Here is a 115,343-nt window from a genome sequence, read left to right on the forward strand (position 1 = left end):
CGAACGGTTCGGCGCGCAGTTCCTGGACGCGATCCGGCAGCATGTGCGGGGGTGAGTTGGGCTTTTTCGAATAGCTGTCGCAGGTTTCTGTCTGCGCTGCTTCGCGGCGAAACGCCCATGTCCATCACCCCGGGCACAGTCGAGGGACGCACGATGGTGTTGCGGCAGGCTGGGTGCGTCCTTCGGCTGCGCTCAGGATGATCGGGTGCTGGCAGATGGCATCTAAGTGCTCCCCTCCCTGTCTGCGGGGAGGGGAACGCCAAACTATGCCGCCTCGGTAAACCGGCCCTGCCGCCGGAACCGCACCAGCCAGCCCGGCGCGACAGCCTGCATGGGCGTGGGGGAAATGCCGAACGCCTTCAGGCCGTTCTCGCCCGCCACCACATTGGGCTTTTGCAGCATCAGCCACTGATCGTGCGTCATCGGCGCGCCCGGCATCCACCCAAGCGCCCTGGCCGCGCCGCCAGCGACCGCATCCGGCACATCGACAAAGCTGACATCGCGCGCGATGGCACGGGCGATGAAGCCGAACAGCGCCTTCATCGTCATGACGTCCGGACCGCCAATCTCGTAGGTTTTGCCGCCATGGATTTCCGGCGTCATGGCCGCAGCGGCAATGGCCTCGGCAAGGTCATTGACGAACACCGGCTGAAACTGCGCCTGCGGGGCGACGACCGGCATCACGGGAACGATGCGCATCAGACCGGCGAAGCGGTTCAGAAAATCGTCCTCCGGTCCGAAAACGATGGAGGGCCGGATGATGGTCGCGGACGGGAAGGCCGCCTTCACCGCCGCTTCGCCCTCGCCCTTTGTACGGGCATAGTCCGGGCCGTCCTCATCATCCGCATCCGCGCCGATGGCGCTGATCTGGACGAAGGCCTTTGCACCGGCGGCCGCCGCGGCCTTGGCGATGCGGCGCGGGCCGTCACGCTGGGCAAGCTCGAAGTCCGCCGTGCTGCCATCCAGAATGCCGATCAGGTTCACGACGGCCGCCGCGCCCTCGCAGGCGGCGGCGATGGCCGCCTCGTCCGTCAGGGAGGCTTTGGCAAAGCCAAGCTGGCCAAGTCCGGCGAGCGGTTTCAGAACCTGCGCCGTGTGCGGGTCGCGCGTGACGGCACGGATGCGGGCCCCGCGCTTGGCGAGCTCCTGCACGACATAGCGCCCGATAAAGCCAGAGGCGCCGAATATGGTGACGAGTTCGGTCATGGCGAGACTCGTGTCCTTCCAGGAAAGCGATGAATATGCCCCTGCTGATACAGCCCCAACCCCGGCATTGACAAGCGCGGCATCCCGCCCTAGCTGCCCTTCCTCGCTCGGAGACCGGCAACGGCCCCCCGCGCGTGCCCAGATGGCGGAATTGGTAGACGCGCTAGCTTCAGGTGCTAGTACTCGCAAGGGTGTGGAGGTTCGAGTCCTCTTCTGGGCACCATTCATATAAAATTTTCATGAATTGCAATAACCTGCCTTTGTCCGGAAAATCTGGACCACGGTATAGATCATTGCAAATTCCACTTCGCGGTCACGAAATGCGCAGCTTTGCTGAGTTGGCGCCGCGGTCGCCGTGCCCCACGACGCCTTATCCCTGCCGCGAACTGGAGAGGCAATAGACGGGGCGGGCATGCGGGCGAGGTCGTATCCCCTTGGCGAAGGGCACGGACGCAGGAATGGAAGAAATCCACCGAGCGGTGGCCGTGGAGCGGGACCGGTGTTCAGCCGGTGTTCGGCCGGTGATCCGGCCCGAGGTGTTCATCAGGCACCGGATTCAACGGATTTGGCACTTATGGCCGCCCGTCATTCGGGCCTTTACTGGGATCATAATAATAATATCACCCGGGGGGGAGAAAATATGCTGAAGCATATGCTGAAAAAGCGGGATTATGTCAGGTCGGCGCTGCTGCTGGCGACAGGTACATTGTCGATACCGGTTTACGCCCAGTCCGCAAATGCGGTCGACGGGGCCGACGAAAATCTCGACGAGGACACCATCCTGGTCATCGGCTTGCGCAATGACAGGGTGAGTGAAGGCGCGACAGGGCTGCCGCTCACAATCAAGGATACGCCGCAATCGGTAACGATCATCGAGCGGGACTTCCTCGATGATTTCGGCCTCGACAATATCAACGACGTGCTGACCCTTGCGACAGGGGTCAATGTCGAGCGTGTCGAAACGGATCGCACCTATTTCAACGCCCGGGGCTTCGATATCAAAAGCATGCAGGTCGACGGTATCGGACTGCCTTTCCTCTATGAGGTGACCGGACAGGTCGATACCGCGCTGTTCGAGCGGATCGAGATCGTCAAGGGCGCGAACGGATTGCTGACCGGCACCGGGACACCGTCCGGTACAATCAATTTCATTCGCAAGCGTCCGACGAATGACTTTCAGATGCAGGTTTCCGCCACGGCAGGCTCGTGGGATCACTTCCGCGGCGATGTGGATATATCGGGGCCGGTTTCAGGTGACGGAACCTGGTCCGCGCGCTTCGTCGGCGCGCTGGAAACAAAGGATTCCTACCTCGACAATTATTCGAACGACCGAAAGGTCCTTTACGGCATCGTTGACGGCGGCATCGGTGACAATGGCGTTTTGACCTTGGGTATCACCCATCAGGACAGCCGTTCGGGCGGGGTGATGTGGGGCGCGCTGCCAACCGTGTTTTCCGACGGGACGCAGACGGATTATCCGGTATCGTCCAGCACCGCCCAGGATTGGACCTACTGGAATACCAAAAGGACGACGGCGTTCGCCGAAATCGATTTCGCACTGTCGGACCGCTGGACATTGAGGTCCATCGCGACGCTGGATTATGGCAGGGAAGATTCAGCCCTATTCTACACATATGGTGCCCCCGATCCGCAGACCGGCCTGGGTCTTTTCGGGTTTCCCGCCGGATATTCCTACGATGTCGACCGCAAGCTGTTCGACGCCAATCTGGTCGGAGACATCAGCATTGGCGGACGGGAGCATGACCTTGTCCTTGGCGTGAACTACGCCGATGCGGACAATATCTACAGCGAGTCCCCGATCGATTTTTCCGATCCCGGCTTTGGTCCCCAACCGGCATTTCCCGGCTGGACCGGCCAGGAAAGTCCCGAACCCACATTCATGGATCCCATTGTCCAGGGTGACTGGAACGACAAGCATTTCCGTGCTTTCGCGGTCGGCAATTTCAGCCTTTCCGATGCCCTGAATGTCATTGCAGGCCTTAATTTTGTGTCGGTGGATTCCTCGGGCTCGTTCTTTGGCGGATCCCGTGACGTGAAGGAAGACAAGGTCAGCCCCTATGTTGGCGTGACCTATGCCGTCACGCCCGAAATCAATCTTTACGCAAGCTATAGCGACATTTTCCAGCCACAGCCTGAGCTGGGTGCGGGCCTGGTGCCATTGGGCTCCGCCAAGGGGAAAAGCTATGAAGCCGGCATCAAGGCGGGTTTGTTCAATGACAAATTGCTGCTGACGGCCGCTGTCTTCCGCGCCGAGCAGCAGAATTACGCGGAATATCTTACCGCAGACGCGGGAACCGGCGTACGTATTTACGAAGGCAATGATATCGATTCAAAAGGCTTTGAATTTGAAATCGTCGGAAATATCACAGATCGCTGGTATGTCAGAGGTGGCTATACACACGTTGATCTCAAAGAACCCGGGGTGGGGGATACACGGACATTCATTCCCACGGACACTGCGAATGTTTCCACGACATTTGAACCGATAGACAATCTTAAATTCGGTGGGTCGTTAAGATGGCAGAGCCGGGCGACATACGACAATGGTTTCACGCGATATTCGCAAGATCCCTATGCAGTGGCGTCGGTATTTGGCAGTTACATGTTCAGTCAGCGCCTCAACCTGACCGTAAATGTCAATAACATCTTTGATACCAAATACTATCAGAGCCTATATTGGGATCAGGCGTTTTATGCAGCGCCCAGACAGGCATCAGCCTCTCTGACGTTCACATATTGATCTGATTCCATGACCAGGCTTTCAAGAAATTCCGCCATGAATATTACGGTTAATTGCAAGGTTGCGGCAAGCGTACTTTCTTTATGTTTGGCCGCGTTTGCGGTGGCGCCATCGGCGACGGCTCGGGAGATTATCGTCTGTCCGGCGGCTGAGGCGGTCGGCGATGCATGCGATTTCCTTGCGGGAAAAGGACTTCAGGAGGCGGTCCGCTCAGCCGTGGACGGCGATACCGTTCGCATCCGCAAGGGGATGTACCGTTTTCCCGAGGCATTCGACCGGCCCTTTCAACCCGACCCGGCCGGTACGCGGTATATTATGCGCGCTGGCCTTGTGATCGAGAACAAATCCCTCGCTATTTCCGCTGAAAAAGGGGCCGTGATCGACAATCACGAGGGCACGGCGATGACGGCGATCTACGTCAATCGCGCAAGCGTCAGGATAGACGGCCTCGAACTTCGCAATTTCCTGTACGAGCACGAAGAAGACGATGTGTACGACGGCCACGGCATCTTCGCTTATGATGCGCAGCTCACCCTGCGCAAAATCACCGTCGAGAATGCCAGGAAGATGGCGGTCACCGGCCGCGGGCGCAGCATTCTTGATATCGATTATCTGGCCATACCCACCGGCCATGTCGGCTTGTGGCTGCGCGAGAGTTCCATCGCCCGCATGTCGAATGCGATGATGGATAATATGGAAGTCGCATCGGTCGCGATTTACGCGAATACCGCGGCGCGTATCCACAATTCGTATTTCGGGCCCAGCGTATATGACGGCGTTTATGCCGCTGACGATGCGTCGATATATATCACGAACTCGATATTTGAGGGCAACAAGCCCTACGCCATCCATGCTGACGGGAGTTCGGTCATCACGGGCGGCCACCTTGCCGACATCAACAATGAGAAATTCAGCCACCGGGCCGAAGAGGCACGATTAAGCCTTACCGATGTCATCACCGCCGATGCCGCGGGTGTCGATCATCTGTCCCGCATACGGGCCGGTTCACCCCTTATCGGCAAGGGTGAGCCCGATCCGGTCCATGCGTCGAGGCGGCCGACATATATCGGGCCCGGCGAGGCCATCGGCAGCCTGTTGGTGCCCGAACTGGCCCCTGATTGTGAAAATTGTCCGGAGATGGCCGTGATTCCGGGCGGAATCGCACGTATCGGGCTCTCGATCGATCGTAGCTATGGCAAGGACATTCATGGTCCGACACATGACGTCGAGATCAGGCCGTTCGCGATGGCGAAGCATGAAGTCACCTTGAGCGCGTACAGGACGTTTGTTGAAGAAACGGGGCGAACGCGGCGTGCGCCATGCTTCTTCTACGACACCGATACACCCTGGCACATCGAGCCCGGCCTGAGCTGGGACAACCCCAAATTCGGGCAGGATGGGGATCATCCGGTGCTTTGCGTCAGCTGGGAAGACGCGGGGGCCTACGCGGCCTGGCTTTCGGACCGGTCGGGCAAGCCATACCGCCTGCCATCGGAAGCCGAGTGGGAGTTTCTGGCAGCGACTGGCGGGCTGAGGGCCGGCGACACCGGTGAAGCGATTACCCACGAACTTGCCAATATCGGCGCGCCCGTCTGCTGCTCGGGTGCGGTCGCGGGACGGGATGTCTGGCTTGCCAGTGCCCCGGTTGGAAGCTTCCCCGCCGATGATTGGGGCCTATTCGATCTGCGCGGCAATGCCTATGAATGGCAGGCCGATTGCTATGCGGAAAATTATCTCGGCGCCCCCGGTGACAGTTCGGCGCGCACCAATTGCAGCAGCACCGGGCAGCGGGTGACCCGCGGCGGCTCCTTCAACGATTATGGCGAATATTTCGCGAATTCATTCAGGGTGAATGCGAAGGCGGATTCTGGATATTTCACTCTTGGATTCCGCGTGGCGCGCGATTTCACCGATCAGGAAATGAAGCAGCTTCGCCTGGCGGCAGAAGAAAGGTGAGGAATTTGGGTATGCGCAGTGCGCTTTCGGCCTTCGTTAGTGGGTTGTTGATCGTACAGCCGGTGTCGGCCGTCGCGGGAAACGCGGCCAGCCAGAATTCGGCCGGCATGCCGGCCGCCGCTGGCAAAGACGGTTGGGGTCCCTGGGACATCACCCAGACCCGGCAGCCCCAGCATTCCGTCTCCATTTCCGTCGATGAGGGAAGCTGGATGAGTCTGGACGTCAGTCCAGATGGAAAAACCATTATATTCGACCTGCTGGGTGACCTCTTCGTCATGGGGTCCGGTGGCGGAACGGCTGAGATGATCGCCGGCGGACCGGCCATGCAGCGCATGCCGCGCTTCAGCCCAGACGGTGACCGGATCCTGTTCATCAGCGATCGTGACGGCTGGGACAATGTCTGGTCGGCGGACCCAGATGGTGACAATCCAAAACAGCTCACACACTATCGCGATCATCTGGTCATGGGCGCCGATTGGGCCGCGTCAGACAAAGCCATTGCCGTCTCCGTGGTGGAAGCGGTTTATGCGAAGAGCAACGCCTCGCAGTTGAACCTGCATCATCTGGATTCTGGCGAAGTCGAAATCGCCGTGCCGACGCCGCAGAGCAATCGCGATGTCCAGTCGCCCGATTTCAGCAAGGATGGGCGCTTTGTCTATTATACCGAACGACTGACGGACCACTACGTCTTCTACGACGCGAACCATATGAATTTCGCGGTCAAACGCCGCGATCTGAAAACCGGTGTCAGCGAGGAAATCGCGGGCGGTTTCGGGGGCGCCGCAGCGCCGACCCTGTCGCCGAACGGTAAGGCGCTGGCCTTTGTCAGGCGGATCGGCGCGAAGACCGGACTGTTCATCATCGACCTGGAAAGCCGTGCCCAGCGGCTGGTCTTCGATGGTCTTGAACGTGACCTTCTGGCAGACTTTATCCAGCAGGGCGGATATTATCCGAAGTTCGCCTGGTTTCCCGATGGCAAGAGTCTTGCGGTCTGGCATGACGGGAAGATCTTCCGCATCGATGCGGCAACGGGCGGGGAAAGCCCGATTCCGTTCCGCGTGTCCGCAACCCACACGGTTACCACCAGGCTGGCGCCAGAATTCGACGCCGCCCCAACCATTGTGCGGGCGAAGAGCATTCGAACGCTCGCGCCGTCTCCGGGCGGAGACACGCTTGCGGCAACCGCGCTCGGGCGGGTCTGGATGAAAGATGGCACCGGCGTTCCCGTGCCCCTGACCAAAGGCGATGCGTGGGAGTATGATCCGGCCTGGAGTCCCGACGGGCGCAGCCTGGCCTATGTCGACTGGAACGACCAGTCTGGCAGCCGCCTGATGGTCATGCGGCCAGGGCGCGGACCGGGGCGAACCATCGCGTCGAGCAGCGGTGCGATCCGTGATCCCGCCTTCTCTCCCGATGGGTCGAAGCTGGTTTACCGGATACAGGAAAACGATGTCGCGATGGGCGGATTTCGCGCCCGGACGGGCATATATGTGATCTCCGCCAAGGGCGGCGAAGCGAAGAAGATCCAGGGCAATGGCAAACGCCCGACCTTCTCGGCCGATGGCGAGCATATCATCTATGAGGCCGCCGAGGGTTCAGACCGCGTCATTCGTGCCGAGAACATCAATGACGGCAGCTCGCGCGATATCGCGCACGGAATTGGTCCCGATACCAATAGTCTGACAGTCAGCCCCGATCAAAAATGGGTCGCTTATCGCCATGATACACGCCTGTTCGTCGAACCGCTTCCAGGCGGCGGCGACAAGGAGATGCTGGATGGCACGTCAGCGCATGTCCTGAGTTCAACTGGCGGAACCGCTTTGGCGTGGTCCGCGGATTCGTCTCGGATTTACTGGACGATGGGCGAAACCATCCTTGAGGCGCGCGTGGCCGATCTGAACGCGCCTGCGCGGCAAACAAGGCTGGACCTGGCTGTTCCCGCCGATGTGCCGCAGGGAACCATCGCACTGCGCGGGGCAAAGATCCTGACAATGGACGAAGCCGGTACAATCCCGCGAGGCACTGTCATCGTCTCGGGCAATCGCATCGTCGCGGTCGGTGCCGAGGGCCAGGTGGACATACCCGCGGACGCAAAGGTCATCGACGTGACGGGCAAGGTCGTCATGCCGGGCATGCTGGACCTGCATGGGCATGTGGACTGCTGTTTCGGCAAGAACACCATGCCGAAGGTCCAGCCGTCCCGCTATGCCCAGCTCGCGTTCGGTATCACGACCAATTTCGATCCCTATTCCAATCATACAGTCACGCATGAAAGTGCCGAAGCGACGCTGGCCGGGCGCATGGTCGGTCCGCGCTGGATCGCATCGGGGAGCGTGGCTTATGGCAGGCCAGGCAAAGGCGATGCGTCCTATGTCCCCATTAGGTCCTATGCGGATGCGCTGGGTCATGTGGAGCGGACGAAAGCCCAGGGTGGCTCGTTCATAAAAAGCTACAAGCAGCCCTTTCGCAGACAGCGGCAGATGCTGATCAAAGCGGGCCGGGAAGCGGGCATCATGATCGATTCAGAAGGTGAAAGCGCATTCTATGTCAATCTGACGGCAATTCTGGATGGCGCGACCAATCTTGAGCACAATCTGCCGCTGGAAAATTATTATGATGACATCGTGCAGCTCATGGCGGGAGCGAAAACGCACAACACACCGGTGATCATGGTCGCCTATGGAGAACTCTATGGCGAGGACTTCATGTACCAGAATGAGAGGATCTGGGATGATGCCAGGCTAAACCGGTTCGCGCCTGAAGTCATCAGCAGTTACAGTCCGCTGGAACCGCCCTATGGCGGGCCGCCGCGGGTGCGCGGGATGACCACGATTCACGCGGCGGACGAACTTTATGACATCGGCTTCAGGGCTGTGTCCCGGGCCACAAAAAGGCTCGCCGATGCGGGCGTGACGATAAATGCCGGATCGCACGGCAATATTCCCGGCCTGGGCCTGCACTGGGAATTGGTGCTGCTGGCCGAGGGCGGCATGGCCCCGATAGATGTCCTGAGGACCGCGACGATCAATGGCGCAAGAACAATCGGCCTTGGCGAACAGCTCGGGTCGATCACCGAAGGCAAACTTGCCGACATCATTGTCCTGAGCGAAGATCCGACGACCGACATCAGGAACAGCCGTTCGGTTGCGTATACGATGGTCAACGGGCGCATCTATGATGCTGAAACCATGAATGAAGTGGGCAATTACGACCGGCCCAGAAAGTCATTCTATTGGGAAGTTGACGGCGTGACGGATCCCGTCTGGGACGAGCGTTCGGCAGGCCATTGATGACCGCCGTCGCTGCACAACCACGGCCGGCTGAGGCAGCCGGGCCAGGCAGGGCGAATTACGTCCTGGCGGTCCTGCTGACGATCTACATCTTCAGCTATATCGACCGCGCGCTGATATCGGTCGTCGCCAGGCCGCTGCGCGCCGACATTGCGATCAGCGACACGGTCTGGGGACTGATGTCGGGCTTTGCCTTTGCGATGTTCTACGCGGGCATGGGGATTCCGCTGGCGCGAATGGCCGAGCGGTTCAACCGGGTTAAGCTCATTGTGATCTGCCTGTGCCTCTGGTCCGCGATGACCATGCTGTCGGGCCTTGCCTATGACTTCGCCATTTTCGGGTTCACGGTAAGCGCGTTTTATGTGCTGCTGGTGTGCCGTATCGGTGTTGCCGTCGGGGAAGCAGGCTGTTCGCCGGCGGCCAATTCCCTCATCGCCGATGTCTTCAGACCGGAAAAGCGGGCGTGGGCGGTGGGCGTCTATGCAATGGGCGTTACGCTGGGCAATGTCCTGGCCAACTTTATCGGCGGCCCCCTGGCCGATGTGGTGGGCTGGCGGATGGCGTTCATCCTTCTGGGCGCACCGGGAATTCTGCTGGCGGCGCTGGCATTGTTCACCATTCCGGAGCCCCGGCGCGGTGCGACCGATCCGGGCTATTCGGATGCGGATGCCAGCGAACCGGGCCTGCAAAGCGCCCTCAAAGAGCTGGGCAAACGCAAATCCTATTGGCTCATGCTTATCGGGGCCACCTGCGCCGCCTTTGCCGGTTATGGCCAGCTCAGCTTTCAGTCGCTGTACCTGCAAAGGCAGTTCAGCCTGTCGGCGGGCGAAGCCGGTGTGATGATCAATACCCCGTCCTATATCACCGGCGCCCTGGGCACGATTCTGGTCGGGAAGCTGGCGCAGACATTGTTCCACCGTTACCCCGCTGCCATCACCACGATCAGCGCCATCGGAATGGCCTGTTCGGTGCCCTTCTATATCCTCGCCTTCCGCGCGGGCACGACGGTTGAATGCGCGATCCATCTGTCGATCGCCACCTTCCTCACCTACGGGTATCTGACGACCCAATATACGGTCTGCCAGCTTGTCGTCGGCGCCAGGGTCCGCGCGACGGCGACGGCAATCCTGCTCTTTGTGATGACGATCATCGGCTACGGCCTTGGTCCGCTGTTCGCCGGCACCATAAGCGATTGGGAATTCGCCCAATCGCGTTCAGGGTTCGCAAGCGAGATGACGCGGCATTCCTGTGATGCCGCCCAGCAGGCCGTCACCGATGCGCGCCGTGCGGCAGGCGATGGCGGCGGGTCACAAGCCTTGCTGGAGGCGTCCCTGCCCGGAACCATGTCCTTCGACGACTATCAGAGCTGCATATCGGCAAATGCGCAAAGCACGCAAAGCGCGATGATCGCCACCTCGTTATTTTACCTTCTCGCAGGATTTTTCTTCGCCCTCAGCAGCCTTTTCCTGCGGCGTGATATCCGTGCGGCGAGCGGCGTGTAGGATGGGACCAGGACTGGAAAAGGGCCGGATCATGGCACCGCTCGATCCCGATATCGCCAATATGCTGGATGCGAGCGCAGCCAGTGTCGTGGACCTGACCACGTCGATCAATCTCGCTGAAATTCGGAATGCCTATCGGGAACGATATCGCAGCCGATCGCTGGCTCGCCCGCCGGGCATAGGAAGCGAAGACATGCTGGCTGATGGTGTGCCGATCCGGGTCTATACGCCGCAGCAGGCACAAGGACCGCTGCCGTTGATCGTCTACCTGCATGGCGGCGGTTTCGTTCTTGGCGACGTCGAAGCATATGATCGGCAAAACGCCTATCTAGCGCATGCCGCCAACAGCATTCTGGCCTTTGTGGATTACCGCCTGGCACCCGAGCATCCCTTTCCCGCGGCGTTTCACGACGTACACACTGCCCTGGACTGGATCGACGCCAATCCTGCGAGAATAGGATCGAGCGCCGATCGAATTTATCTCGCGGGCGATAGTGCGGGCGGTAATCTTGCCGTGAATGCGGCGCTGACGTCGCCTGGACGCTACAAACAGCTCTTTCTGTTCTACCCTTGGCTGGACTTCAGGCCGTATCTTGGCGGGCCGTCCTACGATTCCGTCGAGCGATTCGGCGAAGGATACGGTCTGCAGACCGAGCTGATGTGCTGGTTTTCCGATCAATATTGCGCGCGGCCCGGCATGGCGGATGATCCCCGCGTGTCACCGATCCTGGCTTCTGGCCTCGACGGCCTTCCGCCAGTTTACATCGCGGCGCCAGCCTATGATCCGCTGAAAGACGCAGCTCGTGCCTTTGCCGAGGCTCTGAAGCGGCAATCCATCCCCACCACCTATCGCGAGTTCGATGGCCTGATTCATAATTTCCTCGGCCATGCCGGGGTTTCAGAAACGGCCCGATGTGCGCTGGACGAGATCTCGAAAACCGTGAGGGACCGAATTCATTCAACGTAACAATATGGCGCATGGGTTGATTTTCATTGAAGATATTCAGCGCCCTCTACTCCCAAAGCTTCGGCAGCCTGTTCTGTCATTCCATGTGCCGACCAAAAAGGAATACCGATGAAGAAACTCATGATCGCCTCAGGTGTACTTGCAATCATCGTCGCAGTACTCGTCTGGGTATTTTACCGGGATTATGAGCGGATCAGGATGGCTGCCACCCTGTTTACGGGGGCGGAGCAGGTCGACAACTTCCATCGCGTCAGGGAGTTTTATCCAGTTGGCGTAATGGCGCCCGCGAAAGATCCGTATGTATTTTCCGAGGGCGAGAAAATACAGCTTCCCAAAGGTTTCAAATATGGCGACGATATACTGAATACCGAGGAATTTCTTGCCGTTACGGATACTGCGGCTCTGCTGGTGGTCCATGACGGGAAGATTGCGTATGAGAATTACTGGCGGACCGGCGGAAAGGATGTGCACTGGATTTCAATGTCCGTCGCGAAAAGCTTTATCTCCACGCTGGTTGGCATCGCGGTCGCGGAAGGCGATATCCGCTCGATCGAAGAGCCGGTAACGAATTATCTGCCCTGGCTCGCCGACTCCGCCTTCGATGGCGTCAGGATCAAGGACATCCTGCAGATGTCCTCGGGTGCGGCCTGGACAGAGACCTATGGGGACCCCGACTCCGACGTCAACCGCTTTGGCCGGATCATGGCCTGGGGCGGCTCTTTCGATGAATTTCTAACAAAGATCAGCCGCGAGCGTGAGCCCGGCACCGTCAATCGTTACAATAGTTCCGAAACCCAGGTTCTGGGCTCGCTTCTGGTCGCCGCAACCGGACGGTCCGTAACGGACTATATGGAAGAGAAGCTCTGGCAACCGCTCGGCGCGGAGAATGAGGGGTTCTGGATGCTGGACGACGACGGGATGGAAATGGCGTTTGGCGGCCTTAACGCGACAGCGCATGATTATGCCAAGCTGGGCGAACTGTTTCGGAAGGGCGGCACGTGGAGAGGCAAGCAGATCGTGCCTGCCGATTGGGTCAGCGCATCGGTCACGCCTGACGCACCGCATCTGCTGCCGACCGATCATCCCTATTCGATGGGCTACGGCTATCAATGGTGGCTGATGAAAGGCGACGAAGGCGAGTATTCGGCAATCGGGGTCTATAACCAGTTCGTCTACGTCAACCCGTCGCGCGACCTCGTGATCGTGAAGCTCTCCGCCAATAGTGAATATGGCACAAACGCGGATGGGACTGCGAATAAGGAAAGTCATACAATCGAATTCTTCCGGGCGATCGGCGAGAAATTCGCCGCCAGACCAGAAGAGTGAATCGAGCGACTGGACAATATCACCGTACCAGCAGCGCGTTACTGACCGATCAACATCGCTATCCAATCATCAGGATTTCGATGATTTGATTCAGAAGGAATATTGATGAAGAAATTTGCGATCACCCTGGGCGTTCTGGCCATTGCCGCGGCAGTACTCGCCGGAGTGTTTTATAAGGATTATCAACGGATCAGGATGGCTGCCACCCTGTTTACCGGGGCAGAGCAGGTCGACAATTTTCATCGCGTCAGGGAATTTTATCCGACACGCGTCATGACGCCGGCGAAGAAGCCTTTCATTTTTCCCGAAGGGACGAAAATCGCGCTTCCCGTGTCATTCGAACATGCTGCTACCACCGTGAATACCGATGAGTTTCTCGCCGTCACGGATACTGCGGCCCTGCTGGTGATCCACGACGGGAAAATCGCATATGAGAATTACTGGCGGACCGGCGGAGAGGATGTGCACTGGATCTCCATGTCGGTTGCGAAGAGCTTTATTTCCGCCCTGGTCGGCATCGCGGTCGCGGACGGAGACATCCGGTCGATCGAGGAGCCGGTGACCAATTATCTGCCCTGGCTTCAGGAGTCCGCCTTCGATGGGGTCAGGATCAAGGACATCCTGCAGATGTCCTCTGGTGCGGCCTGGACAGAATCCTATGGCGACCCCGAATCCGATGTCAGCAGGCTTGGCAAAATCGTTGCCTGGGGCGGGTCTTTCGATGAATTTCTGACCGAGACACGTCGCGAGCATGAGCCTGGCACCGTCAATCGGTATAATAGTTCCGAAACTCAGGTTCTGGGATCGCTTCTGGTGGCTGCGACGGGGCGCTCTGTGGGTGACTATATGGAGGACAAGCTCTGGCAGCCACTCGGAGCCGAACGTGAAGGGGCATGGTTGCTGGACGACGAGGGCATGGAGATGGCGTTCAATGGCCTCAACGCCACCGCAAGGGATTATGCCAAGCTGGGCGAGCTGTTTCGGCTGGGCGGGACGTGGAGAGGCAGGCAGCTCGTGCCTGCCGCGTGGGTCGAGGCCTCGACGGTGGCGGACGCTCCGCATCTCGTACCATCAGATCATCCGGATTCCATGGGTTATGGATATCAGTGGTGGTTGATGAATGGCGATGAGGGTGAATATTCCGCAATTGGTATCTACAACCAGTTCATCTACGTGAACCCATCTCGCGACCTGGTGATCGTGAAGCTGTCGGCGAACAGCGAATATGGTTTGCGTACCGATGGGACCTCAAATCGGGAAGGGCAGACCATTCAGTTTTTCCGCGCGATAGGCGAAACACTGAACGGCAAAGCAGGATAATAAACCAGGCTGGGATATCGCATCCGGCAGGCAGCTGCGCGCCCGGTGCCGGGCGGTCAACATAGCCATCCGAATTGGCACACCTCCGATGCGCCTGCGGGCGATAGTCTGATCCTGCGTTAATGGGAATTGGGCTTAGGGGGTTTTCACCATGGGGAATATCAGATTTTCCAATAGTGCCGGTGCGTTACTGACGGGTTTGATGCTGGTAGGCGCCTGTACGCAAAGCCCGGTATCGCAGGATCAGAGCGGCGGCGATGCCGAGGCGATCGCGGCGTCCCTGATCGAAGCGGATCGCGCCTATGAGGCGACGAACAACCAGGCTGGGTTCCAGGCCGCAAACGAAGCGCACTTCAATTTCGAGGACGGGTTTCTGATGGAGCCAGGACAAGGCGTATTGCGCGGCAAGGAAGCCATTCTGGCAGAACGCAGCCTGTCAGCCGTTCCCTCGCCTGTGCGCTGGTCCGCTGACAATGCCATGGGCGCAAGTTCAGGAGACTTCGGAATTACCTGGGGCAAGTTTAGCGTCGACGGAGAAAGCACGACCGAAGGCCAGTATCTGACCGTCTGGAAGAAAGACGATCAGGGCGAGTGGAAAATCATCACCGATGTGGCGCTGGACGATCCACAGCCTGAAGCGGAGTGACCTAACGGGGGCGCTCACGGCGTTCGCTAGGCGATGTTGAGGTAGTCCTTCAGCTTCGCGGCAATGACATCGCTGCCCGGTGTGGACGTTAGCGATGCGAGCGCGGGCCGGGCGAGGTCATGGGCCAGGCCGTTACCCGCATAAATCGTAATCAGATCACGCATATACTGGCTTGAGAATTCAGGATGCGGTTGGAAGCTGACGGCCCGATCGGCGTATAGAAGTCCGGCATAATGGCAGTCTTTTGAAGTCATGATGACCCTGGCCTGTGCGGGCGCCGTCTCGACCTGGTCGAAATGCCAGGCGTGAAGGGACAAGGGCGCCGCCTCGCCGTCCTTGTTCAGAAGGTCATATCGTTCCAGCCCGATGACCGGGTCGCCCCGACGTTTTGCCACCTGTCCGCCCAGCGCCTGCGCCAGGATCTGGTGGCCAAAACAAATGCCGACGATCTTGCTATCGCTCGCATAGGCCGCCTGAATGAAACCCTCGAGCCTGGCGATCCATTCATCGCCATCCAGAACACTGAAACGCGATCCGGTAATCACCCAAATGTCTGCGTCGCGAACATCCTCTGGAAATTCATTGTCGAACACCCGGTAGCTGTCGGTTGTTATTGGTGATGCGCCGACAAGGTCCCGGCACATGATATCATAATCACTGTGCGCACGGTGCAGCGCGTCCGGCATTGTACCGGTTTGTAGAATGCCAACTTTCAGGCCGTGAAAACTCATCGCTCAGACACGGTCCAGATAAAGATCATATTCGATCGGCGAGACCTGATTGGCGAGCACTTCCAACTCCTGCTCCTTGCACGCGAGATACATCGTGCACAGCAATTCGCCAAAAATACGCCTGTTGAGCTCACTTTCGCGAAAGTGCTGCAGTGCCGCCTGCCAGTTTGTTGGAATTGCCGGGAGCTGCTGATCATACGAGCTGCCTTCCAGCGGCGCGGGAGGCTCCATCTGCGTTTCGATCCCAACCAAAGCCGCGCCCAACACGGCCGCCAAGACCAGATAGGGGTTCGCATCGGCGCCCGCGACGCGGTGTTCGATCCTGCGATCGGCATTTTGACTGTCGGGAATGCGAATGGCCGCCGTACGGTTTTCATAGGCCCAGGCGATGCTGATCGGCGCGTGGGTTTCCGCGCGCAATCGCCGGAATGAATTGTAATGCGGGGCGAAGATCGCCGTATGGTCCGGCATCGCCGCGAGCAGTCCGGCCACGGCCGAAAGCAGCGTTTTCGACCCCTGAGGGGTGCCGTCGTCGAAGACGTTCACACCCTCGCTATCCAGCAGGCTGAAATGGATATGGAGCCCGCTGCCGGAATCCTCGCCAAATGGCTTGGCCATGAAGGTGGCTCCGAAGCCGTGCTTCCTGGCGGTGAGTTTTGCCAGATGCTTGAACAATTGCGCATCATCGGCGGCGCGCAGTGCATCACGCACGTGATGAAAATTGACCTCGAACTGGCCGCAGCCGCTTTCGGCGATGGCCGATTCCGCGGGAATCCCCGCTTTTTCACATGCCGCATAGAGGTCGGTTAGAAAGGGTCCGAATTCATCCAGTTCGCTGACGGCATAGATGGCGCTCGTCTGGCCGCGCCCGCCCACTTGCGGCGCCACAGCCATTTCGGAGGAGCTGGCGTCAAGATCATAGACAAAGAACTCCAGCTCGCTTGCGCAGACGGGGGTCAGCCCGGCCTTGGCATAGCGATCAAGCACTGATTTCAGCGCATTTCGCGGGTCAGCGGCATATGGCGTTTCAAGGTCGGTATGGAGGCTGGCAAGGATCAGAGCGCTGTCGCCATGGTCCGACGCGATTGGCACAGGCTGGCGGCCGGTGGGCACGCATATTCCATCCTTGTCACCGGTTTCGAAAACCTGCCCGCTTCCGACCACGTCCGTACCGCAGATATCGACGCCCATGATTGCCAGGGGCATCTTCACCGCGCCGGACGACAGCTTTCCAGCAAGCTTTCGTGGCAGGCGCTTGCCACGGAACACACCATTCAGGTCGATCGCCGCGAGTGTGATGAAGTCGATATTGCCCTGGCCATCGAGCCAGTCTTCGATTTGATCCTGCGGCACATTGCTCCCCTGGCGTCGATAAAATTCTCGAGAGTCGCGCTAGTAATTTATACGCGTATATTATATTAAGAAGTCTGCCCTGGCAATGGTGCCCAGGGCTGCGTCTCATCGGTGTTTAAAATGATCGAATGACGAGGGGCAGGTGCGAACGACGCGCATTGCGGGCGGGAATGCAGCACCAGAGGAGGAGAGACGATGGAAGACGCACGGCAGTCATCGACGGTACCCGACACGACGTTCAGCATCGTCGCCATCGTCCTGCTTGGGGTTTTGGCAACGACCGTCCTTGTCTCTCTCCCGGTGCTGGTCGCGGCCATGGGAAGGAAGGTTGGCGGCGATGCGACGATGATCGGCTATCTCGCCTCCGCGGATATGCTCGGCAGCGCCATCGCCAGCCTGACGGCTGGTTTGTGGATCAGGAAGATCGGCTGGCGTTTCATCACGCGGATCGCAATTGCGATGGTTGTGGCTGGCAATCTTGCGTCGGTTTCCGTCGATGGCGCGGCCCTTCTGCTCGGCCTCAGATGTTTCATCGGGCTGTTCAACGGCGTCATCCTATCGGTCGTTTTCGTCCATCTTTGCCGCACGAAACTGCCTGACAGAGCCTTTGGTCTCTACGTCTTCGTTCAGCTGTTGCTGCAGGCCGCGCTTTTGCCTTTGTTCGCAGGGCTGCTGGAGACGTACGGTATTGCCAGCCTCTATCTGGTGTTGGCCGCAATTTCGTGCTTCAGCCTTATCTTCACCATCTGGATTCCGCAGCAATTTACCGGAGCGGCGTCTGCTTCCGGGCAGGACAACGGTGCCAGCGGGGTTGGGGGCTGGGCCTATATCAGCGTCATCGCGCTTGCGGTTTACTTTCTCGCGCCCGCCGCAATCTGGGGCTTCTTCGAACCCATTGGCGGGAGGTTCGGGCTGGACGTCGGGGAAATTGCCGGTGCCTTGGGAATGTCCGCCTTTGCCGGGATCGCGGGAGCGGTCGCTGTCTTGCTGATCGGCGAAAACGGGCGGCGCCACTGGTTGCTGGCGACCGGAATTGGCATTTCGATGATTTCGGTGGGCTGGATGTTCGGCGGCGCGGGCTATTTTGCGTTCCTCCTGTCAGCATGCCTGTTCAACTTCGCGTGGAATTTCACCTTTCCCTATTTGATGGGCGTGATCGCCATTTATGATGAGGGCGGCGCAATCGCCGCTTTCAGCCTGGCTGCCCAGTTGTTCGGATTGGCCGCCGGTCCGTTGATCGGATCCCTTATATTGTCAGCAGGGCTTGGTTTTGGCGGAATTCTGACCGTCGTTATGCTGATATTGGCGGCAAGTCTGGTGCTTTTCCTGACCGCGGACAGGGTCGCCAGGCGCGGCGCCTAAAGCGATTTGGCACTGATCGGCGGCGTTTTTCCCACCCAGGCGCGCGCCTGCTCCAATTGTCCCGCCAGACCGAACAGCATGGCTTCGCTGCCAATCCTGCCTTGAAAATGCGCGCCGACGGGCATGTTGTCGGCGGTCCAATATAGCGGGACCGACATGGCCGGATGCCCCGCTATGTTCGCCAGCGGTGTGAAGGGAATGAAGTGCTTCCAGCCGTCCCAGAACCGACTGAGATCGTGCATCGCCGGAGTCACCTCGCCGTGTCCCAGATTGGGCTTGGCCAAGGTCGGGCTCAGGAAGAGGTCGAAATCCTCAAAAAAGGCGGACGCCCGCCGCGCCAAATGCCCCAGCGACCTTAAGTTCTCCAGATAGTCGATCGCCGAAATCCGGCTGCCGCGCTGGAACAGCGCATAGTTTGTCGGCTCGACATAATCCGGATGCGGATCGATGTCGCTGAGCCGGAATGCGCGGGAAACCTCCATGGCCAGATTGGCACTCATCAAATCGAGCAGTCGTTCGAACAGCTCGTCACCATCCAGATCCGGTTGCGCAAATTCGATGCTGTGTCCCAGGTCTTCGCAAAGCTTCGCGGCATCCTCCGCGGCTTCCTGGCAATCGGGGTGGACAGGCGCGCCCGTAGGCGAACGGGTGAAAAGGCCGATTTTCAGGGGACGGTCCAACCGCCCGACATGGTCGATGAAATTTCCCGGACTGTACGGGGCGTCATAGGGGGCGCCGACATCCATACCGGCGCTGATGTCCAAGATCGCCGCACTGTCGCGAACGGTGCGGGTGATGACATGATCCGAGACATTGCCCGACCACTCATCCAAGAGATAAGGGCCCTTCGCCACCCTGCCCCGTGAAGGTTTCAGCCCAAAAACACCGCAACAGGATGCCGGGATACGGATCGATCCCGCTCCGTCATTGGCATAGGCGGCCGGGAAATATCCCGCAGCGACCGCCGCCGCCGGTCCACCGCTTGAGCCACCGGTCGAACGCTCAGGATTCCAGGGATTGCGACAGATTCCGTTTACGGCAGATTCTGTCGTGATCGAGGCCGCGAGTTCGGGCATGTTGAGTTTGGCGACCAGGCGCAGGCCGGCCCGCTTATACTTCGTGACGAAATTTGTGTCATATTCCGGGTCTGTCGGGGGAAGCAGGCGGGACGACGCACCGCTGGGTATTCCCCTGTAATAGGCGCCTTCCTCCTTCGCCCCGAAGGGCACGCCAAAAAAGGGCGCGAAGTCAGGCGCGGGCGTCGATTGCCGCCGCGCATCGTCGAAATGGCGGCTGACGACGGCGTTGACCCTGCCATCGAGCTGATCGACAATCGTTTCGCAGCAGGTAATCAGTTCTTCAGACGTGATTTCGCCTTTGGCAATCAGCTCTCCAAGAGCGACGGCATCAAAACTCATATATTCGGCAGGACGCATCATCACCTCGAGAATTGGTATTTTATACGCGTATAATTTAAGGTCTCCGCTATCATCCCGTCAAGCAGGGTCTAGGGTGATGACATGGCAAAGCAGGTGAAGACAAAGCCGGTCGGGCGGCCTCGGCATTCAGCCGAGGATCAGAAGATATTCGTCGGCCGAATTGTCCGGATCGCACGTGAATTGTTCTTCGAAAGCGGGTTTGAAGCCGTATCGATGCGCAATATCGCACAGCGGGCGAATTGCTCGCCGATGACCATCTATTATTATTTCGAGAACAAGCATGCGATCCTGCAACAGATCTGGATCACCATCTTCGACGAGATTTATCGCCTGTTGGCATTGGAGAGGCAGGCGCACGCCGGCGCCCTGGAAACGTTCAAGGCGGTTGCCGCCAGATATGTCCGCTATTGGCAGGACAATCCGGAGCATTTCCACCTCATTTACCTGACGGTCGACCCCAAGAGCATCACCATGGGCGACGCGGTCCTGAACGCGCAGGGTTCCAGTGTGCGCAAATGCTACGATTTGATCGAAAGCGTCCTGACGGAATGTGTCGATGATGGGCATTTGGCAGGTGCTGAGCCGCAAGAGATGGCGCAGCTTTTGTACAGTTCGATCTATGGAATGCTGCTGTGCACGCTGACCATCCCTGAATATGAATGGATGGCGCAGGATGAATTCGCACGCGAAATCATACATCGCTTCCTGCGAAGCTACGCGCCCTGAGCCAGAATGTCCGCGGTGGGCGTATAGTCATAGCCCAATTCGTCAGCGACAGCCCTGTACGTTACCCTGCCCGCATGCGTGTTCAGCCCGTCCGCCAGATATGCGTCCCGGCGGAGCGCTTCGCGCCATCCGAGATCGGCAATTTTGAGCGCATGGGGAAGCGTCACATTGTTGAGCGCATAGGTGCTGGTGCGGGCCACAGCGCCCGGCATATTGGCCACGCAATAATGGACGATTCCGTCGACGATGAAGGTCGGGTCCGAATGCGTGGTTGGCCTGCTGGTTTCAAAGCAGCCGCCCTGGTCGATGGCAATGTCGGCCAGAACCGCGCCGGGCTTCATGTCGCCCAGCATATCGCGCGTGACCAGCTTGGGGGCCGCGGCTCCCGGCAACAGCACCGCACCGACGACCAGGTCGGCCTCTGAAATCGCATCAATCAGATTGGCCTTGTTGGATAAGCGGGTTTTGGCGCGGCTTTCGAAATGAATGGCCAGCCGCTCCAGAACGTCCGGATCCCGGTCGAATATGGTCACATCCGCGCCCAGTCCAACGGCCATTTGTGCGGCGTTGAAGCCGACCACGCCGCCGCCAATCACGACGACCTTGCCGGGCAGAACACCAGGAACACCGCCCAGCAAGACGCCGCGGCCGCCATGCGCCTTTTCAAGCGCGTTCGCTCCTGCCTGAATGCTCATGCGGCCAGCAACCTGGCTCATCGGTTTGAGAAGCGGCAGGGAACCCGAGGGCCCGGTCACTGTCTCATAAGCGATGGCCGTCACGCCCGATCCTATCAGGTCGGCGGTTTGTTCGGCATCCGGCGCAAGGTGCAAATAGGTGTAGAGGATCTGACCCGGCCTCAGCTTGGCGCGTTCTTCGGCCTGCGGTTCCTTCACCTTCACGATCATTTCGCATTCGGCGAAAATCTCATCCGCGCAATCGGCGATGCGGGCACCTGCCTGGACAAATTCATCATCGCCGCAATCGATGCCGTCACCGGCCCCGGTTTCGACCCATATGTCGTGGCCATGCGCGCTCAGTTCACCGACGCTTTCCGGGGTCAGGCCGACCCGATATTCATGGTTCTTCACTTCTTTGGGGCAACCGATGAGCATGATTGTTTCCCTTTCCGGTCAAATGAGGTTGACGCGTTCGTACGCGCTCACCCGATGTGCACGACTTTGGGCACCATGAATGCTTTCAGCCCTTCCGCGCCGTCTTCCAGGCCGTGCCCGGAATCCTTGATCCCGCCGAATGGAGAATCCGCGCTTGAAACACTGGTGGAATTTACCGCGACCATACCGGATTCGATCGCGTCAGACGCCAGGAGCGCCCGGTCCAGATTCTGTGTGAAGACATAGGCGGCAAGACCCAGCGGAAGCCTGTTCGCCAGGCCAATCGCTTCATCGAACGTCTTGAACGGACTGATCGCGGCAACCGGGCCAAAGGGCTCTTCCTGCATGATCCGCGCATCTTCGGGCACGTCCTTCAGGATCGTTGGCCGATAGAAATTGCCCGGTCCGTCCATCCGCTCGCCGCCGGTCAGCAAGGCCGCGCCCGCGCGTGCCGCGTCTTCAATCAATGCGTGGACGGCCTGAGGTCTGCGCCCGTTCGCCAGCGGCCCCATTGTGACGCCATCGCCAAACGGATCGCCGGGTTTCACCAAGGCTCGGGTGCGCGCGGCCATCGCCGCGGCAAACCTGTCGTAAATGCCCTCCTGGACGTAGAAACGGGTGGGGGAAACGCACACCTGGCCAGCATTCCGGAACTTGGCGGTGACCAGCGTGTCGAGGTGCGCTTCGATATCGGCATCATCGAATATGATCACAGGCGCGTGACCGCCCAGTTCGAACGTCGTCCGCTTCATCTGGGCGGCAGCCAGTTGAGCCAGATGTTTGCCAACAGGCACGGAGCCGGTGAAGCTGACCTTGCGGATGATGGGCGATGCGATCAGGTGCCGGCTGATCATGTCGGGATCGCCAAACACCGTCTGGGCGACTGTCCCCGGAACGCCCGCGTCCAGCAGTGCGGCCTGCAAGGCGATGGCGGACGCCGGCGTTTCCTCCGCAGGTTTGGATATGATCGAACATCCAGCCGCCAGCGCGGGCGCGACTTTCCGCGCGACGTTGAAAAACGGGAAGTTCCACGGGGCAAAGCCAGCTGACGGTCCAACCGGTTGATATGTCACACTCGCGCGTTTGCCAGCGGGCCGCACCAGCGCCTTTCCATAGCTTCGCCGCGCTTCTTCCGAATGCCAGCGCATCAGGCCAATGCCCGCTGCGACATCTCCCCTTGCCTCGTGCAGGGGCTTGCCCTGTTCGCTTGCCAGATGGGCGGCGATCGTTTCGACGCGGCCGTCCAGAATGTCGGCAGCGCGCCTGATCAACGTCCCGCGTTCGACCGCCGTGCGTTCGCGCCATTCCTTCCAGCCGCGCTCGGCGGCATCGAGCGCGCGATCCAGATCGTCGTGCGTGACATGGGGCAATTCCGCCAGTGTTTCGCCGGTGGACGGGTTCACAACCGGCTGGCAATCGCGCCCCGCCGCGCCCGTCCATTCACCATCGATGGCGCTTGCAAGCGTGTCGGTATAAAATTGATCTGTCATCTTGGCATTGTCCCTTCACACCGCCTGAAAAAGAGGAAATGGAGCACCGCGACAAGTGAACAATCGGGATGCTAGCGGTGCTGATTAAGCACCGCTCATGCGGCGCTTGGCAGGATCACCGCGCCATGATTTTCTGCAAGGTTGAGCCTTGATGACGCGCAAAATTCACAAATATATCGGGCTCTCACTGGGAGCATTCTGGCTGCTGCAGGTGCTTTCCGGGCTGGTCATCCATTTCCGCTACGACATTGAAGATCGTCTGCTGGGCGCGCAGGCCCAAACGGTGAGCGCGCAGCAGGTCGGGCAGGCAATAGATGCGGCGTCCGAAGCTGGCTTTGACCCTTATTCCATCTGGATTTCCGGCGGCGTCGAAGGCCAGTTGGATATCTATGCCAGCCGGGGCGGCGAGACCTACACGCTGCGTTCAATCCCCGATGGCGAGATTATTCGGGCACGCGCGGACAGCGAAATGCTGGACGATGGTGCGTTCTGGGAAACGATCAAGGTCTTCCACCAAACCTTGATGATGGGCGATACCGGCGAGCTTATCGTCGGATTGTCAGGGGCCTTTCTGCTGTTTTCCATAGCCATGGGCGTAAAGGCAGGCTGGCGCGGAAAGCATCAATGGCGCAGCATGACAAAGGCTCCGGCAGGGCGGATTTCAAGGCGTCCCGTCACCCTCGCATGGCACCGACTGCTGGGATACTGGCTCTGTCTTCCGCTCTTTGTTCTGGTGAGCGCCGGTGTCCTCCAGGCATGGCACATCCCGCTGGAAAAACTGCTGGCCGGTCCCGCCGCCCCTCCCCCTTCCGCAGCGCAGGCGGATGAGGACGGCAGCAGGGCACCGGCCGGTCCGATTGACGCCGAACGTGCTGTTGCGATTGCCCTGGCGGAATTTCCAGGAGCGCGCTTCACTGCCATCGATTTACCCGCGGATGCAGAATCCTCGTACCGGATAAAGGTCAATACACCGGATGAAATGCGGCGGACCTATGGGGGAAGCGAGGTCTGGGTTGGTGTGGACGGGAGTGTCCTGCGAAAAACCCACGCATCGGAGCTTCCGGCGAGCCAGCAATTCATGAATGCGCTCTATCCCGTGCATACCGGGCAGGTCTTCGGCTTTACGGGCCGCCTCCTGGCGTTTTTTGCCGGGCTTGGCATGGTCGCCATACTTATCCTGACCATACGCATTGTCTTCACACGGCCACGTCAGCCAGTACGTGCCGATTGACGAGCGCTCTTTCGCCGTGTCAGACTTGCAGTCCGATACCGGTTCGGGAAGTCTTGGAAATTTCGCAATGGCCTTGCAAGGCGCTTCACAAATTCCGCCAGAGCGAAAAGCACTTCCGCCATTCGAAGCCCTGCGGGCATTTGACGTGGTCGCCAGGCTCGGCGGTATACGCAAGGCGGCCAAATGGCTTGACCGTGACCATGCGGTCGTCAGCCGCCACCTTCGCATGATCGAGACCTGGAGCGGCGTGAAACTGGTGGAGCGTACGCCGGTAGGCGTCGCTTTGACCGATAAGGGGCGATGGTATCACGAAGCCGTTTCGCTTGCGCTGGATAACATCGCCCATGCAACGCTCGACCTCCTTAACCATGGACAGCATAATCGCCTTGTCATCTGGAGTAGCCCGGGCTTCGCTTTGCATTGGCTTTCACGGCATTTGACGCAATTTGAAAAGAAGATACCAGGTCTTGATATCGAAGTGCGGCCGGTTGATTCAGAGCCCGACTTCGCCAGCCATCAGGCCGATCTGCACATCCGCTTTATCTCGAATTATCAGAATGAGCTGGATGACAACCCCCTGCTGCGGCATGAAACCATCGCCGAAGCTGAGATCATCGCGGTCACCGGTGAAACATATCTCGCCAAGCATCCAGCGATTGAGACACCGGCTGATCTGATCAATCACCAATTGCTGCACGAAAGCGGCTTTGAAAACTGGATTGCCTGGTTGAAAGCGCATGGTGTGGCGGCAGACGGCAAGGTCGATGGACCGCGGCTGTGGCAGGGTCATTTGACGATGGACGCCGCTGAACATGGCAATGGGATCGCATTGTCCAACACACTCGTTGCGCGTGAGGAGCTCAACGAAGGCGCCCTGATCAACATCGGGAAGGACAATCCGGCATTCGAGCCCAAGATCGGTCAATATGTCCTGGTCGCGCGCCGGGATCGCTGGAATGACAGCCTGGTTCGCCGCTTTCGCAGCTGGCTCAAGAGACGGGTGTCACGGGATCTGGCGTAGATCCGGGCGGTCCAGGGGCGGTGCTAGCCTATGTCGGCAACGACGGCGTTGAAGAAATCATTATCCAATATCACCTCGGCATAGCGCGGCTTTGCGCGAGCGCTTAGCGTGGTAATGACGATGTTCCGCGCTGGATTGATATAGATATATTGGCCAAATATGCCTCGCGCGCTGAAAGCGCCGTCGTCGAAACTGCCTTCGCGGTTCGGAACGGGCCACCACATGTAACCATAGGGCAGGGAGTCATCACCTGCCGCGCGAATGCTCGTAGCTTCCCTGAACCAGTCGTCCGGCACGACCATCTCGCCGTCCAGCGTCATGCCACTAAGGGCGAAAAGGCCAAATCTGCAATAATCGCGCATGGTCGCGCAGATTCCGCTGCCGGCGACCTCAAGCCCGTTCGGTGATTCGAGCCACCATGCGGCATCGTGTTCCGTGCCTATTCGTGACCAGATTTTCTCACTGAAATAGTCCGACAGCCATTTGCCCGTCGCCGCCTTCAGCAATGCACCCACGACATGCGTTTCACCCGTGCTGTAATTCCAGCGCTCCCCCGGCTCTGCGATGCTGGATCGGTCGGCCATATAATCGAGAATTGCGCCGCCTTTCTGGGCGACCTGCAATGCCAGCATGTGGCGCCGATGCGAGGCGGCGTCGGTATGGGTGTCATCCCAGTCCACGCCGGAAGTCATCTGCATGAGATGACGTATGGAAACCGGCTCATATCCGCCGCCCCGAAGCTGGGGCAGATAGGTAACGAGCAGTTCGTCGACATTCTGAATGAAACCGTCCTTAATCGCGCATCCGACCAGGGTGGTCGCGACGGACTTTGCCATCGACATCGACATCCACCGCGTTTCCGGACTTAGGCCCAGATCGTAATGTTCGAGCAGCGCCTGCCCGTCCTTTACAACCATCACCCCGACCACGCGATTGCGCGAGACATAGTCGACCAGGTCGTAGTCCCCGTCGTTGCCGGGGATGTGCAAATCCGAAATTCGCCGGTCTGCCAGGGGAATGTCCCTGACCGGCCCGGTGCCCCGGCTTATGGTTCGACTGGGAAAGATCCTTTCGGTCGTCGCAAAGGTGACGGCCTGATCGATCGGCAGCAGTTTTCCGGCATAGGCCCTGGTAATGTCCGACGGTTGCCTGTCATCTGCCACGATCGTCTCCCGAGTTTTCGTCCTTATATGCGCGCACCGCTTGCCGGGCGCGGTGCGAAGCTTCTTGCCCGGCGGTGCGGTCAGAACAACACTTTCATCAGCATTGACATCTTGCCCGATTCCGACCTCATTCGGATGATGCCGGGGGAATTGAGAAGGCGAATTCATGAACAGCGAACGTGACGATTGGAGGATGTATATCCCGCCAGCATATGAAGCGAACGATCCACTTGCCATCATTCGCCGATACCCCTTCGCCATGTTCGTTACAGCGGACGAGGATGGGCACAGCTTTGCCACCCAGATCCCGATCCATCCGGAATTGGGTGTGGATGGCCAGCCAGCCCATTTGATCGGCCATCTGGCGAAGTCCAATCCGCAGGCCAAGATGCTGAAGGATGGAATGCCCGCCCTGGCGGTGTTTTCAGGCCCCCATGCCTATATTTCCTCGACTTGGTATGTGGAGATGCCGACGGTTCCGACATGGAATTATGTCACCGCGCAGGTCCGCGGAACATTGACCGTGATGGATGGCCCGGAAGATCAGATGAACGTTCTGGAGCGCGTCGTTTCCGAAGCGGAAAGAGCCAATGGCAGCCAATGGACGATGGCCGACGCCCCCGAGGGCAAGGTCGAAACACTTATGCCGCACATCCGGTCGTTTCGGATCAAGATCGACAGAATTGATGGCAAAGCGAAGTTGAGCCAGACCCATCCCGCCAGCGATCGTGACCGGATCGCGGCTGCGCTCGATCGGCGCGACTTTCCAGGCGACAGGGAAATATCAGCGATGATCAAGGCTTTGGACGCAGGCTGAATGCGCGCCTGGGCTGGTGATCCTGCAACACCGGCCACCACCCTTTACACATCTCGTCCTTTGTCAGCCGCGCTGTGATGATGACAATGGAATAGAGATTGCGACGGGGATGAAACGACATGTCGATTGGCCATAATTACACGCGGGAACTGCGCCAACTGGATGACCGTCACAACATTCATCCGTTCTGCGATGGAAAGCAGCTGATCGAGCGCGGCTCAACGATCATTTCGCGCGGTGAAGGGTGTTATGTCTGGGACAGTGACGGCAACCGCCTGCTGGACGGAATGGCGGGCCTGTGGTGCGTAAATGTGGGCTATGGCCGGAATGAACTGGCCGACGTCGCCGCAAAGCAGATGCGCGAGCTGCCATTTTACAACATGTTCTTCCAGTCCACCACGCCGCCGCAGATTTCTCTTGCCGCGCGGCTGGCAGAGGTAACGCCGGACGGACTGGACCATTTCTTTTTCGCCAATTCAGGCTCGGAAGCGAATGATTCAATCATTCGCATGGTCCTGCATTTCTGGAAAGTGGAAGGTCAGCCGACAAAGCGGCACTTCATCGGACGGAATCTGGGATATCATGGCAGCACCATGGCGGCGGTCAGCATCGGCGGAATGAAGCCGATGCAGGACATGCATGCCGCGGGGCATGAAATCCTGCCCGGCTTTCATCACATTGGCGAGCCGCATTGGTACCGACATGGCGGCGATCAAAGCCCCGAGGATTTCGCCAAGAGCGCGGCCGCGGAACTGGAGGACAAGATCATCGAACTCGGCGCGGAAAATGTCGCCGGCTTCATTGGCGAGCCCATTCAAGGTGCCGGAGGCGTGATCGAGCCGCCGGCCGGATATTGGAAAGAGATCGAGAGGATCTGCCGCAAGCATGATGTCCTGATGATCGTTGACGAAGTGATCTGCGGCTTTGGCCGCCTGGGCGAATGGTTCGGCGCGCAATATTATGGCGTGCAGCCCGATGTCATGACCATGGCCAAGGGATTGTCTTCGGGCTACCTCCCGATCTCCGCCGTCGCATTCAATTCCAGGATCAATGAAGCGTTGCGGTCGGGCGGCGTCTTGAGCCACGGTTACACCTATTCCGGCCACCCGGTCGCCTGCGCGGTGGCCGAGGCCAATATCGATATCATCGAGAATGAAGGTTTGGTCGAGCGAACCCGGGAGGAAACCGGCCCCTATTTCAACGAAGTCATCGGGCAGATCGCCGCCGACCACCCCTTGGTTGGGGAAAAACGGGGCGCGGGCCTGCTGGCCGGACTGCAGTTGATGCAGGATCGCGGCAGCAAAACATTCTTCGAAGCAGGCAGTACGGCCGCGATCCAGTGCCGCGAAACAGCGCTGGAAAACGGGTTGATTATGCGAGCCGTCGGCACAGCGATGGTCCTGTGCCCGCCGCTGACCATCACGCGCGGTGAGATCGACGAGCTGGCGGAAAAGACCGTGATGGCTCTCGACGCGACGGCAAAGGTTCACGGCATAAAGTAGGTTTGACGGCTACTGTCGTCCGCGCCGCGGGGCGCCCTTCCCCTCGGCCAGTTCCGCATCCGAAAAAACGATGGGGCAGCGCAGGCCGGGTAATGCGGTGCCATCGTCGGCGATGTGTTCCGTGATCATCCGCCGATACATGATCTGCGGGTCGGACAGCGCCTCGGAAATCGAATTGATCGGCCCGCCAGGAATGCCATTTTCCTCCAGCGCCAATAAAAGTCGGGCGCAGTCCCAATGGCTCAACCTCCGGGAGATCGCCGCCGCCAGGGCATGACGGTCTTCAACCCGTCCCTTGTTGGTGCGCCACTCTTCCAAAAGCTGAATGTCGATCAGTTCGGCAAAGCGCTGGAACTGCTGATCGTTGCCAACCGCCACGACGATCCAGCCATCCTTGCACTGAAAAGACTGATAGGGCGCGATATTGGGGTGAGCATTGCCGATGCGGTGTGGGCTTTCCCCCGACACCAGGCAGTTTAGTGCCTGATTGGCCAGGGTGCCGACCATGACATCGAAAAGCGCCATGTCGATGTGTTGCCCCAATCCGGTCGCCTGTCGCTGTATGAGCGCGGCCTGTATGCCGATCGCCGCGTAGAGCCCCGTCAGGATATCGGCATAGGCGACCCCGATTTTTTGCGGAGGACCATCGCTTTCGCCGGTGACGTCCATGATTCCACTCATTGCCTGAATGATGAAGTCGTAGCCGGCGCGTTGCGAATAGGGTCCGTCCTGACCGAAGCCTGTAATCGAACAATAGATCAATTTGGGATAGCGCTGCTTCAGTGTTTGGTAATCGAGGCCGAACTTGACGAGCCCCCCCACCTTGAAGTTTTCGATCAGAACGTCGGCGTCCTGCAACAGCTCGAGAACTTTTGCCTGCCCTTCGGCCGTGGCAAAATCAGCCACGACGCTGTCTTTTCCGCGGTTGGCCGCGTGAAAATATGCGGCATCCTCGCTGCCGTCGGCATAGGTAACAAACGGAGGCCCCCAGCCGCGCGTGTCATCCCCGGCCGGGCTTTCGACCTTGATCACCTGCGCGCCCAGATCCGCGAAGAGCTGCCCGGCCCACGGACCCGCCAGGATGCGCGCCAGTTCAACAACTTTGACGCCTTGCAATGGGGCGGAGGCCCTGCCCCTGCCGGTCTTCATCAGAACGCGGCAATGCCGGTAATGGCACGGCCCAGGATCAATGCGTGGATGTCATGCGTGCCCTCATAAGTATTGACGGTTTCCAGGTTCACCATGTGACGCATCACCGGAAATTCCTGTGAAATTCCGTTTCCGCCGAGCATATCGCGTGACGCACGTGCGATATCGAGGGCTTTTCCCACATTGTTGCGCTTGATCATGGATATCATCTCCGGCGCAAATGTATCGCTTTCCATCAGGCGGCCCGTTTGCAGACAGGCCAGCAGGCCGAGCGAAATCTCGCTTGCCATGTCGGCCAGCTTCTTTTGATAGAGCTGCGTCGCCGCGAGTGGACGAGAGAATTGATGCCGGTCCAGTCCATAGGCTCTGGCGGTTGAGAAACATGCCTCCGCGGCGCCCATGGCCCCCCAGGCGATCCCGTATCGTGCGCGGTTGAGGCAGCTGAACGGTCCCTTCAGGCCCTCCACACCGGGTAGCAAGGCCTCTTCGGGGACGTCGACCTCATCAAGGTTTATCATCCCGGTGATGGATGCCCGCAGCGAAAGCTTGCCCTGGATTTTCGGCGCGCTGAGGCCGGGCATGTCCTTTTCAAGAACGAACCCCCGTATGGCGCCGCCATGGGCTTCCGATTTGGCCCAGATGATGAAGACGTCCGCGATCGGTGCGTTCGATATCCAGGTCTTCGCGCCGTTCAGCCGGTAGCCGCCGCCCGGTAGCGCCCTTGCCCGGGTCCGCATCCCGCCGGGGTCCGATCCGGCACCGGGTTCGGTCAACCCGAAACACCCGATCAGCTCCCCGGCGGCGAGGCGCGGCAGATACCTGCGCTTCTGGTCATCCGAGCCAAAAGCGAAAATGGGGTACATGACGAGGCTGGACTGTACCGACATCATCGAGCGGTAACCGGAATCGACCCTTTCGATCTCCCTGGCGATCAGGCCGTACGCAACATAGCCCGCGTCAATGCCGCCAAATTCCTCGGGAAGCGTAGCACCGAGCAGTCCCTGGCGGCCCATTTCCCCCATGATCGCCGGATCTGTATGTTCATCGGCAAAGGCCTGCTCGACATGCGGCCGAAGTTTGTCGGCAGCGAAGGCCCTGGCTGAATCGCGGATCATGCGTTCTTCGGCCGTCAGCTGGCTTTCAACAAGAAGCGGGTCTTCCCAGTTAAAGTGAATCATGCGCGGGGCACCCTCCATCAAAGCGGCTGTAAGGTCTCGAACGTGATTATGGAGGTGCGTTGGGGCGGCAACAAAGTGATTAAGCCGCCAGAAGTGGTGCCTCATGAGCGCCGCCGCCGACCATTGCACGACATGGTGCGCTTCGCGCACCGAAAGCCGCATGAAATACCTTTGACAGCCGATGCCCATCATCCATGCTGGAAAGGATAGGATGTGAGTAGTTTTCGGGAGGAGTGCGTGTGGCCCGTTCGAAAGTTGGCCTGCCGCCACTTGCGCCGATCACTCCCTTGAGAGGCCCTGGGCATTCCCGAAAGCATCGATCTGCAACCTGCGGGGACAAGTAAATCATGGAAAACAGCCTACCCACGCAGGATGAGCGTCACCGCGGTTTCTTCGGTCATCCAAAGGGGCTCGGGTTCATCGTCTTCACCGAGGCGTGGGAACGGTTTTCATTTTACGGCATGCAGGCGCTCCTCGTCCTTTATATGACGAGCTACCTGTTTCTGCCTGAACATAGCGCCAACGTCTCCGGCTTCGATGGCTTTCGGGCGGTCATGTCGTCGGTATTTGGCGATTTGAGCACGCAGGCGCTCGCGACCCAGACCTTCGGCATTTACATTGGACTGGTTTATTTCGCCCCGGTATTTGGCGGTTTCATTGGTGACCGCTGGCTGGGGCGCCGAAAGGCAGTGGCGGTAGGCGCGCTGTTCATGGTCGCTGGCCATTTCATGATGGCTTTCGAAGCGGCCTTTCTGAGTGCGCTGGCCGCGCTCATCGTCGGGTCGGGCTTTTTGAAAGGTAATCTCGCCGCTCAGGTTGGCGAGCTGTACGATCCGGAAGACGGGCGCCGCGACGCGGGTTTTTCCCTCTATAATATGGCGATCAATGTCGGCGCATTTCTGGCGCCGCTGGCCTGCGGCACCCTTGGCGAGCTTTATGGCTGGCATTATGGATTTGGCCTAGCCGGAATCGGCATGTTGCTGGCCCTGTTTATTTATATTTACGGGTCCAGGCATTTGCCCGCCGAGCGGGTTCGAGCCGGTGCCAGCCAGACGGTGCCGAAACTGCAACCCGGCGATGGACGGCGCATCGCCGCTGTCCTGACGGTTCTGGGGATCACGTCGCTCTATTGGACCGTCCAGACCCAGGTCTGGAATACCTATCCGCTGTGGATCAAGGGACGCGTGGACCGTGTGGCGGGCGACCTCGAGGTGCCTGTGACGTGGTTCCAATCGCTCGATTCACTCGCGGTACTTCTCCTCGCCCCGCCGATTATCTGGTTGTGGCAACGCCAGGTTAAACGCGGCAATGCGAAAAGCGATCTGAACAAAATCGCATTTGGCTGCGGTGTCTTCGCATCCGCCTGCGTGCTTTTGAGCATTGGCGAAACGCTTGCCGGGCCGGACAAGGTCGCGCTTGTCTGGCCGGTCATGTTCCACTTCGTCTGCGCGATCGGGTTTTTGTATATCGGCCCGGTGGCCATGGCCCTTACCAGCCGGGTTGCGCCGCCATCGGTGAATGCCATGCTGATCAGCTCCTACTATCTGGGCATCTTTTTCGGCGGCTTCGGCAGCGGCTATCTGGGGCGCTTCTATGAAGCGATGTCGCCAGCCCAATTCTGGCTGCTGCATGCCGCGGTTGTCGGCACGGGCGCGATATTATTGATAATACTCACGCGGCCATTGAAAGCGGCGATGAAAGAAGGGGCCGCATGATGATGACCGCGATCCTCGCCGGTGTCGCGGCGCAGGCGGTGGTCCCTACCATCATTGTCCGTCCGGAAAACGCGCAAGACGCCGATTGCGCCGTCGCATCAGGAAAAGCCGCGATCACCGCCGCCGACAGTGTCTTCTCTGGGAACCCCGTACCAGGTGGTAAACGCCGGCCTCGCTGCCCGGGAGGATAGCCAAGCGGGCTGCGCGATCGGGTATGAAAAAGGGAGCCGGATTGCCGACCCCCTTTTTCGATTTGATATATTGTCAGGCGTTGTCTGGACTAGAAATCCATCCCGACTTTGACACCAACGGTACGCGGGCGCGTACGGTTCGCGTTTCGCCATTGGTGATATGGGTCAAGCCATTTGTTTTCATTCGTGATATTCGTCGCAAACAATTCGACGGACACATCGCTGACCTCCACGCCGATCCGTGCATTCAGGAGGCCGATACTATCCGAGAATTGCGGAAAAACATCGAATGTTGTCCGGTCGATATAGCTGACCTTGTCCCGGTAGGAATAATCGATGCGGGCGAAACCCGGCATATCGGCACTCCAGTCGAATTCATAATGCCCGCTGATCGAGAAGCTTATCTCGGGAACATAATCAAGCGCGTCGCCCGGCAGGTTTGTCGCGTCGGCCGCGTCGATGGCTTTGACTTCCGTATCTATCCAGGCGCCCGTCGCCGACAGGGTCAGCCCTTGGGCGGCCTCGACGGAAATTCCGCCCTCAAGCCCGATAATTTCGACATCACCGATATTGCTGAGCTGTGATGTGAAATTGAGGCCATTGAAGACAAGCCCTCTGCGCAGCATGTCGGAATAATCATTGAAGAAACCGGCCAGCTCGAACGTTATGCCTCCATCCGCGGACCGGCCCTTGATGCCTGCCTCGTACGTCAGCACGTTTTCCGGCTCATAAGGCGGATCGCCAGGTGAATTGAAGCCGCCACTCCGGAAACCAGAACCCACCGACGCGTAAAAATTCACCGTATCGGAGATGTCATACTTCACATAGCCGCGGGGACTGAAGTCCTCAAACGAGCCTGACTGCTCCGTCAGGTCGGGCACCAGAAAGAAGAAATCCGTACTGGCGGTTTTCTGCTTGTCGTGGAAGTACCGGCCGCCAACACCGACCTGAAGACGGTCGGTAAGCTGATATGACACATCACCAAAGAGGGCGTAGGATTCCGAACTGGCTTCGGAAACGAACCGATCAGTGAAGATCGAGACGAACGGCGTCTCCGACGAGGCATCGAACGTCCGATAGTCGGCGATCAGATTGTCTTTCAGGTCAGCGTAGAAAAAGCCGACTGTCCACTGAAGCGGACCGCTGTCCTGCGTTGCCAGGCGGACTTCCTGAGTGAACAGGCTGCCAGTATCGAAACGGTCGTCATTCCCTTCGAAGGGATCGCAGTTTGTGTCCAGCCCGCACTGATAGGCGAACGGGTATTGATGATCATTGTCGATATAGGACGTCGCGCTGGTCAGCGTCGCAAAGCCCAGATCGGCGGTCAGCGTCAAATTGCCGATATGGTTTTCCTGAATTTTCGGAACCAGAACCGTTGACGGATCGCCAGCGACAAAGACCGTGCGATCGGGATTCTCATATCCGAGGCCCAACTCGACTTTGTTCCGGTGGAAAATATACATGACTTCCACGTCGAGCCTGTCCGTGGCACGCCATAGTGCCTTTGCCCGGATGTTGACGAGTTTCTGATCATTGCCGTTTTTGATGCCTGCCGCGGGCTGGTCCTGCCAACCACCGCCGCCTTCGACCCGGCTGGCGATCCGAAGTCCCAACTTGTCCTCGACAATCGGCAGGTTCATGACATTTTCAAAGCCCCAACCGATATCACCGCCATCAACGGCGGACAGCGTGGCAGCGAGGCTTCCTTCGAAAGCATCCAGGACCGGCTTTTTCGTGATGTAGCGAACGGTTCCGGCAACCGAACCCTGGCCATATAATGTGCCTTGCGGCCCCTTGAGCACTTCGACGCGCTCAAGATCGTGCGCGCGAACGTCAAGCTGGTCAAACGCAGTGAGCGTCATGGGCAGCTCGTCAAGATACTGACCGACGACCGCGCCATTGCCATATTGGTTCACAATACCGCGCAGGAAGATGGTGTTGCTGCCTGGGCCGTCCTCGCGCATGGTCATACCGGGAACCGCAAATTGCAGATCCGAGACCGTGCCGATACCACGCTGTTCGAGCTCGTCGCCGGAAATGGTCGCGATTGCGATCGGAACGTCGATAACATCCTGCACGCGCTTGGCGGCCGTCACGACGATGACGTCTGTTCCGGCTTCAGCGTCATCGATGTCATCCGAAGCTGGTGCACCCGTTGATTGTGCAGCAACTGGCGCAGCGAACGCCATTACTGATATCGCCGTGCAAAGTAACCAGGCTTTCTTCATCCTATACCCTCCCAAGATGGATTTATTTGAGGGATAGTCTAGCGCTGACCAAACTTCCGCTGCGAGATGCGAAATGCAAGGGAGTGCGGTGCGACATTGTCACCATGACCCGCCCTACCCGCCGGTTCGTTTCCCGATCTGCGCCCACCGTCCGGGATTGATCACCGCCTGATCCTTGGAGAATTGAATGGCAAACGGGTAACGGCCGGGCACGGTGAATAGCCCTTTGCCAACACTGAGCAATTGGGTCGGCGTATCTGCCGCAATTGCAAAGACGGGATGTGGGCCCCGGGATTGCGCGTAGATCTGACCGCCATCGTGCCAGACGCGCAGGGAATGATCGGTGCCAAACCGATAGGCGCCAATTGCGGTCCTGATCTCGTCGTTCGTCAATTTCGGCTCGTTTTGCGGCGTCAGATGCCGCGATTGTTCGGGGACAGCCGACAGGATCGCATCCCACATGACTTCGCCGGCAATCGTCCCGATTTCGGCTGTGACCAGACCTGTGCCGGGTCCGCTTTCGATCTCGCCGGTGGAGACGGCGTATAGCACATCGCCGTCATATTCGGTCGCGAAGGGCTGGATGGCGCGCGCCATGGACGTGTGAACCTGCACCGCCAATCGCTTGAGCTCGGCCGGGTTCATCGCGCGATTGGTGACGATCACGCTGATCGTCGTATTGCGCTTTTCAGCCGCCGCCATGTCGGTCCCGTTCCAGTCACCGTCCATGCTGGCCGGGCTGGCACCGAGCAGATGTTGCGGCGTAAGTTCTTCTGGCCAGCCGGGATTCTTGTAACAGCCCAGAACCTTCCCATCCCGGCTGGTGATGACGCCCAGCGCATTGACCACGGTGAAGGCCGCGATTTTGATGTCCCCGATTTGACGAAAAGCGGCCCCCTGCCCGGAATTGGTGTTGCAGCCGAACATGCCGCCCGCAATGGCAGATCGTCCGGCACCATAGGCACCGCGCGGGAAAATGCCGGGCTTTGCGGCGCGCAAGGCCGCCTGCGCCAGACGCTTGTCCGGGTAAATTTCATTCAGGCGGCGCCCGCCCATATCATAAATGATCGAGCCCATGACAACGCCAATATTGTCCCAGCGCCCGGATCGTTTCCGATCATCAATCAACGCCGTATTGACCGCGGTCGCCGTTTCCAGGCCGTAGAATGTGCCGCCTGCCAGAACGATCGCGTCAAGTTCCGCGGCGGGATAACCCAAAGCGATATAATCGGAATTGATCGTTCCGGGTCCGCCCCCGCGCGCGTCCATCGCAACATGCGCCCTTTTGGGAAAATGGATCACTGTCGCCCCGGTCGGACCGGCTTCATATTGACCGGTGCCGACCCTGATCTCTGGCCAGTCGAAATGGAAAGCGTCCTTGCCTTCGAAACCGTCATTGATCGTGAGTTCCAGAGCGGATTGCGGCGTTGCTCCATCACTCTGTGCCGCCACGGGGACATGTCCGAATGCAATCAGCGCGGTGCCTGCGATCGCGGTCGCAATCTTACGCCAAATGTCTTTGTTCATGACGTGAATTTCCTTCATTTATGCATTCGCCCGGCTTTCCCGCATGGATCAATAAGAGACGCCAACACGCATTCCGACAACCACGGCGTCCTTAAAATCATCGTTCGCGCCCGGATTGAGAACCCATTGCACATTGGGCTGGATGCTGATCCAATCGCTAAGCTGGTGCGCGATGGTGGTTTCGAAAACGGTTTCCGAGCCAGCGGAGGTCGATTGTAAGCGCGCGCCTTTCGAGGCCCGCGCATGTGCGGCGGCGATCCCGAATTTCAGATCATCGCCATGTCGGTAGGTCGCCCCCGCGGACAGGAACACATCGAACGGATTGACCCGGCCGGATGCCATTCCTGCGCGCGCGAAAACACCAAGGGTGCAGTCTTCGGACTGAAGGAGGCAGGTTTCGCCTCTTATATAGACGCCCTGGCTGCGGCCGTCGCCAGGCTGGCCCAGGCGTTCAAATTCGAGCGTATATCGCCAGGCACCGGCAAGGATCCGTACGGGTCCCGGCGTCCAGTCAGCTTCGCCGATCACCAAAGCGCCGTCGTTGATCTTAATGGCAGTGCGGGCGGGATGAGAGGGATCGCCGGGTATCGCATCAAGCGCGGCCATGCGAATTGTCAGATCATCGCCGACATCGATGGAAAGGCGCGCCGCCAGACTGGTGACGGGAAAAATCGAGGGGCCATTTTCCCCTGTCTGGGCGATATCCATGCCCACGCCATGCGCGCTCCCCATGAAGATGTCCGCATGTTCCAGCGCGTCAAATTCGGAATTCAGGTCGTAAAGCCCGACGCGAATATTCGCGGTTGCGGAAATGTCCCGTTCTACCCACGCTTCGTAGAGGCGGAGTGCCCTTACCCCCGTCTCGATATTGCTGACCACCATGGCGTCACCGGTCAACTCGCTCAGTGATTTGCCGTTATTATAGAGGACATAGAGAAAGCCTCTCATGCCCTCCCAGCCAAATGCCTGTTCGAAATCGACGTCGAAGGTCACGTCCACATTATCAAGGTAACGCGAACCATCCCGCGCGCCGCCGAAATTATACCAGACGTCAGCGGTGTAGGAGAATTCAACCTGAACCGGGTGCGCGGCGACGTCATCACGCGCCTCTGGCTGAACGGATATGTCCTCTTCCTGTGCCTGCTCCCGTCCCCAGGCAGCGGGCGCTGTGATTGCCGTCATCGCCAGGGAAACCGCGATTTTTGCAACCAGAATGGGCCTGAGGGGGGCGGGAAAGCGCGTTTCGTTCATCAGAATGAAGAGATCAGATGAACGCGCATTCGGTCTCGCCTGACCGGGATGAATTTTGTTTCCGCAGCCGGGGCCGCCTTGCACAGCGCCGGTATGTTCGCCCGGCGTAACCGGCCACAGTCGAATGGCCCGCGGATGATTGTACAGGCATGGATGGCCGCACAGGCAGTGATTGGCAATTGACCCTCCCCCCATATTGCGAGGGCAAACAGATGGGTCCCCGCGAATATGTAGCGGAACCTAGCCTGTCTGATCGGTAGGATATGCTGACGACTGTGCAATTTGTGGTGACAATTTGGCACCTTGGTGGGTGCTTTCGGTTTCAATCTGCAGGCCGTTTCAGATCTGGACGACGCGCATGTGGTGGATTGAACCTTATAGCGGCGGACAAACGGGCATTTAGCTCGCCGGGCTCCTTTATCGTCGGCCCACACCTGCCGATCCGGGTTGGGAAAAGACAAGAGATCGATGGAGGAGAATATGGGGAAAGTCTTTCAGCGTTACCTTCTGGCGGGCTTCATCTTCCAGTCGGTCGTGATCGGCGGCGGGTATGGCACCGGACGGGAACTGGCGGAGTTTTTCCTCCCCCACGGCCCCATGGGCGGCCTGCTTGGTATGGTTGTGGCGATGGCTGTGTGGGGCGTAGTTCTGGCGGTAACATTCGAATTTGCACGCCAGACCGGCAGCTATGATTACCGGACATTCTTCAAAAACCTGCTCGGCCGGTTCTGGGTCCTGTTCGAGATCATCTTCATTCTTGAGATCATCATCGCGCTTTCGGTTGTCGGGGCAGCATCGGGAGAGCTTTTTTCCGAAGCCTTCGGCGTGCCCAAAATCGGCGGCACCATATTGTTGCTCGCCTCCGTGATTATTCTCGTTTTCTACGGTTCGAAGGCAATCGAGGGATTTCTGTCCGTCTGGTCGCTATTGCTATACGCTGTCTATGCGGTGTTTCTCACCATTGTTCTGACGCGGGTCGGAGGCACAATCGCGGAGAATCTGGCGCAGGCACCGGTCAGCAATGGCTGGATTATCGACGGGGTGCGCTACGCCGGATATAATCTGGCAGTGATCCCGGCAGTGCTCTTCGTGGTCACCCACCTCGAAACCCGTCGTCAGGCTGTTTTGAGCGGCCTCTTTGCGGGGGTAATTGCGATTGTGCCTGCGATATTCTTCTATCTGGGCATGTCCGCATATTACCCCGAGATCGCCGACGCACCTGTTCCGGCGACCTATATGCTGGGCGCGCTCGGCGTCATCTGGCTGAGCATCATTTTCAAGATCATGCTGTACGGGACTTTCGTGGAAACGGGCAGCGGGCTCATCCATGCGGTGAACGAACGGATCGCGATCAATGCGAAAGAGCGCGGGGTCGAGCTATCCCGTCTGATCCGCCCTGCCGTCGCCCTGATATTGCTGGTGGTCTCTGTTTTTCTGGCCACAAAGGTGGGCCTGATCGAACTGGTGTCCAAGGGCTACGGCCTGCTGACGTACGCCTTCATTTTGGTTTACATTATCCCGATCATGACCCTCGGGCTGTATCGCATTACGCGTAGAAGTGCGTGACGGTTCATTCCCTCGCGAAGTTCCGGATCGGCCGGCCGGGCAGGACATCAACGTCAAGTCGCCCGTCTCGCACGACGGGAACGCCTGCGACGATGACATGGCGGAAACCGGCGGAGGTCTGCGCGGGTTTTTCATAAGTCGCCCTGTCTTCGACCCTATCCAGATCGAAGATGACGATATCTGCGTCCGCCCCGACCTGGATGCGCCCCTTGCGCGACATGACAGGGGCGGCGGCCTCTACGATGCGCGCGGGGACGAGCGTGATCTTTTCGATCGCATCGATCAGCGCGATGGCGCCGCGATCCCTGACATAGGTTTTCAGAAACCGCGCGAAGGTGCCAGCGCTTCGAGGATGCGATTCAGCATTGGCAGGAACCGGCCAGCTATCCCTGTCCAGGCGGACTGCGCCGATGCGCCAGAAATCGCCATCCGAGGCGATGGCTCCACCAGGAAACAATACGGACATATCAAGAAAAGCGCGGTCCCTTTCGGAGTCTTGGGGTGTCAGCAAATGGACCACCACCGGCGTGTCGGGTGCTTCGGCCTGCAGGCGGTCGAACTCCTCGCGGTTCAGACGTTCACCATTTGCAGTAAAATCGTCCGGACCAATGCCACCGAGCCGCTCGCTCCATCCCTCGCCCTGAAAAAGGGCGGCGCCGATTGCCGTCGATCCGGCCCCATAGGGATAGGCTTCGACCGAGATCGGAACGCCGCGACTCTGAGCGCCGCGGAGCATAGCGGCGATTTCCTCTATGCGACGCAGGCTCGTGCTGTTCAGATGGCAGATATGGGTATGCGCGCCCGTCGCGGCGGAAACCGCGATCAGTTCCTGGACCGCTTCGACGGCGCTGCCGGGCTCTATGGCCGAGGCGAAGCGTGAATGCGTGAATAAAGGGACGTTACGCGATGCGGCACGCCGTGCGAGGGCCAGATATTCTTCGCGCCGCGATTGCGGCGCGTAACCCAGCAGGACACCGATCCCGATCGCGCCCTGATCCAGCCCGGTCTCGATCAGCCTGAACATGGTTTCGGATTCTTCCGGTTCGAGCTCCGGCTTTTGCCAGTCCGGCTCTGCGAACTTACGCTCGTACCATGCATCATCCTGTTGTTCCGGCTCTCCCAGCACTGCGGCGATGCGTGCGTTCGCCCAACTCGCCGACGCGCCATAATGTATCGGGCGTCCCTCACGCGAAGAGCGGTCGTAGAACGCATCGACTGGCAAAGTTCCCGCCTCAAGCTCAAGCATGGTCGTAACGCCGTCCAGGGCCTTCATCCGGCCGGCGGGAATGCTCTGACCATGGGCGTGGAGATCGATGAAACCCGGCGCGACCACCATATCGCGCGCATCGATGTTCACCTTGCCCTTGATCGATTTCGTGGTGATCGCAGCAATCACGCCGCCATCGACCGCTATGCTTCGCGTCGCATCGAGCCCCGTTTCAGGGTCGATCACGCGCCCGCCGGTAATGACCAGGTCATAATATATGGGCGAGGCTGGTTCCTGCGCTGCCAGCCGATCCGTGAACATCGCGGCCATCACACAGGCGAGACCTGCCAAGAATATGGGCCTGGTCATTCGATCATTCTCCCTTATTGCGCCTGTCGCGCGCCAATCCACGTAGTCATATGAAGCGGGCTGCCGGGCCAGCGGCCATGACATTGTCAAATTCCTGAGGCGCAATGTTCGCGCCGCATATCATGATACATGTAGACCGCCCGGCCAGCCTGTCGTGAAAGGGACAAAGTGCGCCAGCCAGCGCGGCGGCACCGCCGGGCTCGACCAGCAGCTTGAACCGTTCAAGCAGCACGGCCATTGCGCCGCGCATTTCGGCATCGGTGATCGTTACAAGCTCGTCGATCATCGCAGCACAGATCCCAAAACTGTAAGGCAGGGTAAAATGCGGAGCGAGACAACCGGCTATCGTCTCAACTTTCGCCAGTGAGACAGGCATGCCGGCGGCGATCGATGCGGCCATAGTGGCGGCTCCTTCGGGTTCCACCGCAAGCAGCTCAATGCGATCATCCAGTTGCTTGAGCGACGCGGCGAGGCCCGTACATAATCCGCCTCCACCGATGGCGACGATCGCTGTGTCGATATCGGGCATTTGCTCGGCGATTTCCATCCCGGTGGTCGCTGCGCCGATTGTGGTATTCTCCCCTTCCCAGGGGTGGATGAAGGTCCAGCCTTCGTCTGCCAGTCGCTCCCCCATCTCAAAAGCACTCGCCACATCTTCAGCGACCTCCACCTTCGCGCCGCGAACCCGTGCCGCGTCGACGCAAGCGGCATTTGCCCCGCGAACAATGACGATTTTCGCAGGCAGTCCGAGCAGCTTCGCGCAATGCGCCACAGCGATACCGTGATTGCCCGAACTGACCGTACACAATCCCCGTTCCACCGAAGCGCCACCGGCATTGAGGGCGCTGTTGAGCGCCCCGCGCAGCTTGAACGACCCGGTATGCTGCATCAGTTCGAGCTTGAAGGCGATGCGCGTCCCCGCACCGAAATACGGCCCCAGAAGATCCGTCACATCGATCAGCGGAGTGCGCAGGATGTAGGGCGCGAGCCGGTCCTGCGCCGCGCGAATTGCCGAGAGCGTTGGAAGTAATAGGGGCGCAGTGACCGATGTCATTCCACCACGTCGCCTCAGTCTGCCGCCGGTGTTGTCAGCACGAAGTAATTATATGCCATCTGCGCTATGTCGGCGATAATCTCTTCATTGGCGGCAATCTCCGAATTGCCGTTGCGCACGTAAATTACGACGGCCAGATTGCCGCGCCCGCCGGGTAGCTCGATAACGCCCGCATTGTTGGTGACGCCGGTCGGGCCATCGAGCGTGCCGGTCTTGTGCATCACGCGCGTTCCGGCGGGCAATTTCCCTTCGATGCGGTTCTTGCCGGTTTCGCAGCGCGCCATGATGTCTTTCATCAACTGCGTGTGTTCGGCGTTGAGCAAGTCACCACGCCACAACTGTTCCAGAAAATTCAGCATGGCATCGGGCGACGCCTTGTCGCGCGGATCGGCGAGAAAGTCCCCGACATATTTATCGTCCGCATAGCGTTCCGCCATTAGCGCCTCCGCGCGTCCTTCGTCTTCGGGGGTCATCCGATCCCAGGCGGCGGCGAAGGAGAGCCCTTCGTCGCGAACGAGCCTGGTCAGGGGTGGATAATCTGCAAATTCGACCAGCAATTGCTTGGTGGTGCGTGATACGGTCAGGTCATTGATCGCAGCGCCCCGAACCATGGCGGTCACCGCACTGGCACCGCCCGCTGCGCGCATGAGGACGTCGGTTGCGGTGTTGTCGCTGAGAACCATGGTTAGTTCGATGATGTTCGACAGTGACAAGGCCGCCGGGCCGCGACTGAGCCGTTCCTCGACAATGCTCCATTTGACATATTCGTCGCCGCGGATCCCAATCAGCTGGTCGAGCGACAACTCCCCGGCCTCCACGCGCCGCAACGCCTGCACGGCAATCGGAATCTTATATGTGCTGGCCATGAAATAGAGTTCGCCGTTATTGATGGAAACCGAACGGCCCGTTTCGAGATGCCGGACCGCGACGCCGACATTGCCTTCATTCCTGCGCGCAATTCTCTCAATCTCCATTTCGAGCGCCATCTTCGCGGGTGCCTGCGCGGTTGCCGAAGCCCCCGATCGAGCCGATGCATCATCAAGAGCGGCGGGGCTGGTTATCATCGCCAAGCCGAGAGCCGCCACGAAATATTTGTCTTTAAAAAACATAAGCCTGCTCCAATAGATAGGGTTCTTCACATCGACGGCTCGGCGGTCGTGGCGATCTGGTGAAGGCGCCAGCCACAGGCCAGATCCTGAGCGATATGGCCCAGCGACTTGTAGAGGGTGATTTCATCTGCCGACCGGCGTCCAGGCGCCTTGCCGGACAGCACGTCGCCGATCTCGGCCAGTATGTGATCCTCGCCGATCAGACCCAGCTTGTTTGTACGAATGAACTCGCCGCCTTGGGCCAGTGCACCCTGGCGTGAATCGCAAAAATACCGAACCGACGCGACCAGGGTTTCCTCGATTTCCGAAGCGCGCTCGTGGCTCGATCCGACGGCATTGATGTGAGTGCCGGGTTCGACCCAGTCCCTGCACAGGATCGGATCGCTGGCACCGCTGACAGTGCAGATGATGTCGGCGCGCCGGGCGGCCTCCTGCGCAGAACCGGCAACCCCGATCGTCCGTCCGAGTTCGTCGCCCAGCTCTTTCGCCATGCGTTCCGCTTTTTCGCGGCTGCGCCCCCAGATTGTCACCGACGTAATCGATCGCGCGTCGGTGATCGCCCTGATATGGGATTCCGCCTGTTCCCCGGTGCCGAGGATGGCCAAGCGGTTGGCGTCGGGCCGGGCCAGCGCTTCGGTGGCGACCGCGCTGGCTGCCGCCGTGCGCCGCTTGGTGATCTCAGCGGCATCGACCAGCGAGACGAGCAGGCCGCTATCGGGATCGAACAGCATGACAACGCCTTGATGAGAAGACGCGCCCGCAAGCGCGAAACGCGGATCGACGCTCAGGACCTTGGCACCAAACGGTCCATCCGCCGCCAGTGCACCGGGCATGCAGCCGAACAGCCGCGGCTCGGCCAATGGCAGCAGGATACGCAGCGATTGCCGCGTGGTGCCCTCGGCAACCCGCTGCATCACCTCGCTCACCAGATCAAAGGCCAGCTTTTCGCTCAGCAGCCGTTCGACAACATCCTGCCCGAGATATGGGATAGATGATCGCGCTTCGTTTTCCTTGTGTCGGCTCATGGCCCAACTCCTGATCGCTTGGCGGCCGGTTTCATTGCGCACCACCATAGTTTTGTTGCCTTGTCGTCGGGGCGGCTTTTCGCAGGATGCCGGATTCTGCGTTGAGCCAGAGCACGTCGCTCACGCGGAATCCCTGGTTGACCATTGCCTGTTCCAATGGGGAAAGCTGCTGCGTGGCTTGCACGGCATGTCGGTTCAGCCCGATATTCGCCAAACCGATTATCTTCGTTGTGTGATCGAAAAAGTCATCGGGATTTTCGGCATCGAAGCTAATCCCGCCGTCCTGGTAACCGACGCCTTGCAGGACATTCAGAAAAGACAGGTCGGAAGGGGAGACCGCCTCGATTTTCGCATCGACAGGCCAATCGAGCTTGATCACTTTTGCCTGTAGGCGATTGCGCACCGCCTCGGCAGCGCTCTGACGCAAGTCGCGCTCGACCCCATCCAGGGGCAGCGCGCGAGCGGACCACGCGTTGTTTGAGTGTTTGGTTGTCACATATTCGACCCAGTCAAGGTGCGCGATATCCCGAGCGAGCCGGTCGTCTCCCGAGGCAAAGATCAATGGAATGCCGACATCGCCAAAGGACAATGCGACGAGCTCGGCCTCGGTGAGGGACCGGTCGCCAACATGGATGCGAATGCCGATCGACCATGTGTGCGCGGCAAAGCCACCGCTGCCGGATTTTGCATGCATGCCGACAACCGCGACACCGTCATAGGCTCCGGGGCGGGCGAATTCGGTATAGGGATTGAACGGATGATCGAGCATGATGTGCCGCGCGCGTGGGTCCAGCCTGTCCAGCAACAGGTCGGGCTGTGGATTGCCGCTCCCATGCGCATCAGCGATGTCGACAACATCCGCACCGCCATCGAACAATCCGGCGACGACTGCATTGACGTCTGCGATCAGCCTTTCCTGCCCTTGCGCGTATTCCTTCGTGCCATAGCGGAAGGTGAGCGGATTGGTTTGTCCCGAAAGACCCTCCATATCGTGTAGTAAGAGGATACGGATATCCCCGTCGCCGGTCGCTCGATTGGCTTCGACTATCCAGGGGTCACTCTTGGGGACCGCACAGGCAAAGCAGCCCAGCACGGCGATCAGACAGGTATAGCGGGATACGATCCAGGCCATCTATCGCCAATCCAAACTCTCGAAATCGTCGTTCTGGATTGCTTCATCACTTGCGAGCCGTTGCGGGGTCAGATCCACGGCGCTACCCCGATGCGGGACCGCATCGAAATCCGGGGAGAAACGAACGGTGGCCGCGCCGGAAACAAACTGATCGAGAATGCGCTTGCCCAAATGCTCGAGGACACCGTTTGCAGTGCCCATATTGGTCGCCAGAATCACGCCGAGACGTCGATCGGGGAGATAAATCGACTCGGAAGCCTGCCCATATGTTGCGCCGCCATGAAACACCGCACGTTCGCCATGCCGGTTGCCGAGACCGAATCCTACGCCGATCGTGCGTGGTCCCGTACTGGCGAATTGCGACCGCCACATCCTTTCCAGTACAGAGGATTGCCGAAACTCGCCGGCCCAGACGATCTCGCCGTCCTTCTCGACCACCGCGCTCAACCGGGGCAGGTCATTGGAATCGACAGCAGATTGTGCATCACCTAAGAATTGTACGGAGATGGCGTCCGCCAGACTGGGTTCCCCGGCGCGCACGCCGCAAGGTATCACCGCAAGAACGCAAACGAGTGTCAGCAGCCATCTCGACATGAAGGTTTCCTGCCCCAATCCCAAGTGATCCCAGTCCCGCGACTCTGCCTTCCGAAACGCAGGTTATTTTCCCATTCCCCGGCCGTGCCGAGAGGATTCGGTCGGCGCACACTGCCAAAACGGCGGTTTTTTCGATCCGATGCTTCGATGCTGAAGGGCAATGCGGGGGGCAACGCCCGCGATCACTTGCGGAGTCTCAGATATGAAGTACCGGCGTATGCCCATCGAAGCGGAGTCGCCCGAGCAATTCGGGTACGATAAAATTCGCTACAACCTTGCCGAATCCTCAGTTAGCGACCGGCATCTGAGCGAGTTCGAAATCGATCTGTCGCAGCAATTGCTCTGCTATGGCGATCATATCGGTCATCCGGGTCTGCGCGGACTGGTGGCACGGGCTGCGGGTGAGCCGCTGGGTGCCGGGGACGTGCTGATCACTTCCGGCGCGGCATCTGCCTTGTTCATCATCGCCTCCAGCCTGCTGGAGCGGGGCGATCACATGATCGTGGTACGGCCCAATTACGCGACCAATATCGAAACGCCGCGGGCGATCGGGTGCGACGTCAGTTTTCTCGACCTTGATTTCGACCAAGGGTTTGCGCTCGATGTCAAACGCCTCGCCAAGCTGATCCGTCCCGAAACAAAGCTGGTCAGTGTCACGACGCCTCACAATCCGACCGGAGTGTGCCTCGACCGGGCGCAGATTGAGGCGATTCTCGCGCTGCTTGAGAAAACCGATGCGAGGTTGCTGGTCGATGAAACCTATGCCGATATGGGGAAAGGAGCGTTCGATCCCAGCGCGGCGACCCTGTCGCCCAGGGTCATCGCGGTGAGTTCCCTGTCCAAATCTTATGGTATTCCCGGGATACGCATCGGCTGGATCATCAACTCGGACCCCGATCTCATGCATGTGTTCCTCTGTGCCAAAGAGCAGATCAGCATTTGCGGCAGTGTGATCGACGAAGAAGTCGCCTATCAGGCATACTCCGCGCGCGAGAAATGGATTCCAGAGAATAATCGGCGTATCGATACCGCGCTGGCCCATGTGCGGGACTGGGTGACACAGGAAGACGCTGTCGAGTGGATCGAGCCCGTCGGTGGGTGTGTGTGCTTCCCCCGGATCGCCCCCAATGCGGGTATCGATATCGAGATATTTTATCGCAAGCTGAATCAGGATCATGGCACCTATGTCGGGCCGGGCAGCTGGTTCGAGATGCCGCGCAATTACTTCAGGATCGGCTTTGCATGGCCGGGTCTGGACGAGCTGGACGGCGGTCTTGAAAACATATCGTCCGCGATCGCAAACAGTCGCGGTTAGCGACCATTATCGGAGGGACTGACGGATGCTCGACCTTGACGAGATCGAACGATCCATGTTGACGGGTAGCGACAAGGGCCTGCCTAGCCTTGATGCTCCGATCCGGTTATCGGAGATCGGTGGGCGAGAATTGCGCGTGCTTGGCGAAGATCTGACCCTGCCACTAGCGGTGATCCGACGCAGCGTGCTTCATGCCAATAGTCGCTGGATGCGTGACTATCTGACCGCAACCGGTGCCCGCATCGTTCCCCATGGCAAGACCACCATGGCCCCGCAGCTGTTCGACCTGCAGATGCGCGATGGTGCATGGGGTATCACGGCCTCGACCGCCAATCATGTTGCCACATATCGCCGGGCTGGCGTGAAGCGGATCATTCTTGCCAATCAGCTCGTCGGAAGCGCGAATATTGCGCTTGTCCTGCGCGAGCTGGAGCGGGATCGTGAGTTCGATTTCTACTGCCTGATCGATTCAGTGGAAGGGCTTGAACTGCTCCTGCGGGAGATCGAGAAGCGTCCGCCGGGCAGGCCGGTCCAGCTCCTGCTCGAAATGGGTGCTTCGGGTGGCAGAACGGGAGTGCGGACACTGGCGGAAGCACTCGAACTTGCGCGCCGGGTCGCAGCGGCACAGCCGAAAGTCTGTTTGCGCGGGATCGAGACCTTCGAAGGGGTTTTCGACCTTTCGGTCGAGAACAGCTCGCAGGCGGTCGACCAGCTTCTGACCTCTGCGGCCGGACTTGCTCGCGCCTGCGATGAAGAGGGGCTCTTCGCTGCCGGAGAGATCCTGTTGACGGCGGGTGGCTCAGCCTATTTCGACAGCGTGGTACGCCATTTCGGCGACGTCGAGCTGAGCCAGCCTTCCGCCGTGGTTTTGCGCAGCGGATGTTATCTCACGCACGATTCCGGGTTCTATACGCGAGCCTTCGCCAGAATATGCGCGCGAGATGGACACGCCCCGAAGATTGCGGGCGCGCTGGAGCCGGCGCTGGAGGTATGGGCCTATGTCCAGTCGATTCCCGAACCCGGTCTGGCCATCGCGACGATGGGCAGGCGCGATGTGTCGTTCGATATGGACCTGCCCGTGCCGTTGAAGCATTTTCGCCCCCGCGAGCACGTTCATCCCGTTGACGTGCCGGAGGGACTGAACGTCACCGGCCTCAACGATCAGCATGCCTATTTGAACGTTCCTGACGGAGCCGAACTGGCGGTGGGTGACATGCTGGGCTTCGGCGTGTCGCACCCGTGCACGACGTTCGACAAATGGAAATACCTGTTTGTCGTCGACGACGATTATGTCGTCACGGATGCGATAAGGACATTCTTCTGATTGCGGGAGGCAGCGCTGCCGCTCATCGGTATCGGTAAGGCTGCGGGTCGATCACCGGCTCGTGTCCCAGCATGATATCGGCGAGGAGCGCGGCGGAACCTGCCGCCATTGTCCAGCCGAGAAAGCCGTGCCCGGTGTTGAGGTATAGCCCATTGACGGGCGAGGCCCCGATGAAAGGGAGGCCATCGGCGCTCATGGGGCGCAACCCGGCCCACTCCACCCGGTCCCTGCCGATCGTGCGATGCACCAGTGAGGGATATAGCCGCGCGAATATGCGATCGAGATTGGCGAGGCGAGCCGCCGACAATCTGCGATCGAACCCGGCGAACTCCGCTGTGCCCACGACACGTATCCGCTTGCCGATTGGGACTACCGCGGCGTGCATTTCCTCGTCGATCACGGGAAGTCGCGGCAAATCTGCATGATCCGGCAATTGGTAAGTTATCGAATATCCCTTTACCGGTTTGACCGATAGCCTGAGGCCCAGATTCCTCAAAAGACCGGGAGATTGCGCACCGGCACAGATGACCACGCGTTTTGCAGGCAGAATCCCTTCCTGAGTGCGCACTCCGGCGATTTGCCCACCCTTCAGGACGACGCCTTTCGCCTTCAGACCCATTCTCAGCTTGCCGCCACGTTCGATGGAGCGGCGGATGCATTCGCTCGTGAACTTTCGCGCATCGCCCGACCTGTCACCGGGATAGCGGATGCCTCCGGTGAACAAATGGGCACTTTCGGCCAGATGCGGCTCGATGCCGAAGGTGCCGGTTGCGCTCACAGTTTCGAATTCGAGCCCAAGGGGAGCCAGCCGCTCTGCGGCTTCGACCGCATATTGAAACGATGCCGCTGATGCGAACACCGCCATTGTGCCAGCGGATGCCTGATCGAATTCAATCAGGTTGGCTCGTTCGATGGCGTCCATCCGTTTCATGGAATAGGAGGCCAGCAGATAAATCGCTTCGGTGGCCCGGCGATGGCGGGCAGGAGATGAATTGCGCAGGAACTCAAGACCCCATCTGCCGTAGGAGGGTAATGCGGTAAGATTGAGCTTGAGAGCGGCATGGGGGTCGAACAAGGATCCTAAGAGGTGTTTCCACACCCCAGGGGTGTTCCATGGCTGCGGCATTGACGGGGTCAGCATGCCGCCATTGGCAAAGCTTGCGCCAAGACCGGGTTCGTGAGCCGCCTCGACAAGGGTTGCGTGCTCGCCCCTAGAGGCAAGTTCAAGCAGCGTTGTTGCCCCGACGACCCCTCCACCGATCACTAAGGTTGCGCTCATTGTTCAATCTGATCGATCATAGGCCATCTCATTGCCCGTTTCACATTCACGCAAACCACGGGCCGAGCAGGTTCCACCGATAAAGCCCTGCTGCGAATATCAGCAGTATCGCCACCACCAGCGTGTACCGCAGTCGCGCGAGCGAGTCCCAATAGCTCCTGATCCACGCAACCGGGACGAGGGCACCAGCGATCAACGCCGCGGCCAGAGCGATGACGGGAATCGTGAGGAGCATCTTTAGATTGGGAATTCCGGTGAAGATGATCTCCTCGCCCAATGCGGTAATCATCAACATGCCGACCGCAGCGAAGACGAGATTGAGCAGCGATGCCAGCACGGCAAGGGCTGAAGCGACCACCTCTTCCCGCCTCATCCGCAGCCAACGACGCCAGCCCACGATCGCCGCGACCACCGTTCCGGAGAAGATTAGCAGGCTGAAGCCGGCCACTTGCAGAACGGTCGCGCTGCTATCGAAAGTGCCCAGCCTTTCATAGGAAAGGAAGGGCACCGCGCTCACGAATAAATGGCTGACCTCGCCGGCCTTGTTACGGCGGAAAGCCACCAGATCGTCAGCTTCGTCGATGCTGCGAAACACGTCTTCTCCGGCGGGAATGAGGCGCAACGCGTCCTTAAGATAGAAAGACGAGATCAACAGGGCGCCGCCATCAGCCATCTCGACGGTGACATCCCCGCCAAGGGAAAGTGCCTTCTCCCAATTGGAGTAGGCTCGGCGCGTATTGCGATAGGCACCCACATATTCCTGCAGCTTGGCGACCGGCAGCGCATCGTCGCCCGGGTCATCGGGCAACGGAAAATCTGCCTGCGCCGGGAAATAGCGATCAAAAAATGCTGGAAGGATCTGGCGCGCGGCATAGGCCCCTTCCGGTGCGTTGAAGGATATGAAAATGCCGACGCCAGCCTTGGGCACAAGCGTCATGGTCGAATGGAAATAGACCGTATCCCCACCGTGGCTATAGACGAACAGGCCATTGTGACGCTCTTCGTAAAAGCCATGCAGCATGGCAGGCAGCGCGTCATGATGCTCGAACAGTGGCTGGCGCATGCGTCGTACCGTTTTGGGGCGCAATATTCCCTGCCCGTCCGTCAAATGCGCAATCATGAAACGAGCCATATCCTCACCGGTGGACGAGAGTGACCCGGCGGGGCCGAAATCATGGATGAACTCAAACCCGCCATCGCGAAATGTGCCTCCGGTTCGTTCGAGATTTTCCGACGGATAGGCGTCGGCTAGACCGGCGGCGGGTTCGGAAAAGGTCGAGTTGGTCATACCGAGCGGGGCGAAAATCTCGCGCGCCACATAGTCATCGAACGAAGTGCCGGTGACTTCCGCGACGATCAGACCGGCGAGGGACGTTCCCCAATTGGAATAGGCCGCCAGCTGTCCCGGCGGGCGAACCCGTGCAGGCATGGTGCGTTTCAGCGCAACCGCGGGAGACAGCAGGTCATCAGCGTTTCTTCGAAACAAATAGCCAATGGCGCCATCTTCGAACCCGGCGGTGTGACTGAGCAGATGACGCAAGGTCACAGGCTGGGCATAGGTGTCGGGTATCGACAACTGCGTCAGATACTCGTTCACATCGGTATCAAGGTCGAGCTTTCCCTGCTCCACCAACTGCATCACGGCGGTCCAGGTCACGGTTTTGGAGATCGAACCTGGACGGAATAGCGTTCGTGCCGGATCGACCGGTCTGCGCCGCGCCGCGTCGGCAAAACCATAGCCTTTGGTGAATGCGGTTTCGCCCCCGCACACAATGGTGACAACACCGCCAGGAATGTTGTGCACTTCGAAAAGCGTCCCGATACTCCCGTCGAAAAACGCTTCGAGCCCGTCGAGCCCGTCGCAGGCTTCCGGCGCGGTCCACCAGTCTGCTGGCCCATCCCATTGTCGCGCCATCGAGGCAGGATCGGGCGATACCTGCGGGACTTCTGCGGCGAGCTTGCTGTTCGCCAACAAACCGAGCAGCCCCGCGGCCATGATCAGCGCAAGCGAGGAAAGTGCCACGCCTGCGGCGCGGCGAAACAGGTTTCCCGGCCCCTTCTGATGCGTTGGCACATGTCCCGTTGGTTCGAAACTTCTCATCCGGCATTCTGCTGGTGTACGCCACTGTCCGGCCATCGGCTTCAGAGACCATTTTGTATCAAGCTCTGTCATCTGACCGACGGTAGCGCGAGATCGCGAACGAAACCCCCGTATTCGGAGGACCAAGCAGGCGAATCTACCGTTGAAGAGTTGCGTAACTAGGCACATTTCTCCAGCAAGTGGATAGTGTTGGCCGCTCCTTAAGATATGATTCGACACCGCAACGGGAAGGTACAGATATGACAGATCGCCGACTTGCACTTGCTGCGATTGGGGCCTTGGGCATCCTCACCTCGACAGCCGCGCCGCTTTCAGCTGGCCCGTCGGCTTCTGGCGAAGTTTTGCCGGAAATTGAGGCGAAGAAGATTGACCGTGTCTTCAAGAAGATTGGCGAAGACGAACCGGGCTGTGCAATTGGCGTGATGAAGGCAGGCGAAGTGCTACACAAGCGCGGCTATGGTCTTGCCAATCTGGAGCATGGCGTGCCCATCACCGGCGATACTGTCTTCAGGATCGCTTCTGTGTCGAAACAGTTCACTGCCATGTCGACAATCATTCTCGCGAACGAGGGAAAAATCTCGCTCGATGACGATATCCGGAAATATGTGCCTGAAATTCCAGATTATGGCAGACCCATCACCATCCGGAATATCATCAATCATACCAGTGGATTGCGCGATTTTCTCACATTGTTCTTTCTCAAAGGGTACGAAAATCACGATTTCTACATGGAGCCGGAATTCTTCGAGATGCTGGCCAGTCAAAAGCGGCTCGAATTCCAGCCTGGCGAAAAGATGTCCTATACGAACACCGGTTACGTTCTCCAGGCGATTATCATCGAACGGGTGACGGGTATGTCTCTGGCTGAATATGCCAAGGCGAAAATCTTCGACCCGCTGGGTATGAAGAACACGCATTTTCATGACGATGTCACCCGCCTGGTGCCGGGCCGGGCCTATGGATACAGCGCGACCAAGAAGGGTTATGCAGTCAGCGGCACGCCGCAGGAACTGCTGGGTGATGGCGGCGTCTTCACAACGATTGACGATCTTGCGCGGTTCAATGGCGACTTCTATCGCGGCAAGGTCTGGCGCGACGACATAAAATCCGAGATGATTACCCCGGGCCGTCTGAATGACGGAGGCAAGGCGGAGTACTTCCCAGGCGTCTATTACGCATCCGGGCTGATCGTCGGCGAACGACGCGGCGTGGACTATGTTCGCCACGCCGGACAGTTTGCAGGGTTTATCGCCGATTACATCCGGTTTCCGCAGTATGAGCTCGGCATCGCCGCGCTGTGCAACGCCGATAACCTCGCCGCGCCGGATTTCACTGCCAAGGTCGCTGACCTTTATCTGGATGATTTGTACACCAAGCCGGCCAAGAAGGATTCAGACGATGTGCCGGACCTGGACTACCAGCCGGTCTCCGCTGAATGGGTGCAGGAGGTCGTAGGCGATTATCACAGCAACGAACTCGGCGTCGACTACACCATTACCGCCGAAGGTGACGGGATCGCACTTGATATCGGTCGGCGTAAAAAGCACGTCTCATTCGCCGAGCTTGGATATCCGATGTTCATGATCGGCAAAGACCAGATTGGCAACCCTCTGATAAAAATGAAATTCACCCGTGACGAAAGTGGTGACATCAGTGGCTTCACATTCGATTTCAGCATTGTTACCGGCATCGAATTTGAACGGGTCAGCTGATTGCGATCGCGCCGCGACCAAATGGGGGGATCGTCCGGAAATCGGTCAGCATTGGTAATTTTTCGCATCTTTTGACGAGATTTTGTTCAATATCGTCCGATTTACACAAATATGTTTGGCCAATGCCCTGAAGGTCCACAGACCTCGGGATTGCCATGAGCCGCGAGACAAGTCTTGTGGAAAATCGGATTTATGAGGGGAAAAAGTCCATGTCCGTCAAGCGCATACCTATTGAAGATACCGCTGGTGAAACGCGCCGTGCGTCGCGCGTTCGAAAAAAGCGGGTATCGGTCGCTCTGCTGGCATACTCCGCTCTCGCGGCGATCTCATACGCGCCCGCGCTGCACGCGCAGGAAGCCGAAGACGCCGAGCGCGACGCGACGAGCCAGAACCTGATCGTCGTCACGGCGACCAAGCGTGAAGCACTCATTCAGAATGTTCCGGTCAGCGTACGCGCCCTGACAGGCGATGAGCTGGATCGCATCGGAGCGGTCGACATGGAGAGTTACATCAAGACCGTGCCGGGTGTATCGCTGAATGAGAACGGCCCTGGCCAGAACGGCGTGATCATTCGCGGCCTTTCCGCGGTCAGCGGATTTGCCTCCCCAGTCGGATATTATATCGACGATGTGTCCCAAGCGCAGAACCAGCAGAGCGACCTTGAACTTTACGACATCGAGAGCGTCCAGATACTTCGCGGACCTCAAGGCACGTTGTTTGGCGAAGGGTCCATCGGCGGTACGATACTGATACGGACCAACCAGCCGGTGCTCGACGAATTTCAGGGCTCGGCGGATTTGGAGGTGTCATCACTGACATCGGGTGGGGAAGGCTTCGCAACTCACGCCATGATCAACCTGCCCATCGTCAAAGACAGGCTTGGCATTCGGCTGACGGGCTACCACCGGGATGATTCCGGCTGGATCGACAACATCGTGACCGGTTCGAAAAATGTAAACACGCTCGAGCGGACGGGTTTTCGCGGATTGCTGCTCTTCAAGCCGACCGACCGGTTGAACCTGACGCTTTCAGGCTATTATCAGGAAATGACCACCGGGGCATTGCAGACCCAGGATCCGCTTTTCGCAGGTGGTCGGTTCGAAGCGGCCTCGCCCGAGGACGGTGTGAGCAGGCAGGATATCGAGCAATATAGCGCTCGTCTCACCTATGATCTCGACTTTGCCGAACTGACCTCCGTGACCGCTTATTACAAGCGCGATCAGCAGATCGATGAGGTGATTTCCGATTTCGTCGGCAGCGGCGGTTTTCTTAATAACGGAGATTTCATCCGGCGCCTGAATGATGAGCCGACCAGGCTGTTCAATCATGAAACCCGTCTTGTTTCCTCGGGCGACAATACGCTCGATTGGCTGGTCGGTATCTATTACAGCGAACGCAAGCAGAGTTTCGACCAGAGCTTCATCGACATCGGCAATCCGACATTTTTTGGCGGCATTCAGTTCTTGGGCGAACGGGATATCAATCAGGTCGGGGTCTTCGGAGAAGCCAATTATGCTCTCGCCGACAATTTTGATTTTACTGCCGGACTGCGATATTATCGCGAAGAATACACCTATGACGGGGCGGAGGTGTTCCCCGGTCTGCCGGCCAACCCGCTACTGCCGCCCAAAGGAAAAGATAAGGCGTGGTCGCCCAAATTCGCATTGTCCTACTTCCCTACCGACGATCTCAGCGTTTATGGACTTGTGACCCGCGGTTTCCGGGCTGGCGGGCATACCGGCAACACGCCGGGCCTTGCCCCTGACACCTTCGGGCCGGACTCTAACTGGAACTACGAGATCGGGGTCAAAGGCGTCTTCTTCGGCGGCGATCTCGTTGCGAATTTCGCGGCATATTATATCAACTGGACAGATCTGCAGGTCAGTGACCAGTTCTTCAACCCCGATCTGCAAGCGGATATCAACTATACGTCAAATGCGGGTTCGGCGGATAGCAAAGGATTCGAGCTCGACATTTTCGCGACACCATTTGATGGTCTGTCGATCAATATGGGGCTTGGATATATCGATGCAAAGCTCACTAAGGACGTTCCCACCCTCGGCGGCGTCGCAGGCGACCGGCTTGGCGATGTGCCTGACCTGACCGTGAGTGTCGATGCCCAATATGAGTTCCCGATCGGGAATACGCTGGAGGGATTCGTTGGGGGATCCTTCCAGCACATCGGCGAGGCTCAGGATAATTTCACCGCTGTCATTCAGGATGGCAACAGAACCCTGGATAGTTACAATCTCGGTGGGCTGCGCGCCGGTGTGCGAAACGACAATTGGGAATTCCGAGTGTTTGCGGACAACGTCTGGAACGAGTTCAGCGTGACCTCCTATCTTCTTATTCAGGAAGTGACCCTGCGACCCCGCCGTATTGGTGCGCGCGTTTCCGTATCGTTTTAGCAAATAACAAGCTCCAGCCGGCCGTCTCTCCCAACGATGCCGGAACTTCCGCACCCACAGGCTGCACATGCAGCCTGTGGGTGTACTTAGTGACAGCGGTCCGCCACAATCATCTTCCGGCTGGGCGAGATGTGGTATTCTCACGACTGTGTGCGGAGGACAGATGAGCAAAAGACAGCGGCTCGACAAGCTTGATCACAAGATTCTGGATTTATTGATAAAGGATGGCCGGGTGAGCCGGGCCGCCCTGGGACAGGAAGTCGGCTTAAGCCAGACACCCTGTTTCGAGCGCATCAAAAAGATGGAACGGAGAAACGTCATCAGCGGCTGCCATGCGGCGGTCGAACTGCCCAAGGTGACCGAAGTTCTGATCATCGTGGTTGCTGTGGAAATCCTCGACTACACCCCGTCACGCGCGTCCGCCTTTGTCGCATATGTGCAGGACATGCCGGAGGTGATTGGCGTACAATCGGTACTAGGTGCCTTTGATTTCTACCTTCAGGTAGCGGCGCGCAATATCGATCATTACCAGCGAATTATGCAACGTTTGCTTAGCGCCGATGGCTTTGAGATCGATTATCGGTCCTATCCTGTCAGCGCGACACACAAGTCTCCACAAAATCTTGAATTATTGGCATTGTTAAACGCTTTTGAGCAGGATGAAGCGGAGGCTTCCACGACGGAGCGTGATCCGTAAAGAGGAAATCGCTATTCTTCTTCGCCGAGGTCGGAGAACAGTTCGAAGAAGGAAATCCGGCTCGGCTTCTTAACGACCTTCGTGACAGGAAAGGTCGTGTAATCGATATCAATATCAGGGTTACTGACAATCGTTTCGATCACTTCCTGATAATGCTCGATATCGCGGGCGAGAATGATGAGAAAGTAATCGACGGAACCCATCACGCTATATCCGACCAGGATTTCGTCAATACGGGCGAGAAGCTGCTCAAGCCGACTTTGCCGGGCGAAAGTATAATTGCGCACACGGATCTGGGTGAAGAAGTAGGATACGCCAAACAGTCTTTTGAGATCGAGATCGGCATGATAGCCCTCAATCACTCCGGCCTGCTCCATCTTTCTCATCCGCTCCCAGCATCGCGTCGAAGACAGGCCAACCTGTTCGCTCATATCCTTTTTCGTGATGCGCCCATCGCGGTGAAGCGCGTCCAATATGCGTAGATCCAGACGATCAAGCTGGTATTGCATTCCTCGCGCAGAAGTGACCTTGATCGCTTGTTTCATCGCTTTCCTTCCTAAAAACCCGGTCATTCGCCCGGTCAGGCGCCACACAGCCTAACAAAATAACAAAGGGCCGGGGGAGATGAACTCTGGAGAATTTCACCGTATTTCGGCACGTTTTTAGAGGGTTTCACCAATGCAGTAAGGGTGTGGTTTGGTCAGCCCCAAAGCTGGGGCTCAGGGGCCGCGACCAAGGCATTTCGAAAGCGTATCGGGTGATCGCGATCGCTGTCGAGTAGCAGCGGCCCATCCAGATCAGCCAGATCGCAGAATTGCGCGACAATGTGAGCGGGTGCCATCGCCAGCGATGTACCAACCATATTGCCCACCATCAGGCCCAGTCCGGCTTTACGCGCGGCGCTGGCCATCGCGAGGGCTTCGGTCAGACCGCCGCACTTGTCCAGCTTGATATTCACCATGTCGTAGAGCCGGGCGCAACGTGCCAGATCGGCGGATGTCTGACATGACTCGTCGGCGCAGATCAGGACCGGAAATTCGGCCCCTTCAAGGCGACTGTCCCCACCGACCGGCAAAGGTTGTTCCACCATCGCGATCTTCAATTCGGCCAGCTCCGGCATGAAGTTCTCCAGTTGCTGGAAAGTCCAACCCTGATTTACGTCGACAATCAAAGTAGCGTCCGGCCTAGCTGCTCGTACCGCGCGCAGCCGGGCGATCGCATCCTTGCCATCCAGTTTGATCTTGAGCTTGCCATATTCGGTATAGGATGCCGCCCGCCTCGCCATGGCTTCCGGCGTTTCAATTCCTAGCGTCATCACCGTTTCGACCGGTTTGGGGGAAAGTTTGCACATCTCCCAGATCGATTGCTGCGTCCTTTTGCATTCGAAGTCCCACAGCGCGCAGTCGAGGGCATTGCGGGCGCCCCCGGCGGGAAGCATATCCTTTAGCAGGGCACGGTCGGGCTGCCGACCAAGCTCCTCGCGCACAGACAGTATCTGGCTCAGCATTCGATCGGGCAGGTCATCGAGATAATCAACCCCGGCCGCCTCGCCCCTGCCAAGGAATGTGCCGTCGGTAATCTCGACATGCACCACGTCGAGTTCTTCATACCGATAACCGTTGATGACAAACGGACTGCTGAGCGCCCAGCTTTCCTTGCGGAGGCGGATCTCGACCATGGTATCAGGGGTCATCTGTCGAGCAGGATCGAGTCTATCAGGATGTCGACGCCGTGCGCCACCGGATCGCAACAGGGCAGCCCTGTTGCCAGAGAGACCTGTCGTACCGCTTCACGCTTCTCGCATTCGTCGAGAGACGACGTGTTGAGGCTTATACCGGCGCAGCGCACATCAGGGTTGGTCAGCCTGGCCAATGACAGATATCGGGAAACGCATGCGCCGAGGTCGGGAATGGGAAAATCGGGATAGTCGTCGATTGTTGCACGCGCCACGTCGTGACACAGTACGATGACATCGGGTTGCGATCCGTGCAGCAAGCCCAGGCTCACCGCCGCGTAAGCCGGGTGATAGAGCGAGCCCTGTCCCTCGATAATGTCCCAATGATCGGGCGCACGATCAGGCGTCAGCTGTTCTGCGGCGCCTGAGAGAAAGTCGCTCACCACACTATCCATGGGGATCCCGCGCCCCGCGATGAGGATGCCGGTCTGTCCGGTCGCGCGGAACTGGGCGTCGATCTCGCGCTGCTGCAGTCCCTTTTCGAGGGCGAGCGCGGTGTACTTCTTGCCAACGGCGCAATCGGTTCCGACCGTGAGCAGCCGCTTGCCGCTGCGGCGGCGTCCGGTCGCGACCGGTATGGCATCAGGCGGCACCCGAACGTCGATGAGCTTTGTTCTGTTTTCGCGTGCCAAGGCGACAAGCTCTGGATTGTCCGCCAGTTTTGTGTGAAATCCGCTGACAATATCAAGGCCGTGCTTCAGCGCTTCCCTCAACACCGGCAGCCAATGATCATATATCCGCCCGCCATCGGGTGCTGCCCCCAATAGCAGGCTGCCCGCACCAGCCTCGACCGCCTTCGCCACGGTCATATCGGGCAGGCCGAGGTCCGCCTTACAGCCATCAAGACGAAGTTGCCCCAGGCAGCGTTCGGGACGCCAGTGATGCACGCCCATGCCGGTTTTTGCGAGCACATTGCTTTGCACGTCGCCCAGGAAAATCAGGAAAGGCGTCCTTAGCTCGGGCAGCGTCCGCACAAATCCATTTGTCGATCCTTCAACGTCCAGGACCTGGCTATTTGCATGTGCCATCAGTCTCGTCCCCGCCAATATTGTCCATCGTGCTGAGCCGCCCGGTCTCTCTCCGGCAGTCTCTCAACCTGGTCAGGAATAGGTCTGGCTGTGCGGGGAATGTTGTCGCTTTTTCACGATTATCCGGTTCTTTTTCCTGAAATTCATGATGAGGAACCGCGAGAATCGGAGTGCGATCATGAAGCGGCAGGATGATTCCGCTCCGCAAGTGTCCGACAAAGATGACAGTCTTCGCATGCTTTGGGTTAGCTGGATTGCGGTTGTCGCGCGGCGTCATTCGCCAGCGTCACGAGGTCAGGCATAAGGTTACAAGGCAGATGGGCATCTTCTCGAAATTGACGCAAATCGGTTGCGCTCTCGCTTTGGCGGGATGCGCTCATACGGTGGAAACGCCGCTCGGACCGGCACTTTATGACACGATCATTCGCGGTGCGACGATCTATGACGGGTCGGGCGGCGCGGGATATCGGGGTGACGTGGCCATTCGCGGGGATCGCATTGCCGCGGTTGGAAACATTGCCGATGCGCGCGCGCAGCGGGAGTTCGATGCTTCCGGTCTGGCCATCGCGCCCGGCTTCATCAACACCCTCAGTTGGTCGACATCCTCCCTGATCGTCGATGGCCGGGCGCAAAGCGTTGTGCGCCAGGGCGTCACCACCGAGATCATGGGCGAGGGGTTTTCGTGGGGGCCATTTCCCGAAGGGGGCGGCAAAGAGGTCACCAATCTGTTCGGCGAGTATGACTACCCGGTCGACTGGCGCACGCTGGGCGAATATCTTGAAAAGCTGGAGAAGCGCGGCGTTTCCGTCAATGTCGGGTCATTCGTGGGGTCGGCGACATTGCGGATCTATGTTGCGGGACTGTCAGACGCGCCATTGACGGGCACGCAGTACGACCAGATGAAACGGCTCATGGAAGAGGCGATGCGCGAAGGGGCGCTCGGTCTCGGTTCGGCAATGATGTACGTGCCCGATACATTCAATACGACCAAAGAACTGATTGGGCTTGCGCGAATTGCCGGGGAGCATGGCGGGTCGTTTATCGCCCATATGCGTGATGAAGGCTTCGCCATCGAAGAGTCGATAGCCGAGATGATCGAAATCGCCGAAAAAGCATCCGTGCCGGTCGAGATCTACCATCTTAAGGTGGCGGGGAAAGACAATTGGGGCAAGCTGGACAAGATCATAGACCAGATCGAGGGCGCGCAAGCGCGCGGGATCGATCTCCGCGCCAATATGTACACTTATACCGCCGGATCATCGGGCCTGGATGCGGCCATGCCGCCCTGGGTTCAGGAGGGCGGGATTGACAGCTGGATCGAGCGTTTGACAGATCCCGAGGTGAGACGGCGGGTCGCCCATGAAATGCGCCATTCGACCGAGGGGTGGAGCAATACCTATCTCGAGGCGGGCTCACCGGACAATGTTATCATCGTAGGGGTCGATTCCGAAGAGCTGCGCCCGTTTATCGGCAAGAGCCTGGCAGAGATCGCCGCGCTATGGGCGGTCAGCCCGGAAGAGGCTGCGATGGACCTGGTGATACAGGATCGCTCGCGTCTCCATGTCGTCTATTTCATGATGTCGGAGGAGAATGTTCGGCGTCAGATCGCCTTGCCCTGGGTCAGCTTCGGCTCGGATGGGGAAGCCATGGCACCTGAAGGTGTCTTTCTGAAAAACTCCGCCCATCCACGTTCCTACGGCAATTTTGCGCGCCTGCTTGGCAAATATGTGAGAGAAGAGCGGGTTATTCCGCTTGGCGAAGCGATCAGAAAACTGACGTCTCTTCCGGCGGAGAACTTCAAGCTAAGGGAAAGGGGGCGGATCGCGCCCGGCTATTTCGCCGATCTGGTCCTGTTCGATCCCGCAACTGTCGGGGAACGTGCGACATATGAGGCGCCACATCAATATGCACAGGGCGTCGAGCAGGTATGGGTCAATGGCATTCAGGTTATTGCCGATGGAGAGCATAACGGCGCGCTGCCCGGCAGGGTGCTGCGTGGCCCCGGCTGGAGCGGATGGTCCCGCAAGGCCGAACGCGACTGAAAACGAGTGCCTGCGCCGCCAGGCTTCTGCCCCTTAAAGACCAGGCAGGATCGCCTCTACAAGACGTGGTCCGGGTGCGTCGATGGCCTCTTTCAGCGCGGCTTCGAGCTCTTTAACGGTCGTGGCTCTCTGCCCTGGCACACCCATGCCTTGCGCAAGAGAAACCCAATCGATTGAGGGGTTGCTCAGGTCGAGAAGCGCGCGCGCCTGCGGGCCAGCCGAGCCCGCACCGATCCGGGAAAGCTCGACATTCAGAATTGCGTAGCTGGAATTGTTGAGGATCAGCGTCGTGATATTGAGCTCCTCGCGGGCCATGGTCCACAGGGCCTGCGGTGTGTACATGGCGCTGCCATCGGCCTGCAGACAGATGACCTTACGGTCTGGACAAGCGATCGCCGCGCCCACCGCGAGCGGCAGACCTTGGCCAATCGCCCCGCCTGTCAGCGTCAGCCAGTCATGCGCACGAGCAGTCATTGTTGCGGGAAAAAGCGCCAGTGATCCGGTGGCCGCTTCGTCGGAGATTATGGCATTTTCCGGTATGAGCCTGGCCACGACCGCCGCCAGATTGCCTGGGTCGAGCGGCCCTCTCGCCGAGGTGCCCTGCGCAGGTTCGGATCGCGCGGCGTCCCGCGTGCCTGCGGGTGTATCGAGCCGGGCGGCCAGCGCCTTCAGCGCGTAGGTCACGTCTTCATATGGGCTGGATAATCCAATGGAGTTGACGTGATCGGGAATGAGCACGCCGGGCTTGCCCGGATAGGCGAAAAAAGCGACCGGCTTTTCGGCACCGGCGATAATAACGCTCCCAAAGCGCCCGAGCGTCTCCATCGCAGCTTCGGCGAAATAGGGTAGTCGCTGGACGACCGGGCGTGATCCCCCGCGTTCGATCCGCGCAGGAAAGGTCTCGCAAAACAGCGTGACACCGGTGGCTTCGGCGATCCGGCCCGCCGTTTCCAGCGCCTCTCCCGTTAACGCCTTGCCGCCCAGCAGAATGGCGCAATCCTCGCCCGATTGCAGGGCGTCGTGCGCCGCGGCGATACGCTCTATGGGCGGCCGCTCGACTTCAGCCATTTGCGGCAGTTCCGCTGGCTGCGCCCCTTCGCTCCAGGCAAGATCGGCTGGCGCGATCAACGTTGCGACATTTCCGGGATAAGTCGTGGAAGCGGCAACCGCCTCGGCAGCGTCGGTGGCAAAATCCTCCAATAATTGTGAATGGCGCACCCAGTCCGACACCGGTTCTGCAATGCCCCGTATGTCCGACGTCAGCGGCGCGTCATATTGCAGATGATAAGTTGCATGGTCGCCCACGACATTGACGATCGGCGTTCGTGCACGCCGCGCATTGTGCAGGTTGGCCACGCCATTGCCCAGGCCCGCCCCCAGATGAAGCAGGGTAGCAGCAGGCGTCCCCGCCATTCTGCCATAGCCGTCGGCGGCTCCGGTCGCGACCCCCTCGAACAGGCAGAGGACGGCGCGCATTCGATCGCGGCCGTCAAGAGCTGCGACGAATTGCATTTCCGATGTTCCTGGATTTGCAAAACACACCCGCACACCAGCAGCGAGAAGGGTATCAATCAAAGCTTCGGCGCCATTCATCTTCATCATCCTCGCTAGGGGCTGGGGTAAGGGAGCGGTCGATGACCTTATTGTGATCGATGATAGAGTATTAATGCCGGAACGCTTAGGAGGATCAACGTCGTGGGCACGGCCCCAATCGTCCATCGGATCGTGTCGACAACGCCGACGCCTTGTTGCTGCGCGGCGGCGTCGAAGCCGCCCACCGAGAGCAGCAGCCCGACAATCAACGGGCCGAGCGCAAGACTGCCTTTCTCTACCGCGGTCCACACACCGGTCAGGGAACCTGCGGCATCCACCCCCCGCAATCGCCCGGTGTGAATGACATCCGTCAGCATCGCGAAGGGCAGCAATTGGAGCCCGCCAAAGCCAATGCCTGCAATCGCGGTCATCACGATCAAGGCCTGCCAGTCCTCAGCACCGTGGAGCAGAAGCATCGCGACAAAGCCAATCATCGAAATGGCGGCTGCGGCAATGTAAGCTGGCGTCTTGCCTGTCTTGCGCGATACCCGGTCCCAGACCAGCAGGGAGGCGAGCGTGCCACCCAGCAGTGCCAGGAAAATGAACGAGATGTCGGCTTCTCCGCGCCGCATCATATGTAAGGTAACGTAGGGAGCAGAGGCAGTGAATACCCCCAGCCCCGCGAGCTGCAGAGCATAGGCCAGTGCAAGTGTGCGAAACCCCGGCAGGGTAAACGCCTCGCGCAGCAGGGCAGGACGCTCGATCTTGTCCGGCGTGATCACCGGCACTCTGACTGTCGCCCGAAAAGTGATAAGCATGGTGGCAGCGCAGATCGCCCCCATCGTCCAAGACATGCCAGCGAAACCTTCTCGACCGCCACCGAACCAGGTCACCAGTGCGGGCGCGGCCGCAGCACCAATCAAGACGCCTGTCATCGCGAAAGTCATGCGATAAGCCATGATGCCCGCTCGTTCGTGCGGATCGGCACTCATTTCGGCCGGCATGGCCAGATAGGGGACGGCGAATACGGTGTAAGCTGTCGCACTGAAAATGTAGACGATAAGGACGTAGGCGAAGTTCCATCCTTCGCCTGGTAAGTCCGGAGCGCTGAACAAAAGGCCGAAACTCGTCGCCGTCGCTATGCCGCCAACGAGCAGATAAGGGCGGCGACGTCCCCATCTCGACCGTGTACGATCCGAAATCCATCCCATCGCGGGATCGGTCACCATGTCCCATAATCTGGGAATGAACACCCCCAGCCCGGCAAGGGCAGGCGATACCCCCAGAATGTCCGTCATATAATAGAGCAACAGCACGCTTGGGGCCGTCATATAGACGCCCGTGCCGATGGACCCGACGCTGTAGCCGATCACTTGGGAAAGCGGGACGTGTCTTGTGATGGCCGATTCCTTCGATTGCCTGGCGCCAAGCCCGCGGGTTGACATAAAATAAGAATGAGGTCACTTTCATTTTCTGTCAACTTTCGATGCAGTCAAGAGTGCGGAGCAAAAATTGGATCTCGAAAAATTTGCGGGCTTTGCGCCGGGGACCAAGGTTGGGACATCGGCCTGGCTTACCGTGGATCAGCCTATGATCGATCAATTCGGAGACGCGACGCGCGATCCCGATCCCATGCATATCGATCCTGAATGGGCACGTGAGAACGCCCCCTATGGCGGCACGATCGCTTTTGGCTTTCTGACCGTGTCCCTGCTCACCCATTTGCTGCATTCGGCAATGGACACCAAGCTGAGCAGAGAAGCGGCAGGTACCGGTCATTTCATGAATTACGGTTTCAACAGGCTGCGTCTGGTCTCGCCGGTGCCGACCGGTGCACAGGTTCGAGGGAAGTTCTCGACCATAGATCTGCGCGAGAATGAGCGGGGACGAATCATCGTGACATTTCAGAGCGAGATCGAGATCGAGGGAAAAGACCGTCCGGCGCTGGTGGCGGAGTGGCTGGCAGTATGGGTCAAGCCGGAGACGATATGAATGACGGGTATCGCCGAAGATGGAACGCGTGAACTGAGGAATGCTCAGGCCTTGCCCCCTTCCCTGTCGCGGATCAGCGACTACGTTTCCTGGTTCGCGCGCGAGACGCCAGAGGCGGAAGCTCTGGTTCTGGGCGACCGTCGAATCGATTATGCGACTTTCCATCGGCAAGTCGACGAACTGGCCCGCGCGCTCCTTGCGAGCGGGGTGACGAAGGGCGACAGGGTTGCCACATTGTGCACGCCAAGCCCCGATTACTTTATTTGCTTTCTCGCAACCGCATCGATCGGCGGCATCTGGGTGGGCATGAATCCCCGATATCAGATCGACGAACTGGAATATGTCGCGTCTGATAGCGAGCCGGTCGTACTGCTGGCACGAACAGCGATTGACGGTCGGAACTATGGCGGAGAAATCGCGCAGCTGGTATCCGGCCATGCCTCAATCCGCGCGATCGTTCTGCTCGATACGGAAAGAGATGAGCAACTGCCTTCGGCGCTCAGCTATTCTCAGTTCATCGCCACAGGGGCGTTGATAGCGCAAGATACTCTGATCGCCGCACGCGAGCGATGCGGCGGGCGCGACCCGTGCATGATCGTGTATACTTCCGGATCGACCGGAAAGCCCAAGGGTGCGCTTCTCCATCATGCGGGTATCGCCGAATTCAGCCTGGGTCAGAATCGTATCTGGCCCATTTCGCCCCTCCGGGCGTTGAACTATTTCCCGGTGAACCACATCGGCTGTGTCGTCGACATCTCCTGTCCAACGCTCGTTGCAGGTGGCACACTGGTGTTCATGGAGCATTTCGAGCCGCGCCGTTCCATGGAACTGATGGTGGAGGAACGCATAACATTGTGGGGCTCTGTCCCCAGTGTCTTTCAGTTGCAGCTGGCTCTGGAAGATATCGACACTTTCGATCTGTCCGCAGTCCAACTGATCCTGTGGGAAGGAGCAGCCATGCCGCGAGAAATCATTGATCGTCTGCTTGAATATGGCAGACCGCTGGCCAGCAATTACGGTATGACCGAATCCTGCGGCGCAATGACGGTCACCCCCCCAACACGCGATATCTCGGTTCTCGAGCGGACAGTTGGTTGGCCTTTCAAAGGGGTCGAGATGCGCATAGCTGGCGGTGACGGACAGCCGGTGGCGATGGGAGATACCGGGGAGTTACAGGCTCTCTCGCCATTTACCATGGTGGGATACTGGAATCGGCCCGACGCGACTGCGGAGGTCGTTTTGGATGACGGTTGGCTTGCAACCGGGGATCTTGGCAAGGAGAATCCGGACGGAACCTATTCAATCGTCGGGCGGGCGAAGGAAATGTACAAATCGGGCGGATATAATGTCTACCCGCGCGAGGTTGAGAATGCGCTAGAAGCGCATCCCGCGGTCGACCTTGCCGCCGTTGTGAGTGTTACAGATCCGCTATGGCAGGAAGTCGGCGTAGCGTTTGTTCTCCTGACGTGTCCTGCCAGCGAGGCGGATCTCAAGCGGCATTGCCGCAGCAAGCTTGCAAATTACAAGAACCCGAAGAAGATCGTTATCGTGGATTCAATGCCGCTTTTGCCGATTGGTAAGGTGGACAAAGTGTCTCTCAGGCAGCGAGCGGAGGAACTTTACGCTCCCGAAAACGGGGAATAGCTGTCATGGAGGTCAATTGCGACTTTGACCAATCCATCGCAACGATTACGCTTCATCGTCCAAAAGTTCTTAACGCCATAAATGCAGCACTTCTTGAGCAGCTCGAAGCAGCCTTGGCGCGCGCGAATGACGATAGCTCCACTCGTGTCATTCTATTGCGAGGCGCGGGCAGCAGTTTCTGCGCTGGCGACGATCTGTGCGAACTAGCGGCACATCCGCCCACGCGGGCGGGGGCGGAGGAATTTGTCGGGCGCCTGCAGAATGTGACGCGCCGCATCATGCTGGGCCGCAAGCCGGTAATCTGCGCCGTCCGGGGCTGGGCAATCGGTGGGGGCGCTTCCTGGGCGCTCAATGCGGACGAAACGATCTGGAGCGAAACGGCACGGCTTTGCTTCCCGGAAGCCAAGCACGGCCTGTGCCCCAGCGGCGGCGTAAGCTGGCTGCTGGCACAATCTGTCGGCCATCAACATGCCTGGCGGATATTGACAGGCGGGGAGACGCTCGCCGCCGACAGGATCGTATCCCTTGGCCTCGCCCCGGCCGTCGTTCCCGATGGAGAGCTGGAAGACAGAGCGGAGGATGCCGCCAAGCGTCTGCTGAGTCTGCCGGAGGTCACGCTGCAACAATATAAGGACGTCAAGGCAGGGATCATCCGTCCATCCATTGACGCCGCGCTTTCGCGCGAAGCCTCTGCACTGATCCATGCCGCAGTGCGCAGGGTTTAATCCCCAGGCGCGGCGTCCGCCAAAAAGGATATGGTTCCGTCATCCTGACGAGACGCCGCTTCACGAAAATGGGGCGACCTTTGAAAAGGCCGCCTCCACATTCGCATCATGACTGTCGCCGGCTGCTCAGCCCTTCCACTTTCGGAGCGGGATCGTGATGGAGCTGGCCTTCTGGCCGCCGCGAAAGATCGTGAACCGGTCGGGGCCGTTATTGGAATAACGGCGGAAGAATCCGGCATCACCGCCAGCGATCGCGATCCTCACCCGGTGGCCTTCCTTAATCTTTGCGGCGACCGGATTGAGTGAGAATTGTACGCGCATCGGTTTGCCGGGCATTACCGGAAGCGCGTCAGCTCGCTTGAAGCTGTGGCCCGCCGGTCCGAGATCGTAGGGTTGGCTGGCGGGATCGGCGGGTTTGCGATTGACCGCACGCAAGACGCCTTCGGTGATATAGGTAACCCGGCCGTCGGGTGCCACATCCTCAAGATATACGAAGATGGCAGGATCGTCAGATTGCGCAGCCATATGCAGATCGATTACCGGTGTGCCAGCCAGTTCCATGTCTTCAGCCATCGGCGCCGTGTCGAACACAATCAGCTTCGCATCTTCGGCGGCACGATCGCCATAGCCCGCCGGGACGCCGAACTGCGCCGACCACCGCGTCTGTTGCCCCGTCGTGTGGCTGAAATCGACATCGTAATGATCGACACCGGTGTTGGCAGGGGTGGCAATGAGCGTGTTCTGTGCGCCCAAATAGAACGGAGTGTCCTCAATTCCTGCGGGCGGCCAAATGGGCGTTTCGCGATACTCGTTCGCCCCCAGCACATAATAATGAATACGCCTTTCCACTGGCATACCCGTCAGCACGTTTTGATAGAATGACACCATCGCGCCAAACTGTTCCTCAATCGAAGGACTGGGCGTTTTCGCCTCAGGCCGAAAGGGATCGGTCCCCACCAGATTCAGGTGATCGTTGCCGGTGAGCCAGATTTCCATCGGAACCTCCGGCGCGGACCGGTAACGAGCAAGCGCGGCCTCGGCCGTTCCGCCGTCCATCCAGCTGCCCCAGACCTGAGCTGGCTTCGCTTCCCTACGGATGCCATCCAACTGAGCCGATGGCGACGCATCGAAAAGGACATAGCCGTTCTTGCCAGCGTCGTCGATGAACTCGGCCTCCGCGTAATCCTCCGGTCCCCATCTATCGCGACCAGCAAGAGCCTGCCGAAGGAGAGTGTACTCCTCGTCGCCATCCACGGGGTCGAGCATGGGCCAAAGCATCGCGCAATCGCTCACCCGTTCCCTGCAATCGAGCGGAATGCTGGGATCTGGTGCACGCCCCTCGTCCATCGCCTTGGTCGCCATTCCCCAATTGGTCAGGAACCATTCATTGACCACGCCGCCCGGGAAGAAGAGGTTGCGATACACGTCGAAATCCACCTCGCGGATAATCGCCCCTTTCAGCGCAGGCGCATGCCGACTGGTTGCGATATCAGCAGTGTCGGCAAGATAGGATGTGCCTTGCGCGACAACTTCGCCGCTTGACCATGATTGCGTGGCGAGATGCGCAATCAGCTCGTCCATATCCTCGATCTCAGCTGGGCCGATATCGACACGGCGTTTGCCGAACGATGATGTCGAACCGCGCGTATCCACCACCGCCACGACAAAACCCAGCTCGGTAAAAGGCCGGTAGTGCGGGCCCGCATCCGCCCGCCCGTAGCGGGTTTGCACCAGAATGACGGGGCTGGGAACGCTGGGTTCCCTGCCATTGGGGTAATAGAGGTTGATCGCCAGGCGGACACCGTCGCGCATCGGCAGATAATAGGCCTTGTCGGCGGGCTGTCTCGCGGCGGCAGGCTGCTCTTCCGCGCTGTCGGATGCAACGGCTTCGACGGGTTCCTGGGTATGTGCGCAGGCACCAATCAACCCAGCTGCGATCCCGATCGACGCTGCCTGAGAGAAGAACCGGTTAAATTTCACAGTCAATTTCCTTCCTTGGATCACTCAGAATCTGAGATCGACAGTCACCCCGAAGGTGCGGGGCTCGTTCAGTGCGATGAAACGCTGGCCCACGACATCCTGATCGAACAGATCGAAAAGCCGCTGCGTGACCTGCTTGTCCGTCAGGTTGCGAACCCAGCCGGTTATGCGCCACCTGCCCCCGTCAAGCTCGGCGCCGGCCCGCAAATTGACGAGCGCGTAGGATCCCACACGGCCTTCCGGCAGGGTATCGTTGGTGAGGAAGCTCGGTCCGCGCAGCAGGTAGTCCCCGGAAACGAACAGGTCCGCCATCGCGCTCACGGGTATTCGATATTCGCCATTGAGATTGAGGGTGTATTCCGGTGCGAACGGAATATGATTCAGTTCCGTCCCGTCAGGCAGGGTGCCTTCGTCATATTGCGCTTCAAGAACGGACCCATTTACGCCCAATGTCAGCCTGTCTGTCGGTCTGGTGCGAATATCAACCTCAACGCCGTAACTGTGCGCGGCACCCGCATTGATGATAAGCGGGTCGAAAACCGGCGTATTGGGATCATCGGCGGAAAGCTGGATGTCGGTCCAGTCCATGTAGAATATGGCAGTCTCGGCCTGAACAAGCCCCCCGAGCAAGGTGGCCTTCACGCCGCCTTCGTAATTCCACAGGGTTTCCGGAGCGAAGGAAATGCCGTCCGCATCGCCCAGCGCATCATTGAAGCCGCCGCTCTTAAAGCCTTTACTGACCGTTAGATACGCGGTCACGTCGGGCGAGAAGCGGAAGCGGATATTGGCGTTCGGTGTGAACTGGTTCCATTTGTCATTGGCCTGAACGGCAAAATCACCACCGAGCAGTGCGATCGGGTCGGCCTGCGCGTAATCGATCCTTTTCTTCTCTTCGGTATAACGCCCGCCAAGAGTGATATCGATCAGATCGGACAGCTCCCAGGTCAGACTTGCGAACCCGGCATAGCTGGTGGTCTTCATTTCCGCCCTGGAGCCTGCCCGAATGCCCTCCAATTCCGGCACGCCCTGAACGGCGGCCAAATCGGCGCCCACTTCAAGAAAGCTTAAGTTCTTACTCTTCTGCTCGAAATAATAGACTCCCGCGACCCATTCGACAGGACCGGCATTGCCCGAGATTCGGGTTTCCGTAGAGAAGCGCCAGACATCCTCGGGGTCACCATCGTAAAGCCAGCGCAGGGCGGACCGATCAATATCGGACCGATTTTCATAATCATGCGTGCGGTAGGCGGTAACGTTGTCGAGATTGATTGCGCCGATCGAGGTGCTCAAATTCGAGGTGATGCCCCACACTTCGGCCTCTTCTTCTGTAAGAATGTCGGCATAGACATCCCTGTCATAGGGGTCCGCGTTACGCTCGACGCCAAAGAGGTCTGCGACCGCTGCGAAGGTTGTCGAGGGATTATATTCGAGAGTTTCGAAAACCAGCGAGTCCTGGTCGACCTTGCGGTAATCGGCGGAGAGACGCCATTGCGTATCGGGCCCGAAATCGAACAATAATTGCCCACGGACTGACCATGCCTGTTTCGAGTTCACATCATCGCCGCGCAGAAGATTGTGAGAAATACCATCGCGCCGATCCGTGACCGCTGAAATCCGCGCTGAAAGCAGGTCGGGCACGATCGGACCACTCAAGGCAAGCCCCGCGCGCAACTGGTTGAAATTGCCATATTCGAGCTGTCCAATAGCCTCGAAATCCGGTGTCGGCCGGGCAGTAGTGTAGCTGATAACGCCGCCAATCGTATTGCGTCCGAACAGCGTGCCTTGCGGGCCGCGGAGAACCTCAACCCGTTCAAGATCAAAGAAATCTACCGATGCGCCGACGCCTTGGCCGAGGAAGACCTCATCAAGGTAAAATCCAACTGCCGGATCAGCGCCCGCCGATCCGGCATCGCCAATGACCCCGCGCAGCGATGTGGGCGATAGCTTCTCGTCGCCAAAATTCCCATAAGCCAGCCCCGGCGTGCGCACCGCAACCTCGTTGAAATCGGTGATGCCCTCTCGGAGAAGCTTGTCGCCAGTAAAAGCGGTGATCGAAATGGGCGCTTCCTGCAGCGTTTCTATTTTTTTTCGCGCTGTCACCACGATAAGAGGGATGCCGTCGCTTTCCAGTTCCGCGGCGAGCGAACTTTCCTGCGCAGCGGCAACATCAGCGGAAAAAAAAGTCGTACAGGCACTGAGGGCCAAGATGGACTTCGAGCGCATCGCAATACCTCCCCAAAAATGAACATGAGCTCATATTCTAATTTAGGAGAGTTAATTGGCTTGTCAACTCGCACGAAACGGCGATCGAAATCAGCATCGGGGTTTGTATGGCCAAGCGTGCGCAGGGAGGCAGCGAGAAGGGGAAGGCACCAGATACACCTACCGGCCTGGCGATGGGACGCGGTTCAGCCCAAGGCACCAAGAAGCCGTGCCATGCGTGACAGGTCGGCAGGGGGCGCAGAGTCCGGGTAAAGGACACGCAGCCATATCAGGCTGAGCGCTTGGGCAAGAGATTCGTCATCCGGCGTCTGCGCGGCGAGAAATTGTACAAACCGTTCGTCAGGATAGATGACGATCCGGCGCATCAACTCGTCCATCATGGCGCCGAGCGCGCATGCGGCAAAATAGGCAGCCGCCTCGGTCGCCTGTCCATCGTGGTTGCGGACAACACTTTGCGCAATCTTCTCATACCACTGACGGTTATACTGATGGACGATCCGCCCGAATTCGGCATCATTATCCATCATCTGGAAGACGCTGCGCATCAGGCCGGCATTGGCGCGAACGGTGCGAATCCATTGCAGATTCGCGTCCATGATGGGCAAGAACAGGGGGCAATCGCCCTTCATGGGACGCTGGTCGTTTTCCTGTATACTGGACAGAAACTCGTGAAGCACGGCACGCGTGACCTCGTCCTTATCCTTGTAATAAATGTAGAATGTTCCTTCGGACGCGTCGGCACCAGCGGTAATATCGGTCACCCGCATGGCATGGTAGCCGACCTGTTCCAGCACGCGCGCCGCCGCGAGTTTCAATCGTTCGCGCGTGCGGTCCCCCTTCCGTTTGGGTGGGGCATATTCCAGCCGTTCGGCCAGCGCGACAGAGTAACTTTTCATCGGGACCACAGCCCTTCCAGTTGAGACTAACCCTTCCGCTGCGCAATACACAGATTGCTGCCCATCAACAAAAAAGCGTTCTGAAGGCTTCGGACCCGCAAGGCGTCCGCCTGCGCGACGCATGCGCGCACCATGTCGCCCGAGAGGCTTCGATCAGAAGCTACGGACATTCCCTCGCTCTGGTCGGCCTATTCGTACGGAATTTTGGATTTCGGACATGCCATTTGGCTCATCATTGCGGATGAATCCAGCGTTTGAAGTGGGGATTCAGCGAATTTGCATATAGATTATCGATATCGCTCATTTCTCCGCTGTGCTTGGGCGTAGGATTGCAAGGAAAAAATCTCAACCAGTCGGGCCTTTCGCCGAATGATGTTTTTACGCGCCGCGCTCTTTATCACCCTGCTGTTTTCCTCCGCCGCCTATGCGCGACCAATGACGGCGCAGGATGTCGCTAAGTTGCGGCACGTGGACGGTGCCGCGATCGCACCGGACGGTACCCGCATCGCTTTCACCACGGCCTCCTGCCCGGATGTGCTGGCCGGCGAAGACAATGGCTCCGTGATCAAGCAATTGAGCCTAGGATGGGGACCGAACATATCGCGCAATTGGCTGCCGAAAGGCATAAACGTTTCGCACGTGCAATTTTCGCCGGACGGCACCTCAATCTCGTTTCTCCATGCCATTAAGGGAGAGAAGACAGCGATATGGGCTGTCCCTGTGGAGGGCGGGCCATTCCGAAAACTTGCGGCGCTCCCTGATGCCGCAATCCTGGCTTATCAATGGTCGAGCAACGGGGAGCATGTCTATTTTCTCGCCGAGGCAGAAGCCGACCCAAAGCGTATTCGGGACGTCGAATTGGGATTCAACGCTATTATTTACGAGGAGGAACCCCGGTTCAATCGTCTGTTCGCGGCGAAGATTTCAGCGCAAGTCGATACGGTCCCCCGCGAATTACCGGTGCCGGGCCACGTTTCCGAATTCGCGATGGCACCGAACGGTCGGACCATTGTCGTTGGAAGCGCGCCAACGCCGCTTGTGGACGATCATTATACGTCCAGGCGGTTTCATATTCTCGATCAGTCGAGTGGCAAAATTTTGAAGGTCGTCGCCACACAGGGCAAGCTGGGAGATGCGGAAATTTCGCCCGATGGGCAGCTTATGTCGCTCATCGCGGCGACTGATAAACATGACCCTGCGGCAACCACCTTGATGCTTGTGAACCTGGCAGACGGCCGCATGCAATCGCTGAACGCTGGTGCGCCGGAAGCGGCAGTTGATGCCGCATGGCTGGCAGACGGTCGATTGGCAGTGGCCGTGCATGTTGGCGCGGGCAGCCGCCTTCGCTTCTATGATCAAGACGGACGGATCGTCGAGGAAGTCGATCCGGGTCCTTTGGTGCTCCGCGGACTGGAAACGACGGGCGACAGGATTATCGTGCTTGCCGACGCGCCCAGCCATCCCGTTGAGTTATTCGCGTATCGAAGCGGCACGTTTGAACGCTGGACCGATCACAATCCGTGGCTGGCCGAGATCGATTTGGGTGAGCAAAGAACTTTCCGGTATATGGCAAGGGACGGTCAGGAAATAGAAGGCGTGCTGATCGAGCCGGTCGGCGGGGCACCTTCGGGCGGCGCGCCAACGATCATGAAGATTCACGGCGGCCCCGAACTGCATTTTTCGAACGGATGGACCACAAGCTACTCTGATCCTGGCCAGGTCGCCGCAGGCCGGGGCTATACAGTGTTCATGCCCAATTATCGGGGATCGACGGCATATGGCACCGCTTTTTCCAAGCAGCACCAAGGCAATTACACCGATCCGGAGTTCAATGATCTGGTGGACGCGAAACATGCCCTGGCCGCAGCGGGAATGACGGACCCTTCGCGAACCGGGATCGTCGGCGGATCATATGGAGGATATGCGGCGGGGTGGGCCGCCACAGCGCTTACGAAAGAATTTTCTGCAGCGGTGATGTTCGCTGGTATATCCAATCAGGTCAGTAAGTTTGGTACCGTGGATACTCCGTGGGAGATGCACAATCTGCACTCTCGCGCTTGGCCTTGGGATAATTGGCAGGATTTGCTGGTCGCAAGCCCGATCTATCATACCGAAAAATCGAATACGCCGTTATTGATCGTACATGGAGAACTCGATACGCGGATCGCGCCATCCCAGAGCTACGAGCTTTATCGCGCACTCAAGATCCGCCGACCAGATCTTCCCCTTCGGATGGTCTTATATCCTGGCGAAGGGCACGGTTTGTCTCGAGCGGCCGCCCGCCTGGACTATAATCTCCGGATGCTTCGATGGTTTGATACATATCTGCCGGCTGGCAATGCCGATGGCCCATTGCCGCCGACACGTCTGAGTCTTGGCGAACAGACCGACTAAAGGATATGGTCTGAAGCATCGGTGGTCGGCGGCGTTTCGGATGTCGGCACATGTTGTTATGATCGTCGGAAGCGTGCCGCCGCGGATCAGCGATGAAAGATGGCCAACGCAGCACGGACACCTCGCTTTGCGGGGCGAAATTAGCTGCCAGTGCGCCCGGATCGAGATCCCGGGCCTGTCATCATCGAGCCGCGATGACGCGTGTCATCGTTCGTATTTCGTGCCTTTCAAAAGCTTGGCGTCGAGATTTCTGGGATCAATCGGCAGCCCGAAAACTTCCTTCGAATGCGAATGTCCGAGTTGATGCGCAAGGAAGGCCGATTTCATGGCCGCCTCGCGCCCTTGACTGTCCTGAAAACTGTTCACCGCCTCCTTGGCGAGTTTAAGTGCGAATGAGGACTGTTTCGCAAAGCGTGTTGCCAATGCGATCGCGAATTCGCGCAGTTCCTTTGCCGGGACAACGTGGTTCACCATGCCGAGTTGCGCCGCATCCTGGGCCGACACAGCTTCCGCGCCGAAGAGCATTTCCTTCGCCTTGCGCGGCCCCAATTCGAACGGATGTGCGAACCATTCCACCCCGGGAATACCCAAGACCAACGTATTGTCGATGAAGCTTGCATCGTCCGCAGCCACGATGATGTCGCATGGCCAAACGAGCATGAGCCCTCCGGATATGCATCGGCCCTGCACCGCTGCGATTGTGGGCTTTGGGACACTTCTGATCGCCTCGGCGATACCGAAATAGACCTCGCGTTCGCGCGCCATCATGCCTTCCTGACCCGGCGCCGCAAAGTCGCTCCACATTCCGATCGTGTCATGCGCAGCGAGATTTTGTATTTCGTCGACTTCGCGCAGATCATTCCCGGCAGAAAAATGAGCGCCGTTCGCGGCCAGGATGATGACCTTGATATTGTCATCGCCCGCCGCACGCTTGAACGCATCGTGGACCGCATAGAGCATCTGCGTATCCTGCGCATTACGGACTTCAACCCGCTTGAGCGTGATCAGGGCAATATGCGGTGCAGGTAGGGCATATAGAACATCGTCTTCACGCATGGAATTTCCTTCAGCTAAGCCGAGCCGCCCCGTCGATTCGGATCGTCTCGCCATTCAGCATGGCGTTTTCGCAGATGGCGACGGCCAGATTGGCAAATTCGGCGCCGCTTCCGAGACTGTCATTTGGAAAGGGTATATTTTCGAGAAGCGGAGACGGGTCGCCATTGAATGCGGAAACGAGCATCGGCGTGTCAAAACTGCCCGGCGCAATCGTGCATACGCGAATGCCTGCGCTGGCCAGATCGCGTGCCATGGCGAGCGTCATGCCTACGACGCCGGCCTTTGCCGCGGAATATGCAACCGTTCCACGGGGGGAATCGAATGCGTTGATTGAAGAGACATTGATGATCACGCCGCGCTCGGCGCGGGCTTGCGGCATGTTCTTCGCCATCCGTTCGGCGGCGAGGCGCGCGCAATTGAAAGTGCCAATCAGATTGACCTCGATGATCTTGCGGAAAATATCGAGCGAGAAAGGCCCATTCTTACCGTAGGTACGTTTGAAATCTGCGGCTTTTCCCGCGGCATTCAGCAATATCGAGGGTCCGCTGAATATATTGGAAAGATCATCCAAAGCTGCTGTGACTGCATCTTCGTCACAAACATCAAGCGTGTACGATCTGAATTCGCCCGGCCCTTTGACAATGTCGAATATCGCAACATTCGCTCCGAGTTCGGCGAAGCGCCTTGCTGCGGCAAGGCCGAGGCCGGATGCCCCCCCTGTGACGATCACAGTGGCGCCAGAAACTATCATGATACAATCCCGTTCGATGACTGATTTTCGGCATCCCTGACCTGCAGCCGCGCCCGCACATCGCGGTGATCTGCCGCTGAAAATTTATATCCCCACATGAGCCAGATGCCGGCCACGTAAAATGGCACCGACAGGAGGATGAACATCCACTTCGTGGCAGCGACATTCGCGTTGGGATCAATGGATGGATCGAACCCCGCAAAGGCAAGCAGCGGCAAGGCAATGCCGATTGCGATGGCCTGCATGAACTTTCGCGAAAGACTCCAGGCGGAAAAATGTGTCGCCACGAGCGGTTCGCGGCCCTCCGCATCGGCAAAATAGTCTGCAGTGTCTGCCACCAGCGCCGTCGGCAATATTGCAAACCCACCGGCCGCAAGTCCGACAAGACATTCAAGCGCCAGAAAAACATATCCGTCCTCGCGTGAAAGCAGAGGAACCCCGATCGCCAAGATCGCCGCAGCGCAGCCAAGCGATAGCGCGATCGTTCGCGCCTTGCCGCAGCGCCTGCTGATCGCAAGCCAGAAAGGTACGGAAACGATGATCAAAATGTAGGGAAGCAACAATACCAGGCCGATCAACTCGGGCTGGCCGAAATAATATGTGACGAGATAGGCTGTGACGGCCAGCCCCGCCCCTTTTCCCAGTTCAATCGCGCAAAACGCAACCACAAGACGCGCGAAATGAGGGTTGCGCGTCAGCACGAATATCAGGTCGCTCCACCCTGATTTCATGTCATTCGATACGGGAATTTCGCGAAAGCTCTTCGCTGAGATCAAAACCGTCACAGGCAGCAGGACCGTGATGATGATGGCCATTGCCATCATCGTTGTCCGGTCGATTCCATGACCGAAACTGCTGGCCACAAGGGGGGCCAGCGAGGCGACCGCGATACCCGCAATCATGGCCGTCTCGCGAAAACCGCTGAGCGTGGACCGGTCGTGATACTGAGGGGCGATTTCCGCCCCCCAGGACCAATAGGGTATCTGGATGAGCGTCCACCCGAGATAAGTGATCAGGCTGGCGACAAGCAGATATGCCCCGGTCACCTCTACCGGTGGAACGAAAAGCAGCCAAACACCAATGAGCAGGACCGGCACGCCCGCCGCCATCCAGATGCGTCGACGCCCGAATTTGGACGTCGTGCGATCCGACATCAAACCAACCGCGGGGTCGGTTGCCACATCGAAGATGCGCGAAAGCAGGAGGATGGTTCCAATCGTGGCCAGCGCCAAGCCATGTACGTCGCTGTAATAGATCGGCACCAAGGCTGTCGCAGGAACGAGCATCACCGCCAGCGGGATGGCGGTCGCGCTATATCCGGCCAAGCGCCATAAATGCCGCCCGTTTTCGCGGTCGAAAGTCGTGGGTGACGGGGTCAACCTGTCGGCACCCTTCGGACAAATTCTGCAAGCGCCTTGCGAAAGGCGTCTGGCTGATCGAGATTTGCGAAATGGCCCGCGTCCGCCAGCTCCTTCACTTCGAACTGGTCATTGTTTGCCCACAGCGCCAAAGTCGAAGCCAGATTGCGATTGATGTCCTTGTCATGCTCGCCGCGCAGCAACATGACGGGAACCGCAAGATCGGCCGCGATCTCACGATAGTCATATTTTCTGATGTTCTGCTGGATGCGGTACGTCACCCCCAGATCCACGGCGCGGTACATCCGCAGGAGCACGTCTCTGGCGCGGTCCTGCCGGGTCGCGTTTTTCGCCACGATCCCGGCAAGCCGCTCGACCCCCATCGTCCTGCCGATCACATATTGCGCGAAAGCGATTCCGGGCGGGAAATTCAGGTGAAGAGTGGTTCCAAAAATTGCCAGGGAAACAATTTTGTCAGGTCGGTCATGCGCGGCATGAAGCGCAACGAGGCCGCCAAGCGAATTGCCCACGACATGCACGCTCTTGTCCGCGCAGCAGTCGATCAGATGTCCAAGATCCTGCGCCATTTTTTCGACGGTCAATGTCTTCCGCGTCAAAGGGGTGGGCGCCGTCGAGAGGCCATGCCCGCGCATGGATATGATGGTGCTGCTATAGCCCAGGTCAGCAAAATGCTGCGCGTCGGCGGCAAATTGCGAACTGTCAGCGCCGAGACCGGGCACGAAAAGGAAATGTCCGTTATCGCCCCCTGCCCAGGTCTGGGAGTGGATCCGGACGCCGTCAGTGGTTTCCGCGAGCAGAGCATCATCGGGAGAGATCATGCCAAATCCCCACCTGGCGTCAGCAAGGGTTTCATGATCTTGCCGAGTGCATTGCGCGGAAATTCGGCGCAAAGCTCACCACCTTGCAAACGCTGATATTTGCCCAGACGGGCATTGGACCACGCGATGATATCGTCAGCGGACGCGGTACTGCCCTGTTTAAGCTGAAAGAAGGCGTACGGCACCTCGCCCCATTTGTGATCAGGGCGGGCGATCACGGCCGCATCGACAATGTCAGGATGGTTGCGGATCTCCGCTTCGATATCTTGCGGGTAGACGTTGGCACCGCCGGAAACGATCATGTCCTTGATCCGTCCCCGCAGATGCAGGAAGCCCTGTTCGTCGATCTCACCCAGATCGCCGGAGCGGACATATTTGGAGCCATCGGACGATTGCCAGAATAGTTCGCCGTTAAGCTGCGGCTGCCGAAAATATCCGTCTGAAATCAGAATGTTCGAACCGGCGACCTCGCCAATCGTCCCCGCTGGAACAGGATTGAGGTTGCTGTCCAGAATCGCGACCATGCCCGTCTCGACCGGCGTGCCCACGCTTTCCATTCGGCCGTCCATCTGGCCGGGCCGAAGGATCGTGCAGACCCCTTCGGTATTTCCGTAAAGTTCGAACAGGCGAACATGGCTGTTCTCATGCATCCGCCGCTTGAGATCGGAAGGCAGAACGGAGCCCGCGGACACGATGGTCAGATCGCGTTCGGGCATCAAGCTGCCGTCGCACGGAAAAAGCATGCCCAGCTGTGTTGGCACAAGAAACGCGTGAGTGACTCCATGTTGCGCGATCTGATCAGGGATAGCTTCGGCCTTGAGATCGGGATCAATCACGAGCGTGCCGCCGGAATAGATGGTCGGCAGCAGCGTCATCCATGTGCCGTTGGAATAAGGCGCGGTTGCCAGCAGGGTCACACTGGCGGCGTCGATGCCATATTCCCGCGCGAAGATCAGACCATAGGCAGCCCTAGCTGCCATGCTGTGAAGGATTCCCTTGGGGCGGCCAGTAGTGCCCGAGCTGTAGATGAGGCTTATCGGTCTTTCAGACGAGAGGCGGGGACGACGCGGAAAGTGGCTTCCCGCCACATGCTGTCCAAATTGTGGGAGATCATGCATCCCCGCTTGCGGTCCGAGGAGCGCCTTGCCGGTATCGTCTCCCAAGATCAGCGCCGGATCGCAGTCGCTTAAGAGAGCGTCCGCGTCACGCCGGGTTATGAACATCGGCAGGGGCGTGACGATTCCCCCAGCGGCGCAGATGCCGAATATCGCGGCGATGAAGTCGGCACTGATACCGCCCGCCAGGACGACCCTGTCACCGGGCGCTAAATCCTGTTCGAGCAGGGCGGTCGCGATTTGGTCAATCCGGCAACGCAGCGCCTGCCAGTCGCAGACACCGTTTGGCGAGATAATCGCCGCACGCGATGGCGCGGATTCGGCATGCGATGCAATGGCGTCAAGCAAATCGCGCGGTATGGGTGAGATGTCAGAGTTCATGGCCGGGAAACGCAATGCTTGGATAGAAAGTGGATGATCGCGTCGACATCTTCACGGCGATCAAGCAAAGGCGCATGTCCAACCCCTTCGACCAGATTGAACTGTGCATTCGGGTGGCGCGCTATCATGGCCGCAGCGTTTTCCTCATCTAGAACATTCGATTCAGACCCCCTGAAAAGGAAAAGGGGTGCCCGCAAAGCGCCAAAGGCTTCGTCAAGGTCGAAATCGCCCCGGTGACTGCGAAGCTGCTGCGCCACTGCCGGATCAAAGTGCAAAGACCATGCGCCGTCATCCCTGCGCCGCGCGCTGTTGATGGCCATATCGACCCATGTTCGTTTGCCGGACTGCCTCATGCCGAAAGCGCCGAATGCGTTTTTCATGTGGCCGGCAAGGGCGGCGATACTTTCGAACCGCGTGTCGACCGACATCGCCTTAAAGATGGCATCCGCTATATCGCTGTTTAATTGCGTGCCGACGTCGTTGACGATGAGCGCGGTAATGCGGTCTGCTAAGGCGCCTGCGGATAACCGCATTCCCAACGCGCCGCCCATGGACACGCCCAGCCAGGCGAGCCTGTTCAGTCCCAGCTGGTCCACCAGCGCCACCGAAATTCGTTCGTAGACATCGAAACAATAGTCGCGATCCGGAGCGGCCGACCATGCTGACATTCCGCGGCCGATCATATCCGGGGCAACGCAGTAGAAGTGAGGGGAGAGCTGGCCGGCGAGCTCATCAAAATTCCGGCTGCTTCCGCCCAGCCCATGCATCAGCACGACAGCAGGCGCAGCTTTTTCCCCCCAGCGGCGAACGCCGATTTCAAAGCCATCGCAGTCGATGATGGTTTTCGCAGAATTCGCATATGCGCGTCGTTGACTAGTCACTTGATGGTTACCTTAGTCACCCATTCTGCTAGACACCCGTTCCGCAGAGATTGACAGGATATAGCAACGCCATGCCAACCCATAAAAGCCAGGCTCATTTGTTCGACCGCTCGCGTCAGCGGGAGAAAAAGCGTGCGGCGCTGATCTTGGAAGCCGCGCGCGCTTTTCACGAAAACGGCTACGCCGGCACGACACTCGACATGCTGGCAAAGCGTCTCGGAATCACGAAGAAAGCGTTGTACAATTATGTTTCTGGCAAAAGCGAACTTTTGCTCGAGATATTCTTGCTCTGGCTGGACCTTCAAGAAAAGTCGATTGGCGAGGCCGAGCAGGCCTTTGGTGACGCCGAGGCCAAACTGCGCGTCTATGCGAGCAATTATGTTCAATCGGTCTACGAACATTTCGTACCCATGGAACGAATGGTTGGCGAGCTCGACACGCTGGAAGAGGATGCCGTCCGTTCGATCCAACTCCGGCGCCGCAAGAACGACCAACGGCTCGCCGCATTGTTCGAGAGTGGGCAGGCAGGCGAATTCGCGGATTGGGATGCCAAATACGCGGTGCATGTTTTGAACGGCGCGATCGACTGGATGTTCAAATGGCTGAAACCAGGCGGCAAGGTCACACCTGAAGAGGCGTCAAGAGGGGTTATCGATATCGTCATGTATGGCTTTCGCAAACGCTGAGGGACGGCAGGATTGATATGCCGCGCGCCCCTCATTCGCCCACTTAATATTTGACCGTCGCCGTCAGGCGCCACCGGGCAGGCAGCCCGGGATAGGTAAAGTTCAGCCCTGGCGCGACTTCAAAAATCTGATCGTTGAATTCCTCATCGAGAATATTCTCGCCAGAGACTGCCAGTGACCAAAAATCACCTTCCAGCGCGGCGCGGGCTGAAAGCAGTCCGTAGCTGGGCTGGACCAGCGTGTTGGCCTTGTTCCAGGTTTGCGCGCCCTGCAGATAATATTCGCTTCGCAACACGAGGTTGAGCCCATCGGATAGCGGCCATCTATATTGCGCGCCTGCATTCACGACCAACTCGGTGCGGAATGGCGTCTGGTTTCCGACCAAGGCGGGGTTCGGGTCATCCACAATTTTGGTGTCGAGATAATCGAACGTGGCAAAGACGTCGAAACCCTTGGTTGGCTGAACGGCCAGACTTAATTCAACACCGCGATTTTCGCTTTTGCCGAGATTGTCCGTCGTGGTTATTAGATTGCCAGTGTTCGGATCGGTGATCAGCACCGAGACTTGCTGATTGCTGTATTCGATATGGTAGGCGGCGATTTCCGCGCGAACCCGGCCATTGAGGAACGCGCTTTTGAGACCCACCTCATATGATTTCAGCGTTTCCGCGCCAAAGGGAAGCGCACTCGCGGCATCGAATCCGCCGCTTCGGAAGCCTTCGCCATAACTGGCATAAGCCGTCACGTCGTCGGAGATCTCATAGGTGAGGGATATTTTGGGCGACGTCTGCTCGGTGGTTTGCCTGTTGGTCGCGATCGCAGGTGTCAGAACGTTCTGAACCTGCTCGTCGCGATCAAACCTCAATGCCGCCCCAAGTGTAAGCCTGTCAGTCACATCGATATCGAGCTGGCCGAACACGCCGATCCGCTCTCCATTCGTGATATTCGACGAGCCCCCCAGATTTCCAAGGCCGGCCAGAATCTCGACATCCGCTGTCGAAAATTCGACTTCATTATCTTCGTAAAACGCGCCGGCAAGCCACCTGAATGCCTGATCAGATGGAGACGCCAGCCGAACCTCCTGCGACAAGGCGCGATAGTCGCTGACGCTTGTTCGCGCGATTTGCAAACCGGGGGTAAAGCCAAAATCAGCGTCCTGGCGCAGGGTTTGATCCGATGTCACATATTGCGAGATCGATGTGAGCGTCGCGAAATCCAGATCTGCGGTGACCTTCAAGGCCGCATCTATCACGTCGCGCTTGTTGAAACCGTCAGCCAAGTCGACGACGTTCAGCGCGCCACCTATGTCATCCACATATGTTCGCGCGTCTGCGGTTATGAAGCCTGAATTATAGCCATTATCATATCCGTTTGCCGAAACTCTCAGATCAACATCAACCGCTGAAGACGGACGCCATAGCAATCGCCCTCGCGCGAAATATTCCTCACGCGTATCCTGATCGTCTCCCAGGCCATTGTCGAAAAATCCATCCGATTTGAGGTAGGAGCCACTGAACCTGACGAATAATTCATCAGCGATAATGGGCGTGCCGATCGCTCCGCCAACGCTATACTCATTGCCAGCGCCATATGTCGCGCGACCGCCAAATTCCAAATCATTCGACGGAGATTTTGTGATGATATTGATCACACCGCCGATCGTATCGCGGCCGTACAGTGCGCCCTGTGGCCCCTTGATAACCTCGATACGCTCAATATCGAACAACTGATTACGCAGCGGATCGCCAGCGGGAAGATAAACACCGTCAGAAAGGACAACGACAGACGGCGCGGTTCCGCCGATCTGGCCGACACCGCGGAAAACGATGATCGGGCGGTCTCCACCCTGAAATCCCTGCTGAACGTTTACGCCGGGAGTAAGCTGGGCAAAATCGGCGACTTCATCGATTTCCGCATCGTCGATTGCTTGCTCGTTGAAGACCGTGATCGCTTCCGGAACATCAAGCAGCGATTCCTCACGCAGCCTTGCCGTGACAACAATCGCGCTGTCGTCGACCTCCTGCCCGACTGGTTGCGCCTGCGCGTCATCCTGAGCAGCCGCCTGTGTGTGCTGCGTCAGTGCCAAGACCGCCCATGCGGCACCCGCCAAACCCCTCGCCTTCATTGCCTTCTCCCATTCATCACCTTATGGTGTATTATATCACTATGTGGTGACTTAAGTAGCTGATCCGTAATTCCGGCGCAAGGGCTGAGCGAAAATGACTGTATTGAAATGGGAAAATGTGGAGTCAGGCCTTCGCGTGTCGCGCATGGGGCCTGTGGCGGTCGTCCAGATTGACCGTCCGAGTCGCGCAAACAGCCTGGATATCGAAACCAGCCAAAGCATGGCCCGCATATTTGACGCCTTTGACAGTGATGACACGGTTGCAGCTGTGATTATCACCGGATCAGGACAACGGCATTTCTGCGCTGGAATGGACCTTGCCTGCGTAAAGCCGGGCGAACGCGTAATCCTTCCTGAAAGCGGGTTTGGCGGACTGACCGCGCGTGCTTCCGATAAGCCACTGATCGCAGCCGTGAATGGCGTTGCGTTGGGTGGTGGGCTGGAGGTGCTGCTGGCCTGCGATCTGGTTCTTGCGGCGCCGCACTGCAAATTTGGATTGCCGGAACCCGCGGTCGGACAAGCTGCTCTGGCCGGCGGGTTGGTCCGCCTGCCGCTGACAATCGGACGCATGCGCGCGATGGAGATGGTCTTGACCGGCCGTCTGATTTCGTCCGCCAGGGCGCTCGAATGGGGATTGGCAAATGAGATTGTGGCCGACGAACCTGTTCTGGACGCCGCCATAAGGCTCGCAAGCAAGATGGCCGAGCTTGCCCCTCTTGCCCAGCGCGCGTCTAAAGCTGTCATGTTGCAATCTGAACGCGCCGCTCTGGCACGGGAAAACCCACGGATTGTCGATACAATGCTCGATAGTAACGACGCCGTTGAGGGCGCGACGGCCTTTTTCGAGAAGCGAAAACCGATGTGGACGGGGAGGTAAGCGGTCCGGATGAATAAATTGAGTTATGTGCACGGCGCTGTTGATGAGCCTTTGATCTATTCAACAATAGGGTCTTTGCTGGATAAAGTGGCGCAAACACATGGCGACCGCGAGGCTGTCGTCATGTTGCACCAGGACTGGCGGATGACTTATGCTGAATTGGCAGACGCTGCGGATGCAATCGCGGCCAATCTTCTGGACCTTGGCCTTAGGCCAGGCGACCGGGTAGGCATCTGGTCCCACAATCGGATGGAATGGCTGTTAACGCAATATGCGACTGCCAAAGCGGGGCTGATCCTGGTGACGATCAATCCGGCTTACCGCAAATCCGAGCTAGCCTATGCGCTTGCGAAAGTGGGCTGCCGCGCGCTCATTCTGGCGGATCGTTTCAAGACCAGCGATTACCATGCCATGATCCTGGACCTGGTCCCGGAATTGGCAGATGCCGCGTCCGGACCATTACAAGCCCAGGCCTTTCCAGAGTTGAAATTCGTCATCGCTCTGGGTGAAACTCAGCCGCCGGGCTTTATCCCATTCGCTCATTTGCAAAGGATACCCACCGAACAGGCGCGGCACAGCCTCGCTGACATCACACGCGACCTCCAGCCCGACGATCCCGTCAACATACAGTTTACCAGCGGCACAACCGGCAATCCGAAGGGAGCGACGCTTACGCACTTCAATATTGTCAACAATGGATATTTCACCGCCAAGACCCAGGCCTTCGGTGCTGAAGACCGCGTGTGCGTACCGGTGCCGCTATATCATTGCTTTGGAATGGTACTCGCGAATCTCGCCTGCCTGCCTGCGGCAGCCGCTGCCATCTTCCCGTCCGAGTCTTTCGAACCAGAAGCGACCCTGCTCGCGCTGCAGCATGAGGGATGCACGGCGCTTTACGGGGTACCCGCAATGTTTACGGCACTGATCGAAGCTGCCGAAGGAAGCGATATGGACGTATCAAACCTACGTACCGGGATCATGGCGGGATCACCCTGCCCCATTGAGTTGATGAAGCGCGTTATCGCCGACTTCGGACTGACCGATATCACCATCGGATACGGCATGACGGAAACAAGTCCGCTGAGTTTTCAATCGGCACTTGATGATACGCTTGACAGGCGGGTCTCCACTGTCGGCCGCGTGCATCCCCACGTGGAAGTCCGGGTGGCGGACGATGACGGCAGGACGGTTGAGACCGGCGTCGAAGGTGAAATCCTTACGCGAGGCTATTCGGTCATGCTCGGATATTGGGATGACCCGGAAAAAACCAGTGAAGCGATCGATCGCCATGGATGGATGCATACTGGAGACTTAGGGACGATCGACGCCCATGGCTATTGCCAGATCGTTGGGCGGAAAAAGGACATGATCATCCGTGGCGGCGAGAATATCTCCCCCACTGAAATCGAGAACCACCTTTATAAGCATCCCGATATCAGTGAGGCCGCAATCTTTGGAATCCCCGATGAACGACTTGGTGAGATCGTGGCATGCTGGGTCATCCCGAAACCCGGCAGTGAATTGACGCCTGAACGCGTTGTCGAATTCTGCAAGGACCATATCGCCCACTACAAAGTGCCGGCGCGGGTGCGCCTGGTCGAAGACCTCCCGCGAACCGTTACGGGAAAGATCAAGAAATTCGAAATGCGCGACAGTGAGATCGCACGATCCCGTTAATTTGCTGGCGGCGATGATGCCGATGGAACCTGTCAAAGTCTTCCAAATGCCGTCGGCGATCGCAAAGGCAGGCCGCTCATTCTGCTGGTTGGCAACAGGCACATGAGCGATAATGAATCATTGCCGCGCGATTGGCCAGCCTCCACCCCATAAGTTGAAAGGACTGTTTCATGTGACGCTGTTGACCTGCTTGTAACGCGGATTATCCCATAGCCTGTTCAAGATGACATCTTCCACGACTTCAGCAGCGGTCACGATGTCACCAGTGTCGAGATAGAGAGGTGTAAATCCAAACCGCATGATGTCGGGTGCCCTGAAATCACCAATCACCCCCCGGTCGATAAGGGCCTGCATCGCGGCATAGCCATGTTCGAACCGGAAAGAGACCTGACTGCCGCGTGCGGCAGGGTCCCTTGGGCTGACGAGGTGGAGGGCCGGGCATCGTTTCTCGACTTCGGCGATAAAGCGCTCCGACAGTTCGATCGACGCAGCACGGACGTCGCCCATGTCCACGCCGTTCCATATCTGCATGGCAGCCTCCAGAGCCGAGAGCTGAATGATGGGCGGGGTGCCGACGCGCATGCGTTCGATGCTGTTCGCGGGCCGGTAATCGCGATCAAATGCGAAGGGGACGTCGTGCCCCATCCAGCCCGCGAGCGCCGGGCGGACCGTTTCAACAAGGTCAGGCCTGACATAAATGAACGCTGGCGCGCCCGGGCCGCCGTTCAGATATTTATAGGTGCACCCAACGGCGAATTCACAGCCGGAGTCCGTGAGCTGGACGGGAACCGCGCCTGCGCTGTGCGCCAGATCCCAGATCATCACGGCACCGGCGTCATGGGCCGCGGACGTAATTCTGTTCATCTCGTGCAGCCGGCCGGTCCGGTAATCGACCTGCGTGATCATGACGGCCGCCACAGTCTCGTCAATGGACCGCTCAACGGCTTCCGGTGCTACGATCCGAAGTTCATGGCCTTTGTCCAAACTTTCAATAAGGCCCTGGGCCATGTAGAGGTCGGTGGGGAAATTACCGCTATCGGAAAGGATGATTTTCCGGTCCGGCCGCATCTGCAAGGCCGAGGCGAGCGCCTGATACACTTTGATCGACAGGGTGTCGCCCATGACGATCGATCCGCCAGGCGCGCCGACCAGTTTCGCAATCAGGTCGCCGACACGGGCAGGCTGTTCCATCCATGCGCACTCGTTCCATGCGCGGATAAGCGCCTGACCCCATTCCCTCTCGACGACTTCGGTGATCCGCCTGGAAGCAATACGCGGCAAAGGCCCAAGAGAGTTGCCGTCCAGATAAATGACGCCGGACGGAATAACGAACTGCTCTTTTCTAAAAACCGCGCCGCTCTTCATGGTCATAGCGCGCCCCGCAGATTCCAGAGTTCAGGAAACAATTCGACTTCCAGCATTTTTCGCAGATACTGCACGCCGACCGTGCCACCAGTTCCGCGCTTAAGACCGATAATGCGTTCGACCGTCGTCACATGGTTGAAACGCCAGCGGCGAAAATAGTCTTCTAAATCGACAAGTTTTTCCGCAAGTTCATACAAGTGCCAGTGCTTTTTCGGATCCTTGTATATCCGAATCCACGCCGCCATGACGGCATCATTAGCGACATATGGCCTATTGAGAACATAGACTGACGGATCGAACGTCACGCCACGCGATTTTCCAAGCGCCATCAGCGCGACCTGATAGATGGAGGGCTGCGCCAGCTCCCGCTCCAGCATTTCAATAAGCTCGGGCCGGTGCTGATGCATCGCCATCATCTTGAGGTTGCGATTGCCGAGGGAATATTCGATCAGGCGGTACTGGTGGGACTGGAACCCCGATGACTTGCCAAGGTCTTCGCGGAAATGGGTGTACTCGCTCGGCGTCATCGTGCGCAGTACATCCCAGGCCGAGGTCAATTGATCGAAAATCCGGGCGACACGCGAAAGCATCTTGAACGCAGGCGAAAAATCTCCCTCCGCCAAATTCGCCCGCGCGGCGTTGAGTTCATGCAGAACCAGCCGCATCCATAACTCGCTCGTCTGATGCTGAATGATAAACAGCATTTCGTCATGGGCACTGGAAAGCGGGTTCTGCGCGCCGAGTATCTTGTCCATACCCAAATAGTCGCCGTAGCTCATCTCGTCCTTGAAAGACGTGTAAGCACCATCTTCGTTTTTCGCCTTGTCAGTGCCGGATGACGGACAGTTCATTCGTCTAACTCCTTGAGAGACAGCACTCTGGACGACATGAAGGTCCGCCGCTGGCCCTTTGCGTACGCCATATCGCGCTTCGAAAGCGGAAATATCGACTTGTTCCCGGCAAAACCGGCACCGCCATTCATGGCCTTCCCTTTCGAAATTACCAGAGGTTTCAGCAGAAACTGCATTGGCAGCCGGCCAATCATAAACGCGAACCCTATTGCTTCAAGCATAAAATTTTAAGCTTGAAGCTTTTCCTTCGATCCGCTAAAGCTGCTGTTCGTGAGGAGCGTCATATGCGGATCATCAGCGAGGGGGGCCGGGGATGAAAATCGCATGCCTGGGCGGCGGTCCCGCCGGTCTCTATTTCGCGATATCGATGAAGCTTCGCCAGAAAGACGCCGAGATCGTCGTTTACGAACGCAATCGGCCGGACGACACCTTCGGCTGGGGCGTCGTCCTGTCCGACGAGACGCTCGCGAACCTGGAGCGCAACGATCCTGTCAGCGCCGTGCATATCCGCGACAGCTTTGCATATTGGGACGATGTCGCGGTCCATTTCAAAAATGAGCGGATGGTCTCAAGCGGACATGGTTTTTGCGGGATCGGCCGCAAGAAGCTGCTTGAAATCCTGCAGGGCCGCGCTCGAGAGCTTGGTGTCGACCTGCGTTTCGAAGTCGAGATCGGTTCCGCTTCGGCCTATATGGATGAATATGATCTGGTCGTGGCCGCCGATGGATTGAATTCCAAAGCGCGGCTGGAATTTTCCGAAATCTTCAAACCCGACATTGACGAGCGGCTTTGCCCCTTTGTCTGGCTTGGCACCCATCAGAAATTCGATGACGCCTTTTCCTTTATCTTTGAGGAGACGGACAAGGGATGGGTCTGGGCGCATGCCTATCAATTCGATGAGCGCACGGCGACATTCATCGTCGAGTGTTCCCAGGGGACCTTTGATGCATTCGGGTTTGGCGAACTAAGCCAGCAAGAGAGTATTGCGGTGTGCGAGAAAATTTTCGCCAGACATCTGGGTGGTCATTCCCTGATGACCAATGCGCACCATATACGCGGCTCCGCATGGATCCGTTTCCCCCGGATCTTATGCGAAAAATGGCATCACGAAAATCTGGTTCTGCTTGGCGATGCCGCGGCGACCGCGCATTTTTCGATTGGCTCCGGCACCAAACTTGCCTTGGAAAGCGCGATCGCCCTTGCCGGGAAAATCGAAGCATCCGCCGATTTGCCGACGGTGTTTTCAGATTATGAGGCCGAACGAAGGCTCGAAGTTCTTCGCCTGCAATCCGCAGCCCGCAATTCCGTCGAATGGTTCGAAGACCTGGACCGCTATCTGAAACTCGACCCCGTGCAGTTCAATTATTCGCTGCTCACCCGGTCGCAGCGGATCAGCCACGAGAATCTGCGCGAACGGGATGCCGACTGGCTGCGTTCGGCCGAGACATGGTTTCAGGAACAGGCAGGCACCCGTTCGGACGGTCCGCCTCGCGCGCCCATGTTCGCGCCGTTCGAACTGCGCGGCATGAGCCTCAAGAACCGGGTCGTCGTCTCTCCCATGGCGCAATATAAAGCGGTCGATGGCTGTCCGACCGACTGGCACCTTGTCCATTACGGCGAGCGTGCCAAGGGCGGCGCGGCGCTGATCTACACGGAAATGACCTGCGTGTCCGGGACAGGCCGGATTACACCTGCCTGCCCCGGCCTTTACAAGCCGGAACATGAAGCCGCCTGGACGCGCATTGTGAATTTCGTGCACGCTGAAACCGATGCGAAGATCTGTTGCCAGATCGGTCATTCCGGCCGGAAGGGGTCGACCCGGATCGGCTGGGAGGACATGGATGCGCCGCTGAACAGCGACAATTGGCCATTGATATCGGCGTCGGCCATTCCCTGGTCGAACGGCAATGCCGTGCCGCGGGCAATGTCTCGCGAGGACATGGATGAGGTCCGCGATCAATTCCTATCCGCCGCGGCGATGGCGGCGCGCGTGGGCTTTGACATGATCGAACTCCACGCCGCCCATGGCTATTTGATCTCCTCCTTCATTTCGCCCGTCTCCAATCATCGCCAGGATGAATATGGCGGCTCGCTTGAAAATCGAATGCGCTATCCGCTGGAAGTCTTTGGCGCCATGCGCGATGTCTGGCCAAAGGCGAAGCCGATGTCGGTACGCATCTCGGCAAATGACTGGGTCGGTGACGACGGTATCACGCCGGAAGAAGCGGTCGCCATCGCACAGATGTTCGCTGATGCCGACGCCGACCTGATCGATGTGTCGGCGGGCCAGACCTCAACCGAGGCCCAGCCGGTATATGGCCGCATGTTTCAGACGCCGTTCGCGGACCGGATCCGCAACGAGGCCAATGTCAAAACGATGGCGGTCGGCAATATTTACGAAGCGGATCACGTCAACTCGATCCTGATGGCGGGCCGTGCCGATCTGGTGGCCCTTGGCCGACCGCATCTGGCCGACCCCTATTGGACGCTGCATTCAGGCACTGCGATCAGGGATCGGGAGCAGCAATGGCCGCTGCCCTACCTGGCCGGGCGGGACCAGGCCTGGCGACTGGCCGACCGGAACGAAGAAATGGCAGCCAAAGTATGAGTTTGCTATGAGTTTACAGGGCAAACATGCCATAATTTCCGGTGGCGGCTCCGGTGCCGGCGCGGAAATCGCGGGCAGCCTCAGCGAGGCCGGGGCGAAGGTGACGATCCTTGGTCGCCGCAGGCTTCCGCTCGAAAACGTTGCGGACGCCAATGGTGGTCTGGCCATCATTTGTGATGTGACGGACCGCGCCGCGCTGGATGACGCAGTGGCACAGGCGATCTCGAAACATGGTCCGGTCGACATCGCCATTGCCAATGCCGGTGCCGCCAGCAGCCGTCCCTTCGCCGATCTGAAAGTGTCGGACCTTCAGGCTTCGCTCGATGTGAATTTGATTGGCGTCTTCAATCTCTGGCAAAGCTGTCTGCCGTCGATGCTTGGTCGGGGTTGGGGACGAATGATCGCGATCGCCTCGACCGCAGGGGTGAAGGGCTATCCTTATGTCGCCCCATATTGCGCGGCGAAACACGGTGTCGTCGGCCTGACCCGCGCCCTGGCGCTGGAGCTGGCGGCCAGGAACATCACGGTGAACTGTATCTGTCCGGGCTTCATGGAAACGCCGATGCTGGATCGTTCGGTAGAAACCATCGCCGACAAGACCGGAATGTCGACGGCAAAGGCGAGGCAGGCCCTGCAAAGGTCGAATCCGCAGGACCGGTTCATCCAGCCGCATGAGGTTGCCAGCGCGGCGCGCTGGCTCTGCGGCGCCGGCGCCGGCGGAATGAACGGGCATGCGCTCACCCTTTCCGGCGGTGAGATATGACCGCAAAAACACCAGCCAGCCCGCAGGAACTACCAAGTAAGGATCGGTTGCGCCTGTGGCTGAAGATCCTGAAAACCGTACGGTTTATCGAGGCGGAGTTACGCGAGAATCTACGTACGGAATTCCAGTCCACCTTGCCGCGTTTCGACGTCATGGCGGCGCTGCACCGGTATCCTGCGGGCCTGAAGATGGGTGAACTTTCAGGCGTGCTGAAAGTCTCCAATGGCAATGTCACTGGCATTGTGGATCGCCTTGTCGACGAGGGCCATGTCGTTCGCGAGTCCGTCCCTGGCGACAGGCGGGCCGCGCGCGTGCGCCTGACGAGCCGCGGTCGTGACGAGTTTATTGTCCAGGCCGCGGCCCATGAAGCCTGGATCAATGGCCTTTTGCAGGCAGTGGACTCCGCTCAGGCCGACGAAATTTCTCTCATATTCGATCAAATCCTCGCACCTCATTTCGGGCAGAATCTCAATGACCACTAACGCGCCAAAACACTTCCTGTGCGACATTGAAAACGGGGTGGCGACGGTTCGGCTCAATCGGCCGGAACGCAAAAACCCGCTCACCTTCGATAGCTATGCGGAACTGCGTGACTGGTTTCGGGAGTTGCAATATTCCGAGGAAGTTCATGCTGTGATCTTTGCGTCCAATGGCGGGAACTTTTCCTCTGGCGGCGACGTGCATGAGATCATCGGTCCCCTGACCAGGATGAGCATGAAGGAATTGCTCGCCTTCACGCGCATGACAGGTGATTTGGTGAAGGCGATGCTGGGCTGCGGCAAACCTGTCATCGCCGCCATTGACGGTGTCTGTGTGGGTGCCGGTGCCATTCTGGCAATGGCATCCGATATTCGCTTCACTGCGCCCGCTTCCAAAACGGCATTCCTGTTCACGAAGGTCGGCCTTGCCGGGTGCGACATGGGCGCCTGCGCCATTCTACCGAGGATCATCGGCCAAGGCAGGGCCGCTGACCTGCTGTTTTCCGGGCGGTCCATGTCCGCGCAGGAAGGGGAGGCATGGGGTTTTTTCAACCGGATCGTCCCTGCCAATGATCTCCTCGCGGAAGCGCAGAGCTATGCCAGAACCCTCGTCGCTGGTCCGAATTTTGGGCATATGATGACCAAGACAATGCTGATGCAGGAATGGTCCATGTCGATTGAGCAAGCCATCGAAGCTGAGGCCCAGACACAAGCGATCTGTATGCAAACGGCCGATTTCGAGCGCGCTTTTCACGCGTTTGTGAAAAAGGAAAAGCCCATGTTCGAGGGCAATTAATGGCGGACAGATCTTTCCTCGATTGGCCGTTTTTCGAAGACCATCATCGTGTCCTGGCAGAGGAACTCGACGCCTGGGCATCCGTGGCGGCCGAACGGATCGACCATAACGATATCGACAAGGCCTGCGCGCAGTTCGTCGCCAAACTCGGACAGGATGGCTGGTTGCGGCACAGCGCCGTCGATCCCCGCAGCGCCGATTCAAGAATGGATGTTCGGTCTTTATGCATTGTTCGGGAAACTCTGGCCCGGCATGATGGCCTGGCCGATTTTGCGTTCGCAATGCAGGGATTGGGGACGGGCGCGATATCGCTTTTTGGCAATGCGGCGCAGCAATCGGAATGGCTGACGAAAACCAGAAGCGGCGAAGCCATTTCGGCTTTCGCACTGACGGAGCCGCAATCGGGATCGGATGTTGCAAATTCGGCGATGAGCGCCGTTCCGGCGGGTGGCCACTATGTCCTCAATGGCCAGAAGACGTGGATATCGAACGGCGGGATTGCGGATGTCTACACGGTTTTCGCAAGAACGGGCGAAGCCCCGGGAGCAAGGGGACTATCGGCCTTCATCGTCCCCGCCGGCCTTCCCGGTTTTCACATCACCGAGCGATTGGAAACCATCGCGCCGCATCCCCTGGCGACATTGCAGTTCGATAATTGCAGGGTCCCAAAGGAATATCTGATTGGTGACGCGGGACAGGGGTTCAAGATCGCCATGTCGGTTCTGGATGTTTTCCGGCCGACGGTCGCTGCGGCAGCGCTGGGCTTTGCGAGACGCGCACTTGACGAAAGTCTGAAGCGAGTGACGACGCGGCAGATCCAGGGGGCATCCCTGTTCGACCTGCAGATGGTTCAGGGACATATCGCGGACATGGCCGTCGATATCGATGCCGCCGCATTGCTCGTCTATCGTGCGGCCTGGATGAAGGACATGGGGGTCCCCCGCATTACGCGAGAAGCGGCGATGGCAAAATTATTCGCCACCGACCGGGCGCAGGAGGTGATTGACAAGGCGGTACAGCTGCACGGCGGCGACGGCGTGCGATCGGGGCAGAAGGTTGAAGAACTCTACCGTGATATCCGTGCCTTACGTATTTATGAAGGGGCGTCGGATGTTCAAAGGGTGGTCATCGCCCGGCAGGCGCGCGCAGCGTTTGAGGAAGCGTAGCGATGCTTGGACCCAGCGCCCATAGCGACACATTCGCCCGTGATCATCTGCCGCCGACCGAGCAATGGCCGGATTTCCCGCTCGATGGGTTCAGCTATCCCGATCGCGTGAATGTCGGCGTTGAACTGACAGACGCGATTGTCGAAACCGGGATGGGCGACAATATAGCGCTGATCGGCAATGGCCGCAGACGCACCTATAAGGAATTGGCGGACTGGACCAACCGGCTCGCCCATGTCCTGGTCGACGACCTTGGCGTCAGGCCGGGAAATCGCATTCTGATCCGGTCCGCCAATAATCCCGCCATGGTGGCGTGCTGGCTCGCGGCGACCAAGGCGGGCGCAGTGGTCGTCAACACGATGCCGATGCTGCGCGCGGCGGAGCTTGGCAAAATTGTCGACAAGGCGGAAATCGCCTTGGCGTTATGCGACACGCGCCTGATGGATGAAATGACCGCTTGCGCCAAGACAAGCAAGCATCTGAAATCTGTCGTGGGGTTCGACGGCACATCCAACCATGATGCCGAACTCGACCGCTTGGCGCTCGAAAAATCAGTGAAATTCGAAGCGGTTCGAACAGGCCGCGATGATGTCGCATTGCTCGGGTTCACATCGGGAACGACTGGGGAACCCAAGGCGACGATGCATTTTCACCGCGATCTTCTGATCATCGCCGATGGCTATGCCAGGGAAGTTCTCGATGTGACGCCGGACGATATTTTCGTGGGCTCACCGCCCCTCGCATTCACCTTCGGTCTCGGCGGGCTCGCTGTATTCCCGTTGCGGTTTGGCGCGACCGCGACACTGCTGGAGGACGCGTCACCGGCGAACCTCATCAGCATCATCGAGGACTACAAGGCAACGATCTGCTTTACAGCCCCCACCGCCTACCGGACACTGTTGAAGGCGATCGACGACGGCGCCAATATGCTGTCGCTCCGCGCCGCCGTGTCCGCGGGAGAAGCTCTACCGGCACCCGTTTATGATGAATGGATCGCAAAGACGGGCAAGCCGATGCTTGACGGCATTGGCGCGACCGAGATGCTGCATATCTTCATCTCCAACCGTCTGGACGATCACCGGCCTGCCTGTACCGGCAAAGTGGTTTTTGGCTATGAGGCGCGGATTGTCGACGATGCCGGGCAGGAATTGCCGCGCGGCGAAATCGGCAAATTGGCGGTTCGCGGACCGACAGGCTGCCGCTATCTCGCCGATGACCGGCAGAGCGACTACGTGCAGGACGGCTGGAATCTGACCGGCGACAGTTTCACAATGGACGCGGATGGTTATCTCTATTTCGCCGCGCGCAGTGACGATATGATCATCTCATCGGGATATAATATCGCCGGCCCCGAGGTTGAGGCCGCGCTTCTGTCTCACGCCGCGGTCATGGAATGCGCCGTTATCGGTAGCCCGAATGAGGATCGGGGTGAGATCGTCGAAGCGCATGTCGTCCTGGCGCCGGGCTGGGCCGCCGATGATCCTATGAAAAAGGCGCTTCAAGACCATGTCAAAGCGGCGATTGCGCCCTATAAATATCCGCGCAGCATAAAGTTCGCCGCCAGCCTTCCCAAAACCCAGACCGGAAAAATCCAGCGTTTCCGCTTGCGGGATTGACCGCGGGAATGACAGGAATCTCCCCCCCTCTCGAACCGCTAAAATCAGCCACTTTGCGCAGACTGTTCTGACATGCCGTTCACGATAGAACAAAAGGTCCTGTTTCGTCATTGCGACCCTGCGGGAATCGTTTTCTTTCCGCGTTACTTCGAGATGATCAATGACGCCACGGAGGCCTTCTTCGAATGGCTGGAATATCCATTTGAAAAAATACTGGCCGAAGGCGGCGTGCCAACAGCACAGATCGAGGCACAGTTTCAAAATCCTTCCTATCACGGAGATATTTTGGATATTGCCGTATCATGCCTGAAGGTCGGTAGATCGAGCGCCGATATGAAATTTCAGGCAACATGCCGCGATCAATTGCGTTTCCTTGCGCATTCGACACTCGTTCACACCGGCACTACTGGTCGTTCCGCCGCGTGGCCGGAGTCACTTCAAACGTCCCTCAGACAATCAAGAGAGCGATAATCGGCATGCCGCATCATTTTATCCAGCCCGATAACTGGGCCCCTGCAAAAGGCTATGCGAACGGTGTCATGACGGCCGATGGACGGCTGTTCATAGGCGGCCAGATTGGCTGGAACGAGATGCAGGAGTTTGAAAGTGACGACTTCGTCGCCCAGATGGAGCAGACGTTGAAGAACATTCTTCAGATCGTTCACACCGCCGGCGGAAAAGCCGAAGATATCACCCGGCTGACCTGGTATGTGACGAGCAAGCGCGAATATCTGAAGCGCCAGAGCGAAGTTGGCGCGGCTTACCGCAGCGTTCTGGGCAAGCATTTTCCCGCTATGACAATGGTTGTCATTTCAGAGTTGATCGAAGATCGCGCAGTCATCGAAATTGAAGCAACGGCCGTCATCCCGAATTAGACAGGCGCGGAATTTCCGGCGGGCGGTAAGGGCTGCGCAGACCTGCCAGAATGCTGCCCCCCCGCCGGCCCGGCATGACCACTTGCAATATGGTGGATAATGAACTGTGCACCCGGCGGCAAAACCGCATTTCCCTGCCAGGACAAAATATGCTGTTTGTTTCGCAGACACATGGCGTAGTAAGGCAGCGGTCCGTCCCAGTGGGGCTGGACGGGACCACGAGCGAAAGCGTATTTCATGGATGATCTGACCATCAAGCTGGCGGCGATTGGTGCCATCGGCATCGGCGCGCAGTGGATTGCATGGCGTACCGGCTGGCCGGCCATCGCACTGATGCTGGCGGGCGGTATCCTGGCGGGGCCGGTGACGGGGTTCATCGATCCGGTCGAGGATTTCGGCAATCTGTACCAGCCTGCCGTGAAGCTGGCGGTGGCGATCATCCTGTTCGAGGGCGGATTGAGCCTGAATTTCAGAGAGCTGCGACATGCGGGCTGGGGAGTGTTCCGACTGGTGACGCTGGGCACCCTGATCGCCTGGGGCCTGGGCGCGCTGGCGCTGCGCTATGCGGCTGATATTGCGTGGGAACCCGCGATCCTTTTCGGCGGCATATTGGTGGTCACAGGGCCGACGGTGATCGGCCCGATGCTGCGGCAGCTGAGAATCGGCAACCGGCCGAGCGACATCCTGAAATGGGAAGGCATCGTCAACGATCCCATCGGCGCGCTGCTGGCGGTCCTGACGCTGGCCTATGTCAACACGACGGAAGTCAGCGGCGGCAACGCCATCGCCGATATCGGCATGCATGTCGGCCTTGCCTCGCTGTTCGCCATCGCGCTTGGCGTCGGCATGGCGTGGTTCATCGCCTATCTGTTCCCGCGCGGACTGGTGCCGGAATTTCTGAAAGTGCCGGTCGTGTTCGCACTCGTCATCCTTGGTTTTGTGATTGCCGACACCGTCGAGCATGAGACCGGCCTGCTGACGGTCACGGCCATGGGCATTGCGCTCGCGAATATGAAGCTGGACAGTTTCGGTGAGATGCGCCGCTTCAAGGAGAGCGTCACGATTCTGTTGATATCCGGCGTGTTCGTGATCCTGTCGGCGACGCTGAACCTGGAACTGATCCAAAGGTTCGAGCTGCGCTTCATCCTGTTCCTGATCCTGCTGCTGTTCGTGGTGCGGCCGCTGAGCGTGCTGATCCCACTGCTGTTTTCGAGCATTCCGTGGCCCGAGCGCATATTCATGGCGTGGATCGCGCCGCGCGGCGTCGTCTGTGTCGCGATCACCGGGCTGTTTGCGATCCGTCTGGAAGAACTGGGTTTTGAAGACGCCGACGCATTGATGCCGCTGGCCTTTGCCGTCGTCATTATCACCATTATCGCGCATGGGTTTTCCGCCAAATGGGTTGCCCAGAAACTGGGCATAGATCAGGGGCCGGGGCGGTCGGTCCTGATCGTCGGCGCGACGGGCTGGTCGATTGAACTGGCGGAAGCGCTGGTGAAGCGTGACGTGCCCGTCACCATCGCGGATACGAGTTTTCTGGCGCTGCGCCGCGCCCGCCAGAAGGGCGTCGAAACATTCCACGGCGAAGCGCTGGAGGCCATTCATGAGGATCATCTGGATGTCTTCAGCTATCAGTCGGTCATCGCGGCGACGGACAATGATGCGTATAACGCGCTGATCTGTGCGGAGCTGGGGCCGGAAATCGGCCGCGACAGGGTTTTCCAGCTGGGCAATGAAGAAGAAAAAGGCATTTCGACACTGCCCTCCGCCCTCAAGGGACGCATGCTGATGAAGAGCGCCGCTGGCCTGCTCGAGCTACTGGCGCGGCGCGAACAGGGCTGGGAATTCAAGCAGACCCGAATTGGCGAAAAATATACGCTGGACGACCTGCGCGCGCGTCTGTCCGGCAACAGCGAACTGTTCGCCGTTGTGACGCCTGAAAAAATCGTGAAATTCTTCACCAGCGCTGCCCGCCCGAGCATCAATGAGGGCGACTTCGTCATCGCCTATATCCCGCCCGGCGGTGATTCAGCCGACGAGGACGAGAAGGAGGCGCTGAAAGAGCGCGCCCGCGAGGCCAGGGAATCCGCGAAGACCGATGTGGCGCCCGGTGATGGCGGGCTGGCACCGGCCTAGGGCGAGTGCCGGTAAAGGGGGGCTGCCACCGTCAAAGCCGATATGACGGGACGTCCGAGGGTGCGATTACTCCAGCAGATCACCCGGCAAGGTGGGTTCTGAAATCAGGCGCTCAAACGCGGCCCATTTCGCTTTCTGCCCGCCCGGCTGCCGCGCGATATACGCCTCTACCATGTCGAGTCCGAGGCCGTAATTGACGATATAGCTGCGATAGGTGTCGATGAATTTCAGCGACTGTTCGGCCTTCTCGGGCGAAAGAAGCTGGATCTCCTGCATCGCCCTTGCGGCCCCGGCGCGGGACATGCGCCCGGCGAGGTAGGCATCGGCGATCGTGTACCGCGCCGGGGTCAGCTCCGCCAGCGCCTCATTCAGTTCGGCAAAGCGCGTAGCGGTCGCGGGATCAAGTTCAGCCAAGGGGTATAGCACCTTGGCCTCGAACGCGGTCTTCGCATCGCCCGGAAACGCCATTTCGATGCCCGCATTGGCCGTGCCCTCCGCGATCAGCGAAAGCGGCGAAAAAAGCGGATAGACTTGGAATTCCGGCCAGCCGCGGCCTTGCACCAGGCGCGCTTCCAGGAGGGCATTCAGCGTATGGTGACCGGGATAGCCCTCGTGACAGCCAAGGTCGACGGCGCGGGAAATCTTCACCGGCAGGTCGGTGTTGACCTGAATCAGACTGTTCGCGTCGCCCTGGTAATAATTATATCCGCTCCATGGCTTGTCCTTCACGAACTCAAGCGTGAAGCGCTCATTTTCCGGCAAATCGATATAGAGTTCGGTTGCCGCCCGGCAGCGCGCGATCGCCGCGCGCATGACCTTGCCGAGCGCAGCTTCGGGGATTTCATATTGCCTGCTGACAGCATCGATGCGTTGCCACAGCGGGCCGTCGCCGGGAACAAGCCTGGCGATACGGGCATGGACCTCGCCAAAGCTGTCGAGAGCAGGCAGGTCGGGCATCACGCCAAATAGCAGTTCCGCCTCTTCGGCGAACGAATATTCGCGGCCGCGCCGCATGGCGATGCGGGCTTCAACGGCGCGAAGCTGCGCGGCCATGAAATAGAGCCGCTTCTGCGCGACACGGTCAGAGGGGAAAGCAAGGCCCAGCGTGTCGAGGCGAAGGCGGTGCGCATCCCGTTCGAGGACAGCGAGCGGGCGCTGACTGGCCTGCGCCTCCGCCTCCCATGCCGCGGGGCCGTAATAGGCATCGACATAGCCTGCTTCATATGTGCCATATTCAAGGACGAGGCGAACATATTGTCGGGCAATGTCGTCCATCGTCCCGGCCCGTATCGGCGCGGCCATGATGGATAGCAGCGTGAACGCCGCCAGCGCGGCATATCGTAGACTTAAAGGCATGAAGCTCTCCCTATGATGCGGCAATGCCAAATGCGGACGATGCCGACAAGCCGGATGGCCGCAAAAGGGTCGGTGCGGGAAATGCAGCCTTTCACGTCCATTCGTGTAAACAGGCAAAGCGCGCCGGGACAAACGAGCTGGACCCGCGGCTCTGGAAGGAGAATTTCCGATGGCGAAGACGCTGGAGTTCCTGATCGACCTGGTCAGCCCGAACGCCTATCTGGCATGGTATCCCGTGAAGGACCTGCTGAAACGCACGGGTGCGGAGCTGAAGATCACGCCGGTGTTTCTGGGCGGAATCATGAAGCTGACGGGCAACCGGCCGCCGATGATCGCCAATGCGGGGATCAAGGGCAAGAATGAGTATTTCATGCTGGAAATGCGGCGTTTCCAGGCAAAGCACGCGCTGGCGAAGTTCGCCATGAACCCGCATTTTCCGTTCATGACGATCGCGGTACAGCGCATGATGTGCGCGGCGGTGCGGGATGGTCGCGGTACAGAATTCATCGAGCTGATGCTGCCGCACGCATGGGAGAATGGCGCGAATCTGGGCGATGTCGCTGTTTTAAAAAAAATTCTGGCAGCATCGGATTTCGACGCGGACGCGATGGCGGCAGCGGCCGGCGATGCGGCGATCAAGGCGGAATTACTGGCAAACACCGAAGGCGCGGTGGCGCGCGGAGTGTTCGGCATCCCGAGCTTTTTCGTCGGTGATGAGCTGTATTTCGGGAAAGACCGCCTGGACGGCGTGGAGGACGCCCTGGGTTGAACCACTGCGCCCGCCATCCTCGCAAAGGCGAGTATCCAGAGTGTCGACATTACGCCTGCATTTGCCCGCCTGGACTGGAACCCCGGGTTAACGGAAATGACGAGCTTCTCGGGTGATTTCCCTATTGGCACCATAAAGACGGTTAGCCGTTAAATCGCTATCAACGTTGCTGCTTTATACACTTGTCAAATGGCCGGGCCGGAAAATGATATGAGTGCAGATATGCCTGTCTCTCAACCACTTAGCGAGCCTCGTAAAAGGAAAAATGAATCGAAATTCCGGACAAGAACCGACGAGGTATTACTACTTCTTTTGTGGGTGTTCATCGGAATTTTGTTTACTCGCGGAATGCATGAGTTAGGAATCGATAGAGACCTGAATTTTTTACCCTTAATTGTGACTGTCTGGATCGCCTCGGAACATTTTCGATATATGGGGCCATCGATTTTTATTCAAAAGTTCGCGTCGGTGGCGATGTTTATTTCTATAATAATTTCCTGCTTCAATGCTTTTGATATCAACATCGCAGACTATAATCATCCTCGTGTTACGCCTAACGGCGTAGTCTTTACATCAATTTTATCATTTATTGGAATGCTACTGCATTGGCGACGTTTTGCCTGGCTACCGTCCTTGGGCCCTGCAGTTTTCGCACTACTAATCGGCCTTATTGTAGCGCTGACATTGTTATTGCCAGGCACAGATAGAGATATGTGGAAACCAATACTAATCGTCTCAGCGACCTTGGGAATGGCACTCTCGAGACGTTTTGTAAATTTCTTTAATAAAGATGATAATAAAATCGCTGTAGATTGGAGTATACGGCTCTGCGTTTTATTTGGGTGCTGGGCGCTAGGAACACTATTTCGCTTGGACATTAGCGAATCGATCGGCTTAGCAATATTGATTGCATGTATTTTTGTCGGGATAATTATTTTCATTGGCCTCTTCAAAAACGATTTCTGGTGCATACTTTTCGGGGTGATGCTGTTTGTTTCCGGATGGGGTCAAGCTGTGCGCTTTGACCAGCGACCTGAATACGGTCATGTCACCTATTTCATGATAATTGTGTTGGGTGCGCTATTGCTAATCGGCGTCAACTGGCAATTGATGAGAGGTACTCTTGTGAATTGGGCACGAGCGCGTTTGAAATCCTAACCTGTGCCAATTTTCGGAGCGCCCGCTAGGGGACCAGCACCGTATCGCTCGCGACCGGCAGCGTGTGCGTGCAGTCAGCATTATAGTGCAGCCCGCGGCTTTCCGGGCGTTCCTGGGCGCTTTGTACGATCAGGTCGGCGACGGTGACGAGGTTGCGCAGTTCAATCAGGTCGCCGCTGACGCGGAAATTGCCGTAATATTCCTCGACCTCGGCCTTCAGCATGTCGATGCGGTGCGCGGCGCGTTCGAGGCGCTTGTTGGTGCGCACGATGCCGACATAGTCCCACATGAAGCGGCGGATTTCACGCCAATTGTGCTGCACCACGACCTCCTCATCGGGGTCACGGACGCGGCTTTCATCCCACGGACGGATGTCCGGCGGCGTCACGAGGTCGGCGCGGGTTTCCAGAATGTGCGCTGCGGCGCTCTCGCCATAAACCAGACATTCGAGCAGGGAATTGGAGGCGAGGCGGTTGGCGCCGTGCAGGCCCGACTGGGTGACTTCGCCCGCCGCGTAAAGCCCGGGCAGATCGGTGCGGCCATCGCGGTCCACCATGACGCCGCCGCAGGTATAATGCTGCGCCGGAACGACGGGGATCGGCTGTGTCGTCATGTCGATGCCGAGGCCCGCGAGCTTCTTCAGGATCGTCGGGAAATGATGCTCGATGAAGCGCTCGCTCTCATGGCTGATGTCGAGGTGGACATAGTCGAGGCCGAGGCGCTTGATTTCATGATCGATGGCGCGGGCGACGATGTCGCGCGGCGCGAGTTCGCCGCGTTCGTCGAAACGGGGCATGAAGCGCTCGCCGCCGCCCTCGACACCGGGCGGAAGTTTCAAGAGTCCGCCCTCGCCGCGCACGGCTTCGGTGATCAGGAAGTTCTTGACCTCCAGATTGTAAAGGCAGGTCGGGTGGAACTGCATGAATTCCATGTTGGAGACACGGCTGCCCGCGCGCCAGGCCATGGCAATACCGTCGCCGGTCGCGCCCCTTGGCGCCGTGGAGAACAAATAGGTGCGCCCTGCCCCCCCGGTCGCAAGAACGGTCGCCTTCCCCGTGATCGTATCCACTTTCCGCGTATGCCGATTATAGGCGTAGACGCCCCAGACCTGCCGCTCGTCATCCTCCGCCGTGGGCGAATGACGACCGGTGATGAGGTCGATGGCTACCATGTCGGGAAGCAGTGTGAGGTTGGGTTCCGCCCGTGCCGCTTTTTCCAGCGCCTCCTGCACCGACCAGCCGGTGGCGTCGTCGACATGGACGATGCGGCGGGCGGAATGGCCGCCTTCCCGGGTCAGGTGCCAGCGTTCATTGCCGGTTTCATCGGGATTGAAGGGAACGCCCAGCTCCGCCAGCCGCGCAATGGCGCGCGGCGCATTTTCGACGACGAATTCGACGGTCTGCAGATTGTTGAGGCCCGCGCCTGCGATCATCGTGTCATTGATATGCGATTCGAACGTGTCGCCCGGCTCCAGAACCGCTGCGATGCCGCCCTGCGCCCATGTGGTCGAGCCCGCATTGAGGTCGCCCTTCGAAAGCACGGCGACTTTCATGGTTCTGGCGAGCATCAGCGCGGCGGTGAGCCCCGCCGCGCCGCTGCCGATGATGACGGCGTCGAAGGATAGGGGTGCCGTCATGCGCTATGTGGGTTCCGTTTACTTCCCTGCCCACTGGGGAGGCGTTTGTTTGTTTCAGGCATCGACCACTCCGGCACTGGTGAGATTGAGGAATACGTCTTCGAGGTCGGCTTCGCGGGTCGAGACGTCGTCGACCGTCAGGCCGCGTTCCGAAAGGGCGCTGAGCAGCTGTCCGGCACGGATTTCGGCGCGGTTGTAGGTCAGGACCAGTTCGCGTTTTCCAACGAGTTCGGCTTTCAAAACGGGGAGCCCCTTCGGCACCGCGTCCAGGTCGCTGGCAAGCACGGCAATCAGGATTTTTTCCTTGGCGGTGGCGAGGAGCGTGGAGGTCCTGTCATTCGCGATGACTTCGCCGTGATTGATGATGGCGATCCGGTCGCAAAGCTCTTCCGCCTCCTCCAGATAGTGCGTCGTCAGGACGACGGTCGTCCCCTCCGCATGCAGCTGGCGGACATATTCCCACAATTGCTGGCGCAGTTCGATATCGACGCCCGCAGTCGGCTCGTCAAGGATCAGGATGGGCGGGTTGTGCACCAGCGCCTTGCCGATCAGCAGGCGGCGCTTCATGCCGCCCGACAGCGTGCGCGCATAGGCGTTCGCCTTGTCCTCAAGCCGCAAGGCGCGGAGGATTTCCATGGACCGGCGGTCTTTCGGCGCGACGCCGTACATGCCCGCCTGCAACTCCAGCGCTTCCAGCGGCGTGAAGAAAGCGTCGAACAGCACCTCCTGCGGCACGATGCCAATGGCACGCTTCGCATTGCGCGGGTCGTCGTCAATGTCGAAGCCCCAGATGGAGGCACTGCCCGCCGTCTTGTTCACCAGCCCCGCAAGGATGTTGATGAGCGTCGATTTGCCCGCGCCATTGGGGCCGAGAAGACCGAATATCTGGCCGCGCTCGACATCGAAGCTCACGCCCTTCAGCGCGCGCTTGCCGTCGGAATAGACCTTCTCGACGTCACGGATTTCAATAGCTGCTGTCATGATGTGAGGCGTTAGCGGCGCGCGCGGGCGCCGTCTACGCCTCGCACGGCTACACTTTTTGCCGCATTAATTGTCGTCGTACCGGCAAAAGCCGGTCTCCATCTTTTGCGAGAGGGCCAGGGCGTGAACTCCAGAGGTGGACCCCGGCCTGCGCAAGGGTGACGGGGGGAGGGATGGCGGGAAGAAAGCGCGGGATATCCCTTTGCGCTACGCAGCCGTACCGCCAACCGTCAGCCCCTCGGCCAGCAGGGTCGGCTGGCCAACGCCCGCGGGCACACTTTGTCCGCCCTTGCCGCAAATGCCGACGCCCTCGTCCAGCGCGAAATCATTGCCGATGGCGGTAACACGCTTCATCACGTCGGGGCCATTGCCGATCAGCGTCGCGCCCTTGATCGGCGCGCCGAGCTTACCGCCCTCGATCCGATATGCTTCGGTCAGGGAGAAGACGAATTTGCCGGACGTGATGTCGACCTGCCCGCCGCCGAAGCTTTTGGCGTAAATCCCGTCGCCCGCCCTTTTGATGATGTCCTCTGGCGCCGCTTCTCCGCCCAGCATGTAGGTGTTCGTCATGCGCGGCATGGGCGCGTGGGCGTATGATTCGCGGCGGCCATTGCCGGTCGGCGCCGTATCCATCAGGCGCGCATTCAGGCGGTCCTGCATATAGCCGACCAGCACGCCGTCCTCGATCAGCACGGTTTCTTCCGTCGGCGTGCCCTCATCATCGATGCTGAGCGATCCGCGCCGGGCCTCCATCGCGCCATTGTCGACAATGGTGACGCCCTTGGCGGCAACCCGTTCGCCGATGCGGCCGGAGAATGTCGACTGGCCCTTGCGGTTGAAATCCCCCTCGAGCCCGTGGCCCACAGCCTCGTGCAGCAGCACGCCGCACCAGCCGGGGCCCATGACAACGTTCATTTCGCCCGCCGGGGCCGCGACGCTTTCCAGGTTCACCAGCGCCTGCGCCAGCGCGATATCGATACCGCGCTGCCAACTCGCCTCGTCCATCAATTGTTCCAGGTCATAGCGGCCGCCAATACCGTGATAGCCGCGTTCACGGCGACCATTGGCATCCACGACGATCTCGATATTCATGCGCACAAGAGGGCGGATATCGCGCGCGGTGAAGCCGTCCGCGCGGACGATTTCGACGGCGGAGTGGCTGGCCATCATGCTGACCGAGACCTGATGCACACGCGGGTCTCGTGCACGGGCGGCGGCGTCGATCCTGCCGAGCAGGCCGATTTTATCCGCAAAGGGCGTCGCGTCGATGGGGGAGTTGGCGCCGTATAACGAACGGTTGGTGCGGCGCGGCGACGGCGCGATGATCGCGTCATGGCCTCTGGCGGCAAGCCCCACCGTCTCGCCCGCGCGGCGGATGGCGGCTTCGCTCAGCACATTGGAATGGGCAAACGCGGTCTTCTCCCCCGCCAGCCCGCGCAGGCCAAAGCCGCGCATATGATCATAGCCCGCCTTTTTCAGACGGCCATCGTCGAACACAAAGCTCTCCGAAACCGCATTCTGCACGTAAAGCTCGCCGTCATCGGTGCCAGACAGGACATCCGCGACCACATCCGGCAGGCGGGATGGATCGAGGTCTGTGTCGGCGTAAAGCAATTCGGCGGGATCGGCGGCGCGCGCGTGAGGAGTTTCGGTCATCGCGTCTATATGCGCGCGGCGGCCGGCTTGTGCCAGAGGTGCGGGAAAAAGAGGGCACGGGGAATATGTGCGACTCCTTAAGTCCCGTCTTATCTACTTCCGCCCTGAATTTTGGAGAGATCCGGTATCGCCTGGCGTTCCGACCGACGTCACTCGCTGGCTTCAGCGGCGGCGCTGGCCTGACAACGGAGCACGAGGCCATATTCGGCAAGCCAATCGGCCCCGGTCGGCAATAGATATTGGAGCGCCTCCGGTAACAAGCCATGAAGTGTGTTGGCGTGAACCAGATCATCACGCCGGTCGGAATAACACATGGGAGACCGTACGCTTGAAACAAACCGAAGGAGGCCCTCCTCCGTATCTCCACCCTCGTCAGCGAGCGAGATAAATAGTGGCGGACGGTCTGTCTCTGCCTCCCTTGCAAAGTTTCGCGAAAGTGCCTGCCCATTCCACTGCATGCTTGGCGAAAGTGCAGCATATCCATCGAACAGTTCAGGCGTCTTGATCCATGTTTCGACAACAAAATGCCCTGCTGCACTCTCTCCGAGCAGGAAGGCCCGGCCATCGTCACGGTAATGTTCGCGCAGCAAGGGAAGCACTTCGGACGACAGCCAGTGCCTGAAACCATCGCTTTCCCCTGCTGTCGGGAAACGTTTCTGTTCTGGCTCCGATGATGTCGGCGGCAGCAACTCACGTTGCCGGTCGACTGTTTCTATACCGACGAAAATTGCGGGGACGCTTCGCTGCCAAAGCTGGTTCCAGCGCTCAATTCCCAGGCTCAGGAAGAAATCCTGCTGCAAACCCGCATCGAGCATCAGCACCATGGGATAGGTCTGGTCATCCTGCCCATAACCTGTCGGCAAAACGACATTCACGCGTCGTTCCGCATCATGCGTCGACAAGATATGGGACGTTCCGATCGTCAGAGGTTCGGAGCGAAGCGCGTCACGCGCGTGCAATGGCGTCACGAAAAGCAGCAAAATTACGGAAGCAAATGCAGGTATTTTCATGTGGGAAATATTCCTGTCCTCAAAAGACATCGGTGTAACCTCAACGTCCATTGGCTTGGTCCTAACAGGCTTGTTCGCGCGCTGCCAGCACGCCTGAATTCTATTCCCCTCCCACCCCCCGGACATAGCCAGACCGACGGTGCCCACGTCCGTCGCGCTGCGCCATCGTCGCCCGCTTGCTGACAAAAGCCGACGATGATCCGATGCACAATTGGCCCGAGCCGATCGCAACGACGGGGACCGACCGGAATGTTCACGACCGCCATTTCTGCGAGCGCTATGCGCCGAATGGCGGGTCTTTTTTGCGGCGGCGCTGCCGATTCAGCCGCCATCCTCAGCGATTCTCTCCATTGCACGGTGCCAATGCCGCGCTAACTCGTTCGACATGGATATTCTTCCCGCAGACGCATCACCGCCGCCGCAGGCGTCGCACATCACGCACCGCAAGGATTACCAGCCGCCCGCATGGCTGGTACCGGATGCGGCGCTGACCTTTGACCTTGGCGCGAAGCGGACAAAAGTGTCGGCCCGGCTGAATGTCGTGCGCGGCGCGGGGCCGCGCGGGCCGCTGATCCTGAATGCGGAGGCGCTGGAGCTCCTGAGCGTGTCGGTCGGCGGGCGGAAACTGTCCGCGGATGATTATTCCTATGCCGATGACAGGCTGACGCTGGTGATCGAGGGCGATGAGGCGGTCGTCGAGACCGAAGTGCGGATCGCGCCCGACCGGAATACGCAGTTGATGGGGCTATATGCCTCTGGCGGCATCCTGTGCACGCAGTGCGAGGCGGAGGGGTTCCGGCGGATTACGCCGTTCCCCGACAGGCCGGATATCCTGTCGCGCTATACGGTGACCCTGCGCGCGGACCGGACGGACTATCCGGTGCTATTGTCGAACGGCGACCCGGGCGAGCTGCGCGATCTGGGCGATGGGCGGCATGAGATCATGTGGACCGACCCGCATCCCAAGCCCTGTTACCTGTTCGCGGCGGTCGCGGGAAAACTCGCGGCGCTGAAGGACAGCTTCACCACCATGTCGGGCCGCATTGTGGCACTGGGCATCTGGGTCCGCCCCGGCGACGAGCCGCGCTGCCAGCATGCCATGCGGGCGCTGAAGGATTCGATGGCGTGGGATGAACGGACCTATGGCCGGGAATATGATCTCGACGTTTTCAACATTGTGGCGGTGGACGATTTCAACTTCGGTGCGATGGAGAATAAGGGCCTCAACATCTTCAATTCGAAATATGTGCTGGCGGACCGGGAGACGGCGACGGACACGGATTTCGACAATATCGCCGCCATTGTCGCCCATGAATATTTCCACAACTGGACCGGCAATCGCATCACCTGCCGCGACTGGTTCCAGCTGTCGCTGAAGGAAGGGCTGACGGTGTTCCGCGACCAGTCGTTCAGCGCGGATCATGGCAGCGCGGCGGTGAAGCGTATCCAGGATGTCCGTACGCTGAGGATTGCCCAGTTCGCCGAGGATGCCGGGCCGCTTGCACATTCGATTCGTCCGGATTCCTATCAGGAAATCAGTAATTTCTATACATCCACCATCTATAATAAGGGCGCGGAAGTCATCCGCATGATGGCCACGCTGGCGGGGGCGGAACGCTACCGCGCGGGCACCGATCTGTATTTCGAACGCCATGATGGCGAGGCGGCCACGTGCGAGGACTGGATATCGGCGATTGAAGACGGCGCGGCACTGGACCTGTCGCAGTTTCGGCGCTGGTACACGCAGGCGGGCACACCGACGGTGAACGCCACATTGACGCATGATGCCGACGCCAGGACGGCGACGCTGACCCTGTCGCAGGATCTGCCGAACGTGCCCAATGCCGGCGGGCGGAAACCCATGCATATTCCCTTGAAAACGGCCCTGTTCGGGCGCGAAAGCGGTGCCCGCCTGGGTAAGGAACGGCTGATCGAACTGAAGGACGCCGCTGTCCAGATCGATTTTGGCGGCATTGAAGAAACGCCCATATTGTCGATCAACCGCGCCTTTTCCGCGCCGGTGTCGGTAAAGGCGACGCGCGCGCCGGGCGAGCTGGCATTTCTGAGCGCACATGATGACGATCCCTTCGCGCGCTATGAGGCGATGCAGGAATTGATGTCGGACTGGCTGGTAAAACGCGCACGCGGCGAGGGCGAAGACGCGGCCGCTATCATCGACGCCGTAACGCGCACACTGGACGACCAGTCGCTGGACGATGCGTTTCGCGCCGAAGCGATCCTGACGCCTGCCGATACGCTGATCGTCGATCGGATCGGGACGGACGTCAGTCCGCGGGCCGTGGTGCAGGCGCGCCGGACGCTGCGCAAAACCATGTTGTCGGGTGCCGGGCATGAGCGGTTGATGCGGATTATCGAAAGCGGACGCGGCGGCAGTTTCGACCTGTCGCCAGAAGCGAAAGGCAAGCGCCGGCTGCGCGCCGTGGCGCTGGGGCTGCTGTTCGCGGACCCCGGGGAGGAGGCCATAGCGGCGGCGGCGGCGCTCTATGACAAGGCGGACAATATGACCGACCGGATGGCCGCGATGACAGCGCTGGCCGGGTCAGATACGGCGGAACGCGTCCGCGTGCTGGCCGATTTTCATGCGCGGTTCCGCAGTGACGCAAATGTGATCGACAAATGGTTCACGGTGCAGGCGATGGCGGAGACCGGCGATCCGCTGGCGACGACACAGCATCTGATGGCACATGAGGATTACAGCGCGTCCAACCCGAACCGTTTCCGGGCCCTGATCGGCGGGTTTGCAGCGAACATGCCGGGCTTCCATGCCGAGGGCGGCGCGGGGTATCGCTTTCTGGCGGATCAGATCCTGACCGTCGACAGGATCAATCCGCAGACCGCCGCGCGGTTCGTCGCGCCGCTGGGACGGTGGCGGCGCTTCCGGCAGGACGACGCGGCGGCGATGCGGGCGGAACTGCAACGCATGCTGGATGCGCCGGGCCTGTCAAAAGACGTGCGCGAAATGGCGGAAAAGTCGCTGGCCTAGTGCTTATCTAGGCCCCGCGCTTCATCCGATCTTTCTGAGCGCAGCCGAAGGCCCCACCCGGGAGGATCGCGCGTCCCGCTCAGGCCATACCGGCGAAAGCCGGGGTGACGAACGACAGAAGGTTCGCGCTCCTAGTGCCGGAAATGCCGCATGCCGGTGAAGGCCATGGCGAGGTCGCGTTCGTCCGCGGCGGCGACGACGTCGTCATCGCGGATGGAACCGCCCGGCTGAATAATGGCCGTCGCGCCCGCGTCGGCGGCGGCAATCAGCCCGTCGGCAAACGGGAAGAAGGCGTCCGAGGCAACGGCACTGCCGACCGTCCTGGGTTCCGGCCAGCCCGCCGTTTCCGCGGCATCGCGGGCTTTCCAGGCGGCAATGCGGGCGGAATCGAGGCGGCTCATCTGGCCCGCGCCGATGCCGGCGGTACCGCCGTCCCGGGCGTAAACGATCGCATTCGACTTCACATGTTTCGCTACGCGCCAGGCAAAGGACATGTCGGCATGCTCGGTGTCGGTGGGCTGGCGCTTCGTCACGATCTTCAGCGCCGCTTCGATACGGCCATTGTCGCGGGTCTGCAGCAGGTAGCCGCCGGTCATCGCCTTCATCGTCAGGCCGCCCCGCGCCGGGTCGGGAAGGTCGCCCGTCAGCAGCAGCCGAAGGTTCTTCTTCGCGGCGAAGACCGCGCGGGCGGCTTCATCGGCGTCGGGAGCGATGACGACTTCGGTGAAGATCTCCGTGATCGCGCGGGCGTCCGCTTCGCCAAGTGGGCGGTTGGACGCGATGATGCCGCCAAATGCGGATACGGGATCGCAGGCAAGCGCGGCGCGGTACGCCGCCTCCACATCCACGCCGCCGCTTACACCGCAGGGGTTCGCGTGCTTGATGATGGCGACGGTCGGACGGTCTCCGCGAAATTCGGAAATCAGTTCCAGCGCCCCCTCGGCGTCGTTCAGATTATTATAGCTGAGCGCCTTGCCCTGCACCTGCTCGGCCTGCGCGACGCCGTTCGCATGCGGTCCCATCGGAACGTAGAGCGCCGCCTTCTGGTGCGGGTTTTCGCCATAGCGAAGCTCCGTCTCGCTGCGCGTCATGGTGATGGGCAGCATGTCGGGGAACATCTGGCCCTGATCAGCAAAAGCGAACCAGCTGGCAATGGCGGCATCATAGGCGGCAGTCGCCGCATAGGCCTTGGCCGCAAGACGCTTGCGCGTGCCAGACGTGGTCCCGCCCTCCGCGATCTCCCGCGCGATCTCCGTATAGTCCGCCGGGTCCGTGACAATCGCGACACTGGCATGGTTCTTCGCGGCGGAGCGGACCATCGAAGGGCCGCCAATATCGATATTTTCAATAATCTCGTCACGTTCCGCGCCGCGCGCGACGGTCTGGGCGAAGGGATAGAGATTGACGACGACCAGGTCGATCGGCGCGATGCCGTGTTCGCGCATCGCCGCCTCATGTTCAGGATGTCCGCGCACGCCCAGAAGGCCGCCGTGCACCGCCGGGTGCAGCGTCTTTACGCGGCCGTCCATCATCTCGGGAAAGCCGGTGACGTCCGCCACATCCGCCACTGTCAGCCCCGCATCGCGCAGCGCCTTTGCCGTTCCGCCGGTGGAGATGAGTTCCACCCCGGCCGCGGCCAGCGCCCTGCCAAAATCGGCGAGGCCGGTCTTGTCGGATACGGAAAGCAGTGCGCGCCGGACGGCGACCTGATCAGTCATTCTTTATCTCACCTTGTTGAAGCGCCAGCGAAGGACAGTGTCCCCGAGCGCGGATTCGCCGGTAACCGCCAATTGGCGGCTGCGATTGAGGCCGCCGTCTTCGCCGATCCAAAGGCTGTCGTCCACCACAAGCGTGCCGCCTGACAGCTTGAATTGCCACATGCGGCCTTTCGCGGTTTTCAGGACGGCTCCCTTCCCATCGGCGGTCGGCGCCACGTCCGTGCCAGGGGTCAGATGAAAGCGGAGCGCAAACGGGTGCGCGGATTTCGCCTTGCGCCCTGCCCCCGAAAGGACGTCTTCACCGCGCAAATCCGTACCGCCCGCCGCCAGGAACAGGCGGCGATGGTGCATCAGACCGAAACGGCGGCGATAACCGTCGTGACACATGTCGAGCCACTGGCCCTCCTCGCTTTCCTGGCGGGAAATCTCGACCTGATCGACGCCCGTGCCAAGCGCGCCGGTTTCGGGGATATGAGACTGGTTGCGATCATCGACCGTAATGGTGGAATGGGCAGCGGTCGTGCGGACGACCTGTTCAAGCCGGGCATCGGCGGGACTTCCGCCGACATTGGCAATGATGCGTTCCTCGCCGTCGCTCATTTCAAAGGCGAGCGCACCGGCATGAGCGGCCGCGTTGACATCGGCATCGGGCGGCGGTCCGGCGTCAACAAGCACAATTGCGCGGCCGCTTTCCAGACGCTGAAGACCAGATGTCGCCCCCGCGCCGATCCCGCGCGCCGCCATGCCGGGCCATGCCAGGATATTGTCAATATGGGCGGCGGACATAATGGGACTGCCATGCAGCGCGGCGAGGCGGCCATCGCCAAGACGGGCGGCACGAATGCCCGCGCGGACAAGGCCGTCCTGCGCTTGCTGCGCCTCTGGCCAATCGAGACTGCGCGCCTCATAGGCGGTGCGCAGCATGTGCAGCCAGCACATCACCGCCAGCAGGTCGGAGGGCCGCCTGCTGGCGGGGAGGCCATGCGGCATGACGAACGCGCTGAGCGCGCCGTCGAGCAACGCCTCCGCCTTGCCAAGACGGCGGTCGCCGCGCTCCAGCATCAGACCGGCGATCACCAGACCGGCGGCGGCGATGACGCGGGGCAGACCCTGCGGCGCGCGGGCCATGTTCTTTTCCGCATGGGTCGCCGCGCGGGCATAATGGCCAAGAACACCGCCGCGATAGCCGCTGTCGCGGCTGGAAAGGATGTAGGGCGCGTAAAAGGCCCAGAATGCGAGGCGCGCGCCAATGCGGTCGGGGCGCCACGCCTCGCCATCCGGCATATCATTGGCAGCGAGCCAGCCCTTGACGATGGGTTGCACAAAATCGGCGCCGTGGTCCATCGTCAGCGCGAGGCCAAGGTCCCTGAGCCAGGCAAAGCCATGCACATGACTGCGAAACGTATCGCTCGCGCCCGGCAGCGCCCAGTCGGCGCCGCGCAGGACGAAGCGCTCGCGGCCCTGCCGGATTTCGCCGCGAAGCAGAGCGCGCGCCGCCTCGGTATCGCCCGCCACCGGGTCGCTTATCGTCGCAAGGAAACGCACCGGGACGCGCCGCCTGAAGCCCAGGCGCTCGGCAAGACTGATCCGGCCGGAGTCAGGCACCGCAATCAGGCACCCCGGAGCGCGGCGATATTTTCCGCATATTTGTCCGGACCGCCGCGAAACGTCGCCGTTCCGGCGACGAGCACGTTCGCCCCGGCATCAATGGCAAGCTGGCAGGTATCCCTGTCGACGCCGCCATCAACTTCAAGATCGATATCGCGGCCGGTTTCATCAATGCGCGCCCGGATCGCCTCAATCTTCCTCAACTGCGACGTGATGAAGCTCTGCCCGCCAAAACCGGGATTTACGCTCATGACCAGAATAAGGTCGAGATGTTCGATGACATAATCGAGGACATCGAGCGACGTCGCGGGATTAAGAACGACCCCCGCTTTCCTGCCGAGCGCCTTGATGGTCTGAACGGTGCGGTGAAGGTGAGGCCCGGATTCGGGATGCACGCTCAGTATATCCGCGCCCGCTTCGGCAAATGCCTCAAGGTAAGGATCGACGGGCGCGATCATCAGATGAACATCGAAAGGCTTTGTGCTGTGCGGGCGGAGCGCCTTCACCACAGCGGGGCCGATGGTCATATTCGGTACAAAATGACCGTCCATGACGTCGACATGTATGTAGTCGGCACCCGCCGCATCAATGGCGCGAACCTCCTCCCCCAAACGGGCGAAATCAGCGGAGAGGATGGACGGCGCGATGCGAATGTTGCTCATGGAATCGATATAGTCATTTCAGGCGTGTCTGGCCACGCGGGCCCAAGAAAAAATCAGTCATATTTGCCGCGGCGCAGCGTGCCTGCGGCGAGCCGTGTGAAATACAGCGCCTAGACCGCCTGAGGCGCGCGCAGCCGCGC

88 protein-coding genes and 1 tRNA gene (2 of these 89 running past the window's edge) are annotated in these 115,343 nt (G+C 59.1%); 43 read left to right on the top strand and 46 right to left on the bottom strand.

What is annotated here, in order from left to right:
• Positions 1–55, top strand: partial view of a DNA helicase RecQ gene (gene recQ / locus KCG44_RS00560; protein ID WP_218443542.1) — the end only. The gene continues 1,757 nt to the left of window position 1, outside the view; the window shows 55 of its 1,812 coding nt (coding positions 1,758–1,812); its start codon lies off the left edge, out of view; it ends in the stop codon at positions 53–55.
• A gap of 209 nt (positions 56–264) precedes the next feature.
• On the opposite strand, the gene KCG44_RS00565 is transcribed toward recQ, so the two are convergent.
• Positions 265–1,206, bottom strand: coding sequence for a complex I NDUFA9 subunit family protein (locus KCG44_RS00565; RefSeq protein WP_218443543.1), 942 nt, complete (start codon positions 1,204–1,206; stop codon positions 265–267).
• Between the two features lie 136 nt (positions 1,207–1,342).
• Here KCG44_RS00565 and KCG44_RS00570 point away from each other — a divergent pair.
• The 9 genes from KCG44_RS00570 (at position 1,343) to KCG44_RS00610 (ending at position 14,974) form a co-directional block, all read left to right on the top strand.
• Positions 1,343–1,429: transfer RNA gene (locus tag KCG44_RS00570), tRNA-Leu, on the top strand.
• Positions 1,430–1,846: 417 nt separating this feature from the next.
• Complete coding sequence (locus tag KCG44_RS00575) at positions 1,847–3,967, top strand: TonB-dependent siderophore receptor (RefSeq protein WP_218443544.1); 2,121 nt, start codon at positions 1,847–1,849, stop codon at positions 3,965–3,967.
• A 36-nt stretch (positions 3,968–4,003) separates the two neighbouring features.
• Positions 4,004–5,923 (top strand): SUMF1/EgtB/PvdO family nonheme iron enzyme, encoded by a 1,920-nt coding sequence (locus KCG44_RS00580; RefSeq protein WP_218443545.1) that lies wholly within the window; start codon positions 4,004–4,006, stop codon positions 5,921–5,923.
• 11 nt (positions 5,924–5,934) lie between these two features.
• On the top strand, positions 5,935–9,213 hold the full coding sequence (locus KCG44_RS00585) for an amidohydrolase family protein (RefSeq protein WP_218443546.1): 3,279 nt from the start codon (positions 5,935–5,937) through the stop codon (positions 9,211–9,213).
• Complete coding sequence (locus KCG44_RS00590; protein ID WP_218443547.1) at positions 9,213–10,715, top strand: spinster family MFS transporter; 1,503 nt, start codon at positions 9,213–9,215, stop codon at positions 10,713–10,715. Before KCG44_RS00585 ends, KCG44_RS00590 begins: the two co-directional genes overlap by 1 nt.
• Before the next feature lie 31 nt (positions 10,716–10,746).
• Positions 10,747–11,682 (top strand): alpha/beta hydrolase, encoded by a 936-nt coding sequence (locus tag KCG44_RS00595; RefSeq protein WP_218443548.1) that lies wholly within the window; start codon positions 10,747–10,749, stop codon positions 11,680–11,682.
• 108 nt (positions 11,683–11,790) lie between these two features.
• Entirely contained in the window at positions 11,791–13,008 is a 1,218-nt protein-coding gene (locus tag KCG44_RS00600; RefSeq protein ID WP_218443550.1) for a serine hydrolase domain-containing protein, read from the top strand.
• Positions 13,009–13,113: 105 nt separating this feature from the next.
• Positions 13,114–14,328, top strand: coding sequence for a serine hydrolase domain-containing protein (locus KCG44_RS00605; protein ID WP_218443551.1), 1,215 nt, complete (start codon positions 13,114–13,116; stop codon positions 14,326–14,328).
• A gap of 151 nt (positions 14,329–14,479) precedes the next feature.
• Positions 14,480–14,974: a YybH family protein gene (locus tag KCG44_RS00610; protein WP_218443552.1), complete on the top strand. Its 495-nt coding sequence runs from the start codon at positions 14,480–14,482 to the stop codon at positions 14,972–14,974.
• Between the two features lie 26 nt (positions 14,975–15,000).
• On the opposite strand, the gene KCG44_RS00615 is transcribed toward KCG44_RS00610, so the two are convergent.
• Both KCG44_RS00615 and KCG44_RS00620 read right to left on the bottom strand, forming a co-directional pair.
• A complete protein-coding gene (locus KCG44_RS00615; RefSeq protein WP_218443553.1) occupies positions 15,001–15,705 on the bottom strand; it encodes a type 1 glutamine amidotransferase in 705 nt (234 codons plus the stop codon).
• Between the two features lie 3 nt (positions 15,706–15,708).
• Positions 15,709–17,058 (bottom strand): glutamine synthetase family protein, encoded by a 1,350-nt coding sequence (locus KCG44_RS00620; protein ID WP_218443554.1) that lies wholly within the window; start codon positions 17,056–17,058, stop codon positions 15,709–15,711.
• 195 nt (positions 17,059–17,253) lie between these two features.
• Here KCG44_RS00620 and KCG44_RS00625 point away from each other — a divergent pair, with 195 nt between their 5' ends.
• On the top strand, positions 17,254–18,420 hold the full coding sequence (locus tag KCG44_RS00625) for an MFS transporter (protein WP_218443555.1): 1,167 nt from the start codon (positions 17,254–17,256) through the stop codon (positions 18,418–18,420).
• Here KCG44_RS00625 and KCG44_RS00630 read toward each other — a convergent pair.
• Complete coding sequence (locus tag KCG44_RS00630; RefSeq protein ID WP_218443556.1) at positions 18,417–19,859, bottom strand: amidase; 1,443 nt, start codon at positions 19,857–19,859, stop codon at positions 18,417–18,419. The genes KCG44_RS00625 and KCG44_RS00630 overlap by 4 nt on opposite strands.
• Before the next feature lie 81 nt (positions 19,860–19,940).
• Here KCG44_RS00630 and KCG44_RS00635 point away from each other — a divergent pair, with 81 nt between their 5' ends.
• Positions 19,941–20,585, top strand: a complete 645-nt coding sequence (locus KCG44_RS00635; protein WP_218443557.1) for a TetR/AcrR family transcriptional regulator — start codon at positions 19,941–19,943, stop codon at positions 20,583–20,585.
• On the opposite strand, the gene ald is transcribed toward KCG44_RS00635, so the two are convergent.
• Positions 20,573–21,697 (bottom strand): alanine dehydrogenase, encoded by a 1,125-nt coding sequence (gene ald / locus KCG44_RS00640; protein ID WP_218443559.1) that lies wholly within the window; start codon positions 21,695–21,697, stop codon positions 20,573–20,575. The genes KCG44_RS00635 and ald overlap by 13 nt on opposite strands.
• Positions 21,698–21,744: 47 nt before the next feature.
• Entirely contained in the window at positions 21,745–23,187 is a 1,443-nt protein-coding gene (locus KCG44_RS00645; RefSeq protein WP_218443560.1) for an NAD-dependent succinate-semialdehyde dehydrogenase, read from the bottom strand.
• 151 nt (positions 23,188–23,338) lie between these two features.
• On the opposite strand from KCG44_RS00645, the gene KCG44_RS00650 reads away from it, so the two are divergent.
• Together KCG44_RS00650 and KCG44_RS00655 are read left to right on the top strand one after the other, a co-directional pair.
• A complete protein-coding gene (locus tag KCG44_RS00650; protein ID WP_218443561.1) occupies positions 23,339–24,418 on the top strand; it encodes a PepSY-associated TM helix domain-containing protein in 1,080 nt (359 codons plus the stop codon).
• A 67-nt stretch (positions 24,419–24,485) separates the two neighbouring features.
• On the top strand, positions 24,486–25,439 hold the full coding sequence (locus KCG44_RS00655) for a LysR substrate-binding domain-containing protein (protein WP_255536238.1): 954 nt from the start codon (positions 24,486–24,488) through the stop codon (positions 25,437–25,439).
• 23 nt (positions 25,440–25,462) lie between these two features.
• Here the strand turns inward: KCG44_RS00655 and KCG44_RS00660 are convergent, their stop codons facing one another.
• Positions 25,463–26,602, bottom strand: a complete 1,140-nt coding sequence (locus tag KCG44_RS00660) for a serine hydrolase domain-containing protein (RefSeq protein WP_218443563.1) — start codon at positions 26,600–26,602, stop codon at positions 25,463–25,465.
• A 166-nt stretch (positions 26,603–26,768) separates the two neighbouring features.
• On the opposite strand from KCG44_RS00660, the gene KCG44_RS00665 reads away from it, so the two are divergent.
• The gene (locus KCG44_RS00665) at positions 26,769–27,419 is read left to right on the top strand and encodes an FMN-binding negative transcriptional regulator (RefSeq protein WP_218443564.1); all 651 of its coding nucleotides are present in this window, start codon (positions 26,769–26,771) and stop codon (positions 27,417–27,419) included.
• A 119-nt stretch (positions 27,420–27,538) separates the two neighbouring features.
• Positions 27,539–28,921, top strand: coding sequence for an aminotransferase (locus KCG44_RS00670; protein ID WP_218443565.1), 1,383 nt, complete (start codon positions 27,539–27,541; stop codon positions 28,919–28,921).
• Between the two features lie 9 nt (positions 28,922–28,930).
• Here the strand turns inward: KCG44_RS00670 and KCG44_RS00675 are convergent, their stop codons facing one another.
• The gene (locus KCG44_RS00675) at positions 28,931–30,070 is read right to left on the bottom strand and encodes a CaiB/BaiF CoA transferase family protein (RefSeq protein ID WP_218443567.1); all 1,140 of its coding nucleotides are present in this window, start codon (positions 30,068–30,070) and stop codon (positions 28,931–28,933) included.
• A complete protein-coding gene (locus tag KCG44_RS00680; RefSeq protein ID WP_218443569.1) occupies positions 30,070–31,248 on the bottom strand; it encodes an acyl-CoA dehydrogenase in 1,179 nt (392 codons plus the stop codon). The genes KCG44_RS00675 and KCG44_RS00680 overlap by 1 nt, the downstream gene beginning before the upstream one ends.
• A gap of 347 nt (positions 31,249–31,595) precedes the next feature.
• On the opposite strand from KCG44_RS00680, the gene KCG44_RS00685 reads away from it, so the two are divergent.
• Positions 31,596–32,963 (top strand): peptide MFS transporter, encoded by a 1,368-nt coding sequence (locus KCG44_RS00685; RefSeq protein WP_218443570.1) that lies wholly within the window; start codon positions 31,596–31,598, stop codon positions 32,961–32,963.
• 280 nt (positions 32,964–33,243) lie between these two features.
• Here the strand turns inward: KCG44_RS00685 and KCG44_RS00690 are convergent, their stop codons facing one another.
• The 3 genes from KCG44_RS00690 to KCG44_RS00700 all read right to left on the bottom strand — a co-directional run bounded on the left by KCG44_RS00690 (position 33,244) and on the right by KCG44_RS00700 (position 38,160).
• Positions 33,244–35,382 carry a TonB-dependent receptor gene (locus KCG44_RS00690; protein WP_218443572.1) on the bottom strand — a complete coding sequence of 713 codons (2,139 nt, stop codon included), beginning with the start codon at positions 35,380–35,382 and terminating at the stop codon, positions 33,244–33,246.
• Positions 35,383–35,496: 114 nt separating this feature from the next.
• Positions 35,497–36,909, bottom strand: coding sequence for a P1 family peptidase (locus KCG44_RS00695; protein ID WP_218443573.1), 1,413 nt, complete (start codon positions 36,907–36,909; stop codon positions 35,497–35,499).
• 48 nt (positions 36,910–36,957) lie between these two features.
• Positions 36,958–38,160 (bottom strand): carbohydrate porin, encoded by a 1,203-nt coding sequence (locus KCG44_RS00700; RefSeq protein ID WP_255536239.1) that lies wholly within the window; start codon positions 38,158–38,160, stop codon positions 36,958–36,960.
• A 480-nt stretch (positions 38,161–38,640) separates the two neighbouring features.
• On the opposite strand from KCG44_RS00700, the gene KCG44_RS00705 reads away from it, so the two are divergent.
• Positions 38,641–39,726 carry a YkvI family membrane protein gene (locus KCG44_RS00705; protein ID WP_218443575.1) on the top strand — a complete coding sequence of 362 codons (1,086 nt, stop codon included), beginning with the start codon at positions 38,641–38,643 and terminating at the stop codon, positions 39,724–39,726.
• Positions 39,727–39,730: 4 nt separating this feature from the next.
• On the opposite strand, the gene KCG44_RS00710 is transcribed toward KCG44_RS00705, so the two are convergent.
• From KCG44_RS00710 to KCG44_RS00735, 6 genes are read right to left on the bottom strand one after another with little or no spacing between them, the layout of a single operon-like run.
• Positions 39,731–41,302, bottom strand: a complete 1,572-nt coding sequence (locus KCG44_RS00710; protein WP_218443576.1) for an amidohydrolase family protein — start codon at positions 41,300–41,302, stop codon at positions 39,731–39,733.
• Positions 41,303–41,348: 46 nt separating this feature from the next.
• Positions 41,349–42,356 carry a threonine ammonia-lyase gene (locus KCG44_RS00715; RefSeq protein ID WP_218443578.1) on the bottom strand — a complete coding sequence of 336 codons (1,008 nt, stop codon included), beginning with the start codon at positions 42,354–42,356 and terminating at the stop codon, positions 41,349–41,351.
• Positions 42,357–42,370: 14 nt separating this feature from the next.
• Entirely contained in the window at positions 42,371–43,465 is a 1,095-nt protein-coding gene (gene bla, locus KCG44_RS00720) for a class A beta-lactamase (protein ID WP_218443580.1), read from the bottom strand.
• Positions 43,466–43,491: 26 nt separating this feature from the next.
• On the bottom strand, positions 43,492–44,490 hold the full coding sequence (locus KCG44_RS00725; RefSeq protein ID WP_218443581.1) for an ornithine cyclodeaminase family protein: 999 nt from the start codon (positions 44,488–44,490) through the stop codon (positions 43,492–43,494).
• Between the two features lie 31 nt (positions 44,491–44,521).
• Positions 44,522–45,622, bottom strand: a complete 1,101-nt coding sequence (locus tag KCG44_RS00730; protein WP_218443582.1) for a M55 family metallopeptidase — start codon at positions 45,620–45,622, stop codon at positions 44,522–44,524.
• Positions 45,623–46,216, bottom strand: coding sequence for a serine hydrolase domain-containing protein (locus tag KCG44_RS00735; protein ID WP_218443584.1), 594 nt, complete (start codon positions 46,214–46,216; stop codon positions 45,623–45,625). It lies immediately after the preceding gene.
• Between the two features lie 217 nt (positions 46,217–46,433).
• Here KCG44_RS00735 and KCG44_RS00740 point away from each other — a divergent pair, with 217 nt between their 5' ends.
• Both KCG44_RS00740 and KCG44_RS00745 read left to right on the top strand, forming a co-directional pair.
• On the top strand, positions 46,434–47,531 hold the full coding sequence (locus KCG44_RS00740; protein ID WP_218443585.1) for an aminotransferase class I/II-fold pyridoxal phosphate-dependent enzyme: 1,098 nt from the start codon (positions 46,434–46,436) through the stop codon (positions 47,529–47,531).
• Positions 47,532–47,556: 25 nt separating this feature from the next.
• Entirely contained in the window at positions 47,557–48,855 is a 1,299-nt protein-coding gene (locus KCG44_RS00745; RefSeq protein WP_218443587.1) for an amino acid deaminase, read from the top strand.
• Positions 48,856–48,877: 22 nt separating this feature from the next.
• Here the strand turns inward: KCG44_RS00745 and KCG44_RS00750 are convergent, their stop codons facing one another.
• Entirely contained in the window at positions 48,878–50,134 is a 1,257-nt protein-coding gene (locus KCG44_RS00750; protein ID WP_218443588.1) for an FAD-dependent oxidoreductase, read from the bottom strand.
• Positions 50,135–50,180: 46 nt separating this feature from the next.
• Positions 50,181–52,235 carry a serine hydrolase domain-containing protein gene (locus KCG44_RS00755; protein ID WP_218443589.1) on the bottom strand — a complete coding sequence of 685 codons (2,055 nt, stop codon included), beginning with the start codon at positions 52,233–52,235 and terminating at the stop codon, positions 50,181–50,183.
• 179 nt (positions 52,236–52,414) lie between these two features.
• On the opposite strand from KCG44_RS00755, the gene KCG44_RS00760 reads away from it, so the two are divergent.
• From KCG44_RS00760 to KCG44_RS00770, 3 genes are all read left to right on the top strand, one after another.
• Entirely contained in the window at positions 52,415–53,947 is a 1,533-nt protein-coding gene (locus KCG44_RS00760; RefSeq protein ID WP_218443590.1) for a serine hydrolase domain-containing protein, read from the top strand.
• Positions 53,948–54,156: 209 nt separating this feature from the next.
• Positions 54,157–56,355, top strand: coding sequence for a TonB-dependent receptor (locus tag KCG44_RS00765; protein WP_218443591.1), 2,199 nt, complete (start codon positions 54,157–54,159; stop codon positions 56,353–56,355).
• A 163-nt stretch (positions 56,356–56,518) separates the two neighbouring features.
• Positions 56,519–57,052, top strand: coding sequence for an Lrp/AsnC family transcriptional regulator (locus KCG44_RS00770; RefSeq protein ID WP_218443592.1), 534 nt, complete (start codon positions 56,519–56,521; stop codon positions 57,050–57,052).
• Between the two features lie 11 nt (positions 57,053–57,063).
• Here the strand turns inward: KCG44_RS00770 and KCG44_RS00775 are convergent, their stop codons facing one another.
• The 3 genes from KCG44_RS00775 to KCG44_RS00785 form a co-directional block, all read right to left on the bottom strand.
• On the bottom strand, positions 57,064–57,597 hold the full coding sequence (locus tag KCG44_RS00775; protein WP_218443594.1) for an Lrp/AsnC family transcriptional regulator: 534 nt from the start codon (positions 57,595–57,597) through the stop codon (positions 57,064–57,066).
• 155 nt (positions 57,598–57,752) lie between these two features.
• Positions 57,753–58,730: an N-acetyl-D-Glu racemase DgcA gene (gene dgcA / locus KCG44_RS00780; RefSeq protein WP_218443595.1), complete on the bottom strand. Its 978-nt coding sequence runs from the start codon at positions 58,728–58,730 to the stop codon at positions 57,753–57,755.
• 11 nt (positions 58,731–58,741) lie between these two features.
• A complete protein-coding gene (locus tag KCG44_RS00785) occupies positions 58,742–59,815 on the bottom strand; it encodes an N-acetyltransferase DgcN family protein (RefSeq protein WP_218443596.1) in 1,074 nt (357 codons plus the stop codon).
• Positions 59,816–60,198: 383 nt separating this feature from the next.
• Between KCG44_RS00785 and KCG44_RS00790 the strand changes: the two genes are divergently transcribed.
• On the top strand, positions 60,199–61,857 hold the full coding sequence (locus KCG44_RS00790) for an N-acyl-D-amino-acid deacylase family protein (protein WP_218443597.1): 1,659 nt from the start codon (positions 60,199–60,201) through the stop codon (positions 61,855–61,857).
• A 33-nt stretch (positions 61,858–61,890) separates the two neighbouring features.
• On the opposite strand, the gene KCG44_RS00795 is transcribed toward KCG44_RS00790, so the two are convergent.
• Together KCG44_RS00795 and KCG44_RS00800 are read right to left on the bottom strand one after the other, a co-directional pair.
• Entirely contained in the window at positions 61,891–63,459 is a 1,569-nt protein-coding gene (locus KCG44_RS00795) for an acetolactate synthase large subunit (protein WP_369411906.1), read from the bottom strand.
• A 38-nt stretch (positions 63,460–63,497) separates the two neighbouring features.
• Positions 63,498–64,835, bottom strand: coding sequence for an MFS transporter (locus KCG44_RS00800; RefSeq protein WP_255536242.1), 1,338 nt, complete (start codon positions 64,833–64,835; stop codon positions 63,498–63,500).
• A gap of 67 nt (positions 64,836–64,902) precedes the next feature.
• On the opposite strand from KCG44_RS00800, the gene KCG44_RS00805 reads away from it, so the two are divergent.
• From KCG44_RS00805 to KCG44_RS00815, 3 genes are read left to right on the top strand one after another with little or no spacing between them, the layout of a single operon-like run.
• Entirely contained in the window at positions 64,903–65,382 is a 480-nt protein-coding gene (locus tag KCG44_RS00805) for a MaoC family dehydratase (protein WP_218443601.1), read from the top strand.
• Positions 65,383–67,026, top strand: coding sequence for a class I adenylate-forming enzyme family protein (locus KCG44_RS00810; protein ID WP_218443603.1), 1,644 nt, complete (start codon positions 65,383–65,385; stop codon positions 67,024–67,026).
• Between the two features lie 5 nt (positions 67,027–67,031).
• Positions 67,032–67,751 (top strand): enoyl-CoA hydratase/isomerase family protein, encoded by a 720-nt coding sequence (locus KCG44_RS00815; protein WP_218443604.1) that lies wholly within the window; start codon positions 67,032–67,034, stop codon positions 67,749–67,751.
• Positions 67,752–67,877: 126 nt separating this feature from the next.
• Here the strand turns inward: KCG44_RS00815 and KCG44_RS00820 are convergent, their stop codons facing one another.
• From KCG44_RS00820 to KCG44_RS00830, 3 genes are all read right to left on the bottom strand, one after another.
• Positions 67,878–69,731 carry a CocE/NonD family hydrolase gene (locus KCG44_RS00820; protein ID WP_218443605.1) on the bottom strand — a complete coding sequence of 618 codons (1,854 nt, stop codon included), beginning with the start codon at positions 69,729–69,731 and terminating at the stop codon, positions 67,878–67,880.
• Between the two features lie 24 nt (positions 69,732–69,755).
• Entirely contained in the window at positions 69,756–71,954 is a 2,199-nt protein-coding gene (locus KCG44_RS00825) for a TonB-dependent receptor (RefSeq protein ID WP_218443606.1), read from the bottom strand.
• A 185-nt stretch (positions 71,955–72,139) separates the two neighbouring features.
• A complete protein-coding gene (locus KCG44_RS00830; RefSeq protein WP_218443607.1) occupies positions 72,140–72,850 on the bottom strand; it encodes a TetR/AcrR family transcriptional regulator in 711 nt (236 codons plus the stop codon).
• Between the two features lie 369 nt (positions 72,851–73,219).
• On the opposite strand from KCG44_RS00830, the gene KCG44_RS00835 reads away from it, so the two are divergent.
• Positions 73,220–75,244, top strand: a complete 2,025-nt coding sequence (locus tag KCG44_RS00835) for a S9 family peptidase (RefSeq protein WP_218443609.1) — start codon at positions 73,220–73,222, stop codon at positions 75,242–75,244.
• 204 nt (positions 75,245–75,448) lie between these two features.
• Here the strand turns inward: KCG44_RS00835 and KCG44_RS00840 are convergent, their stop codons facing one another.
• Genes KCG44_RS00840 through KCG44_RS00865 form a run of 6 tightly spaced genes read right to left on the bottom strand, consistent with a single transcriptional unit; the run spans position 75,449 to position 81,625 of the window.
• Entirely contained in the window at positions 75,449–76,300 is an 852-nt protein-coding gene (locus KCG44_RS00840; RefSeq protein ID WP_218443610.1) for an enoyl-CoA hydratase, read from the bottom strand.
• Positions 76,301–76,310: 10 nt separating this feature from the next.
• Entirely contained in the window at positions 76,311–77,051 is a 741-nt protein-coding gene (locus KCG44_RS00845; RefSeq protein ID WP_218443611.1) for an SDR family NAD(P)-dependent oxidoreductase, read from the bottom strand.
• Positions 77,048–78,430, bottom strand: a complete 1,383-nt coding sequence (locus KCG44_RS00850) for an MFS transporter (protein WP_218443613.1) — start codon at positions 78,428–78,430, stop codon at positions 77,048–77,050. The genes KCG44_RS00845 and KCG44_RS00850 overlap by 4 nt, the downstream gene beginning before the upstream one ends.
• Positions 78,427–79,248 carry an alpha/beta fold hydrolase gene (locus KCG44_RS00855; protein WP_218443614.1) on the bottom strand — a complete coding sequence of 274 codons (822 nt, stop codon included), beginning with the start codon at positions 79,246–79,248 and terminating at the stop codon, positions 78,427–78,429. The genes KCG44_RS00850 and KCG44_RS00855 overlap by 4 nt, the downstream gene beginning before the upstream one ends.
• Positions 79,245–80,744 carry a class I adenylate-forming enzyme family protein gene (locus KCG44_RS00860; RefSeq protein ID WP_218443615.1) on the bottom strand — a complete coding sequence of 500 codons (1,500 nt, stop codon included), beginning with the start codon at positions 80,742–80,744 and terminating at the stop codon, positions 79,245–79,247. Before KCG44_RS00860 ends, KCG44_RS00855 begins: the two co-directional genes overlap by 4 nt.
• Positions 80,741–81,625: an alpha/beta fold hydrolase gene (locus KCG44_RS00865; protein WP_218443617.1), complete on the bottom strand. Its 885-nt coding sequence runs from the start codon at positions 81,623–81,625 to the stop codon at positions 80,741–80,743. Before KCG44_RS00865 ends, KCG44_RS00860 begins: the two co-directional genes overlap by 4 nt.
• Before the next feature lie 71 nt (positions 81,626–81,696).
• Between KCG44_RS00865 and KCG44_RS00870 the strand changes: the two genes are divergently transcribed.
• Complete coding sequence (locus KCG44_RS00870; protein ID WP_218443619.1) at positions 81,697–82,311, top strand: TetR/AcrR family transcriptional regulator; 615 nt, start codon at positions 81,697–81,699, stop codon at positions 82,309–82,311.
• Positions 82,312–82,354: 43 nt separating this feature from the next.
• Here KCG44_RS00870 and KCG44_RS00875 read toward each other — a convergent pair whose 3' ends face one another.
• The gene (locus KCG44_RS00875; protein WP_218443620.1) at positions 82,355–84,436 is read right to left on the bottom strand and encodes a TonB-dependent receptor; all 2,082 of its coding nucleotides are present in this window, start codon (positions 84,434–84,436) and stop codon (positions 82,355–82,357) included.
• 94 nt (positions 84,437–84,530) lie between these two features.
• On the opposite strand from KCG44_RS00875, the gene KCG44_RS00880 reads away from it, so the two are divergent.
• Together KCG44_RS00880 and KCG44_RS00885 are read left to right on the top strand one after the other, a co-directional pair.
• The gene (locus KCG44_RS00880) at positions 84,531–85,313 is read left to right on the top strand and encodes an enoyl-CoA hydratase-related protein (RefSeq protein WP_218443622.1); all 783 of its coding nucleotides are present in this window, start codon (positions 84,531–84,533) and stop codon (positions 85,311–85,313) included.
• A 9-nt stretch (positions 85,314–85,322) separates the two neighbouring features.
• Positions 85,323–86,990, top strand: a complete 1,668-nt coding sequence (locus KCG44_RS00885; RefSeq protein WP_218443624.1) for an AMP-binding protein — start codon at positions 85,323–85,325, stop codon at positions 86,988–86,990.
• 168 nt (positions 86,991–87,158) lie between these two features.
• Here the strand turns inward: KCG44_RS00885 and kynU are convergent, their stop codons facing one another.
• The gene (gene kynU / locus KCG44_RS00890) at positions 87,159–88,361 is read right to left on the bottom strand and encodes a kynureninase (RefSeq protein ID WP_255536243.1); all 1,203 of its coding nucleotides are present in this window, start codon (positions 88,359–88,361) and stop codon (positions 87,159–87,161) included.
• A complete protein-coding gene (locus tag KCG44_RS00895; protein WP_218443625.1) occupies positions 88,358–89,206 on the bottom strand; it encodes a tryptophan 2,3-dioxygenase in 849 nt (282 codons plus the stop codon). Before KCG44_RS00895 ends, kynU begins: the two co-directional genes overlap by 4 nt.
• Positions 89,207–89,519: 313 nt before the next feature.
• Between KCG44_RS00895 and KCG44_RS00900 the strand changes: the two genes are divergently transcribed.
• The 9 genes from KCG44_RS00900 (at position 89,520) to KCG44_RS00940 (ending at position 99,645) form a co-directional block, all read left to right on the top strand.
• A complete protein-coding gene (locus KCG44_RS00900) occupies positions 89,520–91,814 on the top strand; it encodes a bifunctional salicylyl-CoA 5-hydroxylase/oxidoreductase (protein WP_218443627.1) in 2,295 nt (764 codons plus the stop codon).
• 7 nt (positions 91,815–91,821) lie between these two features.
• Positions 91,822–92,577: an SDR family NAD(P)-dependent oxidoreductase gene (locus KCG44_RS00905; RefSeq protein WP_218443628.1), complete on the top strand. Its 756-nt coding sequence runs from the start codon at positions 91,822–91,824 to the stop codon at positions 92,575–92,577.
• A complete protein-coding gene (locus KCG44_RS00910) occupies positions 92,574–93,059 on the top strand; it encodes a MarR family winged helix-turn-helix transcriptional regulator (RefSeq protein ID WP_218443630.1) in 486 nt (161 codons plus the stop codon). Before KCG44_RS00905 ends, KCG44_RS00910 begins: the two co-directional genes overlap by 4 nt.
• Positions 93,049–93,852 (top strand): enoyl-CoA hydratase family protein, encoded by an 804-nt coding sequence (locus KCG44_RS00915; RefSeq protein WP_218443631.1) that lies wholly within the window; start codon positions 93,049–93,051, stop codon positions 93,850–93,852. Before KCG44_RS00910 ends, KCG44_RS00915 begins: the two co-directional genes overlap by 11 nt.
• Positions 93,852–95,018: an acyl-CoA dehydrogenase family protein gene (locus KCG44_RS00920; protein WP_218443632.1), complete on the top strand. Its 1,167-nt coding sequence runs from the start codon at positions 93,852–93,854 to the stop codon at positions 95,016–95,018. Before KCG44_RS00915 ends, KCG44_RS00920 begins: the two co-directional genes overlap by 1 nt.
• Positions 95,019–95,020: 2 nt before the next feature.
• The gene (locus KCG44_RS00925; protein ID WP_218443633.1) at positions 95,021–96,634 is read left to right on the top strand and encodes an AMP-binding protein; all 1,614 of its coding nucleotides are present in this window, start codon (positions 95,021–95,023) and stop codon (positions 96,632–96,634) included.
• Positions 96,635–96,706: 72 nt separating this feature from the next.
• On the top strand, positions 96,707–97,105 hold the full coding sequence (locus tag KCG44_RS00930; protein ID WP_218443635.1) for an acyl-CoA thioesterase: 399 nt from the start codon (positions 96,707–96,709) through the stop codon (positions 97,103–97,105).
• Between the two features lie 5 nt (positions 97,106–97,110).
• Positions 97,111–97,509, top strand: coding sequence for a RidA family protein (locus KCG44_RS00935; RefSeq protein ID WP_218444606.1), 399 nt, complete (start codon positions 97,111–97,113; stop codon positions 97,507–97,509).
• A 237-nt stretch (positions 97,510–97,746) separates the two neighbouring features.
• Positions 97,747–99,645: a cation:proton antiporter gene (locus KCG44_RS00940; protein WP_218443636.1), complete on the top strand. Its 1,899-nt coding sequence runs from the start codon at positions 97,747–97,749 to the stop codon at positions 99,643–99,645.
• 66 nt (positions 99,646–99,711) lie between these two features.
• Here KCG44_RS00940 and KCG44_RS00945 read toward each other — a convergent pair whose 3' ends face one another.
• Positions 99,712–101,001, bottom strand: coding sequence for a hypothetical protein (locus KCG44_RS00945; RefSeq protein WP_218443637.1), 1,290 nt, complete (start codon positions 100,999–101,001; stop codon positions 99,712–99,714).
• A 169-nt stretch (positions 101,002–101,170) separates the two neighbouring features.
• Between KCG44_RS00945 and KCG44_RS00950 the strand changes: the two genes are divergently transcribed.
• Positions 101,171–101,770, top strand: a complete 600-nt coding sequence (locus KCG44_RS00950) for a 2-hydroxychromene-2-carboxylate isomerase (protein WP_218443638.1) — start codon at positions 101,171–101,173, stop codon at positions 101,768–101,770.
• A 210-nt stretch (positions 101,771–101,980) separates the two neighbouring features.
• Positions 101,981–102,928 (top strand): hypothetical protein, encoded by a 948-nt coding sequence (locus tag KCG44_RS00955; RefSeq protein ID WP_218443640.1) that lies wholly within the window; start codon positions 101,981–101,983, stop codon positions 102,926–102,928.
• A 25-nt stretch (positions 102,929–102,953) separates the two neighbouring features.
• On the opposite strand, the gene nadB is transcribed toward KCG44_RS00955, so the two are convergent.
• The 4 genes from nadB to KCG44_RS00975 all read right to left on the bottom strand — a co-directional run bounded on the left by nadB (position 102,954) and on the right by KCG44_RS00975 (position 108,262).
• Positions 102,954–104,564, bottom strand: coding sequence for an L-aspartate oxidase (gene nadB, locus KCG44_RS00960; protein WP_218443641.1), 1,611 nt, complete (start codon positions 104,562–104,564; stop codon positions 102,954–102,956).
• A gap of 54 nt (positions 104,565–104,618) precedes the next feature.
• The gene (locus tag KCG44_RS00965; RefSeq protein WP_218443643.1) at positions 104,619–105,545 is read right to left on the bottom strand and encodes an ABC transporter ATP-binding protein; all 927 of its coding nucleotides are present in this window, start codon (positions 105,543–105,545) and stop codon (positions 104,619–104,621) included.
• Positions 105,546–105,752: 207 nt separating this feature from the next.
• Complete coding sequence (gene tldD / locus KCG44_RS00970) at positions 105,753–107,201, bottom strand: metalloprotease TldD (protein WP_218443644.1); 1,449 nt, start codon at positions 107,199–107,201, stop codon at positions 105,753–105,755.
• 149 nt (positions 107,202–107,350) lie between these two features.
• Complete coding sequence (locus KCG44_RS00975; protein WP_255536244.1) at positions 107,351–108,262, bottom strand: alpha/beta hydrolase; 912 nt, start codon at positions 108,260–108,262, stop codon at positions 107,351–107,353.
• A 334-nt stretch (positions 108,263–108,596) separates the two neighbouring features.
• Here KCG44_RS00975 and pepN point away from each other — a divergent pair, with 334 nt between their 5' ends.
• Positions 108,597–111,215, top strand: coding sequence for an aminopeptidase N (pepN, locus tag KCG44_RS00980; protein WP_218443645.1), 2,619 nt, complete (start codon positions 108,597–108,599; stop codon positions 111,213–111,215).
• 131 nt (positions 111,216–111,346) lie between these two features.
• Here pepN and purH read toward each other — a convergent pair whose 3' ends face one another.
• From purH to KCG44_RS01000, 4 genes are all read right to left on the bottom strand, one after another.
• Positions 111,347–112,933: a bifunctional phosphoribosylaminoimidazolecarboxamide formyltransferase/IMP cyclohydrolase gene (gene purH, locus KCG44_RS00985; protein WP_218443646.1), complete on the bottom strand. Its 1,587-nt coding sequence runs from the start codon at positions 112,931–112,933 to the stop codon at positions 111,347–111,349.
• 3 nt (positions 112,934–112,936) lie between these two features.
• A complete protein-coding gene (locus tag KCG44_RS14480; RefSeq protein WP_218443648.1) occupies positions 112,937–114,538 on the bottom strand; it encodes a heparinase II/III family protein in 1,602 nt (533 codons plus the stop codon).
• 5 nt (positions 114,539–114,543) lie between these two features.
• Positions 114,544–115,203: a ribulose-phosphate 3-epimerase gene (gene rpe, locus KCG44_RS00995; protein WP_218443649.1), complete on the bottom strand. Its 660-nt coding sequence runs from the start codon at positions 115,201–115,203 to the stop codon at positions 114,544–114,546.
• A 110-nt stretch (positions 115,204–115,313) separates the two neighbouring features.
• On the bottom strand, positions 115,314–115,343 hold the 3' portion of the coding sequence (locus KCG44_RS01000; protein ID WP_439651412.1) for an RsmB/NOP family class I SAM-dependent RNA methyltransferase. 1,323 nt of this gene lie beyond the right edge of the window; 30 of the gene's 1,353 nt are visible here — the last part of the coding sequence; the start codon falls outside the window, past its right edge — the gene reads right to left on this strand; its stop codon occupies positions 115,314–115,316.

This window comes from Pacificimonas pallii (genome assembly GCF_019204005.1).
Lineage (GTDB): Bacteria > Pseudomonadota > Alphaproteobacteria > Sphingomonadales > Sphingomonadaceae > Pacificimonas > Pacificimonas pallii.

What these genes read in the sequence shown, in the direction of transcription:
- KCG44_RS00750 (WP_218443588.1), bottom strand. Translation starts at nt 50,134, where the DNA reads ATGAGCGCAACCTTAGTGATCGGTGGAGGGGTCGTCGGGGCAACAACG.
- KCG44_RS00810 (WP_218443603.1), top strand. Translation starts at nt 65,383, where the DNA reads ATGACGGGTATCGCCGAAGATGGAACGCGTGAACTGAGGAATGCTCAG.
- KCG44_RS00875 (WP_218443620.1), bottom strand. Translation starts at nt 84,436, where the DNA reads ATGAAGGCGAGGGGTTTGGCGGGTGCCGCATGGGCGGTCTTGGCACTG.
- KCG44_RS00690 (WP_218443572.1), bottom strand. Translation starts at nt 35,382, where the DNA reads ATGAAGAAAGCCTGGTTACTTTGCACGGCGATATCAGTAATGGCGTTC.
- KCG44_RS00710 (WP_218443576.1), bottom strand. Translation starts at nt 41,302, where the DNA reads ATGACCAGGCCCATATTCTTGGCAGGTCTCGCCTGTGTGATGGCCGCG.
- dgcA (WP_218443595.1), bottom strand. Translation starts at nt 58,730, where the DNA reads ATGGTCGAGATCCGCCTCCGCAAGGAAAGCTGGGCGCTCAGCAGTCCG.
- KCG44_RS00770 (WP_218443592.1), top strand. Translation starts at nt 56,519, where the DNA reads ATGAGCAAAAGACAGCGGCTCGACAAGCTTGATCACAAGATTCTGGAT.
- KCG44_RS00745 (WP_218443587.1), top strand. Translation starts at nt 47,557, where the DNA reads ATGCTCGACCTTGACGAGATCGAACGATCCATGTTGACGGGTAGCGAC.
- KCG44_RS00675 (WP_218443567.1), bottom strand. Translation starts at nt 30,070, where the DNA reads ATGAAGACCGGCAGGGGCAGGGCCTCCGCCCCATTGCAAGGCGTCAAA.
- KCG44_RS00915 (WP_218443631.1), top strand. Translation starts at nt 93,049, where the DNA reads ATGACCACTAACGCGCCAAAACACTTCCTGTGCGACATTGAAAACGGG.
- KCG44_RS00885 (WP_218443624.1), top strand. Translation starts at nt 85,323, where the DNA reads ATGAATAAATTGAGTTATGTGCACGGCGCTGTTGATGAGCCTTTGATC.
- KCG44_RS00645 (WP_218443560.1), bottom strand. Translation starts at nt 23,187, where the DNA reads ATGACAGATCAATTTTATACCGACACGCTTGCAAGCGCCATCGATGGT.
- KCG44_RS00925 (WP_218443633.1), top strand. Translation starts at nt 95,021, where the DNA reads ATGCTTGGACCCAGCGCCCATAGCGACACATTCGCCCGTGATCATCTG.
- KCG44_RS00900 (WP_218443627.1), top strand. Translation starts at nt 89,520, where the DNA reads ATGAAAATCGCATGCCTGGGCGGCGGTCCCGCCGGTCTCTATTTCGCG.
- KCG44_RS00575 (WP_218443544.1), top strand. Translation starts at nt 1,847, where the DNA reads ATGCTGAAGCATATGCTGAAAAAGCGGGATTATGTCAGGTCGGCGCTG.
- KCG44_RS00615 (WP_218443553.1), bottom strand. Translation starts at nt 15,705, where the DNA reads ATGAGTTTTCACGGCCTGAAAGTTGGCATTCTACAAACCGGTACAATG.
- KCG44_RS00965 (WP_218443643.1), bottom strand. Translation starts at nt 105,545, where the DNA reads ATGACAGCAGCTATTGAAATCCGTGACGTCGAGAAGGTCTATTCCGAC.
- KCG44_RS00830 (WP_218443607.1), bottom strand. Translation starts at nt 72,850, where the DNA reads ATGAAAAGTTACTCTGTCGCGCTGGCCGAACGGCTGGAATATGCCCCA.
- KCG44_RS00845 (WP_218443611.1), bottom strand. Translation starts at nt 77,051, where the DNA reads ATGATAGTTTCTGGCGCCACTGTGATCGTCACAGGGGGGGCATCCGGC.
- KCG44_RS00630 (WP_218443556.1), bottom strand. Translation starts at nt 19,859, where the DNA reads ATGATGCGTCCTGCCGAATATATGAGTTTTGATGCCGTCGCTCTTGGA.
- KCG44_RS00625 (WP_218443555.1), top strand. Translation starts at nt 17,254, where the DNA reads ATGGAAGACGCACGGCAGTCATCGACGGTACCCGACACGACGTTCAGC.
- nadB (WP_218443641.1), bottom strand. Translation starts at nt 104,564, where the DNA reads ATGACGGCACCCCTATCCTTCGACGCCGTCATCATCGGCAGCGGCGCG.
- KCG44_RS00590 (WP_218443547.1), top strand. Translation starts at nt 9,213, where the DNA reads ATGACCGCCGTCGCTGCACAACCACGGCCGGCTGAGGCAGCCGGGCCA.
- KCG44_RS00785 (WP_218443596.1), bottom strand. Translation starts at nt 59,815, where the DNA reads ATGGCACATGCAAATAGCCAGGTCCTGGACGTTGAAGGATCGACAAAT.
- KCG44_RS00755 (WP_218443589.1), bottom strand. Translation starts at nt 52,235, where the DNA reads ATGAGAAGTTTCGAACCAACGGGACATGTGCCAACGCATCAGAAGGGG.
- KCG44_RS00580 (WP_218443545.1), top strand. Translation starts at nt 4,004, where the DNA reads ATGAATATTACGGTTAATTGCAAGGTTGCGGCAAGCGTACTTTCTTTA.
- KCG44_RS00665 (WP_218443564.1), top strand. Translation starts at nt 26,769, where the DNA reads ATGAACAGCGAACGTGACGATTGGAGGATGTATATCCCGCCAGCATAT.
- KCG44_RS00565 (WP_218443543.1), bottom strand. Translation starts at nt 1,206, where the DNA reads ATGACCGAACTCGTCACCATATTCGGCGCCTCTGGCTTTATCGGGCGC.
- KCG44_RS00705 (WP_218443575.1), top strand. Translation starts at nt 38,641, where the DNA reads ATGGGGAAAGTCTTTCAGCGTTACCTTCTGGCGGGCTTCATCTTCCAG.
- KCG44_RS00735 (WP_218443584.1), bottom strand. Translation starts at nt 46,216, where the DNA reads ATGTCGAGATGGCTGCTGACACTCGTTTGCGTTCTTGCGGTGATACCT.
- KCG44_RS00930 (WP_218443635.1), top strand. Translation starts at nt 96,707, where the DNA reads ATGCCGTTCACGATAGAACAAAAGGTCCTGTTTCGTCATTGCGACCCT.
- KCG44_RS00725 (WP_218443581.1), bottom strand. Translation starts at nt 44,490, where the DNA reads ATGAGCCGACACAAGGAAAACGAAGCGCGATCATCTATCCCATATCTC.
- ald (WP_218443559.1), bottom strand. Translation starts at nt 21,697, where the DNA reads ATGCTCATCGGTTGCCCCAAAGAAGTGAAGAACCATGAATATCGGGTC.
- kynU (WP_255536243.1), bottom strand. Translation starts at nt 88,361, where the DNA reads ATGACCATGAAGAGCGGCGCGGTTTTTAGAAAAGAGCAGTTCGTTATT.
- KCG44_RS00855 (WP_218443614.1), bottom strand. Translation starts at nt 79,248, where the DNA reads ATGATCTCTCCCGATGATGCTCTGCTCGCGGAAACCACTGACGGCGTC.
- KCG44_RS00935 (WP_218444606.1), top strand. Translation starts at nt 97,111, where the DNA reads ATGCCGCATCATTTTATCCAGCCCGATAACTGGGCCCCTGCAAAAGGC.
- KCG44_RS00975 (WP_255536244.1), bottom strand. Translation starts at nt 108,262, where the DNA reads ATGGACGTTGAGGTTACACCGATGTCTTTTGAGGACAGGAATATTTCC.
- rpe (WP_218443649.1), bottom strand. Translation starts at nt 115,203, where the DNA reads ATGAGCAACATTCGCATCGCGCCGTCCATCCTCTCCGCTGATTTCGCC.
- KCG44_RS00585 (WP_218443546.1), top strand. Translation starts at nt 5,935, where the DNA reads ATGCGCAGTGCGCTTTCGGCCTTCGTTAGTGGGTTGTTGATCGTACAG.
- KCG44_RS00700 (WP_255536239.1), bottom strand. Translation starts at nt 38,160, where the DNA reads ATGAACGAAACGCGCTTTCCCGCCCCCCTCAGGCCCATTCTGGTTGCA.
- KCG44_RS00825 (WP_218443606.1), bottom strand. Translation starts at nt 71,954, where the DNA reads ATGCGCTCGAAGTCCATCTTGGCCCTCAGTGCCTGTACGACTTTTTTT.
- KCG44_RS00835 (WP_218443609.1), top strand. Translation starts at nt 73,220, where the DNA reads ATGATGTTTTTACGCGCCGCGCTCTTTATCACCCTGCTGTTTTCCTCC.
- KCG44_RS00800 (WP_255536242.1), bottom strand. Translation starts at nt 64,835, where the DNA reads ATGTCAACCCGCGGGCTTGGCGCCAGGCAATCGAAGGAATCGGCCATC.
- KCG44_RS00670 (WP_218443565.1), top strand. Translation starts at nt 27,539, where the DNA reads ATGTCGATTGGCCATAATTACACGCGGGAACTGCGCCAACTGGATGAC.
- tldD (WP_218443644.1), bottom strand. Translation starts at nt 107,201, where the DNA reads ATGACCGAAACTCCTCACGCGCGCGCCGCCGATCCCGCCGAATTGCTT.
- KCG44_RS00765 (WP_218443591.1), top strand. Translation starts at nt 54,157, where the DNA reads ATGTCCGTCAAGCGCATACCTATTGAAGATACCGCTGGTGAAACGCGC.
- KCG44_RS00860 (WP_218443615.1), bottom strand. Translation starts at nt 80,744, where the DNA reads ATGAACTCTGACATCTCACCCATACCGCGCGATTTGCTTGACGCCATT.
- KCG44_RS00920 (WP_218443632.1), top strand. Translation starts at nt 93,852, where the DNA reads ATGGCGGACAGATCTTTCCTCGATTGGCCGTTTTTCGAAGACCATCAT.
- KCG44_RS00685 (WP_218443570.1), top strand. Translation starts at nt 31,596, where the DNA reads ATGGAAAACAGCCTACCCACGCAGGATGAGCGTCACCGCGGTTTCTTC.
- KCG44_RS00880 (WP_218443622.1), top strand. Translation starts at nt 84,531, where the DNA reads ATGACTGTATTGAAATGGGAAAATGTGGAGTCAGGCCTTCGCGTGTCG.
- KCG44_RS00840 (WP_218443610.1), bottom strand. Translation starts at nt 76,300, where the DNA reads ATGCGTGAAGACGATGTTCTATATGCCCTACCTGCACCGCATATTGCC.
- KCG44_RS00910 (WP_218443630.1), top strand. Translation starts at nt 92,574, where the DNA reads ATGACCGCAAAAACACCAGCCAGCCCGCAGGAACTACCAAGTAAGGAT.
- KCG44_RS00605 (WP_218443551.1), top strand. Translation starts at nt 13,114, where the DNA reads ATGAAGAAATTTGCGATCACCCTGGGCGTTCTGGCCATTGCCGCGGCA.
- KCG44_RS00650 (WP_218443561.1), top strand. Translation starts at nt 23,339, where the DNA reads ATGACGCGCAAAATTCACAAATATATCGGGCTCTCACTGGGAGCATTC.
- KCG44_RS00895 (WP_218443625.1), bottom strand. Translation starts at nt 89,206, where the DNA reads ATGAACTGTCCGTCATCCGGCACTGACAAGGCGAAAAACGAAGATGGT.
- KCG44_RS00680 (WP_218443569.1), bottom strand. Translation starts at nt 31,248, where the DNA reads ATGATTCACTTTAACTGGGAAGACCCGCTTCTTGTTGAAAGCCAGCTG.
- KCG44_RS00730 (WP_218443582.1), bottom strand. Translation starts at nt 45,622, where the DNA reads ATGGCCTGGATCGTATCCCGCTATACCTGTCTGATCGCCGTGCTGGGC.
- KCG44_RS00715 (WP_218443578.1), bottom strand. Translation starts at nt 42,356, where the DNA reads ATGACATCGGTCACTGCGCCCCTATTACTTCCAACGCTCTCGGCAATT.
- KCG44_RS00940 (WP_218443636.1), top strand. Translation starts at nt 97,747, where the DNA reads ATGGATGATCTGACCATCAAGCTGGCGGCGATTGGTGCCATCGGCATC.
- pepN (WP_218443645.1), top strand. Translation starts at nt 108,597, where the DNA reads ATGGATATTCTTCCCGCAGACGCATCACCGCCGCCGCAGGCGTCGCAC.
- KCG44_RS00905 (WP_218443628.1), top strand. Translation starts at nt 91,822, where the DNA reads ATGAGTTTACAGGGCAAACATGCCATAATTTCCGGTGGCGGCTCCGGT.
- KCG44_RS00870 (WP_218443619.1), top strand. Translation starts at nt 81,697, where the DNA reads ATGCCAACCCATAAAAGCCAGGCTCATTTGTTCGACCGCTCGCGTCAG.
- KCG44_RS00945 (WP_218443637.1), bottom strand. Translation starts at nt 101,001, where the DNA reads ATGCCTTTAAGTCTACGATATGCCGCGCTGGCGGCGTTCACGCTGCTA.
- KCG44_RS00695 (WP_218443573.1), bottom strand. Translation starts at nt 36,909, where the DNA reads ATGAACAAAGACATTTGGCGTAAGATTGCGACCGCGATCGCAGGCACC.
- KCG44_RS00635 (WP_218443557.1), top strand. Translation starts at nt 19,941, where the DNA reads ATGGCAAAGCAGGTGAAGACAAAGCCGGTCGGGCGGCCTCGGCATTCA.
- bla (WP_218443580.1), bottom strand. Translation starts at nt 43,465, where the DNA reads ATGTTTTTTAAAGACAAATATTTCGTGGCGGCTCTCGGCTTGGCGATG.
- KCG44_RS00595 (WP_218443548.1), top strand. Translation starts at nt 10,747, where the DNA reads ATGGCACCGCTCGATCCCGATATCGCCAATATGCTGGATGCGAGCGCA.
- KCG44_RS00795 (WP_369411906.1), bottom strand. Translation starts at nt 63,459, where the DNA reads ATGATGAAGATGAATGGCGCCGAAGCTTTGATTGATACCCTTCTCGCT.
- KCG44_RS00815 (WP_218443604.1), top strand. Translation starts at nt 67,032, where the DNA reads ATGGAGGTCAATTGCGACTTTGACCAATCCATCGCAACGATTACGCTT.
- KCG44_RS00600 (WP_218443550.1), top strand. Translation starts at nt 11,791, where the DNA reads ATGAAGAAACTCATGATCGCCTCAGGTGTACTTGCAATCATCGTCGCA.
- KCG44_RS00610 (WP_218443552.1), top strand. Translation starts at nt 14,480, where the DNA reads ATGGGGAATATCAGATTTTCCAATAGTGCCGGTGCGTTACTGACGGGT.
- KCG44_RS00955 (WP_218443640.1), top strand. Translation starts at nt 101,981, where the DNA reads ATGAGTGCAGATATGCCTGTCTCTCAACCACTTAGCGAGCCTCGTAAA.
- purH (WP_218443646.1), bottom strand. Translation starts at nt 112,933, where the DNA reads ATGACTGATCAGGTCGCCGTCCGGCGCGCACTGCTTTCCGTATCCGAC.
- KCG44_RS00655 (WP_255536238.1), top strand. Translation starts at nt 24,486, where the DNA reads ATGGCCTTGCAAGGCGCTTCACAAATTCCGCCAGAGCGAAAAGCACTT.
- KCG44_RS00740 (WP_218443585.1), top strand. Translation starts at nt 46,434, where the DNA reads ATGCCCATCGAAGCGGAGTCGCCCGAGCAATTCGGGTACGATAAAATT.
- KCG44_RS00775 (WP_218443594.1), bottom strand. Translation starts at nt 57,597, where the DNA reads ATGAAACAAGCGATCAAGGTCACTTCTGCGCGAGGAATGCAATACCAG.
- KCG44_RS00950 (WP_218443638.1), top strand. Translation starts at nt 101,171, where the DNA reads ATGGCGAAGACGCTGGAGTTCCTGATCGACCTGGTCAGCCCGAACGCC.